General features: G+C 71.6%; 92 protein-coding genes, 1 tRNA gene and 1 pseudogene (1 of these 94 only partly in view). 46 read left to right on the plus strand and 48 right to left on the minus strand.

What is annotated here, in order from left to right:
* Window positions 1–231 precede the first annotated feature (231 nt).
* The 5 genes from VO99_RS29030 to VO99_RS19065 form a co-directional block, all read right to left on the minus strand.
* Window positions 232–786, minus strand: coding sequence for an outer membrane beta-barrel protein (locus VO99_RS29030; protein WP_052736453.1), 555 nt, complete (start codon window positions 784–786; stop codon window positions 232–234).
* 105 nt (window positions 787–891) lie between these two features.
* Window positions 892–1,956, minus strand: coding sequence for an ABC transporter ATP-binding protein (locus VO99_RS19050; RefSeq protein WP_046114586.1), 1,065 nt, complete (start codon window positions 1,954–1,956; stop codon window positions 892–894).
* A gap of 5 nt (window positions 1,957–1,961) precedes the next feature.
* Entirely contained in the window at window positions 1,962–2,816 is an 855-nt protein-coding gene (locus VO99_RS19055; RefSeq protein ID WP_046114508.1) for a carbohydrate ABC transporter permease, read from the minus strand.
* Window positions 2,813–3,691 (minus strand): carbohydrate ABC transporter permease, encoded by an 879-nt coding sequence (locus tag VO99_RS19060; RefSeq protein WP_046114509.1) that lies wholly within the window; start codon window positions 3,689–3,691, stop codon window positions 2,813–2,815. The genes VO99_RS19055 and VO99_RS19060 overlap by 4 nt, the downstream gene beginning before the upstream one ends.
* Before the next feature lie 34 nt (window positions 3,692–3,725).
* Window positions 3,726–4,988, minus strand: coding sequence for an ABC transporter substrate-binding protein (locus VO99_RS19065; RefSeq protein WP_046114510.1), 1,263 nt, complete (start codon window positions 4,986–4,988; stop codon window positions 3,726–3,728).
* Window positions 4,989–5,186: 198 nt separating this feature from the next.
* On the opposite strand from VO99_RS19065, the gene VO99_RS19070 reads away from it, so the two are divergent.
* The 8 genes from VO99_RS19070 (at window position 5,187) to VO99_RS19105 (ending at window position 14,534) form a co-directional block, all read left to right on the plus strand.
* Entirely contained in the window at window positions 5,187–5,864 is a 678-nt protein-coding gene (locus VO99_RS19070; protein WP_046114511.1) for a response regulator transcription factor, read from the plus strand.
* Window positions 5,865–5,874: 10 nt separating this feature from the next.
* Entirely contained in the window at window positions 5,875–7,290 is a 1,416-nt protein-coding gene (locus VO99_RS19075) for a sensor histidine kinase (protein WP_046114512.1), read from the plus strand.
* 62 nt (window positions 7,291–7,352) lie between these two features.
* A complete protein-coding gene (locus tag VO99_RS19080; RefSeq protein WP_046114513.1) occupies window positions 7,353–8,690 on the plus strand; it encodes a type II toxin-antitoxin system HipA family toxin in 1,338 nt (445 codons plus the stop codon).
* 10 nt (window positions 8,691–8,700) lie between these two features.
* Window positions 8,701–9,006, plus strand: a complete 306-nt coding sequence (locus VO99_RS19085; protein WP_046114514.1) for a helix-turn-helix domain-containing protein — start codon at window positions 8,701–8,703, stop codon at window positions 9,004–9,006.
* A 9-nt stretch (window positions 9,007–9,015) separates the two neighbouring features.
* On the plus strand, window positions 9,016–11,340 hold the full coding sequence (locus tag VO99_RS19090; protein ID WP_046114515.1) for an ATP-dependent DNA helicase: 2,325 nt from the start codon (window positions 9,016–9,018) through the stop codon (window positions 11,338–11,340).
* 185 nt (window positions 11,341–11,525) lie between these two features.
* Window positions 11,526–12,131 carry a helix-turn-helix transcriptional regulator gene (locus VO99_RS19095; protein ID WP_157039649.1) on the plus strand — a complete coding sequence of 202 codons (606 nt, stop codon included), beginning with the start codon at window positions 11,526–11,528 and terminating at the stop codon, window positions 12,129–12,131.
* A 118-nt stretch (window positions 12,132–12,249) separates the two neighbouring features.
* Complete coding sequence (nudC, locus tag VO99_RS19100) at window positions 12,250–13,068, plus strand: NAD(+) diphosphatase (RefSeq protein WP_052736454.1); 819 nt, start codon at window positions 12,250–12,252, stop codon at window positions 13,066–13,068.
* Window positions 13,065–14,534: an amidase gene (locus tag VO99_RS19105; RefSeq protein ID WP_046114517.1), complete on the plus strand. Its 1,470-nt coding sequence runs from the start codon at window positions 13,065–13,067 to the stop codon at window positions 14,532–14,534. The genes nudC and VO99_RS19105 overlap by 4 nt, the downstream gene beginning before the upstream one ends.
* Here the strand turns inward: VO99_RS19105 and VO99_RS19110 are convergent.
* The gene (locus tag VO99_RS19110; protein ID WP_046114518.1) at window positions 14,503–14,700 is read right to left on the minus strand and encodes a YgaP family membrane protein; all 198 of its coding nucleotides are present in this window, start codon (window positions 14,698–14,700) and stop codon (window positions 14,503–14,505) included. The two genes, VO99_RS19105 and VO99_RS19110, sit on opposite strands and share 32 nt — an antisense overlap.
* Before the next feature lie 33 nt (window positions 14,701–14,733).
* Window positions 14,734–15,045, minus strand: coding sequence for an ArsR/SmtB family transcription factor (locus tag VO99_RS19115; RefSeq protein WP_046114519.1), 312 nt, complete (start codon window positions 15,043–15,045; stop codon window positions 14,734–14,736).
* Window positions 15,046–15,100: 55 nt separating this feature from the next.
* Here VO99_RS19115 and VO99_RS19120 point away from each other — a divergent pair, with 55 nt between their 5' ends.
* The 3 genes from VO99_RS19120 (at window position 15,101) to VO99_RS19130 (ending at window position 18,614) form a co-directional block, all read left to right on the plus strand.
* Window positions 15,101–16,006 (plus strand): MBL fold metallo-hydrolase, encoded by a 906-nt coding sequence (locus VO99_RS19120; RefSeq protein WP_046114520.1) that lies wholly within the window; start codon window positions 15,101–15,103, stop codon window positions 16,004–16,006.
* Between the two features lie 11 nt (window positions 16,007–16,017).
* Window positions 16,018–17,238, plus strand: a complete 1,221-nt coding sequence (locus VO99_RS19125; protein ID WP_046114588.1) for an MFS transporter — start codon at window positions 16,018–16,020, stop codon at window positions 17,236–17,238.
* Window positions 17,239–17,339: 101 nt separating this feature from the next.
* Window positions 17,340–18,614: a PQQ-dependent sugar dehydrogenase gene (locus VO99_RS19130; protein WP_198156992.1), complete on the plus strand. Its 1,275-nt coding sequence runs from the start codon at window positions 17,340–17,342 to the stop codon at window positions 18,612–18,614.
* On the opposite strand, the gene VO99_RS19135 is transcribed toward VO99_RS19130, so the two are convergent.
* Window positions 18,559–20,481 (minus strand): amylosucrase, encoded by a 1,923-nt coding sequence (locus VO99_RS19135; RefSeq protein ID WP_046114521.1) that lies wholly within the window; start codon window positions 20,479–20,481, stop codon window positions 18,559–18,561. The two genes, VO99_RS19130 and VO99_RS19135, sit on opposite strands and share 56 nt — an antisense overlap.
* A gap of 235 nt (window positions 20,482–20,716) precedes the next feature.
* Here VO99_RS19135 and VO99_RS19140 point away from each other — a divergent pair, with 235 nt between their 5' ends.
* The 6 genes from VO99_RS19140 to VO99_RS19165 all read left to right on the plus strand — a co-directional run bounded on the left by VO99_RS19140 (window position 20,717) and on the right by VO99_RS19165 (window position 27,520).
* Window positions 20,717–22,114: a maltoporin gene (locus VO99_RS19140; protein ID WP_232315421.1), complete on the plus strand. Its 1,398-nt coding sequence runs from the start codon at window positions 20,717–20,719 to the stop codon at window positions 22,112–22,114.
* A gap of 96 nt (window positions 22,115–22,210) precedes the next feature.
* A complete protein-coding gene (locus VO99_RS19145) occupies window positions 22,211–23,500 on the plus strand; it encodes an ABC transporter substrate-binding protein (RefSeq protein WP_046114523.1) in 1,290 nt (429 codons plus the stop codon).
* 19 nt (window positions 23,501–23,519) lie between these two features.
* Entirely contained in the window at window positions 23,520–24,449 is a 930-nt protein-coding gene (locus tag VO99_RS19150; protein WP_046114524.1) for a carbohydrate ABC transporter permease, read from the plus strand.
* Window positions 24,446–25,330, plus strand: a complete 885-nt coding sequence (locus VO99_RS19155; protein WP_046114525.1) for a carbohydrate ABC transporter permease — start codon at window positions 24,446–24,448, stop codon at window positions 25,328–25,330. Before VO99_RS19150 ends, VO99_RS19155 begins: the two co-directional genes overlap by 4 nt.
* Before the next feature lie 12 nt (window positions 25,331–25,342).
* A complete protein-coding gene (locus tag VO99_RS19160; protein ID WP_046114526.1) occupies window positions 25,343–26,434 on the plus strand; it encodes an ABC transporter ATP-binding protein in 1,092 nt (363 codons plus the stop codon).
* A 63-nt stretch (window positions 26,435–26,497) separates the two neighbouring features.
* A complete protein-coding gene (locus VO99_RS19165; protein WP_046114527.1) occupies window positions 26,498–27,520 on the plus strand; it encodes a LacI family DNA-binding transcriptional regulator in 1,023 nt (340 codons plus the stop codon).
* Window positions 27,521–27,542: 22 nt separating this feature from the next.
* Here VO99_RS19165 and VO99_RS19170 read toward each other — a convergent pair whose 3' ends face one another.
* A complete protein-coding gene (locus VO99_RS19170; RefSeq protein ID WP_052736456.1) occupies window positions 27,543–29,366 on the minus strand; it encodes a methyl-accepting chemotaxis protein in 1,824 nt (607 codons plus the stop codon).
* 298 nt (window positions 29,367–29,664) lie between these two features.
* On the opposite strand from VO99_RS19170, the gene VO99_RS19175 reads away from it, so the two are divergent.
* The 5 genes from VO99_RS19175 to VO99_RS29040 are packed head-to-tail and all read left to right on the plus strand — an operon-like array spanning window position 29,665 to window position 36,905.
* Complete coding sequence (locus tag VO99_RS19175; protein ID WP_083440747.1) at window positions 29,665–30,108, plus strand: FecR family protein; 444 nt, start codon at window positions 29,665–29,667, stop codon at window positions 30,106–30,108.
* Window positions 30,105–30,719, plus strand: coding sequence for an OmpA family protein (locus VO99_RS19180; protein ID WP_052736457.1), 615 nt, complete (start codon window positions 30,105–30,107; stop codon window positions 30,717–30,719). Before VO99_RS19175 ends, VO99_RS19180 begins: the two co-directional genes overlap by 4 nt.
* A 5-nt stretch (window positions 30,720–30,724) precedes the next feature.
* Window positions 30,725–32,842, plus strand: coding sequence for a CHASE2 domain-containing protein (locus VO99_RS31400; protein WP_232315422.1), 2,118 nt, complete (start codon window positions 30,725–30,727; stop codon window positions 32,840–32,842).
* On the plus strand, window positions 32,839–34,920 hold the full coding sequence (locus VO99_RS29035) for a diguanylate cyclase domain-containing protein (RefSeq protein ID WP_052736458.1): 2,082 nt from the start codon (window positions 32,839–32,841) through the stop codon (window positions 34,918–34,920). Before VO99_RS31400 ends, VO99_RS29035 begins: the two co-directional genes overlap by 4 nt.
* A gap of 59 nt (window positions 34,921–34,979) precedes the next feature.
* Window positions 34,980–36,905 (plus strand): GGDEF domain-containing protein, encoded by a 1,926-nt coding sequence (locus tag VO99_RS29040; protein ID WP_157039650.1) that lies wholly within the window; start codon window positions 34,980–34,982, stop codon window positions 36,903–36,905.
* Between the two features lie 17 nt (window positions 36,906–36,922).
* Here the strand turns inward: VO99_RS29040 and VO99_RS29045 are convergent, their stop codons facing one another.
* A complete protein-coding gene (locus tag VO99_RS29045) occupies window positions 36,923–39,646 on the minus strand; it encodes a hybrid sensor histidine kinase/response regulator (RefSeq protein WP_052736460.1) in 2,724 nt (907 codons plus the stop codon).
* Window positions 39,647–39,863: 217 nt separating this feature from the next.
* On the opposite strand from VO99_RS29045, the gene VO99_RS19205 reads away from it, so the two are divergent.
* The 3 genes from VO99_RS19205 to VO99_RS29050 are packed head-to-tail and all read left to right on the plus strand — an operon-like array spanning window position 39,864 to window position 45,477.
* Window positions 39,864–41,756 carry a LodA/GoxA family CTQ-dependent oxidase gene (locus VO99_RS19205; protein WP_046114529.1) on the plus strand — a complete coding sequence of 631 codons (1,893 nt, stop codon included), beginning with the start codon at window positions 39,864–39,866 and terminating at the stop codon, window positions 41,754–41,756.
* Window positions 41,753–42,865, plus strand: coding sequence for an NAD(P)/FAD-dependent oxidoreductase (locus VO99_RS30380; RefSeq protein WP_052736461.1), 1,113 nt, complete (start codon window positions 41,753–41,755; stop codon window positions 42,863–42,865). Before VO99_RS19205 ends, VO99_RS30380 begins: the two co-directional genes overlap by 4 nt.
* 38 nt (window positions 42,866–42,903) lie before the next feature.
* Window positions 42,904–45,477 (plus strand): ATP-binding protein, encoded by a 2,574-nt coding sequence (locus VO99_RS29050; RefSeq protein ID WP_052736462.1) that lies wholly within the window; start codon window positions 42,904–42,906, stop codon window positions 45,475–45,477.
* On the opposite strand, the gene VO99_RS19220 is transcribed toward VO99_RS29050, so the two are convergent.
* Genes VO99_RS19220 through VO99_RS19235 form a run of 4 tightly spaced genes read right to left on the minus strand, consistent with a single transcriptional unit; the run spans window position 45,393 to window position 48,477 of the window.
* Window positions 45,393–46,034: an ATP-binding cassette domain-containing protein gene (locus tag VO99_RS19220; RefSeq protein ID WP_046114530.1), complete on the minus strand. Its 642-nt coding sequence runs from the start codon at window positions 46,032–46,034 to the stop codon at window positions 45,393–45,395. The genes VO99_RS29050 and VO99_RS19220 overlap by 85 nt on opposite strands.
* Window positions 46,031–47,014, minus strand: coding sequence for a pseudouridine synthase (locus VO99_RS19225; RefSeq protein WP_046114531.1), 984 nt, complete (start codon window positions 47,012–47,014; stop codon window positions 46,031–46,033). Before VO99_RS19225 ends, VO99_RS19220 begins: the two co-directional genes overlap by 4 nt.
* The gene (trhO, locus tag VO99_RS19230) at window positions 47,011–47,862 is read right to left on the minus strand and encodes an oxygen-dependent tRNA uridine(34) hydroxylase TrhO (protein ID WP_046114532.1); all 852 of its coding nucleotides are present in this window, start codon (window positions 47,860–47,862) and stop codon (window positions 47,011–47,013) included. The genes VO99_RS19225 and trhO overlap by 4 nt, the downstream gene beginning before the upstream one ends.
* 33 nt (window positions 47,863–47,895) lie before the next feature.
* A complete protein-coding gene (locus tag VO99_RS19235; protein WP_046114533.1) occupies window positions 47,896–48,477 on the minus strand; it encodes a DNA-3-methyladenine glycosylase in 582 nt (193 codons plus the stop codon).
* 68 nt (window positions 48,478–48,545) lie between these two features.
* On the opposite strand from VO99_RS19235, the gene VO99_RS19240 reads away from it, so the two are divergent.
* The gene (locus tag VO99_RS19240) at window positions 48,546–49,511 is read left to right on the plus strand and encodes a DMT family transporter (RefSeq protein WP_046114534.1); all 966 of its coding nucleotides are present in this window, start codon (window positions 48,546–48,548) and stop codon (window positions 49,509–49,511) included.
* A gap of 27 nt (window positions 49,512–49,538) precedes the next feature.
* Here VO99_RS19240 and cobA read toward each other — a convergent pair whose 3' ends face one another.
* From cobA to VO99_RS19275, 7 genes are all read right to left on the minus strand, one after another.
* Entirely contained in the window at window positions 49,539–50,360 is an 822-nt protein-coding gene (cobA, locus tag VO99_RS19245; RefSeq protein WP_046114535.1) for a uroporphyrinogen-III C-methyltransferase, read from the minus strand.
* Between the two features lie 235 nt (window positions 50,361–50,595).
* Window positions 50,596–51,351 carry a DUF6064 family protein gene (locus VO99_RS19250; RefSeq protein WP_046114536.1) on the minus strand — a complete coding sequence of 252 codons (756 nt, stop codon included), beginning with the start codon at window positions 51,349–51,351 and terminating at the stop codon, window positions 50,596–50,598.
* Complete coding sequence (locus VO99_RS19255) at window positions 51,351–52,169, minus strand: aldo/keto reductase (protein WP_046114598.1); 819 nt, start codon at window positions 52,167–52,169, stop codon at window positions 51,351–51,353. The genes VO99_RS19250 and VO99_RS19255 overlap by 1 nt, the downstream gene beginning before the upstream one ends.
* Window positions 52,170–52,467: 298 nt before the next feature.
* Window positions 52,468–52,542, minus strand: a tRNA-Val gene (locus tag VO99_RS19260).
* Between the two features lie 61 nt (window positions 52,543–52,603).
* Entirely contained in the window at window positions 52,604–53,311 is a 708-nt protein-coding gene (dnaQ, locus tag VO99_RS19265; RefSeq protein ID WP_046114537.1) for a DNA polymerase III subunit epsilon, read from the minus strand.
* Window positions 53,308–54,108, minus strand: a complete 801-nt coding sequence (lgt, locus tag VO99_RS19270; protein WP_046114538.1) for a prolipoprotein diacylglyceryl transferase — start codon at window positions 54,106–54,108, stop codon at window positions 53,308–53,310. The genes dnaQ and lgt overlap by 4 nt, the downstream gene beginning before the upstream one ends.
* A 5-nt stretch (window positions 54,109–54,113) precedes the next feature.
* Window positions 54,114–55,034, minus strand: a complete 921-nt coding sequence (locus tag VO99_RS19275) for a LysR family transcriptional regulator (RefSeq protein ID WP_046114539.1) — start codon at window positions 55,032–55,034, stop codon at window positions 54,114–54,116.
* A 104-nt stretch (window positions 55,035–55,138) separates the two neighbouring features.
* Between VO99_RS19275 and ilvD the strand changes: the two genes are divergently transcribed.
* A complete protein-coding gene (gene ilvD / locus VO99_RS19280) occupies window positions 55,139–56,818 on the plus strand; it encodes a dihydroxy-acid dehydratase (RefSeq protein WP_046114540.1) in 1,680 nt (559 codons plus the stop codon).
* Window positions 56,819–56,855: 37 nt separating this feature from the next.
* Here ilvD and VO99_RS19285 read toward each other — a convergent pair whose 3' ends face one another.
* On the minus strand, window positions 56,856–57,104 hold the full coding sequence (locus VO99_RS19285; RefSeq protein ID WP_046114541.1) for a TIGR04438 family Trp-rich protein: 249 nt from the start codon (window positions 57,102–57,104) through the stop codon (window positions 56,856–56,858).
* A gap of 93 nt (window positions 57,105–57,197) precedes the next feature.
* Here VO99_RS19285 and VO99_RS19290 point away from each other — a divergent pair, with 93 nt between their 5' ends.
* Together VO99_RS19290 and VO99_RS19295 are read left to right on the plus strand one after the other, a co-directional pair.
* Window positions 57,198–57,512 carry a c-type cytochrome gene (locus VO99_RS19290; RefSeq protein ID WP_046114542.1) on the plus strand — a complete coding sequence of 105 codons (315 nt, stop codon included), beginning with the start codon at window positions 57,198–57,200 and terminating at the stop codon, window positions 57,510–57,512.
* Between the two features lie 81 nt (window positions 57,513–57,593).
* Window positions 57,594–58,052: a DUF411 domain-containing protein gene (locus VO99_RS19295; RefSeq protein WP_046114543.1), complete on the plus strand. Its 459-nt coding sequence runs from the start codon at window positions 57,594–57,596 to the stop codon at window positions 58,050–58,052.
* Window positions 58,053–58,197: 145 nt separating this feature from the next.
* Here VO99_RS19295 and acs read toward each other — a convergent pair whose 3' ends face one another.
* The gene (gene acs / locus VO99_RS19300) at window positions 58,198–60,168 is read right to left on the minus strand and encodes an acetate--CoA ligase (RefSeq protein WP_046114544.1); all 1,971 of its coding nucleotides are present in this window, start codon (window positions 60,166–60,168) and stop codon (window positions 58,198–58,200) included.
* A 180-nt stretch (window positions 60,169–60,348) separates the two neighbouring features.
* Between acs and VO99_RS19305 the strand changes: the two genes are divergently transcribed.
* Both VO99_RS19305 and VO99_RS19310 read left to right on the plus strand, forming a co-directional pair.
* Entirely contained in the window at window positions 60,349–60,954 is a 606-nt protein-coding gene (locus VO99_RS19305; protein ID WP_046114545.1) for a TIGR00645 family protein, read from the plus strand.
* 23 nt (window positions 60,955–60,977) lie between these two features.
* The gene (locus VO99_RS19310) at window positions 60,978–61,487 is read left to right on the plus strand and encodes a DUF2062 domain-containing protein (protein WP_046114546.1); all 510 of its coding nucleotides are present in this window, start codon (window positions 60,978–60,980) and stop codon (window positions 61,485–61,487) included.
* Window positions 61,488–61,497: 10 nt separating this feature from the next.
* Here VO99_RS19310 and VO99_RS19315 read toward each other — a convergent pair whose 3' ends face one another.
* The 9 genes from VO99_RS19315 to VO99_RS19355 form a co-directional block, all read right to left on the minus strand.
* Window positions 61,498–63,474, minus strand: coding sequence for a TRAP transporter large permease (locus tag VO99_RS19315; RefSeq protein ID WP_046114547.1), 1,977 nt, complete (start codon window positions 63,472–63,474; stop codon window positions 61,498–61,500).
* Window positions 63,471–64,094, minus strand: coding sequence for a TRAP transporter small permease subunit (locus tag VO99_RS19320; protein ID WP_046114548.1), 624 nt, complete (start codon window positions 64,092–64,094; stop codon window positions 63,471–63,473). Before VO99_RS19320 ends, VO99_RS19315 begins: the two co-directional genes overlap by 4 nt.
* A 63-nt stretch (window positions 64,095–64,157) precedes the next feature.
* Window positions 64,158–65,285 carry a TRAP transporter substrate-binding protein gene (locus VO99_RS19325; RefSeq protein WP_046114549.1) on the minus strand — a complete coding sequence of 376 codons (1,128 nt, stop codon included), beginning with the start codon at window positions 65,283–65,285 and terminating at the stop codon, window positions 64,158–64,160.
* Between the two features lie 111 nt (window positions 65,286–65,396).
* A complete protein-coding gene (locus VO99_RS19330; RefSeq protein WP_046114550.1) occupies window positions 65,397–65,750 on the minus strand; it encodes a Na+/H+ antiporter subunit G in 354 nt (117 codons plus the stop codon).
* Window positions 65,751–65,763: 13 nt separating this feature from the next.
* Entirely contained in the window at window positions 65,764–66,033 is a 270-nt protein-coding gene (locus VO99_RS19335; protein WP_046114551.1) for a K+/H+ antiporter subunit F, read from the minus strand.
* On the minus strand, window positions 66,030–66,575 hold the full coding sequence (locus VO99_RS19340; RefSeq protein WP_046114552.1) for a Na+/H+ antiporter subunit E: 546 nt from the start codon (window positions 66,573–66,575) through the stop codon (window positions 66,030–66,032). Before VO99_RS19340 ends, VO99_RS19335 begins: the two co-directional genes overlap by 4 nt.
* A complete protein-coding gene (locus tag VO99_RS19345) occupies window positions 66,572–68,161 on the minus strand; it encodes a monovalent cation/H+ antiporter subunit D (protein WP_046114553.1) in 1,590 nt (529 codons plus the stop codon). The genes VO99_RS19340 and VO99_RS19345 overlap by 4 nt, the downstream gene beginning before the upstream one ends.
* Window positions 68,158–68,487: a Na+/H+ antiporter subunit C gene (locus tag VO99_RS19350; RefSeq protein ID WP_375136408.1), complete on the minus strand. Its 330-nt coding sequence runs from the start codon at window positions 68,485–68,487 to the stop codon at window positions 68,158–68,160. Before VO99_RS19350 ends, VO99_RS19345 begins: the two co-directional genes overlap by 4 nt.
* Before the next feature lie 2 nt (window positions 68,488–68,489).
* Window positions 68,490–71,312 carry a monovalent cation/H+ antiporter subunit A gene (locus VO99_RS19355; protein ID WP_052736464.1) on the minus strand — a complete coding sequence of 941 codons (2,823 nt, stop codon included), beginning with the start codon at window positions 71,310–71,312 and terminating at the stop codon, window positions 68,490–68,492.
* 120 nt (window positions 71,313–71,432) lie between these two features.
* Between VO99_RS19355 and VO99_RS19360 the strand changes: the two genes are divergently transcribed.
* The 4 genes from VO99_RS19360 to VO99_RS19375 all read left to right on the plus strand — a co-directional run bounded on the left by VO99_RS19360 (window position 71,433) and on the right by VO99_RS19375 (window position 77,923).
* Window positions 71,433–72,959 carry a fumarate hydratase gene (locus VO99_RS19360; protein WP_046114555.1) on the plus strand — a complete coding sequence of 509 codons (1,527 nt, stop codon included), beginning with the start codon at window positions 71,433–71,435 and terminating at the stop codon, window positions 72,957–72,959.
* Between the two features lie 115 nt (window positions 72,960–73,074).
* Window positions 73,075–75,987 carry a winged helix-turn-helix domain-containing protein gene (locus VO99_RS19365; protein ID WP_083440751.1) on the plus strand — a complete coding sequence of 971 codons (2,913 nt, stop codon included), beginning with the start codon at window positions 73,075–73,077 and terminating at the stop codon, window positions 75,985–75,987.
* A 152-nt stretch (window positions 75,988–76,139) separates the two neighbouring features.
* On the plus strand, window positions 76,140–76,913 hold the full coding sequence (locus VO99_RS19370) for a hemerythrin domain-containing protein (RefSeq protein WP_232315423.1): 774 nt from the start codon (window positions 76,140–76,142) through the stop codon (window positions 76,911–76,913).
* The gene (locus VO99_RS19375; protein WP_232315424.1) at window positions 76,910–77,923 is read left to right on the plus strand and encodes a c-type cytochrome; all 1,014 of its coding nucleotides are present in this window, start codon (window positions 76,910–76,912) and stop codon (window positions 77,921–77,923) included. Before VO99_RS19370 ends, VO99_RS19375 begins: the two co-directional genes overlap by 4 nt.
* Here the strand turns inward: VO99_RS19375 and VO99_RS19380 are convergent.
* Window positions 77,895–79,244, minus strand: coding sequence for a mechanosensitive ion channel family protein (locus VO99_RS19380; RefSeq protein ID WP_232315427.1), 1,350 nt, complete (start codon window positions 79,242–79,244; stop codon window positions 77,895–77,897). The two genes, VO99_RS19375 and VO99_RS19380, sit on opposite strands and share 29 nt — an antisense overlap.
* A 5-nt stretch (window positions 79,245–79,249) precedes the next feature.
* Window positions 79,250–80,218 carry a histone deacetylase family protein gene (locus VO99_RS19385; protein WP_046114556.1) on the minus strand — a complete coding sequence of 323 codons (969 nt, stop codon included), beginning with the start codon at window positions 80,216–80,218 and terminating at the stop codon, window positions 79,250–79,252.
* A gap of 39 nt (window positions 80,219–80,257) precedes the next feature.
* On the opposite strand from VO99_RS19385, the gene VO99_RS19390 reads away from it, so the two are divergent.
* From VO99_RS19390 to mltB, 4 genes are read left to right on the plus strand one after another with little or no spacing between them, the layout of a single operon-like run.
* A complete protein-coding gene (locus VO99_RS19390) occupies window positions 80,258–81,184 on the plus strand; it encodes an AAA family ATPase (RefSeq protein WP_046114557.1) in 927 nt (308 codons plus the stop codon).
* Between the two features lie 34 nt (window positions 81,185–81,218).
* Window positions 81,219–82,214 carry a DUF58 domain-containing protein gene (locus VO99_RS19395; protein ID WP_083440752.1) on the plus strand — a complete coding sequence of 332 codons (996 nt, stop codon included), beginning with the start codon at window positions 81,219–81,221 and terminating at the stop codon, window positions 82,212–82,214.
* Window positions 82,211–84,265: a transglutaminase TgpA family protein gene (locus tag VO99_RS19400; RefSeq protein WP_046114605.1), complete on the plus strand. Its 2,055-nt coding sequence runs from the start codon at window positions 82,211–82,213 to the stop codon at window positions 84,263–84,265. The genes VO99_RS19395 and VO99_RS19400 overlap by 4 nt, the downstream gene beginning before the upstream one ends.
* A gap of 7 nt (window positions 84,266–84,272) precedes the next feature.
* Window positions 84,273–85,478, plus strand: coding sequence for a lytic murein transglycosylase B (mltB, locus tag VO99_RS19405; RefSeq protein WP_083440753.1), 1,206 nt, complete (start codon window positions 84,273–84,275; stop codon window positions 85,476–85,478).
* 133 nt (window positions 85,479–85,611) lie between these two features.
* Here mltB and VO99_RS19410 read toward each other — a convergent pair whose 3' ends face one another.
* The 6 genes from VO99_RS19410 to VO99_RS19435 form a co-directional block, all read right to left on the minus strand.
* Window positions 85,612–86,568, minus strand: a complete 957-nt coding sequence (locus tag VO99_RS19410) for an alpha-E domain-containing protein (RefSeq protein ID WP_046114558.1) — start codon at window positions 86,566–86,568, stop codon at window positions 85,612–85,614.
* Window positions 86,569–86,590: 22 nt separating this feature from the next.
* Entirely contained in the window at window positions 86,591–88,027 is a 1,437-nt protein-coding gene (locus tag VO99_RS19415) for a circularly permuted type 2 ATP-grasp protein (RefSeq protein WP_046114559.1), read from the minus strand.
* A 64-nt stretch (window positions 88,028–88,091) separates the two neighbouring features.
* Window positions 88,092–89,063, minus strand: a complete 972-nt coding sequence (locus tag VO99_RS19420; protein WP_046114607.1) for a transglutaminase family protein — start codon at window positions 89,061–89,063, stop codon at window positions 88,092–88,094.
* A gap of 13 nt (window positions 89,064–89,076) precedes the next feature.
* Complete coding sequence (locus VO99_RS19425; protein ID WP_232315425.1) at window positions 89,077–91,647, minus strand: circularly permuted type 2 ATP-grasp protein; 2,571 nt, start codon at window positions 91,645–91,647, stop codon at window positions 89,077–89,079.
* Between the two features lie 33 nt (window positions 91,648–91,680).
* Complete coding sequence (locus VO99_RS19430) at window positions 91,681–95,187, minus strand: transglutaminase family protein (RefSeq protein WP_046114560.1); 3,507 nt, start codon at window positions 95,185–95,187, stop codon at window positions 91,681–91,683.
* Window positions 95,188–95,235: 48 nt separating this feature from the next.
* Window positions 95,236–97,740: a DNA internalization-related competence protein ComEC/Rec2 gene (locus VO99_RS19435; protein ID WP_046114561.1), complete on the minus strand. Its 2,505-nt coding sequence runs from the start codon at window positions 97,738–97,740 to the stop codon at window positions 95,236–95,238.
* Window positions 97,741–97,824: 84 nt separating this feature from the next.
* Between VO99_RS19435 and VO99_RS19440 the strand changes: the two genes are divergently transcribed.
* Together VO99_RS19440 and VO99_RS19445 are read left to right on the plus strand one after the other, a co-directional pair.
* Window positions 97,825–98,292, plus strand: a complete 468-nt coding sequence (locus VO99_RS19440) for a RidA family protein (RefSeq protein WP_046114562.1) — start codon at window positions 97,825–97,827, stop codon at window positions 98,290–98,292.
* A gap of 5 nt (window positions 98,293–98,297) precedes the next feature.
* Window positions 98,298–98,777, plus strand: coding sequence for a disulfide bond formation protein B (locus VO99_RS19445; protein ID WP_232315426.1), 480 nt, complete (start codon window positions 98,298–98,300; stop codon window positions 98,775–98,777).
* A 16-nt stretch (window positions 98,778–98,793) separates the two neighbouring features.
* Here the strand turns inward: VO99_RS19445 and VO99_RS19450 are convergent, their stop codons facing one another.
* Window positions 98,794–99,492, minus strand: coding sequence for a M48 family metalloprotease (locus VO99_RS19450; RefSeq protein ID WP_046114563.1), 699 nt, complete (start codon window positions 99,490–99,492; stop codon window positions 98,794–98,796).
* A gap of 122 nt (window positions 99,493–99,614) precedes the next feature.
* Complete coding sequence (locus VO99_RS19455; RefSeq protein WP_046114564.1) at window positions 99,615–100,781, minus strand: MFS transporter; 1,167 nt, start codon at window positions 100,779–100,781, stop codon at window positions 99,615–99,617.
* Between the two features lie 34 nt (window positions 100,782–100,815).
* Here VO99_RS19455 and VO99_RS19460 point away from each other — a divergent pair, with 34 nt between their 5' ends.
* The 5 genes from VO99_RS19460 to argP all read left to right on the plus strand — a co-directional run bounded on the left by VO99_RS19460 (window position 100,816) and on the right by argP (window position 105,535).
* Window positions 100,816–101,619, plus strand: coding sequence for a DeoR/GlpR family DNA-binding transcription regulator (locus VO99_RS19460; RefSeq protein WP_052736466.1), 804 nt, complete (start codon window positions 100,816–100,818; stop codon window positions 101,617–101,619).
* 132 nt (window positions 101,620–101,751) lie between these two features.
* Window positions 101,752–102,474, plus strand: a complete 723-nt coding sequence (locus VO99_RS19465) for a hypothetical protein (RefSeq protein WP_046114565.1) — start codon at window positions 101,752–101,754, stop codon at window positions 102,472–102,474.
* Window positions 102,471–103,613 (plus strand): cysteine desulfurase family protein, encoded by a 1,143-nt coding sequence (locus tag VO99_RS19470; RefSeq protein WP_046114566.1) that lies wholly within the window; start codon window positions 102,471–102,473, stop codon window positions 103,611–103,613. The genes VO99_RS19465 and VO99_RS19470 overlap by 4 nt, the downstream gene beginning before the upstream one ends.
* On the plus strand, window positions 103,613–104,518 hold the full coding sequence (locus VO99_RS19475; RefSeq protein ID WP_046114567.1) for a DMT family transporter: 906 nt from the start codon (window positions 103,613–103,615) through the stop codon (window positions 104,516–104,518). The genes VO99_RS19470 and VO99_RS19475 overlap by 1 nt, the downstream gene beginning before the upstream one ends.
* A 75-nt stretch (window positions 104,519–104,593) precedes the next feature.
* Window positions 104,594–105,535, plus strand: coding sequence for an HTH-type transcriptional regulator ArgP (gene argP, locus VO99_RS19480; protein ID WP_046114568.1), 942 nt, complete (start codon window positions 104,594–104,596; stop codon window positions 105,533–105,535).
* A 7-nt stretch (window positions 105,536–105,542) separates the two neighbouring features.
* On the opposite strand, the gene parC is transcribed toward argP, so the two are convergent.
* The 6 genes and pseudogenes from parC to VO99_RS19510 all read right to left on the minus strand — a co-directional run.
* Complete coding sequence (gene parC, locus VO99_RS19485; protein ID WP_046114569.1) at window positions 105,543–107,855, minus strand: DNA topoisomerase IV subunit A; 2,313 nt, start codon at window positions 107,853–107,855, stop codon at window positions 105,543–105,545.
* Window positions 107,856–108,014: 159 nt separating this feature from the next.
* Window positions 108,015–108,770: a sensor histidine kinase gene (locus VO99_RS30895; protein ID WP_052736467.1), complete on the minus strand. Its 756-nt coding sequence runs from the start codon at window positions 108,768–108,770 to the stop codon at window positions 108,015–108,017.
* A 185-nt stretch (window positions 108,771–108,955) separates the two neighbouring features.
* Window positions 108,956–109,039 (minus strand): annotated as a pseudogene (locus VO99_RS32005) (PEP-CTERM sorting domain-containing protein); the annotation flags it as partial.
* Between the two features lie 529 nt (window positions 109,040–109,568).
* Entirely contained in the window at window positions 109,569–110,798 is a 1,230-nt protein-coding gene (locus VO99_RS19500; RefSeq protein WP_046114571.1) for an acetate/propionate family kinase, read from the minus strand.
* Window positions 110,795–111,883, minus strand: coding sequence for a bifunctional enoyl-CoA hydratase/phosphate acetyltransferase (locus VO99_RS19505; protein ID WP_083440757.1), 1,089 nt, complete (start codon window positions 111,881–111,883; stop codon window positions 110,795–110,797). The genes VO99_RS19500 and VO99_RS19505 overlap by 4 nt, the downstream gene beginning before the upstream one ends.
* 13 nt (window positions 111,884–111,896) lie before the next feature.
* Window positions 111,897–113,322 carry the 3' portion of a PHA/PHB synthase family protein gene (locus tag VO99_RS19510; RefSeq protein ID WP_046114572.1) on the minus strand. It continues 254 nt past the right edge of the window, so the window shows 1,426 of its 1,680 coding nt (coding positions 255–1,680); the start codon falls outside the window, past its right edge; the stop codon is at window positions 111,897–111,899.

A 113,322-nucleotide genomic window follows, 5' to 3' on the forward strand; every position in this document is an offset into this window, starting at 1 on the left:
GCCAGGGCCAGCCCGCCTGCCGCCGCGATGCGGCCTCGCGCATCGTGGACTGGGTGCAGGCGCATGTGCGGCAGGCCGCCGATGCGCCGGCCGTGGATGAGGCAGGTAGCCCGCTCAGGCCGCAGCCGGAGCCGGTTGCGCCTGGCCGATGAAGCGTGGACACGCCACCGCCGCGCCAGCCATGAAAAAAGCGGCCCGCAGGCCGCTTCGATGGGGTCGCTTGCGCCGACCTCAGAAGTCGTAGCGCAGGCCCAGGCCCAGGCTGCGCACGGCGGCCTTCTCGCTGTCGTACTTGGCGCGGCTGAAGTCGGCCGACAGCTCGAGCTTCAGCATGGGCGTGAAGGCGTAGTCCACGGCCAGGCCGAGGTAGGGGCTGGTGTGGCGCTCGTCGTCCGAGCCGCTCAGGCTGCCGGCCGAGGCCGAGACCTTGGTCTTCAGCGAAGCGATGCCCAGGCGGCCGGTCAGGGCCCAGTCGGTGGCGATGGGCGCACGGTAGGCGGCGGCCACGGTGAAGCCGCTGACCTTCACGTCGCCCGACAGGCCGGCGTCGGACGCCGTGGCCTTGCCGAAGGAGATGTAGCCCAGTTCGGCTGCCAGGCCGTTGCCGAAGCGCCAGCCGCCGTACAGCTTGCCGCCGGTGTCGCTGCGGTCGCAGCGGTCGGCGCCGTCGCAGTCGACGTTGATGCGGGCAGCGCTGACGCCGGCACCGAGGTAGGCCTGGGCCGAGGCAGTGCCGGCGCACACGGCGGCGGCGAGGGAGACGATGGCGATGGCTGTCTTGTTCATGATGTTTTGACTTCTTCCCCCGGAGCGGGGTCGCGGATTCTCTGCCCGCCGCCCTGGCCTGCTGGCCCGTCGTTGTATACAACCAACGCTTATCGCACCGACCGGCTACGCCACCCGCAACTCCGTCGCGGCATCGAACAGATGTGCATGCGCCGCGTCCCAGCGCAGGTGCACCGCATCCCCCACGTGCGCGCGCAGGTTGCCCGGCACGCGGATGGTGAGCGGGCCGGCCGCGGTGTCCACCGTGGCGTAGGTCTCGGGGCCGGTGGGCTCGATGAGCGACAGCGTGCCGGGCAGGCCGCTGTCGGCCAGCGCAATGTTCTCGGGGCGCAGGCCGTAGATCAGCTCGCCGCCAGCGCCCGCCAGCGCCTCCCGCTGTGCCTCGTGCGTGGCCAGCTCGATGCCGTGTGCCACCACGCTGCTGCCCGCCTGGCGCGCCTGCACCATGTTCATCGCCGGCGAGCCGATGAACTCAGCCACGAAGCGTGTGGCCGGCCGCTCGTAGATGTCCTCCGGCGTGCCGAACTGTTGCACCACGCCGTCCTTCATCACCGCGATGCGGTCGCCCAGCGTCATCGCCTCCACCTGGTCGTGCGTCACGTACACCGTGGTGGTCCTGGTGCGCTGGTGCAGCAGCTTGATCTCGGCGCGCATCTCCACGCGCAGCTTGGCGTCCAGGTTGCTCAGCGGCTCGTCGAACAAAAACAGCTTGGGGTCGCGGGCCAGCGCCCGGCCCATGGCCACGCGCTGCCGCTGGCCGCCCGACAACTGGCCCGGCTTGCGGTCCAGCAAGTGGCCCAGCTGCAGCATCTTGGCCACGCGCTGCACGGTTTCTTCGCGCTGCGGCTTGGGCACCTTGCGGATCTCCAGGCCGAAGGCGATGTTCTGCGCCACGTTCATGTTCGGGTACAGCGCATAGCTCTGGAACACCATCGCGATGTCGCGGTCCTTGCTCGGCAGGTGCGTCACGTCGCGCTCGCCGATGTGGATGCTGCCGGACGTGGGCGTGTCCAGCCCCGCGATCATCGACAGCAGCGTGCTCTTGCCGCAGCCCGAGGGGCCGACCAGGATCAGGAACTCGCCCGGGTCGATCTCGATGTCGATGCCCTTGAGGATGTGCACCGTGTTGTTGAAGGTCTTGCGGACCTGGCGGATCGAAAGCGCACCCATGTTCATCAACCTTTCACCGCGCCGGCCGTCAGCCCGCGCACGAAGTACTTGCCCGCCACCACGTAGACGAAGAGCGTGGGCAGCGCCGCGATGAGGGCGGCCGCCATGTCCACGTTGTATTCCTTGACCGAGCTGCTGGTGTTGGCCAGGTTGTTCAGGCCCACGGTGACGGGCTTGCTGTCGGCGCCGGAGAACACCACGCCGTAGAGGAAGTCGTTCCAGATGTTGGTGAACTGCCAGATCAGCGTGACCACCACGATCGGCGTGGACAGCGGCAGCACGATGCGGAAGAAGATCTGCCAGAACGACGCACCGTCCAGCATCGCCGCCTTCACCAGTTCATCCGGCAGGCCCACGTAGTAGTTGCGGAAGAACAGCGTGGTGGAAGGGATGCCCGCCAGCACGTGGATCAGGATCAGCCCCCACAGGCTGCTGGCGATGCCCAGCCAGCCCAGCACCTGGCTCATCGGCAGCAGCACCACCTGCATCGGCATGAACACGCCGAACAGCAGGAAGGCGAACATCGTCTCGCTGCCCGGAAAGCGCCACTTGGCCAGCACGTAGCCGTTGACCGCGCCGATGGCGCTGGACACCAGCACCGCGGGCACCACCAGCAGCAGCGAGTTGAGGAAGAAGGGCTTCAGCCCGTTGCAGTCGGTGCCGGTGCAGGCGCCGCTCCAGGCCTTGGCCCAGGCCTCGGTGGTGGGCCGCGTGGGCAGGGACAGCAGGCTGCCGTCGCGCACCTGGTCCATGTCCTTCAGCGAGGTGCTCACCATCACGTACATCGGCGTGAGGAAGTACAGCGCAAACAGCACCAGCATGCCCCACAGCAGGATGCGGTGGACGGTCGCGGCCTTCATTTCGGCCTCCTCAGTTCGCTGTAGAGATAGGGCACCACGATGGCGGCCACGGTGGCCAGCATCACGGTGGCGCTGGCCGCGCCCAGGCCGATCTGGCCGCGGGTGAAGGCCATCGCATACATGAAGGTGGCCGGCAGGTCGGTGGCATAGCCGGGGCCGCCGGCGGTGAGCGCCATCACCAGGTCGAAGCTCTTGATGGCCAGGTGGCTCACCACCATCAGCGTGCTGAAGAACACCGGCCGCAGGCTGGGCACCACGATGCGCCAGTAGATGCGCGGCAGGCTGGCGCCGTCCACCTGCGCGGCCTTGATGATGGAGTCGTCGATGCCGCGCAGCCCGGCCAGGAACAGCGCCATCACGAAGCCGGCGCTCTGCCAGATGCCGGCGATGGCCACGCAGTAGATGGCCTTGTCCGGGTTCACCAGCCAGTCAAAGGTGAAGCTGGTGAAGCCCCATTGCCGCACCACGCTCTCCAGCCCCAGGCCCGGGTTGAGCATCCACTTCCAGGCCGTGCCGGTGACGATGAACGAGATCGCCATCGGGTACAGGTAGATGGTGCGCAGCGCCCCTTCCGCGCGCACCTTCTGGTCCAGCAGGATCGCCAGCAGCAACCCCAGCGCCATCGCCCCGGCCACGAACAGCGTGCCGAAGATGGCCATGTTGGTCAGCGCGACGCGGAAGCGCTCGCTTTCGAACAGGGCCACGTACTGCTGCAGGCCGGCGAACTCGTAGTTGGGCAGCAGGCGCGATTCGGACACCGAGAGGTAGCCGTTCCACGCGATGAGCCCGTAGATGAACAGGAAGCCGAGCAGGAAGCTCGGCGCGACGACGAGCCTGGGCAGCCACGGCGTGCGCAGCTCGGACGGTGCGGACATGGGGATTCCCGGAAGGGGCGGCGCGGCGGCGCGCTTACTTGGTCTTGGCGGCCGAGGCCAGCTTGGCCATCGCGTCCTTGGCGGTCATGCGGTCGCTGTTCCAGAACTGGCTCACCACGTCCTTCATCGCGCCTTCCACCGCCGGCGGCACCGCCATGCCGTGGGCGATGGAGGGCACCAGCGCGCCGGTCTTGGCGGTGTCGACGAAGTCCTTGCTGGAGAGCTTGGCGCAGTCGTCGAACTTGGCCATGTTCATGTTCAGCCGCACCGGGATGGAACCCTTGTTCAGGCTGAACTGTTCCTGGAAGTCGGTGGACATGATGGCCGCGGCCAGGTCCTTCTGGGCCTTGGTGTCGCCCTTGACCTTGAACATCGCGAACGAGTCGATGTTGAAGGTGTAGGCGCTGCCGGTGCCGGGAGCGGCGGCGCACAGGAAGTCCTTGCCCGGCACCTTGCCGGCGGCCACGAACTCGCCCTTGGCCCAGTCGCCCATCAGCTGCATGCCGGCCTCGCCCTTGATGACCATGGCGGTGGCCAGGTTCCAGTCGCGGCCGTTGGCGTTCTTGTCGGTGTAGTCCTTGATCTTCTTGAAGGTGGTGAGCACCTTTTCCATGGTGGCGCCGCCCAGCGTGGCCGCGTCCAGCTGCACGAAGGCCTTCTTGTAGAAGTCGGTGCCGCCGATGCCCAGGGCCACGCTCTCGAAGGTGGTGAAGTCCTGCCAGGCCTGGCCGCCGTGGGCCACGGGGATGATGCCGGCCTTCTTCAGCGCCTCGGCGGTGGTGAAGAACTCGTCCCAGTTGGTGGGCAGCTTGGCATTGGCCTTCTTCAGCGCCTCGGGGTTGGCCCACAGCCAGTTGACGCGGTGCACGTTGACCGGCACGGCCACGTAGTTGCCCTTGTACTTCATCACGTCGGACACGGCCTTGGGCAGCAGCTCGTCCCACTTCTCGGCCTTGGCCACGTCGTCGACGTTGGCCAGCACGCCTTCGCGCGCCCATTCCTGGATGGACGGGCCCTTGATCTGCGCCGCGGCCGGGGCATTGCCCGAGACCACGCGCGACTTCAGCACCGTCATCGCCGCATCGCCACCGCCGCCGGCCACCGCGAAGTCCTTCCAGGTGTGGCCCTTCTGCTGCATCGTGGCCTTCAGCGCCGAGGCGGCCTTGGCCTCGCCGCCGCTGGTCCAGTAGTGCAGCACTTCCAGGTCGCCGGCGCGGGCGGCCGTGGCCAGCGTGAGCGCGGCGGCCAGGGCCAGCAGGCGAGGGGCGAACGCGGTGGAGGCGGTGTCTTGTCTCATGGCGGTGTGCTTTGTTGGGTTGAACAGGGATGCAGCGTCCGAAGCTGAACTCCGGATGAACGAAAGATTAACGTTGCCTTGCCAACATCGTCATTCGGGGGAACCCTTAACGGTTTATTAACGCAGCGTGCGTCGCCAACGCCCACCCCGGGCGGGCCCGCATGGCCGAAGCCTTAACGCCGCGTTAAGCTCCCAGCCATGAACCTGCTGCTTGCCGAAGACGATGCCCTGCTGGCCGATGCGCTGGTGGCGCAGCTGCAGCGCGCCGGCTTCACGGTGGAGCACGCGCCCAACGGGCCGGTGGCCGAATACCTGCTGCTCAAGCAGCCCTTCGACCTCGCGATCCTCGACCTGGGCCTGCCGATGATGGACGGCCTGACGGTGCTCAAGCATGTGCGCGCGGCCAAGCCGACGCTGCCCGTGGTGGTGCTCACCGCGATGGACGGCCTGGACAGCCGCGTGGCCGGCCTGAACGCCGGCGCCGACGACTACATCACCAAGCCCTTCGACTTCCCCGAGCTGGAAGCCCGGCTGCGCGCCCTGCTGCGCCGCACGCAGCCGGCCGCGGCCGCCGGCGAGCTGGAGGTGGGGCGGCTGAGCTTCGCGCGCGAGGCGCGGCGCGCCAGCATCGACGGCAGCCTGCTGGAACTCAGCCCGCGCGAATGGACGCTGCTGGACCTGCTGGTGACGCACCGCGACCGCGTGGTGACCAAGGAGCAGATCGCGCAGGCCTGGGGCACCGACGGCGGCGAGCCGGCCGGCGGCAATTCCACCGAGGTGTACATCCACCGGCTGCGCCGCAAGTTCGAGGGCTCGGGCCTGGTGATCCGCACCATCCGCGGCCTGGGCTACCTGCTGGAAGCCGAGGCGCGCTGAAGCGCCCGCCATGCGCAGCCAGCGATCCCTGAGCCGGCAGCTGCTGCTGTGGCTGGTGCTGCCGCAGCTGGTGCTGTGGATGGCCGGCGGCGCCGCCACCTACCGGCTGGCCGCCGGTTATGCCAACCGCGCGGTGGATGCGAGCCTGCTGCAGGCCACGCGCGCGCTGGCGCGCCAGCTCAAGCCGCTGGACAACGGGCTGCTGATCGACTTCCCGCGGGCCGCGCAGGACGTGCTGGAGGCCGATCCCACCGACAAGCTCATGTACACCGTGAGCACGCCGCCCGGACAGTTCATCCTCGGCAACAACCAGGTGCCGCCGCCCCCGCCGGTGGCGCATCCGCCGCTGAACACGCCCACCTTCTACGACGGCAGCATGCGCATCTCGCAGGCGCCCTTCGCGCCCGAGGTGCGCGTGCGGGTGGCGGCGCTGTACCTGAGCTATGGCGGCATCGACGCGCCGCCGCAGACCATGCTGGTGCAGGTGGCCCGCAGCAGCGCCAACCGCGAGGACCTGGCCCGCAGCATCCTGTTCGACACGCTGCTGCCGCTGTCGGGCCTGATCGGGCTGATGACCATGATCGTGTGGGCCGGCATCCGCGCCGGCCTGGCGCCGCTGACCCGGCTGCGCCGCGAGGTGGAAGGCCGCGCGCCCAACGACCTGGCGCCCATCCGGCTGCAGGAAGCACCGCTGGAGCTGCATGCGCTGGCCGGCGCGCTCAACCAGCTGCTGGCCGAGGTGCGCGCCAGCGTGGCGGTGCAGAAGCGCTTCATCGCCGATGCGGCGCACCAGCTGCGCACGCCGCTGGCCGGCCTGAAGAGCCAGACCGAGCTGGCCCTGCACAGCGCCACCGATCCCGAGATGCAGGCGCGGCTGCAGCGGGTGCAGGCGAGTGCGGCGCGCAGCGCCCACCTGGTCAACCAGCTGCTGACGCTGGCGCGGGCCGAGCCCGAGGCCAGCATCGCCCAGGACCGCACCGAGCTCGACCTGCGCCGCTTCGCGCAGGAGCTGGTGGCCGAGCAGGTGCCGCGGGCGCTGCGCGCCGGCATCGACCTGGGCGTGGACACCGGCGACGGGCTGCCGCCGCTGCGGGTGCATGCCAATGCACTGCTGCTGCGCGAGGCGGTGCTCAACCTGATCGACAACGCCCTGCGCTACGCCGGCCGCGGCGCCGAGGTGACGCTGCGTGTGCGCCAGCAGGCCGACCGCGCCCGCCTGGAGGTGGAGGACAACGGCCCCGGCGTGCCGCCCGAGGCCCGCGAGCGGGTGTTCGAGCGCTTCATGCGCGTGGCCGAGGACGGCGAGGGCTGCGGCCTGGGGCTGTCCATCGTCAAGGAGATCGTCGAGCGCCAGGGCGGGCAAGTGTGGATGGAGGGCGTGGTGCCGCGCGGGGCGCGGGTGGTGGTGGCGTTGCCGGTGGTTTAAGCACGGAAAAATAGCTAAATCAACCCCGCGCTGGCTGCTGAATCCCCTAGAATTTCGTGCAAATGACTGCTGCCTGCACGCTGCAACTCCACATCGACGGCGCCTGGCGCAACGTCGGCAGCGTTGGCTTGCAAGGTGCCGAGGCAGAGGGCTGGCGCGCGAAGACCTATTCCGGCTATGCGGTGGACTGGGCCTTCGAGCACACCGGCGCGGCCGACGCCCATGCCGCCTGCGCGCGCTGGCCGGTCGGCCTGGAGCCGCTGCAAGCGCCGCACTGGCCGGTGTTCCTGATCGACATGCTGCCGCAGGGCTTCGGTCGCCAGGAGCTGCTGCGGCGCATCGGCCAGCCGGCCACCGCCGGCACGCCCGCCGACTGGCGGCTGCTGCTGGTGGGGGCGGGCAACCCCATCGGTCATCTCCGGGTGAAGGAAGCGGCCGCACGGCTGGCGCAGCAGACCGGCCCCCACCTCGGCTTCACCGATGAGCAGGTGGCCGAGCGCGGCGACGGGTTCTCGGAGTACCTGGCTTCGCACGGCCTGTTCGTCGCGGGTTCGTCGGGCGTGCAGGGTGAATGGCCGAAAGTGCTGCTCACCCGGGCCGGGGACGGCCTGCTTTATCTGGACCACACGCTGCCCGACGAACTGGCGGTGCAGCACTACATCGTCAAGTTCGGCCGAGGCACCGACCGGCAGCTCGCGCGCATCCTGGAGCATGAGGCGCCTTATATGGACATCGCGCGCCGCCTGGGGCTGCGGGTGCATGCGCCGCTGATGCTGCACCAGCGCGTGCTGTTCATTCCACGCTTCGACCGCCGGGTGGCCGATGGCCGCGTCACCCGCCTGGCACAGGAAAGCATCGCCACGCTGACGGGCCTGCCCGGCTTCGACGCGGTACCCAGCCACGACCAGGTGTGCGCCGCGCTGCTGCGTCACTGCAGCGACCCTCAAGCAGAAGTGCTCGAGTACCTGAAGCGCGACGTGGCCAACCTGGCGCTGGGCAACAAGGACAACCACGCCCGCAACACCGCGGTGCAGCGCGACTTTGCAGGCCACATCGCGCTCACGCCGCTGTACGACTTCGCGCCCATGCTGCTGCACCCCGACGGCATCGCGCGGCGCATCCGCTGGGAGGACAACGACGGCGGCCAGCCCGACTGGGGCCGGGTGCTCGACCGTGTGTGCGCGCTGGCCACGGCCCGGCCCAAGGGGCGCGGCCGGCGCCCGGCGGTCCCGGCGCCGGTGCTGGACCGGCCGACGCTGGCCGCCGGCCTGCGCGCCATGGCGCCCGCGCTGGCCGACATCGCCGCCGACGGCCAAGCCATGGGTCTGGACGCCGAGCTGCTGCAACTGCTGCGGCCGGGCCTCCTCGCGCAGGCCGAGCGCCTGTCGCAGCTGGCGTAGGGATAGGGCCATGGACAAGCGCTACAACACCCTGCCCCTGCCCGAGCAGCTCGCCCTGCGCCAACGGGCGATCGACGATGTGCTGGCGCATCCGGAATGGTCGCTGGCCCAGGCCCTGCGGCACCTGAAGAAGACCATGCGCCTGACCACGGCCGAGATGGCCAAGCTCTCCGGCGTGGCCTACCGCACCCTGCAGGACATCGAGCAGGGGCGCAGCGAAGGCACGGTGCAGACGATGAACCGCGTCTTCGGCATGCTGGGCCTCAAGCTGGGTGTCGTGCGCACCGCGCCGGAGGCCGACGAGGCCAGCGCCTAACATCGCCGCATGGCGTCCCGCATTCCCGACTCCGACGCGCCGCCCGCACCCGCCGCTCCTGCCCCCTACTCCATCGCCGTGCGCGCGATGTGCGAGTTCACCGCCAAGGAGGGCGACCTCGACCTGCGCTTCACGCCCTCGCCCACCGCGGCCGAAGGCATGGAGGGCCACGCCACCGTGGCCGCGCGGCGGGGCGCCGGTTACCAGGCCGAGTTGAGCCTGTCGGCCGACGTCGGGCCGCTGCGGCTGCGCGGCCGGGCCGACGGTTTCGATGCCGCGCGCGGCCGGCTGGAGGAGGTCAAGACCTACCGCGGCGAGTTCCATGCCATCCCGGCCAACCACCGCGCGCTGCACTGGGCGCAGCTCAAGCTCTACGGCGCGCTGCTGTGCCGCCAGCAGGGCCTGGCGCAGATCGAGCTGGCACTGGTGTACTTCCACGTCGACAAGCCGACCGAGACCACGCTGGTGGAGGTGCACGGCGCCGACGCGCTGGAGGCCTTCCTCGCGCTGCAGGTGCAGCGCTTTGCCGACTGGGCCGCACAGGAGCAGGCCCACCGCGGTGCACGCGATGCGGCGCTGCAGGCGCTGGCCTTTCCGCATGGCGGCTTCCGCCGCGGCCAGCGCATGCTGGCCGAGAACGTCTACCGCGCCGCGGTACGCGGCCGCTGCCTGCTGGCGCAGGCGCCCACCGGCATCGGCAAGACGGTGGGCACGCTGTTCCCGCTGCTCAAGGCCGCGCCGGGCCAGCGCATCGACAAGCTGTTCTTCCTCACCGCCAAGGGCTCGGGCCGGCAGCTGGCGCTGGATTCGCTGTCCATGATGGCCCGCGCGGACGGCGCCGCGCCGCTGCGGGTGATCGAGATCACCGCGCGCGACAAGGCTTGCGAGCATCCCGACAAGGCCTGCCATGGCGAGAGCTGCCCGCTGGCCCGTGGCTTCTACGACCGACTGCCCGCCGCCCGTGCCGCCGCGGTGCAGGCCCCCGGCCCGTTGCCGCGCGAGGCACTGCGCGCGGTGGCCGCGGCCCATGCGGTGTGCCCCTATTACCTGGCGCAGGAGCTGGTGCGCTGGGCCGACGTGGTGGTGGCCGACTACAACCACTTCTTCGACGGCAGCGCCCTGCTGCATGCGCTCACCGCCCAGCAAGGCTGGCGCGTGGGCCTGCTGGTGGACGAGGCGCACAACCTGGTCGACCGCGCCCGCAGCATGTACACCGCCGAGCTGGACCAGGCCACGCTGCAGGCCGTGCGGCGCGAGGCCACCGGCCTGCCCAAGCGGGCGTTGAACAAGCTGCACAAGGCCTGGTCCGCGCTGGCCGCGGCGCAGCCGGCCGACTACAGCGCGCTGGCGCAGGTGCCGGACGACATCGCCACCGCGCTGCAGCAGGCCATCGCCGCCATCGCCGAGCAGCTGGCCGAGCAGCCCGAAGGCATCGCCAGCGCGCTGCTCAACTTCTTCTTCGACGCCACGCACTTCGCCCGGCTGCTGGAGAGCTTCGGCGACCATTCGCTGTTCGACGTCACCCGCAGCACCGGCGGCGGCAGCGCGCTGGCCAAGCCCGGCTCGGTGCTGTGCGTGCGCAACCTGGTGCCCGCGCCCTTCCTGGCGCCGCGCTTCGCGGCCGCGCACACCAGCACGCTGTTCTCGGCCACCCTCACGCCCACCAACTTCTACACCGACCTGCTGGGCCTGCCCGCGGACACGGTGGCGGTGGACGTGGAGTCGCCCTTCGAGGCGCGTCAGTTGTCCATACAAGTGGCGCGGCACATCTCCACCCGCTGGCAGCACCGCGATGCCTCGCTGGGACCCATCGCCGAGCTGATCGGCCGGCAGTATGCGCAGCGGCCGGGCAACTACCTGGCCTTCTTCAGCAGCTTTGACTACCTGCAGCGCGCCGCCGCGCTGCTGGCCGAGCGGCATCCGGAAGTGCCGCACTGGCTGCAGGCCCGCGGCATGGCGGCGGCGGAACGCGATGGCTTCCTGGCCCGCTTCGAGGAAGGCGGCGCCGGCGTGGGCTTCGCGGTGCTGGGTGGCCAGTTCGGCGAGGGCATCGACCTGCCCGGCAGTCGGCTGATCGGCGCCTTCATCGCCACGCTGGGCCTGCCGCCGCTCAACGAGACCAACGAGCGCATGCGCGAACGCATGGCCGCGCGCTTCGGCAAGGCGCAGGGCTACGACTACACCTACCTCTACCCGGGCCTGCAGAAGGTGGTGCAGGCCGCCGGCCGCGTGATCCGCACGCCCAGCGACGAAGGCGTGATCCACCTGATCGACGACCGCTTCGCGCGGCCGGAGGTGAAGCGGCTGCTGCCGGGGTGGTGGGCGGGACGGTAAGGCAGCGCGTCCTGACGCAGCTGCAGCTCGCCGCTGTCATGAGTCTTATCGCTGATCAGCCTCGGGCGCAACATCAATCCGCCGGAGCTCGAACCCTATTTTGTTGACTGGCCCCAGCGTCCGGCGCATCGTCCGCTCGCGTTCAGCGACCTTGTCCAGTCAACACACGGAAGGAGTGACGACCCATGAATCTTGCGGCAGCGCACATCGGCAACGAGGGGGCAGCGGCGACCCGGCAAAGGCTGCTGGATCGGGCGGGGAAACACTTGTTCGAGTTGGCAGCATTGCCGTCCATGTTGCTGGATCATCGGGGAACGCTGATCGCAGCAAACGGAGCAGCACAAAAGTCGTTGCTGGAACCGCCCATCACCTTCATGGCTGACGCCATGAGGCGGTTGCATGCACTTGTCGCCGGGCGCTGGACGCCGATGGCGATCCCCATTGCCGAGTTCCTCGTGGGCAGCCGGACCGAATGGGAGCTGCAGTCGCCCCGACGCGGCGCCTGCCACATGCACTTCCAGACGGCCGAGGACGACACCGAACTGGGCCTCGTGCTCGCGACAGTCTGCGATCGACCCCTGGACGACGAAGAACGGATGAGGCAAACCTTCGGAATGAGCCGGACAGAGGCCAAGGTGGTTCATCTGCTGATCCGCGGCCTGAGCCCGCGCGAGGCAGCCGCCATCTTGAACGTCAAGCTGTCGACGATTCGCACACACATCCAGCATGCGCTGGAAAAGACCCAATCGTCACGCCAGAGCGAGCTCGTCAGCAAGGTCCTGGCCCGGTAGCCAAGCCAGTGCTGCGGCCGGGCCGACGGCAAGTACACCGCTGCATCCACCTGGCGGCTGTGTTTGCCGCGCTGCGCTAACCTGCCCCCCTGCAATCCCGCGCGCCTGCCGCCTCGCCATGCATTTCACGCCCGACCACCGCTCTCCGCAGCAGCCGACGCCGCTGGGCTGGCACTTCGTCTTCGTCGACAAGCAGCTGCTGATCCCTGAGGCCGAGGACCAGGCCTTCGGTGCCACCGCGCCCGCGCTGTTTGCAGCCGCGGCCGACGAGTCGCGCCACTACCTGGGCCAGCTCGACGGCCACGACGTGTGGACGCTGACGCTGCCCGCGGCGCCGCCCGGCTGGCGCGCGGTGCCGCTGCGCGCGGCCATGATGCAGTTCGACGCCCCGCTGCTGGCGCTGGCTGGCCGCGCCGCGCAGGTGCTGGAATGGGACCGCGCGCACCGCTTCTGCGGCGTGTGCGGCACGCCCACCGAGCGGCATCCCGGCGAGCGCTCGCGGGTCTGCCCGGCCTGCCGGCATGCGGCCTATCCGCGCATCAGCCCGGCGATGATGGCCCTGGTGTGGCGCGAAGGCGAGCTGCTGCTCGGCCGCGCGCCACACTTTCCGCCGGGCATGTACAGCGCGCTGGCCGGCTTCGTGGAGCCCGGTGAAACCCTGGAGGAATGCGTGGCGCGCGAGGTGGCCGAGGAAGTGGGCGTGCGGGTGAAGCAGCTGCGCTACTTCGGCAGCCAGAGCTGGCCCTTCCCACACAGCCTGATGCTGGCCTTCACCGCCGAATGGGACGGCGGGGAGATCGTGCCGCAGGCCGACGAGATCGAGCATGCGGCCTGGTTTCCCATCGATGCCCTGCCCGGCATCCCGCCGCGCTTTTCCATCGCCGGCCACCTGATTCGCGACACCGTGGCAGCGATGCGCCAGGGCACCCGGCCGTGAGCCGGGTCGACGAGCTCTGCGGCTGGACGGCGGTTCGCCTGGCGCAGGCGATCCGCGCACGCGAGGTGTCGTGCCGCGAGGTGATGGCGGCCTGCCTGGCGCAGGTGGAGCGCTTCAATCCGCAGGCCAATGCCATCGTGTCGCTGCAGCCGGCCGAGCAGCTGCTGGCCCGGGCCGACGAGCGCGATGCGCAGCTGGCTCGCGGCGAGTGCATGGGCTGGCTGCACGGCTTTCCGCAGGCGCCCAAGGACCTGGCGGATACCGCCGGCATCCGCAGCACCCATGGCAGCCTCATCCTGCAAGACCACGTGCCCCGCACCGATGCCATCGTGGTGGAGCGCATGCGCCGCGCCGGCGCGGTGTTCATCGGCAAGACCAACACGCCCGAGATGGGCCTGGGTTCGCACACCTACAACCGCGTGTTCGGCACCACCCGCAATGCCTTCGACCCGCGATTCAGTGCCGGTGGCAGCAGCGGCGGTGCGGCGGTCGCCCTGGCCCTGCACATGCTGCCCGTGGCCGACGGCAGCGACATGATGGGCTCGCTGCGCAACCCGGCCGGCTGGAACCACGTGTTCGGCTTCCGGCCCTCGTTCGGCCGCGTGCCACGCGGTCCGGCGCCCGACCTGTTCCTGTCGCAGCTGGGCACCGAAGGCCCGATGGGCCGCAGCGTGGCCGACGTGGCGATGCTGCTGTCGGTGCAGGCCGGCTTCGACGACCGCGCGCCGCTGTCGCTGCAGGACGACCCGGCCTGCTTCACCGCATCGCTGGACCGCAGCTTCGAAGGCACGCGCATCGGCTGGCTGGGCGACCTGGGCGGCCACCTGGCCACCGAGCCCGGCGTGCTCGACACCTGCACCCAGGCGCTGCGGCACTTGCAGGCACTGGGCTGCGAGGTGGAGGCCGTGCCGCCTCCCTTCGACATGGAACGGCTGTGGCGCGCCTGGCTCACGCTGCGCGGCGCGCTGGTGGCCGGTGCCCAGGCGGCCTGGCTGGCCGATCCGGCCAAGCGCGCGCTGATGAAGCCCGAGGCGGTGTGGGAGGTGGAAAACGGCCTGCGGCTCACCGCGGCCGAGGTGTACCAGGCCTCGGTGGACCGCAGCGCCTGGTACCAGGCGCTGCGCGGCCTGTTCCAGCAGTTCGATTTCCTGGTGCTGCCCTCAGCCCAGGTGTTTCCCTTCGATGCGCAGCTGCACTGGCCGCAGCGCATCGACGGCCGCGAGATGGACACCTACCACCGCTGGATGGAGGTGGTGGTCGGCGGCACCATGGCCGGCCTGCCGGTGCTGGCGGTGCCGGCCGGCTTCGGCGGGCCGCACCGCCTGCCCATCGGCCTGCAGCTGATGGGCCCGGCGCGGGCCGACCTGGCGGTGCTGCAACTGGGCCACGCCTACGAGCAGGCCAGCGGCTGCGGCCGCGTGCGCAGCCCGCTGCTCACTTCCGATCGGACAGCGGGCAGCTGCTGAAGCCCAGCAGTGGATACACCGGGCAGAAGCGGAACAGCCCGGTGAGCACCGGCACGATGCCTACATAGCCCCAGGCACCGACGGTGCCGGTGGCGGCCAGCGCGATGAGCGCCAGGCCGAGGGTGATGCGCAGGATGCGGTCGATGCCGCCGACGTTGGCTCTCATGGTCAAGCTCCTCTTGGGGTGGGGTACTTCAGGTCACGGGCAATACAGCTTCTTCAGGGTCTCGATCAGGGCCTGCACATGCGGATGCTCGATGCGGTAGTACAGCGTCTGCGCCTCGCGCCGATTGGCCACCAGGCCTTCGTCGCGCATGCGTGCCAGGTGCTGCGACAGGGCCGACGCGCTCAGGTCCACCTGCTCCAGCAGGGCACCCACCGTCATCTCGCCGTGCTGCAGCAGCAGGCACAACACCAGCAGGCGCTGCTCATGGCCCAGCAGCCGCAACATCGCGGCCGCCTGACCCGCACCTTCCTTCATGAACTTGCGATCCGCTTTGCTCAAGGTCATGGCCTTCTTACTTCAGTCGTTGCTAATTTAGCTTGTACTTAATAACATCGCAAGCGTGAACACGCCCCCTGCCCACATCCAGTCCTTCTTCCACGAGGGCACCAGCACCGTCACCTACCTGGTGGCGGACATCGCCAGCGGGCAGGCCGCGGTGATCGACCCGGTGCTGGACTACGACCACCGCAGCGGCAAGCTGCACACGGCCTCGGCCGACGCGGTGCTGGCCGCCGCGCGCGAGGCCGGCTTCGCCATCGCCTGGGTGCTGGAGACCCATGCCCATGCCGACCACCTCTCGGCCGCGCCATGGATCCAGCAGCACACCGGCGCGCGGGTGGGCATCGGCCAACACATCCGCGAGGTGCAGCGGCTGTTCCGCCCGGTGTTCAACCTCACCGACGTCTCGTGCGACGGCAGCGAGTTCGACCACCTGTTCACCGACGGCGAATGCCTGCACATCGGCGGCCTGCGGGTGGAGGTGATGCACACGCCCGGCCACACGCCGGCCTGCGTGGCCTACCGGGTGCACGGCGGCAACGGCCAGCCCGACACGGTGTTCGTCGGCGACACCCTGTTCATGCCCGACTACGGCAGTGCCCGAGCCGATTTCCCTGGCGGCAGCGCAAGAACGCTGTACCGTTCGATCCGGCGCCTGCTGGCCCTGCCCGACGACACCCGCCTCTTCATGTGCCACGACTACAAGGCCCCCGGCCGCGACACCCATGCCTGGGAGACCACCGTGGCCGGGCAGCGCCGCGCCAACGTGCATGTGCATGACGGCATCACCGAGGAAGCCTTCGTCGCCGCGCGACAGGCGCGCGATGCCATGCTGCCGGCGCCGGTGCTGCTGCTGCCGTCCATCCAGGTCAACCTGCGCGCCGGCCACTGGCCGCCGGCCGAGTCCAACGGCATGCGCTACCTGAAGATTCCGATGCGGCCCGCGCCGGGGATGCAGGCACCTTGAGCACGGCCGACATGCTGGCGCGCCGCAACGTGCGGCTGCTGGTGGCCGCGCAGGCCGTGGGCGGCGCTGCGGCGCCGGTGATCATCTCGGTGGGCGGGCTGGTCGGCCAGCAGCTGGCCGCCCAACCTTCGCTGGCCACGCTGCCGGTCAGCCTGTACACGCTGGGCGTGGCCCTGGCCACCCTGCCCGCGGCCTGGCTGATGCGGCGGCATGGCCGCCGCGTGGCCTACCTGCTGGGCGCGGCCGTGGGCGGCACCACCGGCCTGCTGGCGGCGTGGGCGGTGATGCAGTCCAGCTTCTGGCTCTTCTGCGCCGCGCTGGGGCTGGCCGGCTTCTACGGCGCCTGCGTGCAGAGCTACCGCTTCGCCGCGGCCGATGCCGCACCGCCGGCCTGGCGGCCGCTGGCCATCTCGCGCGTGATGGTGGGCGGCCTGGTGGCGGCGGTCATCGGCCCGCAGCTGGTGATCTGGACGCGCGACGCGCTGCCCGCCGCGCCCTTCGCCGGCAGCTTCGTCGGCCAGGGGGCGCTGGCGCTGCTGGCGCTGCCGCTGCTGTGGCGGCTGCGTGCGCCGCCACCAGCCCATCCAGCGGGCAACACAGCGGGCAACACAGCGGGTGATGGCACGGCCGAGGACATGGCCGGCGGCCCGGCGCGCCCGCTGCGCGTCATCGCACGGCAGCCCGCCTTCGTCGTGGCGGTGGTGGCCGGCGTGGTGAGCTATGCCCTGATGAGCCTGGTGATGACCGCCACGCCCATCGCCATGGTGGGCTGCGGCCACAGCGTGGGCGAGGCGGCGCTGGGCATCCAGTGGCATGTGCTGGCCATGTTTGCGCCCAGCTTCTTCACCGGCCGGCTGATGGCCCGCTTCGGCAAGCCGGCCGTCACCGCGGCCGGTCTGCTGCTCATCGCCCTGGCCGGCCTGCTGGCGCTGGCCGGGCTGCAGCTGCTGCACTTCTGGGGCGCGCTGGTGCTGCTGGGCCTGGGCTGGAACTTCGGCTTCATCGGTGCCACCGCCATGGTGGTGGACTGTTGCCGCCCGGCCGAGCGGCCCAAGGCACAGGCCTTGAACGACTTCATCGTCTTCGGCACCGTGGCCGCCGCCTCCTTCGGCTCCGGCCACCTGCTCACCACCGCCGGCTGGACCACCATCAACCTGCTGGTGCTGCCGCTGGTGGCGGCCGCCGTGGGCCTGCTGGTGGTGGCGGGACCGAAGCGGCACGTCACCGCCTGATACGTTTGCACCGGCCTCTGCCGGCCTTCACGCGGGTGAACCCGATGCCGGCGTTGCCGCAGGCGGTGCAGCATGCGCCCCACAACCTTGCGGGAGGCGCCATGAAGTCGTCGGTGCTCTGTCTTGCCCGTGTGGCCGCCGGTGCTGCCGGACTGGTGCTGGCCGCCCTGCCCGCCTGGGCCCTGACCGCGACGCCGGTGGCCAGCGGGCTGGAGGCACCGGTGTTCCTCACCGCACCCACCGGCGACACGCGCCTGTTCGTGGTGGAGAAGGCGGGCCTTATCAAGACGCTGTCCGGCGGTGGCACCAGCACCTTCCTCGACCTGCGCAGCCAGGTGGACGCGGCCGGCGAAGGCGGGCTGCTGGGCCTGGCCTTCGACCCCGGCTTCGCCAGCAACGGCCGCTTCTACGTGGACTACATCGACCGCAGCACCAAGGCCACGGTGGTGGCGATGTACACCGCGCCCTCCGCCACCGCGCCGGCGGCCGATCCCGGCTCCGGCAAGACGCTGATCTCCATCGCCCAGCCGGCCGACCGCACCAACCACAAGGCGGGCTGGATCGGCTTTCGCCCCGGGGATGCCAACAACCTCTACATCGCCACCGGCGACGGCGGCAGCGGCAACGATCCCGAGAACCGGGCGCAGAACCTCAACGACAACCTGGGCAAGATCCTGCGCATCACGCCGCAGGCCGACGGCAGCTACACCGTGCCGGCCGACAACCCCTATGCCGGCAGCACGCCGGGCAATGACGAGATCTGGGCCTCCGGCCTGCGCAATCCCTACCGCAACAGCTTCGACCGGGCCAACGGCGACTTCTGGATCGCCGACGTGGGCCAGTCGACGCGGGAGGAGATCAACCTGGAGCGCGCCGGCACCCCCGGCGGCCGCAACTACGGCTGGCGCGCGCTGGAGGGCAGCGGCGACAACCCCGGCGTGCCCGACGCGCCGCCCGCCGGCGCGGTAGGCCCGCTGTTCGACTATGGCCGCGCCAATGGCGACGGCTCGATCATCGGCGGCTACGTGTACCGCGGCAGCTTCGAGCAGGGCCTGGACGGCGCCTACTTCTACGGCGACTTCGTCTCCGGCCGCATCTTCACGCTGCGTGAATCCGGCGGCGTGGTGACGGAGGTGATCGACCGCACCGACGAACTGGGCCGGCCCTTCGGCCCCAACCAGCTCACCTCCTTCGGCGAGGACGGCCTGGGCAACCTCTATGCGATGGGCCTGGACGGCCGGGTGGTGCTCATCGCCGCCGCGGTGCCCGAGCCGGGCACCTGGGCGCTGATGGCGTTCGGCGTGCTGGCCCTGGCCGGGCTCAGCCGGCGGCGGCCGCGCCCGCCAGGTCCAGCCACAGCACCTCGTACGGCTTGAGCGTGATGCCGCCGCGCAGCGGATGGCGCTGGCCCTGCAGCAGGTCGGTGGCGGCCTCGGGCAGGGCCGAGAACACGATGGCCGGGCAGTGCTGGGGATGCTCGCTGAAGTTGGCCAGGCACAGCACCGGCTGCGCCGGCAGGCCGCGCTGGTAGCCCAGCACGCTGCCGTTGCCGGTGCCGAAGCCGGTGAGCGCATTGCCGGCGAAGGCCGCGTGCGCGGCCCGCACCCGCACCATGCGCAGCAGGCCCTGGTGGATGCGGCCAGCCACAGTGCCGGTGTCCTCGCGCTGGGCATACAGCGCATCCACCCGCTCGGGCCGGTGCACCCAGCGGCTGTCGCCGGCCTTGGCCGGGTCTTCGAGGTAGCGGTGGTCGTTGGGCGTGCCCACCTCGTCGCCCAGGTAGATCAGCGGAATGCCGCCGGTGCTCAGCACCACGCTGTGCAGCAGCAGCACGCGCTGCACCGCATGCAGGTCGCCCTGCTCCACGCCCGCCAGTGAGGCACAGGTGCCGCTGATGCGGCATTCGCCGGTGGCGGGGTTGTCCTGGAAGGGCACGCCGCGCGCGAAGCTGCCCGGGAAGCGGTTGACGTAGAACCGGTTGAGGAACTGCCGGTGGTCGAAGCCGTGGATGCCGAAGCGGATGGCGTCCTCGTCGGCGAAGGTCCAGCCGATGTCGTCATGGCTGCGCACGTAGTTCACCCAGGCGGTGCCGGCGGGCAGCGTGTGGCGCTCCTCCAGCGCCTGCTGCAGCAGGTTCACCTCGCGCGTGGCCAGCGTGTTCCACAGCAGGGCCATCTGCAGCGGGTTGTACGAGAGCTGGCACTCCTGCGGCGAGATGTACTTCATCACGTCGTCGGGATGCACGATGGCCTCGCTCTTGAACAGCAGCCCCGGCGCGGCGATGCGGCACAGCGCATTGAAGGCGCGGATCAGCGCATGGGCCTCGGGCAGGTTCTCGCAGGCCGTGCCCAGGCGCTTCCAGATGAAGGCCACCGCATCCATGCGCAGGATGTCGGCGCCGAGGTTGGCGATGGCCAGCATCTCGCCGGCCATGGCGGTGAACACGGCCGGGTTGCCGTAGTTCAGGTCCCACTGGTAGCTGTGGAAGGTGGTCCACACCCAGCGGCCGTCAGGCAGCTGGCTGAAGGCGCCGGGATGCTCGTCCGGGAAGATCTCGCGCACGGTCTTCTCGTACGCATCGGGCTGGCTGCGGTCGTCGAACAGGTAGTAGAAGTCCTTGCGCGCCGGATCGCCCCGCACCGCGCCTTGCGCCCATTCATGGTCGTCGGCGGTGTGGTTGAAGATGAAGTCCAGCACCAGGCTGATGCCCGCCTTGCGCAGCGCCACGGCCAGCTCGCGCAGGTCGTCGATGGTGCCCAGCGCCGGGTTCACGTCGCGGTAGCTGCTGACCGCATAACCGCCGTCGTTGTGCTCGGGCGGGCACTTGAAGGGTGGCATCAGGTGCAGGTAGGTCAGCCCCAGTTCCTGGAAGTACGGGATCTGGTCGATGACGCCCTGCAGGTTGCCGCAGAACAGGTCCACGTAGCACACGCCGCCCAGCATCGTCTGCCGCTGGAACCAGTCGGCATCGGCCTCGCGCTGTGCATCCTGCGCACGCAGCTCGGCCGGCCGGGCCTGCCAGCCCTGCCAGGCGGTGAGCACCAGCTCCTCCAGGAAGGGCACGAAGTCCGGCCGCTGGCCGTAGAGGCCGGCCAGCTCGGCGAACAGGCGCGGAAAGTGGTGATCGAGGCGGGCCGCGAAGGCCTCCCAGGCGCGGCCGCGCGGCAGCTGGCCGAGGCGCCGTGCCAGCGCGCTGCGCACGTGCGTGAGCGCCAGCTGGGACTGGTTCTGGAGTGTGAGCATCGGGATGGACACCGCGGCGGGCGCAGTGTCATAAGAATCATTTGGTGGCAGAGCGCAAGAGGTCCGAAGCGCTTTGGAACTTTACACTGTGTGCCGGATTGCACGGTTCGGGTAAACGCGGAAGCGGCGCCAAAGCGGTTTGACTAAAGTCCAAACCGCTTTGGCAGGTTAGCAAAGTCCAACCCTACCCGCGTTCCATGCCCGCAGCGGCATGTCAATGACAGAGCCACCACAAATGAGACAAGTGATTTTCGCCCTCGCCGCCGCAGCCGCCGCGGGCATCGGCGTCCCGGCCTCGGCCGCCCCCGTCGACTTCACCGGCTACCTGCGCAGCGGCGCCGGTTCCAGCAGCGAGGACGGCAAGGAAGTCTGCTTCCGCATGCCGGGCTCCATCGTCTGGTTCCGCCTGGGCAACGAGTGCGACACCTATGCCGCGCTGTCCTTCGGCGCCAAGCTGGGCGAGGTGGATGGCACCACCTTCAAGACCAAGTTCACCACCGCCTACGGCACCCAGCAGCTGGCCAACTGGGAGCAGACCACCCCCGCCTTCCGGGAAGCCTTCGTCGAGGCGGTGGACATCGGCGCCTCCACCGGCTGGGCGCCGCTGAAGGGCGCCACGCTGTGGGCGGGCAAGCGGTTCTACAAGAACCCCGACATCCACATGCTGGACTACACCTACTGGGAGCCGGCGGCGGCGGCCGGCTTCGGCATCGACGGCATCAAGACGAGCCTGGGCAAGTTCTCATACGCCTACCTGCGCGCCGGCGACTTCGACGGCTACGGCATCGACAAGACCAACACCGCCTACAACCCGCAGATCATCGACGGCGGCTCGCGCACGGCCACCTCCCATGACCTGCGCTTCGAGGAGATCGACACCAACCCGGGCGGCCAGCTGATGGCGGGTGTGAACCTCATCGTCAACGGCAACCGCAGCGGCAGCTCGACGTACACCAACGACAGCTTCCAGCTGATCGACATCGACAACAACCCGAACACGCCCGCCGTGAACGTGCTGGTCCGCGAGACCAAGACCGTCAGCAACAAGGGCAAGAACGGCTTCGGCTTCACCGTCAGCCATCGCCAGAAGGACTTCCTGGGCCTGGGCGGTTTCCATGACACCGGCTTCCAGTACGCCAAGAACGCCGCGGCGCTCAAGGGCTTCGGCTTCGCCGCATCGCCGGCCGAGCGCACGGAGTGGCTGCTGTTCAACCACTGGGTGATCGAGCCCAAGAACACGCCCTACACCGCCACGGTGACGGCCGGCTACCGCCACGCCAGCCCGGACGGCGGCGACAAGACCAAGGACTTCTGGATCGGCGCCCGCCCGCAGTACCACATCAACAACGTGTGGAGCCTGATGTCCGAAGTGGGCTACCAGCAGGTGAAGGTGACCGGCGAGGACACCCGCAAGCTGGCCAAGGTGACGCTGGGCACGCAGTTCTCGATGGGCAAGAGCATCTGGGCCCGCCCGGCCATCCGCTTCTACGCCACCTACGCCAAGTGGAACGACGCGGCCGCCGCCGCCGGCTCGGTGGCCTGCACCGGCCGTGACTGCGGTACCGCCGTCGACGCCTTCGCCGACAAGCGCAGCGGCGTCGGCTACGGCGTCCAGGTCGAGACCTGGTTCTGACCCCGCACCGCCCTCACTGACCGCGCCGGGGGCCTCTCAGGGCCCCCGGCGCATCACCGCCTCTACTTTTCCTTCCGAACCAGGCCTGGAGACACCATGAACATCCCGCGTCGCAGCCCCCTCGCCCGCAGCATCCACATCGCCTTCCTCGCCGCCGCCGCGGCCGCCGGCGCCGCCCACGCGCAGACCTCGGTCAGCATGTGGGTGCATGCCGGCCCGGGCCCCGAGCGCGATGCCTACGTGGCCTCGGTCAAGGCCTTCAACGATGCGCAGAAGGACATCAAGGTCGACCTGGTGGCCTTGCCCGAAGGCAGCTACAGCGACCAGGTGAACGCCGCCGCGCTGGCCAAGAAGCTGCCCTGCGTGCTCGATTTCGACGGCCCCAACGTCTACAACTACGCCTGGACGAAGAAGATCGTCCCGCTGGACAACTTCCCCGGCGTCAAGGACCTGAAGGCGCAGATGCTGCCCACCCTGGTGCGCCAGGGCACCTACAACGGCAAGCTCTACAGCGTCGGCCAGTTCGACTCCGGCCTGGCCATCTGGGCCAACAAGAAGACCCTGACCGCCGCCGGCATCCGCATCCCCAAGGGCGTGGACGACGCCTGGACGCTGGCCGAGTTCGAGGACGCGCTGAAGAAGCTCAAGGCCGCCGGCGTGCCCTTCCCGCTGGACATGAAGTTCAACTACGGCATCGGTGAATGGGTGTCGTACGGCTTCTCGCCCATCCTGCAGAGCTTCGGCGGCGACCTGATCGACCGCAAGACCTACAAGACCGCCAAGGGCGTGCTCAACGGTCCGGCCTCGGTCAAGGCGATGCAGACGGTGCAGGGCTGGATCAAGGCCGGCTACGTCAACCCCGCGGCCAAGAACGACGGCGACTTCGCGGCCGGCAAGTCGGCCCTGTCCTGGGTGGGCCACTGGGTCTACGCCGACTACAAGAAGGCGCTGGGCGACGACCTGATCCTGCTGCCCATGCCCAAGCTGGGCGCCAAGGCCGCCACCGGCGCCGGCTCGTGGAACTTCGGCATCTCGGCCGACTGCAAGGCCCCCGATGCCGCGGCCAAGGTGCTGGCACACCTGATGAGCAAGAACGAGATCCTGCGCGTGACCGATGGCAACGGCGCCGTGCCCGGCACCACCGAGGCCCAGGCCGCCAGCAAGAACTACGCGGCCGGCGGCGCGCTGCGGCTGTACGTGGACCAGCTGAACAAGGGCGTGGCCATCGTGCGCCCGGAGACGCCGGCCTACCCGGCCATCTCCAGCGCCTTCGCCGAGGCGATGAACAACATCTTCGGCGGTGCCGACGTGCAGAAGGAGCTCGACAAGGCCGCCAGGAAGATCGACCAGACGATCGAGGACAACAAGGGCTACTCGAACCGCTGAGCGAGGAGACACAGACACCATGAGCACCGCGATCCAGATACCTCAACCCAAGCCGAGTCCGGCCACACCCGGCGCCTGGCTGTTCGCGGGGCCGGGTGTCCTGATGCTGTTCCTGTTCCTGGGGCTGCCCTTCCTGATGGCCTTCGTGCTGTCGTTCACCGACCAGCGGCTGGTGACCAACGAGGAGCTGGGCACCGACTTCGTCGGCCTGCGCAACTACGTGCGGCTGTTCGAGGACGATTCCTTCTGGGCCGCCCTGGGCAACAACTTCATGTTCGTGGCCATCGTCGCGCCGCTGCAGTCGGCCTTCGCGCTGCTGCTGGCGGTGATGGTGAACAAGCCGCTGAAGGGCTCGCGCATCTTCCGCACCGTGTACTTCATGCCGGTGGCCACCACCATGGCCGTGGTGGCCGTGGTGTGGTCGCTGATGTACAACCCGGACGGCGGCGTCATCAACCGCTTCGTCTCGGCCATCAGCTTCGGCGCGCTGGGCCCGTACGACTGGCTGCGCGACCCCGAGCTGGTGATGTACGCGGTCATCGCGCTGTCCATCTGGCAGGGCGTGGGCTTCCAGATGCTGGTGTTCCTCGCCGGCCTGCAGTCCATCCCCGAGGACCTGTACGAGGCCGCCAAGCTCGACGGCGCCACGCCGTTCAAGCAGTTCCTCTACATCACGCTGCCGCTGCTGAAGAACACCACCATCTTCGTGGTGGTGACGACCACGATCTACGCCTTCCAGCTGTTCACGCAGGTGCAGATCATCGCCAGCAGCGGCACCGCCGCGCCCGTCGATTCCTTCCGCACCGTGGTGATGCTGATGGTGACCGAGGGCTTCAAGAACGGAAAGATCGGCTACGCCTCGGCCCTCGCCGTGGTGTTCTTCGTCATCGTGCTGGCGCTGTCGCTGCTGCAGCGCGCACTCGTCAAGGAAGAAAGGGCAGGCGCATGAGCACCATGGCTCCTTCGCAATCGCGCCAGAACCTCGTGGCCAAGCTGGCGCAGTACGCGCTGCATGCCGTGCTGTGCGCGTTCTTCATCTTCCCGCTGCTGTTCATGTTCGTGTCGGCCTTCAAGACCGACGAGGCGCAGCTGCTGCGCGACATGAACAGCCTGGCCGCCTTCCTGCCGCAGGGCGAGCTGTCGCTGGGCAACTTCATCGAGGTGTTCAACGGCTCGTCGTTCGTGCGGGCCTTCTTCAACTCGCTGTTCACCGTCAGCGTGACGGTGGTGCTCGGCATCCTGGTCAACAGCATGCTGGCCTATGCGCTGGCGCGCTTCCGCTTCTTCGGGCGCGAGGTGCTGCTGTCCATCGTGGTGGCGCTGATCATCATCCCGTTCGAGGCCATCGCGGTGCCGCTGCTGCTGCTGGCCAACCAGCTGCCGTGGTTCACCGGCGAGGTGGGCTGGCTCGACAGCTACCGGGTGCAGATCATCCCGTTCATCGCCAACGCCTTCTCGGTGTACCTCTTCTACCAGTTCTTCATCGCGCTGCCCAAGGACCTGGAGGAGGCCGCGCTGATGGACGGCGCGGGCCGCCTGCGCATCTACTGGAGCATCGTGCTGCCGCTGTCCAAGCCGGTCATCGCCACCGTGGCGGTGCTGCAGTTCCTCGCCCGCTGGGGCGACCTGCTGTGGCCCATCATGGTCGTGCGCGGCGAGACCTACGCGACGCTGCCGCTCGCGATGCAGACCTTCTTCGGCCAGTTCCCGCGCCAGTGGGGCGACGTCATGGCATTCGCCGCCATGGCCACCCTGCCGACGCTGCTGGTCTTCCTGATCTTCCAACGCTGGTTCGTGCGCAGCGCGATCTCCAGCGGCGTCAAGGGCTAACAAGGCGACAACATGGCCAGCGTCTCTCTCAAGAAAATCCACAAGACCTACGCCGGTGGCGTGCACATCATCAAGGGCATCGACCTGGAGATCGCCGACGGCGAATTCATGGTGTTCGTCGGTCCCTCGGGCTGCGGCAAGAGCACGATGATGCGCATGATCGCGGGCCTGGAGGACATCACCGCCGGCGAGCTGCGCATCGGCGACCGCCTGGCGAACGACCTGCCGCCGGTCGAGCGCAAGGTGGCGATGGTGTTCCAGAGCTATGCGCTCTACCCGCACATGACGGTGGGCGAGAACATGGGCTTCGGCCTGAAGATCAACGGCGCCACCCGCGAGGAAGTGAATGCCGCGGTGGGCCGCGCCGCCGAGGTGCTGCAGATCACCCACCTGCTGGACCGCCGGCCCAAGGCCCTGTCGGGCGGCCAGCGCCAGCGCGTGGCCATCGGCCGCGCCATCGTGCGCAAGCCCGGCGTGTTCCTGTTCGACGAGCCGCTGTCCAACCTGGACGCCGGCCTGCGGGTGCAAATGCGGGTGGAGCTGGCCAAGCTGCACAAGGAGCTGGGCACCACGATGATCTACGTCACCCACGACCAGACCGAGGCCATGACGCTGGGCGACCGCATCGCGGTGTTCAACGGCGGCCACATCGAGCAGGTGGGCCCGCCGATGGAGCTGTACCAGCAGCCGGCCAACACCTTCGTGGCGGCCTTCCTCGGCTCGCCGAAGATGAACCTGCTGCCCTGCGACGTGCACTCGGCCGACGGCGTGGAACTGCAGGTCAAGCTGAGCGACCGGGCCGGCTTCAGCTTCGGCCGCAACGACGCCGCCCGCTACCAGGGCAAGTCGCGCCGCATGACCGTGGGCGTGCGCCCCGAATCGCTGGGCGTGGCCAGCCAGGGCGCCGGCATCGCCGCCGAGGTGGTGCTGGTGGAGCGCCTGGGCGACGTGCAGGTGGTGCATGCCCGCGTGGCCGGCACCGAGTCGGTGGCCACGGTCAAGCTGGCCGAGAACGGCAGCAGCCTGGCCGCTGGCCAGCAGGTGGTGCTGCGCCCGGAGCCCGGCAGCTGCTACCTGTTCGACGAGAACGGCAAGGCCGCCTGAGGCAGCGCCCGCGGGGGGTTTGCGACAATCCTGACACCCCCACTCGACGGAGCCGCCACCCCCGTGCCGATCGATCTGAAGCAGTTGTCGGCCCGGCTGGGCTTGTCAGCCACCACCGTCAGCCGCGCGCTGAACGGCTACGACGATGTCAGTGCCAAGACCCGGGAACGGGTCGAGCGCATGGCGCGTGAACTGGGTTACCAGCCCAACCGCACCGCACGCCGGCTGGCCCGTGGCCAGGCCGATGCGGTGGGGCTGGTGTATCCGCTGGACGCGGGCGACCTGGGCGACCCGCGCTTCCTGGAGGTGATCGAAGGCCTGTCCGACCGGCTGGAAGCCGCGCAGATGGACCTGCTGCTGGCCTCCGCCCGCGAGCACTCCGAGCTGCGCACCTACGAGCGGCTGGTCAGCGGCGGCCGGGTGGACGGCGTGATCGTGGCCCGCACCCGCGTGCAGGACCCGCGCATCGACTACCTGCTGCAGGCCGGCATGCCCTTCGTGGCCTATGGCCGCACCGCCCGCAGCGACGGCTTCGCCTGGTTCGACTTCGACAACGAGGCCGGCATGGTGCTGGCGGTGCAGCAGCTGCTGGCCGCGGGCCACACCCGCATCGGCTACCTGCATGCGCCGCTGGAGCTGAGCTTCGCGCTGCAGCGCTACTCCGGCTTCCAGCGGGCGATGCAGATGGCCGGCGTGCCGGTCGACCCGGCGCAGGTGGTGGCCGGCGGCCTGTCGCGCCGCACCGGCTATGCGGCGGCGCAGGCACTGCTGGCGGTGCATCCGCGGCCCACGGCGCTGATCGCCGACAACAACCTGTGCGGCGTGGGCGCGGTGCGCTGCCTGCTGGACGGCGGCATCGCCATCGGCCGCGAGGTCTCGGCCATCGTGTACGACGGCGTGCCCGACGACACCCTGCTGGTGGGCCGGCGCATCGCCGCCATCGGCCAGCCCACCGCCTACGGCGCGGGGGAGACGCTGGCCGAGATGCTGCTCACCCTGGTGCAGGGCGGCACGCTGGCCGAGCCGCGGCGGCTGCTGCAGCCGGTGTTCGAGCCCGGCGACTCCATCGGCCCGCCGGCCGGCTGAAGCGCGCCGGGCTGCTGCTGCATCACTGCAGCTTGAAGCGGCCCACCGCGCCGGCCAGCCGCGTCGCCTGCTCGCGCAGGCTCTCCGCTGCGGCCGAGCCCTGCTCCACCAGCGCGGCGTTCTGCTGCGTCATCACGTCCAGCTGCGCGACCGCGCCGTTCACCTCCTCGATGCCCTGGCTCTGCTGCCGGGTGCTGCCGCTGATGCCTTCGATCACGCCGGCCACGCGGCCCACCAGGGCCAGCAGCTCGCGGGTGGACTCGGCGGCGGTGCGCACCTGCTGCGTGCCGTCCTGCGCCTGCGCCATCGACTCGGCCACCAGGCCGCGCACTTCCTTCGCGGCCTGCGCGCTGCGCTGGGCCAGGGCCCGCACCTCGCCGGCCACCACCGCGAAGCCGCGGCCCTGCTCGCCCGCGCGGGCCGCTTCCACCGCCGCGTTCAGCGCCAGCAGGTTGGTCTGGAAGGCGATCCCGTCGATCACGCCGATGATGTCGCCGATGCGGCGAGACGAGGCATCAACGCCTTCCATCGAGCGCTCCACCTGCGCGATGGCCTGGCCGCCGCGGCCGGACGCCGCCTGGGCCGAGCGGGCCAGCGCATCCGCCTCGCGGGTGCTGTCGGCATGGCTGCGCACCTGCTCGGTGATCTGGCACATGGCCGCGGCCGTCTGCTGCAGCGAGCTGCTGGCCTGCTCGGTGCGGCTGCTCAGGTCGAGGTGGCCGGTGGCCACCTCGGCACTGGCGGTGGCGATGGCATCGGAGGCCATGCGCACCTGCTGCACCATGGCCTGCAGCGACCCGACGAAGCGGTTGAAGGCGCGCGCCAGCTGGCCGATCTCGTCCTCGGTCTCCACCGCCATGCGGCGGCTCAGGTCGCCGTCGCCCTCGGCGATGTCGGCCAGCAGCGCGGCGGCGCGGCGCACCGGCGCGGCGATGGCACGCGACACCCACACGATCAGCAGCAGCGCCAGCACGCCGCCCACGCCGCCGGCGATCAGCGGGCCGGTCCAGGCGGCACGGGTGGCCGCGGCCAGCAGCTCCGCCCGCGGCACCGTGGCCACCACGTAGAGGTTGAGCTCGGGCACGAAGCTGGCGGCCAGCACCCGGTCGCCGCCCTCGGCCGGCTGCACCGTGTGGCGGAACTCCTCGCCGTCCTGCAGCAGCGTGGCCACCGCGCCGGCATGGAAGCCGGGCAGGTCGGCCAGGGCATGGCGACCGTCGGCCAGGGTGGCGTCGCGGTGGACGACGATGGTGCCGTTGGGCCGCACCAGCATCACCGAGCCGGTCTCGCCGATGCGGTAGCCGCGGATCCTGTCGGCCATGGTGTTGACCGACAGGCCCAGGCCGGCCAGCCCGGCATGGCCCGGGCCCGCATCGAAGCGGGCATTGATGAACAGCATGTACTCGTTGCTGGACTTGTCGCGGTCCAGGTCCAGCGTGTAGGGCCGGCCACTGGTGAGGAAGCGGCCGAACCAGGCCTCGTCGGCGCCCAGCACCCGCTGCAGGCCGGCTTCCGAGAGGTAGCGGCCATTGGCCTGCGACACCCAGTACACCGCCGAGGCCTTGTGCTTGGCCTTCAGCCGCCCCGCATAGGCCTGGAAGGCCGCCAGGCCGTCCTCGGGCTGGCCGGCCCGTTCCCACTGCAGCAGGAAATGGTTGTCCGCCATGTCGAGCGAGGCGGTCAGCGGTTCGCTGATCTGGCGCTGGATGTCGGCGCGCACGCGGCCAAGCACCGCCGGCAGCTCCTGCTGCACCACGCGGTCCTCGAAGGCGCCGCGGGTGAGCCACATGCCGGTGGCCATCGAGATGACGATGAAGCACAACAGGCACAGCAGCATGCTGGCCATGAGCTTGCGCTGGATGGACCAGCGCCGGACTGCAACAAGACCCATGACCTTCAAGGTGGCAAGTGGACGACGACCGACCTATATCGACGCGGCACCCGCGAAGTTGACCGTGATGCCTGCACGCCTTGCAGGCCGTGCCGGATCCCCACCTTGAGCGAATTCGTTACAAAACGCAGCTCAATGCCGCGGGCGTGGTGGCCGATATGGGCGAATCCATGCACTCCCGTGCCGGTCACGACCCGGTGCGGCGGGGCGTCCACGACCCGGCCGACCCCGGCCGCCAGCAGTAAAGGTTCGGATGTACCGCAAGAATTTGGCCGCCCTGGCCGCCCTGCTCATGCTGGCCGGCGGCACCGGCGTGGCCAACGAGGCGCATGTCGCGCTTTTCAAGAACGTCACCGGCGAGGTGACGGTGCTGCGCCCGGCCGGCAACGTGGCCGCCACGCCCGGCATGACGCTGCAGGTGGCCGACCGCCTGGTGTCGGGCCCCGGCGCCTCGGCCGGCATCATGTTCAAGGACGGCACCGCCGTCACCCTGGGCCCGGCCAGCGAGCTGGAGCTGCGCGACTACGCCTTCGAGCCCAAGGATGCGCGCTACGACTTCGACGTCTACCTGGCCCGCGGCAAGGCCATCTACACCAGCGGCAAGATCGGCAAGCTGGCGCCCGAGGCGGTGAAGGTGGGCACGCCCACCGCCACCGTCGGCGTGCGCGGCACCCGCTTCATCGTGGAAGCGCAATGAAGGCCGCCGCCGCCCTGGCCGCGGCCGTGCTGCTGCTGGCCGGCTGCGCCACGCCGCCTGCGCCGCCGCAGCCGCGCACCACCGTCACCCTGATGCCCGACGAGGACGGCCGCGTGGGCGCGGTGCTGCTGAGCAATGCCGCCGGCACCCAGCGCATCGACCAGGCCTATGCCGCGGCCACCGCGGTGGGCTCGGCCTCCGCCCCCGGCGCGGCGCAGCCGCAGCAGGAAGCCGCCGTCACCGCCGCCCATGGCGACCTGCTGAAGGCCCAGCCGCCGCGGCCGGTGACCTTCGTGCTCACCTTCGTGCTGGACAAGACGGTGCTCACCGAGGCCGCCAAGGCCCAGCTGCCGGCGCTGCTGGCCGCGGTGCGCGAGCGCAAGCCCACCGAGATCAGCGTCTTCGGCCATGCCGACAGCACCGGCAGCAAGGAACGCAACCTGCGGCTGTCGGCCGAGCGTGCCCGCGCCGTGGCCGACTGGCTGCGCAAGAGCGATGCATCGCTGGACCGCATCGAGGTGCAGTCCTTCGGCGATGCCGAACCGCTGGTGCCGGCCGCGCCCGGCGTGCCCGAGCCGCGCAACCGCCGCGCCGAAGTCATGGTGCTCTGACGGCCATGCCCGCCACGCACCGCACCGGCCCGGCGCTGGGCCACAAGGTGTCGCCGCGGCATGCGGCGCTGATGCTGGTCATCGGCCTGCTGCTGCCGCTGGCCATCGGGCTGGCCGGGCTGCTGCAGCCGGCCTGGCTGGCGCGGCTGGAACACGGGCTGCAGGACGAGCTGATGCGCCGCACCGCCTCGGGTGCCACCGCGCAGCAGGTGGTGGTGGTGGACATCGACGACGTGAGCCTGGCCGCGGTGGGCCAGTGGCCCTGGCCGCGCTACCGGGTGGCCTCGCTGATCGAGCGCATCCACCAGGCGGCGCCCGCGGCCATCGCCATGGACATCCTGTTCCCCGAGCCGGACCGCAGCTCGCTGCTGACGCTGCAGCAGACCTTCAAGCAGGACTTCGGCATCGACGTGGCCATCGGCGGCGTGCCGCCCGGCCTGCTGGACAACGACGGCTACCTGGGCCAGCAGATGGCGCGGGCCGGCGTGGTGGGTGCCCGCTACTTCTACTTCGACCATGCCACGCCCGGCGCGCAGCCGGCCGATGTCCAGCCGCTGCAGGTGGGTGGCCGCACCGACCTGCTGGCGCTGCAGGAAGCCACCGGCGTGCTGGAGAACACCGCACCGGTCGCGCGGCGCACCCGCAGCAGCGGCTTCGTGAACCAGAAGCTGGACGACGACGGCGTGCTGCGCCGGCTGCCGCTGCTCATCGGCCATGGCGGCCGGCCGCAGGTGAGCCTGTCGCTGGCCGCGGTGATGCGGGCCCAGGGCCTGCGCGCGGTGCAGGTGCTGGCCACGCCCGACGGCCTGGCGCTGCAGGTGGGCACGCGGCAGCTGCCGATGGATGCGGCCGGCTATGCCACGCTGCGCTTCGACGGCGGGCCGGCCAGCTATCCCGCGGTGTCGGCGGTGGCGCTGCTGGCCGGCCAGGTGCCGGCGGAGGCGCTGCGCGGCAAGGTGGTGTTCGTCGGCACCTCCGCCGTGGGGCTGAAGGACGTGCACACCACCGCGATGCACCCGGCCTTCCCCGGCCTGCGCATCCATGCGCTCATGGCCGAGAACCTGCTGCAGGGCCGCTTCTTGCACACGCCGCCGTGGGGCGCGGCGGTGGCGCTGGCGGCCTGCCTGGCCACCGGGCTGCTGATGACCGCCATCTTCGTGCTCGCCATCCGCATCCCCACCCTGGTGGCCGCCAGTGCGGTGGTGCCGGCGGCGGCGCTGGGGCTGGCGGTGGCGCTGTACCTGCGCAGCGGGCTGCTGCTGCCGATGGCCGCGCCCTGCCTGTCGGCGGGCCTGCTCTTCATGGTGTTCTTCATCACCCGCTATGCGCTGGAGCGCAGGCGTGCGCTGGCCTGGCGGCGGCAGCTGGAGAACGCACGCCAGGTCACCATCGAATCGATGGCCTCGGTGGCCGAGACCCGCGACCCCGAGACCGGCGCCCACATCAAGCGCACCCAGCACTACGTGCGGGCCGTGGCGCTGCATCTGCGGGCCACCGGCCACCACACCGCACTGCTGACCGACGAGTACATCGAGCTGCTGTTCATCTCGGCGCCGCTGCACGACATCGGCAAGGTGGGCGTGCCCGACCACATCCTGCTCAAGCCCGGCCGCCTCACGCCCGAGGAGATGGAGCAGATGAAGCAGCATGCCGAGTTCGGCCGCAAGATCATCTTCAGCACCGCGCAGCGCATCGAGGGCGACAACTTCCTCACCATCGCCGGCGACATCGCCGCCACCCACCACGAGAAGTGGGACGGCAGCGGCTACCCGCTGGGCCTGGCGGGGCAGGACATCCCGCTGGCCGGCCGCATCATGGCGGTGGCCGACATCTACGACGCGTTGATCAGCCGCCGCTGCTACAAGGAGCCGTTCAGCCATGCGCGGGCCACGCAGATGATGCGCGAGCTGCGCGGCAAGACCTTCGACCCGGTGGTGCTGGACGCCTTCTTCGAGATCGAGGACACCATCCAGGCCATCGCCGACGAGCACCGCGACGAGGCCGAGGGCGACGCCTCGCCCGAGGTGGCCGCCGCCCAGGTCATCGAAGGGCTGAAGCAGCACCGGCCCGCCCCCCTGCCGGCCGCGGCGTCCACCCCCCGCGACCACGCGCAGCAGCCGTGAAGCACCGTTCGCCGCGCCGTGCCGGCGCCGTCCTTGCCGCGGCGCTGCTGCTGCCCGGCGCGCTGCCGGCCCAGCCTGTCGCGCCGGCGCCCGGCCCTGCCGTGCAGGCCGCGCCTGGCGCCGAGCTGCCGGACCGCCTGCTGGCGCTGGAGACCCTGGGCCGCGCCCAGCCGGCGCCGGCATCGCAGCAGCTGCAGGCCTTGCTGGACGCCAGCCCCGCCTTCAGCGACCTGCGGCTGGCGCTGCTGACGGTGCAGGGCCTGATGTGGGCCGAAGCCGCGCAGGGCGACGCCGCCGAGCGCAGCGCCGTCCAGCTCGACGCCTGGCCCGAATCCGCCGGCCCCGCGCGCGCTGCCCGCGCCGCGGCGGCCGCGCTGCTCATCCGCGCCAGCCTGGCCGCCCACGGCGGCCACGACCTGCAGCGCGCCGACCAGCTGCTGCAGCAGGCGTTGCAGGCGCTGCCGGCCGGCGTGCCCGACCTCGAGCGCTACCGTTTCGTGGCCGCGCACGGCTTCATCAAGGACCGCGCCGGCCAGCTGGAAGCCGCGGTGCGGCTGAACCACGAGGCGCTGGCGCTGGCCGACCGCATCGGCACGCCCTGGCGCCGGGCCGAGGCCCGCAGCGCGCTGGCCTACAGCTACTTCGGCGCCAGCCAGCTGGAACGGGCCCGCACCCTCAGCGACGAGGCCTTGGCCGTGGCCACCGCCGCCGGCGATGCGGTGGCCCTGGGCCGGGCCCACAACACCGCCGGCATCGTGCTCGACGGCCTGGGCGACCGCGAGGGCGACCGCCGCAGCTTCGAGCTGGCCATCAGCCATGCGCGGCGCGCCGGCGCCAAGCGCGACGAGGCCCGCTACCTGGCCAACAGCGCCGACTTCTACCTGAAGAAGGGCGACTACAGGACCGCCCTCGGCCATGCCCAGCGCGCGCTGCCGCTGGCACGCGAGCTGCGCGACCCGGACACCGAGCTGGTGTCGCTGGCCAACATCGGCTTCGCCCACATCGCGATGCAGCAGCTGGCCCCGGGCAAGCGCTTCGTGGCGCAGGCCATCGCCATCGACGAGCAGCGCGGCGCCTGGGGTGGCGCCGCCTCCACCTACCTGGAGCTGGGCACCTACCTGGAAAAGGCCGGCGACCTGCGCGGCGCGGTGGCCGCCTACCACCGCCACCGCAAGCTGGCCGCGGGCGTGCTGCGGGTCGACCAGCAGAAGGCCATCCTGGCGATGCAGGAGCAGTACGACGCCGAGCAGCGCAGCCGCTCGCTGGCGCTGCTGCAGCGGGAGCAGGACATCAAGGCCGAGCAGCTGCACCGGCGCGACCTGCAGCAGCGGCTGTGGTGGCTGCTGGCGGCGGCGCTGGTGGCTTCCTTCGGCGTGCTGGTGGCGCTGCAGCGGCGGGTGCGGCAGGCCAACCGGCTGCTGGCCCGCAGCAACCAGGTGCTGCGCCAGTATGGCGAGCGCGACCCGCTCACCGGCCTGGCCAACCGCCGCGGCTTCCAGGCCGCGATGCAGCAGCGCGCGGCCGACGGCACCCTCAGCGGCACGCTCTACCTGATCGACGTCGACCACTTCAAGCGCATCAACGACCGCCACGGCCATGCCGCCGGCGACGCCGCGCTGGTGGAGGTGGCGCAGCGCCTGCGCGCCACGCTGCGCGAGGACGACCTGATCGTGCGCTGGGGCGGCGAGGAATTCCTGGTGGTGGTGCAGGCGCTGTCGCCCGAGCGCATCGACGCGCTGGCGCGCCGCATGCTGGGCGCGCTGCAGGCCACGCCGGTGCAGGTGGAGCGCCAGACCATCGCCGTCACCGCCTCCATCGGCTTCGCCACCTTCCCCATCGGTCCCGGCGCGCTGGCGGTGCCCTGGGAACGGGCAGTCAACCTGGTGGACACCGCCATGTACCTGGCCAAGACCCGCGGCCGCAACCGCGCCTACGGCGTGCGGCTGCGGCAGGCGGCGAACGACGCCTCGCTGGAGGCGATCACCGGCGCGCTGGAAGCCGCGGCCGACGACGGCCGCGTGGCGCTGACGCTGCTGCGCGGCGACGGCGGCGAGCCATCGGTGGAGCAGGCGGCGTGAGCGCCGCCGCCCGGTGGGATCCCGCGCAGCGGGAGGGTGCACCCGTCAGGCGCTTGACCGTGGCCCTGCGGCGTCGGCTGCTGGCGCTGGTGCTGGCCGCACTGGGGGCGGCGCCTGCCGCCGCCACGCCCGCCGCCTTCGAAGCCCAGGTGGACCAGCTGCAGCGCAGCGGCTATGAGCATCCCGACGCCGCGCTGGCCGGGCTGCAGCAGCTGCGCCGGCAGGCCTCCACGCCCGAGGCGCTGCGGCTGGTGCTGCAGGCGCTGGGCAGCATCCAGGCCCAGGCCGGCCGCAGCCGCGACGCCGAAGCCACGGCCGAGCTGCTGCTGGAGCTGGCGCAGCAGCCGGCCCCGCGGGAGCAGGCCGGCCGCGCGCTGGCCGGCTCCAACCTCGTGCGGGCGCAGGTGGCGGAAAACGGCGGCCAGTCGGCGATGGCGGCGGCGCTGGCACAGGCGGCGCTGCAGGTGTTCGAGGCCGACTGCCCGCCCCACACCGAGCGGCCGCTGCACTGCGACTACCGCGCCGCCTGGAGCGCCCGCCAGATCGTGCAGCGGCGCGCGGTGGGCCAGGGCGTGGCCGCCACGCAGGCCGCCCATGCCCGCGCCGCGCTGGCGCTGGCCGAGGCCGGCGGCGACGCCCGCCGCCAGGCCACCAGCCTGGGCGCACTGGCGGTGCTGGCCGAGGAGGCCGGCGACGGCGAGGAGGCCCGCCGCCTGATCGCCCGCGCCCGGCGCCTGGTGCTGCCGCTGGACGACATGGGCGAGCTGGCCCGCCTGAGCGACATCGAGGCGCGGCTGGCCGGCATCCGCGGCGACCAGCGGCATGCGCTGCACCACCACCAGCAGGCCCAGCTGATGGCCGCCCGCGCCGACGCGCCGCGGCTGGAAGCCCGCATGCTCACCAACCTGAGCGATGCCTACGTCCATGCCCAGCGCCCGGCCGATGCGCTGGCCGCGGCCGAGAAGGCCCTGCTCATCATCCGCCAGCGCCACGACCTGCGCGCCGAGCGGGCGGCGGTGAACAACGCAGGGCTGGCCAAGATCGGCCTCGGCCGGCTGGCCGAAGGCAAGGAAGACCTGGCCCGGCTGATCGCGCTGTGGGAGGCCGGCGGCGACACCGGCCGCCAGGCCGAGACGCTGCGCGAGTTCGGCGAGGCCCTGGCCGCCGCCGGCGACGCACGCGCGGCCATCGACCTCTTCCACCGCGAGCGGGCGCTGAGCGCCGAGCTGATGCGCATCAACCGCAGCGCCGCGCTGAAGGAGCTGCAGGCCCGCAACGACGCCGAGGCCCGCCAGCGCGACATCGACCTGCTGGCCCGCGACAACGCGCTGAAGACCGAGGCGCTGGCCAACCGGGCGCTGCAGCAGCGCATCGGCTGGCTGCTGGCCGCGGTGATGCTGGCCGCCACCGCGGCCGCGCTGCTGCTGTACCGGCGGGTGCGCAGCACGCACCGGGAGCTGGCCGCCAGCCAGGTGCGGCTGCAGGCGCAGAGCGAGCGCGACCCGCTCACGCAGCTGTCCAACCGCCGGCATTTCCAGGCCGCGATGGCGCGGCTGGCCGCGCCCGACGGCAGCTTCCACGGCGGGCTGCTGCTGGTGGACATCGACCACTTCAAGCGCATCAACGACGTGCAGGGCCATGCGGCCGGCGACGAGGTGCTGGTGGAGGTGGCGCGCCGGCTGCAGGCCGCGGCCGGGCCCGCCGACCTGGTGGTGCGCTGGGGTGGCGAGGAATTCCTGCTGGTGCGCCCGGGCGCCGATGCGGCCGCGGTGCAGCGGCTGGCGCAGCAGCTGCTGGCCGCGGTGGCCGGCAAGCCGGTGGTGGCCGGCGGCCAGCCGCTGCAGCTGAGCGCCTCCATCGGCCACGGCAGCTTCCCGCTGCCGCCGCATGGCCGGCCGGTGCGGCATGAACAGGCCATCGCGCTGGTGGACCGGGCGCTCTACGCGGCCAAGCACCAGGGCCGCAACCGCGCCGTCGGCGTGTAGCGCCGGCCGCCCGGCGCTCAGCGGCCCAGCACCGCCGCCACGCCCGCGCGCAGCTTGGCGAAGTCGATCGGCTTGGTCCAGTAGGCCTGCGCACCGGCGCGGGTGGCGGCCTCCACCTCCTGCGGCATGGCGCTGGCCGACAGCGCGATGACCGGCAGTTGCGCGGTGCGCGGGTCGGCACCCAGCCGCCGCAGCACCTCCAGGCCATGCATGTCGGGCAGCTGCATGTCCAGCAGCACCAGGTCGGGCTGCAGCTCGGCGGCCCGGCGCAGGCCTTCCTGGCCGCTTGCGCACACCACCACCTGCACCTGGGAATGCTGCTGGAAGTAGGTTTCCACCAGCAGGGCGTTGACCGGGTTGTCCTCGATGTAGAGCACGGTGCCGGTCAGCGCGTCGGCGCCCTCGGGTGCATCCAGCGGCGCGAAGGCGCTGGGCACCGCCTCCCCCCGCGGCGGCTGCCAGGGCAGCGAGACGGTCACCGTGGTGCCCAGGCCCTCGCGGCTGTCGAAGGACAGCTCGCCGCCCAGCAGCTCCACCAGCCGGCGGGTGATGAACAGGCCGATGCCGGTGCCTTCGATGGCCGAGCGCTCGCGCCCCAGCCGGTTGAAGGCCTGGTACAGGCCGTCGAGCTGCGCCTGCGACATGCCGAAGCCGTCGTCCGCCACGCGCAGCTCCATGCGGCGGCCGTCGCAGCGGGCCTGCAGCCGCACATGGCCGCCCGGGCGGTTGTACTTGATGGCGTTGGACACCAGGTTCATCAGCACCTGGCGCAGCCGCACCGGGTCGGTCCGCATTGTCAGCGGCAGGCCGGCGGCGGGCTCCAGCTGCAGCGTCACCTGGTGGCGGCGGGCCAGCGGCTGGTTGAGCTGCACCACGCTGGCCAGCTGGGCGGCCATGTCCACGTCGGTCATCTCCACCGTCAGCTCGCCGGCCTCGATGCGGGTGACGTCCATCAGGTCGTCGATCAGCACCTTGAGCTGCCGCGCCGCGGCCATCACATGGCCCAGCTGCTGCTGCGCCTCGGCGTCCTGCCGCGCCTGGGCCCGCGCATGCTGCAGCTGGGCGAAGCCGAGCACCGCATTGAGCGGCGTGCGCAGCTCATGGCTGACGTGGGAGAGGAACTGCGTCTTCGCGCGGTTGGCGGCCTCGGCGGCGGCCAGCGCCTGGTGCGCCGCCTTGTGGCGGTCCAGCGTGAGGCCGAAGGACAGCTCGCGCGCCAGCTCGTCCAGCAGGCCCACCAGCTCGTCGTCGAAGGCCACGCCCGGCGCGGCGCACAGCGTGAGCACGGCCAGCCGCTCCTGCTCCACCTCGATGGGCACGGCGGCCATCGGCGCCTCGTCGGCCGGCGCGTCGATGGCGGGCCGGCCGCTGGCCAGCGCCTGCTCGGCCAGCGCCAGGTCGCGGTTGCCCCAGAGCACCGCCTCGTCCGAGCGCCGCGGCGCGCTGCCGGCGCGGCTGTGGGCCACCACCCGCAGTCCGCCCGCCTCGGGCCGGGAGACCCAGGCCTGCTCGGCCAGGCCGGTGGCGATGCAGGCGCGGCACACCTCTTCGTACAGCGCCTGCGGCGGCATCTGCCGCGCGATCGCCTGGCCGGTGGCCGACAGCGTCTCGTGGAAGCGGCGCAGCTGCACCGCATGCCGCTCCGACTGCTGCAGCTGCGCGGCGCGCTGGTCGTTGCGCTCGATCAGCCGGTTGAACTCCACCGCCACCTCGCCGAACTGTCCGGGCAGGCCGGCATCGGCGCGCACGTCGGTGTGGCCGGCATGCAGCCGGCGCGCGGTGTCGGCGATGCTGTGCAGCGCGGCGGTGAGCCGGCGAGCCGCCAGCCAGGCCGCCGCCAGGCCCAGGCCGATGACCACCAGCGCCAGCGCCACCGCGCGCAGCAGCTCGGCATTCACCGGCGCGTACACGTCGGCCACCGGCATGCCGGCCAGCGCGTCCAGCCCGTGCTTGCCGATGGGCGCGGCGGCATAGGCGCGGCGCTGGCCGTCCAGCCCGGTGGCGATCATCATGCGGGCGTCGGCCACCTTGGTGGCGCCCAGCAGCGCGGTGGGCAGCGCCGCGCCCATCCAGCGCTCGGGGTCGGGCAGGCGCGTGAGCATGATGCGGCGGTCCTTCACCACCGCCACGATGCCGCCGGCGCCGCGCAGGTCGCCCTGCAGCGACGCGTTCACCGCCTGCATGTCGATCACCGCCACCACCAGTCCGGTCTTGCGGCCCTGTTCGTCGCGCACCGGCAGCGTGAGGTACATCACCATGCGGCCGCTGACCGGCCCGCGGCGCGGCTCGCTCAGCAGGAAGTGGTCGGCCGCCAGGCCGGCGCTGAACCAGGCCAGGTCGGCGAAGGAGCGGCGCGGCACATGCGGCTCGGCCGAGCACACATGGGTGCCGTCGGCGCGGAAGAAGCCGATGTTGGTGTAGGCCACGCCCTGGCCGGTGGCACCCTGCACCAGGTCCTCGCAGGCCTCCGGCTGCAGCGTGCGGATGCTGCGCCGCGTGGCCAGGAAGCTCAGCAGGTGCTCCGCGGTGAGCAGGTGGTTGCGCATGTGCTCCGCCACGTCGTGCACCTGCTCGCGCAGCACGGTGGCGGCGCGGCGCTCGGCCTGCCGGCGGGCGTCGAGGATGCTCACCGCCTGCAGGGCCACCAGCGGAATGGCGGCGGCGGCCACGATCAGCAGCAGGCGGGAGAAGAGGTAGTCCGGCTGGCGCCGGCGGCTGGCGTTGGCGGCTGGAAGGCCCATCAGTACTGCTGGAACGGTGTCAGGGCAGCGGCCCGTGGATCGCAGGAAATGCTGTCGCCCGCAGTACACCATGCCCCTGCCGGGCGTCCATCCCGCTGTTGATGGCGGCGGCCCTCCTGAATCGTGCTGAATCCGCAGTTCAGGACATCTTCAGCATCTTGCCCGGCGCCGCCGCCGCATGGGACAACCCGCGCGACAGCGACCACGGAGACCGCCCATGCCCCACCAAGACCAGATCACCTCGGTGGCCATCCACCCGGCCATCGGCATCGCCCGCGTGGGCAACAGCCCGCAGGGCTGGTTCCTGGGGCCGGAGGCGCCCGGCCAGCCGCGCACGCCGGCCGGCAACTACCGCGACGCGCAGGGCCGCATCCTGCGCCAGGCCGCGCGCTTCCGCCTCTACGGGCTGGACGACGCCGGCCGCGTGGTGCGCGAGATCACCGCGCAGGAGGCCCGCATCGAATGGACGGTGGAGGTGGCCAACCTCAAGGCCGACTGGTTCAACTTCGACCAGGCGCTGGACATCCCCGCCAGCCGCGGCGACCTGCCCGGCACGCCGCCGGTGGCCAGCCTGCGCCGCAACCGCCGGCTGACGGGCGCGGACCGCGCGGGCCTGCGCATCGAGCCCGGCGCGCGCCATATCAGCGGCACCGACACCCACCGCGAGGGCGGCGACCCGCGCCACACCTTCGACAGCGGCTGCTTCATGGGCAGCAAGGTGTACCTGGGCGAGCTGCGCACCGACGAGGCCGGCCGGCTGCTGTTCCTGGGCGGGCGCGGCCAATCATCGTCCTACGACGGCCAGCCGCCGCAGGGCTTCGCCAACAACGACGGCTGGCACGACGACATCTGCGACGGCCCGGTGAATGCGCGCGTCACGCTGGGCGGCGTGACGCACGAGGCCATCGGCGCCTGGGTGGTGGTGGCGCCGCCGGACTACGCGCCGGGCGTGCAGGCGCTGGTCACCGGCTGGGACCTGCTGCGCGACCTGGCGGTGCGCAGCCGCCGCATGTGCCCGCCCGGCCAGCCCGACTACTGGCAGGACATCCATCCGCTGCTGCGCCGCCTGGCTGACACCGAATGGGTGAATGCCGGCTTCGCGCTGCAGTTCGGCTGGGGCACGCCGCAGGACTTCCGCAGCCCCGGGCTGCGGGCCCGGCTGTGCGATCCCGCGCCCGCCTGCCAGCCGCTGCGGCGCGCGGTGTTCCACAGCTTCCGCGAGCCCGGCGCGCCGCGGCTGCAGGCCGACGCCTGGCCGGCGGTGTACGGCGACGCGGTGGTGCTGAACCCGCCGATTACCGACCCGATGAACTGGATGTCCATCACGCCGCTGCAATACGCGCTGCTGCGCCAGTGGGCCGACGGTGACTTCCGGCATGTGCCCGCGCCGCCGCCCGACCTGCCGTTCGACCAGTTGAAGCCGGCCGAACAGGCGCAGGCGCTGGACCGCGCCGCGTTGGAGGAAACCACCGGCGGCCCCTTCCATCCCGGCGCCGAGTTCACCTGGCCGATGCGGGTGGCGCTGATGTACGAGCAGCACGGCCAGCCCTTCCGGCTGCGCCGCCGCCGAGGGCCCGAGCCCGATTTCGGCGACGTGCTCACCGCCAGCAGCGCGTTGGCCGCCGGCGGCCCGCTGGATGGCTGCGTGCCCGGCGGCATCACCCGCTGGATGGCCTGCCCCTGGCAGACCGACACCGCCAGCTGCCTGTCGGCCTACAAGCCCTGGGCGGGCGAATACCTGCCCACCTTCTGGCCCGCCCGGGTGCCCAACGACGTGCTCACGCAGGCCCAGTACGCGGTGGTGATGGACACCGCGCAGCCGCTGGACCAGCGGCTGCAGGCGCTGTCGGCCGCGCGCCGCGAGAAGTGGCTGCGCGGCATCGTGTACGCCAGCAAGGGCCAGCCGCCCGCACTGATCGGCCAGCCCAATCCGCGGGCGGTGTTCATCGAGGCCTGGTCGCAGGTGGGCATCGTGCTGGAGCAGCCCGCCCCCACCGACCTGCCCCTGTGGCCGCCCACCCTGCGGGTGGAAACCGGCCGCCGCATCGGCCCCGCCGCCGCCACCGCGGTGCACTCCCTGGCCGCCCACGACCCGACGCAGGAGCGATGAGCACAGTCCGGCCGCCTGGACGGCAGCTGCCGTTCACCGTGCGCATCATCGGCGACGGCCCTGCCGCCCTGGCCACCGCCATCGGCCTGCTGCAGGGCGGCGTGGCGGTGCGCTGCAGGCCGCCGCGACGCCCCGCCACCGCATCCGCGCTGCCACCGCGGGCCGACAGCCTCTCGCCCGGCGGCCATGCGCTGCTGGCGCGGCTGGGCGTGGCCGAGGCCTTCGCCGCCGACGGCCACCTGCCCTGCCACGCCCATGCCTGCGACTGGGGCCCCGGCGGCCTGCGCCACCTGGACTTCATCAGCCATCCGCAGGGCAGCGCCTGGCAGGTGGACCGCGGCCGCTTCGACGGCCGGCTGCGCGAGCGGGCGCTGGCGCTGGGCCTGCAGTGGGAACCGCCCGACAACACCGAGGCCGCGCCCCCGGTGCAGGCCATAGTGGATGCCAGCGGCCGCAGCAGCCACTTCGCCCGCCGCCAGGGCGCCCGCCGGCTGCGCGGCGACCGCCAGCTGGCCTGGCTGGCCAGCGCGCCGGCCGCCCACGCACCCGGCGACGGCATGAGCCTGGTGGAAGCCACCGCCGACGGCTGGTGGTACAGCGCCCCGGCGCCCGGCGGCCGCTGGAGCCTGGCCTGCTTCACCGATGCCGACCTGCGCCCGTCGCCGGCCCAGGGCCATGCCGGCTGGCTGCAGCGCCTGGCCGCCGCGCCACGCACCCTGGACCGGCTGATCGCCCATGGCGTGGATGCCCGCCATCTGGCCCTGCAGCCCGCCCGGCTGCTGGCCGCCGACAGCAGCCGGCTCGACCGCTTCTGCGGCAGCGGCTGGCTGGCGGTGGGCGATGCGGCCATGGGCTTCGACCCGCTGTCCGCCCACGGGCTGACGGTGGCGCTGCAAAGCGGGCTGCATGCCGCGCAGGCCTTGATCGCGCTGCGCGACGGCGATGCCCAGGCCCTGCCCGCCTATGCCGCGCGCCTGGCCGACGCCTTCGACGCCTACCAGCGCCAGCGCCTGGCGCTGTACCGCGACGAGACCCGTCACGCCTGCCATCGCTACTGGCAGCGCCGCCGCCACGGCGGCTACGATGGCACGACGAGCAGTTCGAACTGACCCCCACAGCAGTTGCGCGGAAGGAGCCGCGCCGCCGCATGAACATGCCCGCCGCCGAACGGCCCGCCTCCCGCCATCTGCTGGGGCGCTTCGAACTGCGCCTGCAGGAACGCCTGCTGCTGGACGACGGCCAGCCGCTGCCGCTGGGCTCGCGGGCCTTCGACCTGCTGGCCGCGCTGGTGGCCGGCCGCGGCCGCATGCTGTCCAAGGACGAGCTGCTGGACACCGTGTGGCCCGGCCTGGTGGTCGAGGAGAACAACCTGCAGGTGCAGGTAAGCAAGCTGCGGCGGCTGCTGGGGCGCGATGCCATCGCCACCGTGGCCGGCCGCGGCTACCAGCTCACGCTGCCGCTGCGGCCCGCCCCGACCGACGAGGCCACGCCGCAGCCGGACACGCCGGCCGCGGCCGCGCCGGTGGCCAGCCTGCCGCCCGAGCGCAGCCCCTTCATCGGCCGCCAGAAGGAGCTGTCGCATTGCCTGCGGCTGATGGCGGACAGCCGGCTGCTGTGCATCGTGGCCATCGGCGGCTGCGGCAAGACGCGGCTGGCCCTGGCGCTGGCACGCCGGCTGGCGCCCGCCACGCCCGACGGCGTGTGGTTCATCGACCTGGCGCCGCTGCACGAGGCGGGTGGCGTGCCGCTGGCCATCGGCGCCGCGCTGCGGGTGTACGAGCAGCCGGGCACGCCGATGATCGACGCGGTGGCCGGCGCCATCGGCCAGCGCCAGATGCTGCTGGTGCTGGACAACTGCGAGCACATGGTGGCCGCGGTGGCGGAGATGGCGGACCAGCTGCTGTCGCGCTGCCCGCGGCTGCAGATCCTGGCCACCAGCCGCGTGGCGCTGTGCCATCCGCTGGAGCGGGTGTATGCGCTGGCGCCGCTGGAAGTGCCGGGCCCGGGCGAGCGGGGCGTGGCCACCGGCTTCGACGCGGTGCGGCTGTTCATCGACCGGCTGCAGTGGGCCGACCCCGGCCACGCGCCCGATGCCGACGAGCTGGCCGCGGTGGTGGACATCTGCCGCCGGCTGGACGGCATCCCGCTGGCGCTGGAGCTGGCCGCGGCGCGGCGCAAGGTGCTCAGCGTGCAGGAGATCCGCGCCCGCCTGGACGACCGCTTCCGCCTGCTGACCGACCTGCCGCGCCACCAGACGCTGCGCGCCACCATCCAGTGGAGCTACGACCAGATGGACCCGGTGCTGCAGCGGCGCTTCCGCGCGCTGGCGGTGGTGGCCGGCCGCTGGACGCTGCACACCGCCGCCGCGCTGGCCGGTGAGCCCGGCGACGGCGAGCTGGACATGCTGGAGGCGATGTCGCGGCTGGTGGACCAGTCGCTGGTGACGGTGCAGGCCGGCCCCGGCGGCGAGACCCGCTACGGCTTCCTGGAGACGGTGCGCGTCTTCGCGCGGGACCGCCTGCGCGACGCCGGCGAGGAGGCCGCCGCCCGCAGCCGCCACCTGGCGCACTACGTGGCCCTGGTGGAGGCCGGCCACCACCGCATGCAGGGCCCCGGCCAGCGCGACTGGCTGCTGCAGCTGGACCTGGAGCGGGAGAACATCCTGCTGGCGCATGCCTGGTGCGACAGCGTGGTGGACGGCGCCCACCCCGGGCTGGTGCTCACCGCCGCGCTGCGCGGCTACTGGCGGATGCGCGGCCTGCTGGGCACCGGCTACCGCCTGGCCTGCCAGGCGGTGGCCCGGGCCAGCCATGGGCCGGCCGGCACGGTGCACGCGCGGGCCCTGGTGGCCACCGGCGAAGCGGCCTACTTCCTGGGCCGCCACGACGAGGCGCTGCCGCTGCTGGCGCGCGCGCTGGCCATGGCCCGCACGCTGGACGATGCCCCGCTGCAAGCCAGCGCCATGATGAGCCTGGGCTTCGCCTGCCTGGGGCTGGGCCGCACCGACGAAGCCCACGGCCATGCCGCCGCGGCGCTGGCGTTGGCGGGCCAGGCGCAGGACGCGCGGCTGCTGGACACCGCGCTGCGCGCCCGCGGCGTGGTGCACCTGGCCGATGCCGCGCCGGTACGGGCCGGTCCGCTCTTCGAGCAGGCACTGGCGCGCTCGCGGGAACGGCAGACGCCGGCGGAGGTGGCCATCAACCTGGTGAACGTGGCCTGGGTGGCGGTGCTGCAGGGCGATGCGCCGCGGGCGCGCGAGACGCTGGGCGAGGCCATCGACGTGGCGACGGACATCGGCCACGAGGGCATCGCGCAGATGACGCTGGACGCCTTCGCCGGCCTGTGCGCTGCCACCGGCGACTGGGACGATGCCGCGCGCTTCCATGGCGCCGCGCAGGCCGGCATCGAGGTGACGCGCCAGCAGCGCCAGCCGGCGGTGCGCACCTGCGTGGCGCCACTGGTGGCGGCCACGACGCAGGCCCTGGGCGCCACCCGCTTTGCCGCGCTGCAGGCCGAGGGCCGGCAGCTGGTGCTGGCCGATGCGGTGCGCGAGGCGCGGCGGCAGCTGTGCATGTCGCCGCTGGCGCTGGTGGCGGCGCTGCCGGCGCGCGGCCGGCCGGCGGCGGCAGGCCCGCTTCAGCCGCCGGTGCCGTCGCCGGGATCGCCCAGCTGGATCAGCCCGGCCAGCGCCACGCCGGACAGCAGCGGCGGCACGCCGTAGTCGGCCACCACCCAGGCGCGCTCGTGGCCTGCGGCGGCCTCGGCCAGCACCTCGCCCAGCACCCGGCTGGAGGGTGCGTCCAGGGCGGCGAACGGCGTGTCCAGCAAGGTGAGCGCCGCGCCGCTGGCGGCTGCGGCCACCAGGCCGACCTTGCGCCGGCTGCCGGTGGACAGCATGTCCAGCCGCTTGTGCAGATGCTCCCGCAGCGCGAACCCATCCAGCAGCGCCTGCTCGGTGGCCGCCTGCCAGCCCGCATGGCGGGCGCGGCGCAGCGCCAGCCATTGCTGCGCAGGCAGCGCGTCGTCGGCCGGGTCCTGCGCATCGTCGGCATACAGCGTGTCGGCATGGCGCTGCAGCACGCCGGCCGTGGGCGCGAGGCGGCCGGCCAGCAGCCGCAGCAGCGTGCTTTTGCCGGTGCCTTCGTCGCCCTGCACCAGCGTGAGGCCGGGGCGCAGCACGAGGTCCAGCCCATGCAGCAGCGGTGGGCCGCCGGGCTCGAAGGCGAAGCCGAGGCCGCGGGCCTGCAGCAGGAGGGGGTTCGGTGGGTGGGTGCTCATGTCGGCGATTCTGCGCAACCGCCGGCGGACACGGCCAGCTGGCGGCGGCTGGTGAAGCAGCGTTCGCGGCCGCTCAGCGGATCGGTGAAGCGGATCTCGCGTGCCAGCAGCTGCAGCGGCCAGCGATAGTCGGGCGGCGCGTCGGCGGTCTCCGCCGGCCACAGCCGCGGGTAGATGCGGTCGCCCAGCAGCGGCAGGCCCAGCGCGGCCATGTGCACCCGCAGCTGGTGGCGTCGGCCGGTGTGCGGCTGCAGCCGGTACAGCGCGATCTCGGCCACGCCGGGCTCGGCCGCACCGGGCGGCGGCGCGCCCAGCCGGGTGACCAGTTCCACGCGGCTGCGGGCATTGGGCTCGCCGGGCACCTCCTCCATCTGCATGAAGGCGTCGCCGGGCCGCTCCTGCAGCCGGCTGGCCACCTCGCAGGGCAGCTGCAGCCCGGGCCGCCACGGCGCGATCGCCTCGTACACCTTGTGCGCGCGGCGCTCTCGTAGCACGGCCTGGTAGGCATCCCGCACCCCGGGCCGCACGGTGAACAGCAGCACGCCGGCGGTCTCGCGGTCCAGCCGGTGCATCGGCACCAGGGTGTCGATGCCCAGCAGGCGCTTCAACCGCACCAGCACGGTTTCCTGCAGCCAGCGGCCGCTGGGCGCCACCGGCAGGAAGTGCGGCTTGTCCACCGCCACCAGGTCGTCGTCCTGGTGCAGCAGTTCGATCTCGAAGGGCACCCGCGGCTCCGGCGGCAGGCTGCGCCAGTACCAGTACACCGCGCCGGGCCGGCAGGCATCGCCGGGCTGTAGCGGCCGGCCCTGCAGGTCCAGCACGTCGCCGCGCGCCAGGCGCTGCGGCCAGTCGGCCACCGCCGGCAGCCGCGCCTGCAGGAAGGCCAGCACGCCGGGCCAGGGCCCGCCGCTGACCGCCACCCGGCTGGGGCTCACGCCGTCGCGCATCGGCGGCGCCCAGGCCACGCGCGGCCGGGTCATGCGCCGCCGGCCGCGGCCAGGCGCAGCGCGCGCTGCAGCCGCCAGGCTTCGTCGGGCTGGCTGGCATCGAACACCTGCGCCGGGCCGGTGGCGGTCTGCTGCAGCCGGGTGTCCAGCGCGGTGCGGTTGTCGAAGACGAAGCACTCGCCCTGCCACTCGCGGTGCGCATCGGGCAGCGCCTCGAAGTAGCCGAGGATGCCGCCGCGCAGCTGCAGCACGGTCAGGCCCAGGCTGCGCAGCCACGGCGCGGTCTTGTCGCAGCGGATGCCGCCGGTGCAGTACATGGCCACCGGCCGGCCCGCGGCCCGCCAGGCGGGTGCATGGGCCTGCACATGGGCCACCAGGTCGCGGAAGTTGCGCACCTGCGGATCGACGGCGCCGCGGAAGCGGCCCAGCCGCACCTCGAAGTGGTTGCGGTTGTCCAGCAGCACCGCATCGCCGTCCTGCAGCAGGCGGCGCCATCCGGCGGGCGTGAGATGGCTGCCGTCGGCCTCGTCCGGCGGCGGCAGGCTCTCGGCGCCGGGCAGGTTCAGCGCCACCAGCTCGGGCCGCAGCACCACCTTCAGCCGGGCATAGGGCGCGGTGCGGCCGTGGCTGTGCCGAAAGGCCAGGCCCCGCAGCGCGCCGCCGAAGGCGGGCGCGGCGCACAGTGCCTGCTCGAAGGCACGCACCGCCTCGGCCGGGCCGGCCACTGCGCCGCTGAGGCCTTCCGGCGCCAGCGTGATGGCGCCGGTGAGGTGCTGCGCCAGCAGGCGCACCGCCTGCGCGGCGGCGGCCGCGTCGGCCAGCGGCGTGAAGCGGTAGAAGCTGCTGTGCAGCAGCGCGGCGGGCGGGGGTCGGTCGGACATGGGGCGCGATTCTGGCGCGGCGATGTAGCCGCCTCAGCGGAACGGTTTGCTCAGGTACCGCGAGTGCGCCAGGCCGAAGCGCCAGGGCACGTCCACCGCCTTGCTGATGCCGATGCGCACGCCCACCGCCACCTCATGCGCCGTGTCGGCCGGCAGCAGCTCGAAGGGCGGTGCCGACAGCGGCCGGCCATCCAGCTCGCGCGTGATGCCCAGCGCCTGCGCCACCCGGCCGGGGCCGGCGCACAGCAGGCGCTCGTCGTCCAGCCCGCGGCGCTGGCGCATGCGGTCCAGTCCCTGCAGCGGCTGCAGCGCGCGGATCAGCACGCCGGCGCCATGCCCGGCCTCGCGGCAGACGAAGTTGACGCACCAGTGGATGCCGTAGGAACGGTAGACATAGGCATGCGCCGGCGGGCCGAACATCGCCGCATTGCGCGGCCGCGGCCCGCCGTGGCTGTGGGAGGCCGGGTCCTCGCGGTCGTAGGCCTCGGTCTCGGCGATGAGCCCGCCGACGCCGTCCACCAGCAGCACGGTGCCGATCAGCTGGCGAGCCACCTCGTGCGCGTCAGCCATGAAATCGATGCCAGCCAGGCGGCTGGAGGGGATGGGATGCTGCATGTCCCCCATTCTGCGTGGCCGGGCACCACGCACCACAATGCACGCCCTTTCCCGGTACCGGCCTTGCAGTGACAGCCCACGCCTTCTTCTCGCGCCCCCGCAACGTGGTGGCGCTCGCCCTGCTCTGCTGCCTGCTGTGGGGCAGCTCCTATCCCGCCATCAAGAGTGGCTACGCGCTGTTCGGCATCGCCGCCGGCGACCTGTTCACCCAGCTGCTGTTCGCCGGCTGGCGCTTCCTGGCGGCGGGCGCGCTGCTGCTGGCCGCCGCTGCCGCGCTGGGCCGCCGGCTGGCACCGGCCGGCGCCCGCGCCTGGGGCCGGCTGGCGCTGCTCGGCGTCACGCAGACCGCGTTGCAGTACCTGTTCTTCTATGTCGGCCTGGCCCACACCACCGGGGTCAAGGCATCCATCCTGAATGCCACCGGCACCTTCTTCAGCGTGATGCTGGCGCACTGGCTGCATGCGGACGACCGACTCTCGCCGCGCAAGCTGCTGGGCTGTGCCATCGGCTTCGTGGGCGTGATGGTGGTGAACCTGGGGCGTGGCCCGCTGGACTTCGAGTTCAGCCTGCTGGGCGAAGGCTGCATCGTGGCCGCCGCCCTGGTGCTGGCCGCTTCCAGCATCTACGGCCGGCGCATTTCGCAGGGCACCGACCCGGTGCTGATGACGGGCTGGCAGCTGGCCATTGGCGGCGCGGTGCTGCTGGCGGTGGGCGAGGCCGGCGGCGGGTCGCTGCACGGCTTCACGCCAGGTTCCTCGCTGCTGCTGGCGTACCTGGCGCTGTTGTCGGCGGCGGCGTTCTCGGTGTGGAGCCTGCTGCTCAAGCACAACCGGGTGAGCCTGGTGACCGCCTTCAACTTCATGGTGCCGGTGTTCGGCACCGCGCTGTCGGCGCTGTTCCTGGGCGAGCAGGTCCTGCAGTGGAAGTACGCGGCGGCCTTGGCGCTGGTGTGCGTGGGCATCTGGCTGGTGACGCAGCAGGCCGCGGCAGCGCGGCGCCCGGCCGCCACGCTGGGCGGGCAGCCGGCACGCTGAGCGGCCGGCCGGGCGGTCGTCCGGCTGTCAGGCCCGCGCGGCCCGCTGGTGCGACGGCGGCGCCGCCTCGCGCAGCGCGGCCAGTGCTGGCGCCAGCACACGGCCAATCACCAGCACCGCCGGGCTGCCGATGCCGTCGCGGGCCAGCGAGTCCACCAGGGTGTCCAGCGTGGCCACGCTGCTGCGCTGGGCCGCGGTGCTGGCATGCTGCACCGCCGCCGCCGGCAGGTCGCCGGGCAGCTGCTGGCGCAGGGCCTGCACGATCTGCGCTGCATGCGCCACGCCCATGTAGACCACCAGCGTGATGCCGCTGGCCGCCGCGCCGGCAATGGCCTGCCAGTCCGGCCCCGCGCTGCCGGCCTGGGCATGGCCGGTGACCAGCAGCACGCCCTGCGCGCCGGCATCGCGGTCGGTCCAGCCGGTGCCCAGCGCATTCACCGCCGCCAGGCCGGAGGTGATGCCGTTGACCACCTGCACCGGCACGCCGGCCGCCTGCAGCGCAGCCATCTCCTCGCCGGCGCGGCCGAACACCAGCGGGTCCCCGCCCTTCAGTCGCACCACCTTCTCGCCCGCCAGGGCCTCGCGCACCAGCAGCTTGCAAATGAAGTGCTGCGGCGTGGAAGCGCAGCCGCCACGCTTGCCCACGTGCACCAGCCGCGGCGGCCGGGCCATGTCCTGCAGCACGGTGGCCAGCACCTGTTCGCTCACCAGGTCGTCCACCAGGATGACGGTGGCTTCGCGCAGCACGCGCACCGCCTTCAGCGTCAGCAGTTCGGGGTCACCCGGGCCGGCGCCCACCAGGTGCACGGGGTGGATCACGGGCGCTGCGGTGTTCATCGGGGCATGCATGGTCGGTTCTCCGTTCAGGCAGGCAAGGCAGGCCTGCCATGCCGCGGCGCGCCCGGGGCACGGGCCGCAGGCAGGAAGGCAGGTGGGGTGTGGGCGCCGGCGCTGCCGCGGCAGGTACGGCAGGCGCGACGAAGGGGCGCCGCAGGCGGTGCGTCTTTACACCGCCCGCCAGCCGATGCAGGTTCCATGCCCGGCGCAGCGGGCCAGGCTGGTGCATGGCGCGCTGCGCCGCAGTTCAGAGGCCTGCTGCGTCGGCCGGTATCTGCCTCCTGGCAGCCCGGCCGCGCCGTAGCAGCCACGCCGCCAGCCCAAGCGCCGCCGCCGGCACCAGCGCCTGCGCCGAGCCCAGCGTCCACAGCGTGGCAGCCGACACCAGGCACCACGCGACCGGCACCGCCCACAAAGCCAGCGCCAGCAGCGCATGGCGCAGCGGCCCGCACCACAGCAGCAAGCCCAGGCTGGCGATTGCCGTCGGGTCCGGCGCCAGGCCGAACAGCTCCGCCTGCTCCGGCGGCCGGCCCGACGCCCAGGCCAGCAGGGGATGCAGCAGCAGCGCCGCGGCCATCAGCAGCACGCCGCCGACGCGCCGACGGTGCAGCGGCGCCGGCAGCTGCACCGCACCGGGGGGCACCGCCAGCGCACGGGCGCCGGCCGCGGCCAACAGCAGCCAGGCCATCGCCTGCCAGGCGAAGCCGGCGGCCATCGGCACGGCCGCCCAGTTGACCGGCGCATAACGCTGCAGCACGAAGGCCCAGCCGGCATGCACCCAGGCCAGCGCCAGCCACAGCGCCCCGCCGCGCAGCAGCAGCGGCGCGGCCGCCATGCCACGGGCCACGCCGCGGGCCGCGGCCACCAGCAGCACCAGGCCGGCTGCCATGAACAGCAGCGCCAGCGGCCAGGCCGCCTGGTTCAACAGCTCGAACAGCCGCCAGTAGGTGCGCGGCGCGAACATCAGGAAGTCCGACGGCCGGTAGCTCCACCATTCGGACATCACAACGCCTGCACGTCGGCCGCCATGCGCCGGCGCAGCGCCGCGTCGGGCAGCGGGCCGTGCGCGGCGGCCAGGTTCTCCCGCACATGCGCCACCTGGCTGGTGGCCGGTATGGCGCAGGTGACGGCCGGATGCGACAGCACGAACTTCAGCGCCACCTGCGCCCAGCTGGTGCAGCCGAGGTCGCCCGCCCAGCCAGGCAGCCGGTGGCGCCGCAGGTCGTCCAGCAGCGCACCCTGGCGAAACGGCCGGTTCACCAGCACCGCGATGCCGCGGTCACGCGCCAGCGGCAGCAGCCGCTGCTCCGCCTCGCGGTCCATCAGGTTGTAGCTGAACTGCACGAAATCCAGCGACTGGGTGCGCATCAATTGTTCCAGCTCGGCATGGCGCCGGCCTTCGGAGGTGGTGATGCCGATGTAGCGCAGCCGGCCCGCGGCCTTCATCTCCGCCAGCCGCGGCAGGTGCGCCTGCCAGCCCAGCAGGTTGTGCACCTGCATCAGGTCGAAGCGCGGCACGCCCCAGAAGCGGCGCGATGCCTCGATTTGCGCGGCACCGCGTTCGGCATCGCCCACCCACACCTTCTCGGCCGAGAACAACCGCGGCTGCGGCCCCACCCGCGCGAGCGCATGGCCGATGGTGGGCTGCGACGAGCCGTACATCGGCGAGCTGTCGATCAGCCGCCCGCCATCGGCGAAGAAGGCCCGCACCACCTCCGCGCAGGCATCCCGCGCCGCGGCATCGTTGCCGACGTTGAAGGTGATCCAGGTGCCCAGGCCCACTGCCGGCAGCATTTCGCCGCTGGAGGGCACGGGCCGCATCAGCAGCCCGCCCGGTGGCGTCGCAGCGGTGGCCGCGCCACCGATACCGGCCCCGGTCCACACAGCCAGCGGCCAGCCCAGGCCATGGGCCAACAAGCGGCGACGGCCTGGCATCGAGGGTGACGGGGGCGGGCAGGCAGGCACGGCAATCCTTCCGATGGGTGCGCGGGTTGCGCACTGGCCAGTTGGAGGCGATGCGGCAAAGCAGGTTCCTGCGCCGGGCATGGCCGAGGCCGCGCTACATACGACAACGCCACCCGGTGGGTGGCGTTGGTCGTAGATCCTGCGGCAAGGAATCTGGTGGGCGGTGCAGGGTTCGAACCTGCGACCCCTGCCGTGTGAAGGCAGTGCTCTACCGCTGAGCTAACCGCCCGGAAATCTGCGGCGTTTGTTGTTCTTCTCGTGTTCCGGCAAGCCTCGCAGTATGCCACAACTCAAGCGCTTGCCAACTGCCTCCACAAAGTTTTTCCGCCGCTGGCCTTGTCCAGCTCGCCCAGCAGCGCTTCATGGGCCGTCAGTTCCTCGGCGCTGGGCTCGAGCACCACCAGCTCGAACACCGAGAAGTCGATCGGCGCGGCCGCCAGCGCGCCGCTGCCTTCGCTGCCCACGTCGATCACCAGGCTTTCCTGGCCGCGCGTCATGCGGATGTAGACCTCGGCCAGCAGCCCGGCGTCCAGCAGCGCGCCGTGCAGCGTGCGGTTGCTGTTGTCCACCTCCAGCCGCTTGCACAGGCTGTCGAGCGAGTTGCTCTTGCCCGGGAACATGTCGCGGGCCATGAGCAGCGAGTCGGTGACGCGGCCCACTTGCTGCGTGAAGCGCGGCCGGCCCAGCCGGCGCAGTTCCTCGTTGAGGAAGCCGACGTCGAAGGCCGCGTTGTGGATCACGATCTCGGCGCCGGCCAGGTACTCCATCAGCTCGTCGGCGATGGCCGAGAACAGCGGCTTGTCCGCCAGGAATTCGTCGGTCAGGCCGTGGATCTTGACGGCGTCTTCCGAGTTCTTGCGCTCGGGGTTCAGGTAGAAGTGCTTGTTGTGGCCAGTCAGGCGGCGGCTGACCATCTCCACGCAGCCGATCTCGATGATGCGGTCACCGCTCTCGGGGCTGAGGCCGGTGGTTTCGGTGTCGAGGAAGATCTGTCTCATGCGTTCTTGCTCCTGCCGGCGCGCAGCCACAGCACGATGCCGGCGATCACCATCGGCACGCACAGCCACTGGCCCATGCTCATGTTCAAGGCCAGCAGCCCGAGGAAGCTGTCCGGCTCGCGGAAGTATTCGGCGATGAAGCGGAAGCTGCCGTAGCCGATGAGGAAGGCACCCGACACCCGGCCCGTGGCATGCGGCCGCCGTGCATACACCCACAGCAGGATGAACAGCAGCACGCCTTCCAGGCTGAACTGGTAGAGCTGCGACGGATGGCGCGGGATGTCGGTGCCCGACTGCGGGAACACCATCGCCCACGGCAGCGAGGGGTCGGCGGCGCGGCCCCACAGCTCGCCGTTGATGAAGTTGCCGATGCGCCCGGAGGCCAGCCCCAGCGGCACGCAGGGCGCGATCAGGTCGGTCACTTCGAAGAAGGGCCGCTTGCGGCGCCAGGCGAAGAACCCCATCGCCACCAGCACGCCCAGCAGCCCGCCGTGGAAGGACATGCCGCCCTTCCACAGCATCAGCATCTCCAGCGGATGCTGCAGGTAGTAGCCCGGCTTGTAAAACAGCGAATAGCCCAGCCGGCCGCCGACGATCACGCCCACCACGCCGAAGAACAGCAGGTCCTCCACGTCGCGGCGCGTCCAGCCGAGTCGGGCGTACTGCGGCTGGCGGGTGCGCAGCGTGGCCAGCCACAGGAACAGGCCGAAGGCCACCAGGTAGGTCAGGCCGTACCAGTGGATGGCCAGCGGGCCGAGCTGCAGCGCGATCGGATCGAATTGCGGGTGGACGAGCATCCGGTTCAACTCCAGGGAAGGGGCGGCGATTGTCGCTGCGCCGGCGCATCGCCCATCACGTGGTCGACGAAGCGTTGCACCACCGGGGGCGCCGGCTCCGGCCACAGGAGGCTGGTCTGCGCTTCCAGCCGCACGCCCTGCACCGCCCGGTACACCACGCCGGGGCGCTGCAGCTGGCTCAGGCTTTGCGGCACCCAGGCCACGCCCATGCCGCCGCTCACCAGGTTGACGATGGTCTGCATCTGGATCGCTTCCTGCGCGATGCGCGGCGTGAAGCCGGCGCCGCGGTAGGCCGCCACCACGGCATCGAACAACGACGGCGTGATCTGTCGCGGAAAGATGACCAGCGGCTCGGCCGCCGCATCGGCGAAACGCAGCGTGCGCCGCGCCGCCAGCGGATGCGCGGCCGGCAGCACCAGCTGCATCGGCTCGGTGAGCACCGTGCGGGCGCCGAAGCCGGGCGGCGCGGCATCGGGCGCATGCAGCACGAAGCCGGCGTCGATCTCCTCGGCAGCGAAGGCGGCCAGCTGCACGTCGAGCGTGGCCTCGCGCAGCTGCACGTCCACCTCCCGATGCGCCTGGCGGAAACCGCGCAGCCACTCGGGCAACGGGCCGTAGGCGATGCTGGACACGAAGGCCAGCCGCAGCAGGCCGGAGCGACCGGCCGCGGCAGCACGCACCGCGGCCGGAAGCGCATCGGCCGCGCGCAGCAGGCGCCGCGCCTGGTCGAGCAGGGCCTCGCCCGCCGGCGTCAAGGCCACCGAGCGCTTGGTGCGCAGGAACAGGGCCACCTCCAGCTCCCGCTCCAGCGCCTGCACCGCCTGCGTCAGCGGCGGCTGCGTCATGTGCAGGCGACGTGCGGCGCGGCCGAAGTGCAGCTCCTCGGCCACGGCCACGAACTGGCGCAGCGGGCGCAGGTCGATCAAGTTCGATTCCCCCGGTGAATCAATCGCAGGCGACAAATATATTGGACGCTTGCAAAGCCGCTGCGGATACTGCGCGACCCCGCCTTCCGCCAGGAGACACACCGATGAGCTTCAACCGCCGCTCCAAGAACATCACCGAAGGCGTCGCACGTGCGCCCAACCGCTCGATGTACTACGCCCTCGGCTACCAGGAGAGCGACTTCTCCAAGCCGATGATCGGCGTGGCCAACGGGCACTCCACGATCACGCCCTGCAACTCGGGCCTGCAGCGCCTGGCCGATGCGGCGGTGGAAGGCCTGAAGGCCGCGGGCGCCAATCCGCAGATCTTCGGCACGCCCACCATCAGCGACGGCATGGCCATGGGCACCGAGGGCATGAAGTACAGCCTGGTCAGCCGCGAGGTGATCTCCGACTGCGTGGAGACCTGCGTCGGCGGCCAGTGGATGGACGGCGTGCTGGTGATCGGCGGCTGCGACAAGAACATGCCCGGCGGCATGATGGGCATGCTGCGCGCCAACGTGCCGGCCATCTACGTGTACGGCGGCACCATCCTGCCGGGCCGCTACAAGGGGCAGGACCTCAACATCGTCAGCGTGTTCGAGGCGGTGGGCCAGTTCAGCGCCGGCAAGATGGCCGAGGAAGACTTCTGCGAGATCGAGAAGCGCGCCATCCCGGGCAGCGGCTCCTGCGGCGGCATGTACACGGCCAACACGATGAGCTCCTCCTTCGAGGCCCTGGGCATGAGCCTGCCGTACGCCAGCACCCAGGCCAACGTGCAGGACGAGATCGTCGAGACCACGCGCCGTGCCGCGGCCACGCTGGTGGAGGCGGTGAAGAAGGACCTGAAGCCGCGCGACATCGTCACCAAGCAGGCCATCGAGAACGCGGTGGCGGTCATCATGGCCACCGGCGGCTCCACCAATGCGGTGCTGCACTTCCTGGCCATCGCCCATGCGGCCGAGGTGGACTGGACGATCGACGACTTCGAGCGCGTGCGCCGCAAGGTGCCGGTGCTGTGCGACCTCAAGCCCAGCGGCCAGTACCTGGCGATCGACCTGCACCATGCCGGCGGCATCCCGCAGGTGATGAAGGAACTGCTGGACCACGGCCTGCTGCACGGCGACTGCATGACCATCACCGGCAAGACGGTGGCCGAGAACCTGGCCGACGTGCCGGCGCTGACGGCCGACAACAAGGTGATCCGGCAGGTGAGCAATCCGCTGTACAGCGAAGGCCACCTCGCCATCCTCAAGGGCAACCTGTCGCCCGAGGGCTGCGTGGCCAAGATCACCGGCCTGAAGAACCCGGTGATCACCGGCCCGGCCCGCGTGTTCGACGACGAGCAGTCGGCGCTGGCCGCCATCATGGCCAACCAGATCGTCGCGGGCGACGTGATGGTGCTGCGCTACCTGGGCCCCAAGGGCGGCCCGGGCATGCCGGAGATGCTGGCCCCCACCGGCGCGCTGATCGGCCAGGGCCTGGGCGAAAGCGTGGGCCTGATCACCGACGGCCGCTTTTCGGGCGGCACCTGGGGCATGGTGGTGGGGCACGTGGCGCCCGAAGCCTTTGAAGGCGGCACCATCGCGTTGGTGAAAGAAGGCGACTCCATCACCATCGACGCCCATGCGCTGAAGCTCGAGCTGAACGTGCCGGCCGACGAACTGGCGCGCCGCCGCGCCGAGTGGAAGCAGCCGGCACCGCGCTACACCCGCGGCGTGCTGGCCAAGTTCGCAAAGAACGCCGCCAGCGCCAGCCACGGCGCGGTGCTGGACCGCTTCGAGTAAGCAGCGTGAACCGCCGGGCGCAAGCCCGGCGCAGTGCTTACTTGCGCGGCTTGCGCCGCGTGTCCAGGCCGAGGTCTTCGAGCTGCCGCTGGCGCCGGGTCTGCTTCTTCTGCTCCATGCGGTCCATGGCCTTGCGCTGGGTGTAGCCGAACTTGTCGGCCCAGGCCCACCACAGTGCAGCAGCGGCAAACGGGCTCAGCACCCACCACCAGGAAAGCGTGGCCACGGGTCCCAACTCGGCCAGCTTCAGGCCGATGAGCAGCACGCCCAGCGCGATGAACCACATCGTTACCGCTCCTTGCCGTCAACGCGGCGCCCTAGAATCCCGTTCGAGTCAATGTACCGCACGACCACAGCCATCGCCTGTCGAAAGGAACCCATGAACGCTCGCATCTCCGCCCTGTCCGCCGCCGCCCTTGTGGTGGGCGCGGTGTCTCCCGCCTTTGCCAGCGCGGAGCTGGCGCAGAAGAAGAACTGCATGGCCTGCCATGCCACCGACAAGAAGCTGGTGGGCCCCGCGTACAAGGACGTGGCCGCCAAGTACGCCGGCGACAAGAAGGCCGTGGACGCCCTGGCCACCAAGATCCAGAAGGGTGGCGCCGGGGTGTGGGGCGCGGTGCCGATGCCCGCCAATCCGCAGGTCAATGAAGCCGAGGCCAAGCAGCTGGCCACCTGGGTGCTGTCGGTCAAGTAAGCCGGCCGCATCACTCAGGCATGCACAAGGGCCCTGTCGGGCCCTTTTTGCTTTCCGCCCACCGTGTCGAAAGGAAACACCATGAAGCGTCGCGACGTTCTCAGTGCACTGGCCGGCGCCGCCGTGCTGCCAGCCGCGTGGGCCAAGGCCGGCATGCCGTCGGTGCAGGTGTTCAAGGACCCGAACTGCGGCTGCTGCGGCGCCTGGGTGCAGCACCTGGAGAAGGCCGGCTTCCAGGTGAAGGTGACGGAAGTGACCGATACCGCGGCCGCGCGCAGCAGGCTGGGCATGCCGTCGAAGTTCGGCGGCTGCCACAGCGCGACGGTGGAAGGCTACGTGATCGAAGGCCATGTGCCCGCGGCCGAGATCCAGCAGCTGCTGCTCAAGCGCCCGGCCGCGCTGGGACTGGCGGTGCCGGGCATGCCGGTGGGCTCGCCCGGCATGGAGATGGGACCGCGGGTGGATCCCTACGACGTGCTGCTGATCGACCGGCAGGGCGGCGCGAAGGTGTTCGCGCGCTACCCGAAGAAGTCCGTGTAGCGCGCTGCCCCGGCTCAGTTCGTCTCCGACAACTGATCCAGGATGGCCGGGTTGTGGTGCCTGCCCACATCGCTTCGCGATATGAGCAGGCCCCGGAACCAGGCCCGCGCCTGCCGGCGCTGCGGCGCTGGCGCGCCGCCCCGGATCAGTTCGTCTCCGACAACTGATCCAGGATGGCCGGGTTCTCCAGGGTCGAAGTGTCCTGGGTGATGGCTTCGCCCTTGGCGATGGAGCGCAGCAGGCGGCGCATGATCTTGCCGCTGCGGGTCTTGGGCAGGTTGTCGCCGAAGCGGATGTCCTTGGGCTTGGCGATCGGGCCGATCTCGCGGCCCACCCAGTTGCGCAGCTCGGCGGCGATCTTCTTCGCCTCCTCGCCCGTGGGGCGCGGCCGCTTGAGCACCACGAAGGCGCAGATGGCCTCGCCGGTGGTGTCGTCGGGGCGGCCCACCACCGCGGCTTCGGCCACCAGCTCGGTGCAGCTCACCAGGGCCGATTCGATCTCCATGGTGCCCATGCGGTGGCCCGACACGTTCAGCACGTCGTCGATGCGGCCGGTGATGGTGAAGTAGCCGGTGTGGGCATCGCGGATGGCGCCGTCGCCGGCCAGGTAGTAGCCCTTGAGCTCCGGCGGGTAGTAGCTCTTCTTGAAGCGCTCGGGGTCGCCCCAGATCGTGCGGATCATGCTGGGCCACGGCTTCTTCACCACCAGGATGCCGCCCTGCCCGTTGGGCACGTCGTTGCCGGTCTCGTCGACGATGGCCGCGGTGATGCCCGGGAACGGCAGCGTGCAGGAACCCGGCACCAGCGGCGTGGCGCCCGGCAGCGGCGTGATCATGTGGCCGCCGGTCTCGGTCTGCCAGAAGGTGTCCACGATCGGGCAGCGACCGCCGCCGATGTTCGCGTGGTACCACTCCCAGGCCGCCGGGTTGATCGGCTCGCCCACCGAGCCCAGGATGCGCAGGCTGCTCAGGTCGTAGCGCCTGGGGTGCACCGCCTCGTTGCCCTCGGCCGCCTTGATCAGGCTGCGGATGGCCGTGGGCGCGGTGTAGAAGATGGTGACCTTGTGGTCCTGGATCATCTTCCAGAAGCGGCCGGCGTCGGGGTAGGTGGGCACGCCCTCGAACACCACCTCCGTGCCGCCGAGCGCCAGCGGGCCGTAGGTGATGTAGCTGTGGCCGGTCACCCAGCCGATGTCGGCGGTGCACCAGAAGATGTCGTCGTCCTTCAGGTCGAAGGTCCACTTCGTGGTGAGCGCCGCATGCAGCAGGTAGCCGCCGGTGGAGTGCTGCACGCCCTTGGGCTTGCCGGTGGAGCCGGAGGTGTAGAGCAGGAACAGCGGATGCTCGGCCTCGACCCATTCGGGCTCGCAGGCATCGGCCTGCTGCGCGGTGAGCTCATGCATCCACAGGTCGCGGCCGGCGGTCATCGGCAGCTCGGCGCCGGTGCGGCGCACCACCAGCACGTTCTTCACGCTGTCGCAGCCGCCGAGCGCCAGCGCCTCGTCGACGATGGCCTTCAGCGGCAGGTGCTTGCCGCCGCGCACCTGCTGGTCGGCGGTGATGACGGCCACCGCGCCGGTGTCCTCGATGCGGTCGCGCAGGCTTTGCGCCGAGAAGCCGCCGAACACCACCGAATGCGTGGCGCCGATGCGTGCGCAGGCCTGCATCGCGGCCACGCCGTCCACCGACATCGAGATGTAGATGACGACGCGGTCGCCCTTCTTCACGCCCAGGCTCTTCAGGCCGTTGGCGATGCGGCAGGTGCGGGCCAGCAGTTCCTTGTAGCTGGTGCGCGTGACCTCGCCGCCATCGGCCTCGAAGATCAGCGCGGTCTTGTCGCCCTTGCCGGCCTCGATGTGGCGGTCCAGGCAGTTGTAGGAGGCATTGAGGGTGCCGTCCTGGAACCACTTGAAGAACGGCGCATTGGCGTCGTCCAGCGCCTGGGTGAAGGGCTGCTTCCAGGTGATGAACTCGCGCGCCAGACGCGCCCAGTAGGCCGCATGGTCGGCCTCGGCCTCGTCGACGAGGCGCTGGTAGGCCGCCATGCCCGACACATGCGCGCCTTCGCGCGCAGCGGCGCTGGGCTCGTACAGCTTGGATTCCTGGTTTTCACTCATCGTTTGTCTCCGTAGTGCGTCTCGACCGCTTCGGGCGCACTGTGGCCGCTGCGCCTGACGAACGGCTTACTCTAAGCGCGGCGCCGCCGTCCTGGAATGCCCGGGCTTGCGCCGGATCAAGCCGGCGGGGCGCCGCATAAACTCCCGCCTTCGTTACACATCGCCTGCCCGCATTCCCCCATGGCCCAGTTGCCCGATCCGACCGCCGTTCGCATGCGTCCGCTGCCGAACCTGATCTTCGCCAGCCGCTGGCTGCAGCTGCCGCTGTACCTGGGCCTGATCCTGGCGCAGTGCGTCTACGTCTTCCACTTCTGGGTGGAGCTGGTGCACCTGATCGAAGCCGTGTTCGGCGACCGGGCCGCGCTGGACAAGCTCATCTCCAGCATCGGCTACAAGACCGACGTGCCCGTCACCTCGCTGAACGAGACGGTGATCATGCTGGTGGTGCTGGCTTTGATCGACGTGGTGATGATCTCCAACCTGCTCATCATGGTGATCGTCGGCGGCTACGAGACCTTCGTGTCGCGCCTGCGGCTGGAGGGCCACCCCGACCAGCCCGAATGGCTGAACCACGTCAACGCCTCGGTGCTGAAGGTGAAGCTGGCCACCGCCATCATCGGCATCAGCTCCATCCACCTCTTGAAGACCTTCATCAATGCCGCCAACTACACCGACAAGGTGTTGATGTGGCAGACCATCATCCACATCGCCTTCCTGTTCTCGGCGCTGGCCATCGCGCTGGCCGACCGGATCATGACCCCCTCCCACGCACCGCGCGATCACTGAAGGCCGCTTCGGCACCATCCACCATGCGCTGGCTTCCCACGCGAGAAGACATCCTGCAGTCCCGCTGGCTGCAGCCGGTGGCCCACCACCTGCACGACGACCGGCTGTGGCACCTGGAGCGTGGCTGCGTGGCCCGCGCCGTGGCCATCGGGCTGTTCTTCGGCCTGCTGCTGCCCTTCGCGCAGTTCCTGGCGGCGGCAGTGTTCGCCGTCTGGCTGCGGGCCCACCTGGGGGTGGCCGCCGGCGCCACCTTCGTGACCAATCCGCTCACCTTCGCGCCCCTGTACTGGCTGGCGCACCGCATCGGGCAGGCGGTGCTGGGCGCGCCGGACGACGAAGCCGCGGCCGACGCCGTCAGCCGCCAGGTGGAGGCCGCGGCCGCCCACCAGGGCTGGCTGGCCGCCGCCTGGGACACCGTGCAGGGCGCCGGCGCCCCGCTGGTCGTCGGCCTCGCGGTCATGGCGGTGGCCGCCTCGGTGCTGGGCTTCCTGGCGGTGTGGTTCCTCTGGCGCCCACGCCGCCCCGCCGCCTGACCATCGCCGCCTAACGCCCGTACAGCACCTGCGGCAGCCACAACCCGATCGCCGGGAACTGGTACAGCAGGATGATGGCCAGCACCTGGATGCCCATGAACGGGATCATCCCGGAGAAGATCTGGTTCAGCGTCACATGCTTGGGCGCCACGCCCTTGAGGTAGAAGGCGGACATCGCCACCGGCGGGCTCAGGAAGGCGGTCTGCAGGTTCAGCGCCACGAGCAGGCCGAAGAACAGCGGATCGACGCCGAAGTTGTCCAGCAGCGGCACGAAGATCGGCATGAAGATCACGATGATCTCGGTCCATTCCAGCGGCCAGCCCAGCACGAAGATGATGACCTGGCTGAGCACCAGGAACTGGGTCTTGGTGAGGTTCATGCCCAGCACCCACTGCTCCACCAGTTCCTGCCCCCCCAGCAGCGCGAAGGCCGCCGAGAAGATGGCCGAGCCGACGAACAGCCAGCACACCATGGCCGAGGTCTTGGCGGTGAGGAAGACCGACTCCTTGATCACCGTCATGTTCAGCCGGCCGTAGGCCGCCGCCAGCAGCATGCCGCCGAAGGCGCCCACCGCGGCCGCCTCGGTGGGCGTGGCCAGGCCCATCACGATGGAGCCCAGCACCGCCAGGATCAGCACCATGAGCGGGAAGAAGCTGGCCAGCAGCATCTTGAAGATCTCCAGCCGCGCGAAGCTCAGCAGCGCATAGAACACCAGCATCGCCACGCTGGCGATGGCCAGGGTGACCCAGAAGCTGGTGGGCGCGGGCCGGGTGGTGGCCTCGGCCGCCGCATCGGGCGGCGCGGCGCCGCCGACGGCGGACGCCTCGGGCGGCGCCGGCAGCGGCGGCGCGGAGGCCACGGCCGCTGCTTCGGGCGAGGTCGGCTCGGCCAAGCCGCCTTCGGACGGCGGCTCCGCCAGCCCGCCTTCGCTGGGCGGCTCGGCCAGCCCGCCCTCGCTCGGCGGCTCGGCCAGGCCGCCTTCGCTGGACGAGCTGCCGTCGCCCGCGCCGATCTGCTGCAGCCCGTTGTCGGCTTCGGCCGGTGCTACCCGTGTCACGGCCTGGTAGCTGGTCAGGGCCACCACCGCGAACAGCACCGCCGGCATCAGCGCGACGAACAGCTGGCGCAGCAGGTAGCCGGCGGGCACGTCGGCGTTGCGGCGGCCCTTGAGGGCACCGACCAGCGCCGGCAGCGCATGCATGCCGCCGCGGGCGCCCAGGGCCACCAGCGGCGCTGGCAGCGGCACCACCCGGTCGGCGGCCGACAGCGGCGGCGCCAGGCTGGGCTTGATCTTGGCCAGGATGATCACGTAAAGGATGTACAGCCCCGCCAGCATGATGCCGGGCAGCAGCGCGCCGGCATACAGCTGCACCACCGACACGCCGGCGGTGGCGCCATAGACGATGAGCAGCACCGAAGGCGGAATGAGGATGCCCAGGCAGCCGCCGGCCGTGATGGCGCCGGCCGACATCGGCACGCTGTAGCCGGCCCGCAGCATCTGCGGCAGCGCCAGCAGCCCCATCAGCGTGACCACCGCGCCGACGATGCCGGTGGCGGTGGCGAACACCGCGCAGGTGACCAGCGTGGCCACCGCCAGCGAACCCGGCACGCGGGCCAGCGACAGGTGCAGGCTCTTGAACAGCTTCTCGATCAGGTTGGCCCGCTCCACCAGGTAGCCCATGAAGACGAACAGCGGGATCGAAATCAGCACGTCGTTGGCCATGGTCTTGTAGGCCGCCTGCACCATCAGGTCCAGCGTGCGGTTGGCGTCCCGCTCGTAGGCCAGCCAGGTGAACAGCATGCCCATGCCCATCAGCGTGAACGCCGTGGGAAAGCCCAGCATGATGGCCACCACCACCAGCGCCAGCATCACCAGCCCGATGTGGCCGTTGGTGATGGTGGGCACGCTGACCAGCATGCCCAGCACCAGCACCACGATGATGGCCATCAGGCCGAAGCCGAACCAGAGCTCCTTGCGCAGCTTCATGCGCGGCTCCCGGCATTGCGGTCATGCGCGCGGCCGGCGGCCTCCACGTCGTCGTCGCTCACGTGCACCATCTCCTTCAGCTTGTCCACGTCCACCTCTTCCACATCGTGTTCCCGTGTCGGCCAGGCGCCGGTGCGCAGGCAGATCACGCAGCGGGCGATCTCCACCAGCCCCTGCAGCAGCAGCACCGCGCCGGCCAGCGGTATGACGAACTTGAACGGGTACAGCGGCAGCGCATCGGCCGAGAAGGTCTGCTCGCGGATGGCCAGCGACTCCTGCGCAAAGGTCCAGCCGGCCCAGGTGAGCGCGACGATGCCGGGCAGGAAGAACAGGATGTAGAGCACCAGGTCGATGGTGGCCTGGGTGCGCGGCTGGAAGAAGCCGTAGAGCACGTCGCCGCGCACATGGCCGTTCTTGCTCAGCGTGTAGGCGCCGGCGGTCATGAACAGGGTGCCGTACAGCATGATCTGCGCATCCAGCACCCAGGCATGCGGCTTGTTCAGCGCATAGCGGGAGAACACTTCCCAGGTGATCAGCAGCATCAGCATGACCACCGTCCACGCGAACGCCTTGCCCACGAAAGTGGAGAAGCGGTCTACCGCCCACAAGCTCTTCTGCATCACGACTCCGGCAAACAGACAAAGGGCGCCGGCAAGCGGCGCCCCGGTGGTTCCTGACGCGGGTCAGGTCTTTCTGCCGCGGCCGAAGTAGTGGTTGAAGGCCATCTTGAAGTCGACCGTGTAGTCGTTGTGCCACTGGCCGGCGCGCTGCGCGAAGGCACGCTGCGAATCCAGCACCTTCTTGAACATCGGGTTCTCGCCGGCCTTCTTCTCCACCGTCTTGTCCCACGAGGCCAGCTGCGCGCGCAGCACCGCATCGGGCGTCTTGTAGAACTTGATGCCCTGCTGCTTGAGCGCCTCGTAGTCCTTGGAATTGCGCTCCACGGCCTTCCAGCTCATGTCGGCGCTGGAGGCCTGCACCGCGTAGTCGATGATGGCCTTCAGCTCGGGCGCCAGGCCCTCGAGCTTGCCCTTGTTGAACAGGATCTCGAACTGCTCGCCGCTCTGGTGGAAGCTCTGCAGCATGCAGTTCTTGGCCACGTCGGGGAAGCCCAGCACGCGGTCGCTGGAGGCGTTGTTGAACTCGGCCGCATCGATCAGGCCGCGGTCCAGCGCGGGCACGATCTCGCCGCCCGGCAGCGGGTTCACGGCCGTGCCCATGTCGGTGAACACGTCCACCGCCAGGCCCACGGTGCGGAACTTCAGGCCCTTCATGTCCTCCACCTTGGCCACCGGCTTCTTGAACCAGCCCAGCGGCTGCACCGGCATCGGGCCGTACAGGTACGAGACCACGTCCAGGTTCAGGCTCTTGTAGATTTCGTCCACCAGCGCCTTGCCGCCGCCGTAGTAGTGCCAGGCCAGCACCATGTTGGCGTCCATGCCGAAGCCCGGGCCCGAGCCCCACAGCGCCAGCGCGGAGTTCTTGCCGTACCAGTAGGCGATGACGCCGTGGCCGCCATCCAGCGTGCCCTTGCTCACCGCGTCCAGCAGCTGGAAGGCCGGCACCACCGAGCCGGCGGGCAGCACCTCGATCTTCAGGCGGCTGCCGGCCATGTCGTTCACCTTCTTGGCGAAGTCCTGGGCGTACTCATGGAAGATGTCCTTGGCCGGCCAGGTGCTCTGGAAGCGCAGCGTGGTGGTCTGCGCCTGGCTCACCGCCGGCGCTGCCAGGGCCCCGACGGCTGCACTGCCTGCAGCGGCGTTCTTGAGGAAGCGGCGGCGCGGTGCCGGAGCCGGGGCTTTCTGGGTCATTGCGATGTCTCCTGAACTTCAACGGACGATGCGGAGTTCGACTATCGAAGCTAGGCATTGACACCGGCAACTGGAGGTAACCCGCGACCGCGGGTAATTCCGCCGCGCAGATCAGTGGTGGTCGAGGTCTTGGGGCACCGGCGCGGTGGAAGCCAGCCGCAGGTGCAACGCGGCCATGGCCATCATCTGCGCCGACACCGGCGCGGTGATGAAGATGAAGAGCGTGATCAGCAGCTCCCGCAGGAACCATTCGCCCTGCCCCGCATGCCACAGCATGCTGGCCAGCAGCACGCCGCCCACGCCCAGCGTGCTGGCCTTGGTGGGCGCATGCAGCCGCATGTAGAAGTCGCGGAAGCGCACCAGGCCGATGGCCCCCACCAGCAGGAACAGCGCCCCCACCACGAGCAGCGCGGCGATGGCGCCTTCCAGCAAGGGGTTCAGGACGATCGATTCGGTATTGCCCATGTCGGTGCGCCTCTCACTCGATGACGTCGCCACGCGCGACGAAGCGGGCCATGGCCACGGTGCTGACGAAGCCCAGCAGCGCGATCAGCAGCGCGGCCTCGAACAGCAGGTCGCTGCGCAGCTGCAGGCCCAGCAGGATCACCAGCGCCACGGTGTTGACGTAGAGCGTGTCCACCGCCAGCACGCGGTCGGTGGGCGTGGGGCCGGCCAGCAGCCGCCAGGCGGTCAGCGCCATCGCCACCACCACGGCGCCCAGCGCGAAGTTCAGGGCCCAGGCCATCATTCGAAGATCTCCTTCAGCGGTGCTTCGTAACGCGCCTTGATGTCGGCCACCATGGCGTCGGCATCGGCGCAATCCAGCGCATGCACCAGGATCGCCCGGCGGGTGCCGTCATCATCCTCGCGCCCGCCCTCGCCTTCGATGACGCAGGACACGGTGCCCGGCGTGGTGGTGATGATGGCCGCCAGCAGCACCGTGCCGGTGGGATGCCGGATGTCCAGCGGCACCCGCAGCCAGGCCGGCTGCGGCCGCGAAGCCGGGTTCACCGCGATCCAGGCCACGGTGAGGTTGGCCAGCACGATGTCCCACAGCACCACGCCGGTGAGCCGGAAGGCGCGCTGCCAGGCATGCAGCCGGGTGCCGTGGCTGAGGAAGGGCGCGGCCAGCCAGGGCAGCAGCACGCCAAAGAGGGCCGCCCACAGCACGCCGGCCACGGTGACGCCGCCCTGCAGCAGCAGCCACACGCCCGCCAGCAGCAGCGACAGCACCGGATGCGCCAGCCAGCGGCGCGCCGGCGCGGTGCCCGAAACCCAGGGCTTGTTCATCGGGGACCTCCCGTCGTGCGGTAGGGCCGCACCGTCTGCGCGGACTCATTGCCCAGCACCGCGCGCGCATAGCCGGCGCGGTCGGACATCTGCAGCGCCGCGGCATCCACATAGCGCTTGACCGGCGACGCCCACACCACCAGGGCCAGCGTGGCCACGAACAGCATGGTCATCGGCGCCAGCAGCCGCGGACTGGCACCGGCGGAAGCGAAGCCGCCTTCGGCCGGTTCATGGCGCACCGCCCAGAACAGGATGCTGCCGGCCCGCGCCAGCCCCACCAGCGTGAGGAAGCCCACGCCCAGCACCACGGCCCACACCCAGGGCGCGGCCGGACCCTGCGCGGCCTGCAGGATCATCACCTTGCCCAGGAAACCCGGCAGTGGCGGCAGGCCGGCGACGGAGGCCGCGCCCAGCAGCAGCAGCAGCCCCAGCAGCACCGGCTGGGCCACCGGCGTGGCCGGCTCCAGCGTGCCGCCGGCCGCGCCGCGCTGTGCCGCCACCAGTTCGGCCAGCAGGAACAGCCCCGCCACCACCAAAGTGCTGTGCACCAGGTAGAACAGCGCCGCGCTCCAGGCCGCGGTGCTGAACAGGCCGATGGCCGCCACGATGGTGCCCACCGAGGCCACGTTCAGCCAGCCCACCAGCCGCGCCAGCGTGGTGGAGGCCAGCGCACCCAGCACACCCAGCGCGCCGGTGGCCAGCGCCATCGGCAGCAGCCAGGGCTGCACCAGCAGCTGCGAATCGCCGGCGCCTTCGCCGAACACCACGCCGTGCACCCGCAGGATGGCGTACACGCCCACCTTGGTCATCAGCGCGAACAGGGCCGCGACGGGCGCGCTGCTGGCGGCATAGGTGTTGGGCAGCCACAGGTGCAGCGGCAGCAGCGCGGCCTTGAAGCCGAACACCACCAGCAGCAGCATCGCCCCGGCCTGCAGCAGCGCCGCCTCCGGCGCCGGCACCTGCGGCACGCGCAGCGCCAGGTCGGCCAGGTTCAGCGTGCCGGTGAAGGCATAGACCAGCGCCATGCCCACCAGGAACAGCGCCGAGGCCGCCAGGTTGAGCACCACGTAGGGCACGCCGAAGCGCAGCCGCTCCCGGCCCTGGCCATGCACCATCAGCACGTAGGAGGCGATCAGCAGCACCTCAAAGAACACGAACAGGTTGAACAGGTCGCCGGTGACGAAGGCGCCCGACAGGCCCATCAGCTGGAACTGGAACAGCGCATGGAAGTGCCGGCCGTGGGCATCCCAGCCGCCGCTTGCATAGACAAGCGCCGGCAGCGCCACCAGGCCCACCAGCACCAGCATCAGCGCCGAGAGCCGGTCGATCACCAGCGCGATGCCGAAGGGCGCCGGCCAGGCGCCCAGCCGGTACACCTGCAGCGTGCCGTCGGCCGCGCGCAGCGCCAGCGCCACCGCGATGGCCAGCCCGGCCAGCACCGACAGCAGCGACAGCCAGCGTGCGCGCCGCAGCACCCGGTTGCCATGGCCGCCGGCGCCGTCGCCCATGGCCAGCAGGGCCACGGCAGTGGCCATCGGCAGCAGCACCGGCAGCACCGGCAGCAGGTGGTCGGTCCAGTTCGTCATCGCTGCGGCTCCTGGCCGTCCACGTGGTCGCTGCCGGAGGCATCGCGGCTGCGCAGCGCCATCTCGATGACAAAGCCCGTGGTGGCGAAGCCGATGACGATGGCGGTGAGCACCAGTGCCTGGGGCAGCGGGTCCACCATCGGCTGGCCCTCGCGCACGATGGGCGGCAGCCCCACCGCCAGCCGGCCCATGGCGAAGATGAACACGTTGACCGCATAGCCCAGCAGCGACAGGCCCAGCACCACCGGGAAGGTGCGGCCGCGCAGCATCAGGTACAGGCCGCAGGCCGTCACCCAGCCGATGCCGGTGGCCATCAAGGCTTCGATCGTCATGCGGAAGCTCCTTGCTTGGAGGCGCTGCCCAGCGAGGACAGCATCAGCATCGTGGCGCCCACCACGGTGACGTACACGCCCAGGTCGAACAGGCCGGCGGTGGCCAGCGGCAACTCGCCCAGCAGCGGCACGCTGGGGTGGCCGTGCGCGCTGGTGAAGAAAGGCTGGCCGAAGAGGAAGGCACCGGCACCGGTGCACAAGGCGATGCCCAGCCCGATGGCGATCCATCGCGTGAAGCGGCGCGCGCCGTCGCCGCCCAGCCGCGCTTCGGCCTCGCCCTGGCCGCGCGCCATGTACTGCAGCAGCAGGGCTGCGGCGGTGACCAGGCCAGCCACGAAGCCGCCGCCCGGCAGGTTGTGGCCGCGCCAGAAGATGTAGGCCGACACCACCAGCGCCAGCAGCAGCACCAGCCGCGACACCACCTGCAGCATCAGCGGCGGCCGTGCGAAGGACCAGGCGCGGCCGGCGTCATCGGCCCTCGGACGGCGTGCGCGCATGCCGTCCAGCAGCGCCAGCGCGCCCACCGCGGCGATGCCCAGCACGGTGATCTCGCCAAAGGTGTCGTAGCCGCGGAAGTCGACCAGGATCACATTGACCGCATTGGTGCCGCCACCCGCCGGCAGCGATTGCTCGGCGAAGAACCAGGAAATGGAATCGTGGTTGCGCGTGAGCACCAGCCACGCCAGCCAGGCCATGCCGCCGCCGCCCGCTGCCGCCAGCAATGCATCGCGGCTGCGGCGCAGCACGCTGGATTCGCGCGGCGTGGTGGCCGGCAGCAGCGCCAGCCCCATCAGCAGCAGCACGGTGGACACCACCTCCACGGCCAGCTGCGTCAGCGCCAGGTCGGGCGCCGACAGCGCCTCGAAGGTCAGCGCCGTGACCAGCCCTACCGCGCCCACCAGCACCACCGCGATGAAGCGCTGGCGGTGCAGCGCCAGCAGGGCCGCCCCGGTGGCCATCAGCAGGCCCCACATCAGCCAGGCCAGCGGCGTGGCCGGCAGCTGCGGGCGCTCGCCCGCCGCCAGGCCCGCGCCGGCGGGGCCGAACAGCGGCCAGGCCGCCAGCACCACCGCCGTGCCCAGCATCCAGGCCATGTAGCGCTGCAGCGAGCCGTTCTCGGTGAAGGCGGTCAGCCGGCCGGCCGCGCGCAGCAGGCCGTCGAAGGCATGGGTGAACAGCAGCCGGCCGGTGAAGCCGTTGGGATGGTGCAGGTGCAGGTTGTAGTGCCGCTTGAGCCCGGCGTACATGAGCACGCCGCCGCCCAGCGCGATCACGCTCATCAGCAGCGGCAGGTTGAAGCCGTGCCACAGCGCCAGGTGATAGGCAGGCGGCGCGGTATTCAGCACCGCCGCCGCGGCCACCGCCACCAGCGGGCCCACCGTGGCCGCCGGCAGCACGCCCACCACCAGGCACACCACGACCAGCAGGCCCACCGGCGCCTTCATGAAGAACGGCGGCTCATGCGGATGCGGATTGGGCAGCGGCTTCAGCGGCCCGGCGAAGAACACGTCGTGGATGAAACGCAGCGAATACGCCACCGAGCAAACGCCCGCCAGCGTGGCCACCACCGGCACCAGCCAGCCATAGGTGCCGCCCACGGTCAGGGCCTCCCCGAAGAACATCTCCTTGGACAGGAAGCCGTTGGCCAGCGGCACGCCGGCCATCGAGGCCGCGGCCACCATGGCCAGCGTGGCCGTCCACGGCAGGTAGGGCAGCAGGCCGCCCAGCTGCCGCATGTCGCGCGTGCCGGTCTCGTGGTCGATGATGCCGGCCGTCATGAACAGCGAGGCCTTGAAGGTGGCGTGGTTCAGGATGTGGAACACCGCGGCCACCGCCGACAGCGGCGAGCCCAGGCCGATGAGGAAGGTGATCAGCCCCAGGTGGCTGATGGTGGAGTAGGCCAGCAGGCCCTTGAGGTCGTGGCGGAACACGGCCACGTAGGCCGCGAACAGCAGCGTGGCCAGCCCGGCGCCGGCCACGATGAGCTCGAACAGCGTGCTGCCGCCGATCACCGGATACAGCCGCGCCAGCAGGAACACGCCCGCCTTGACCATCGTGGCCGAGTGCAGGTAGGCCGACACCGGCGTGGGCGCGGCCATGGCCTCGGGCAGCCAGAAGTGGAACGGCAGCTGCGCGCTCTTGGTGAAGCAGCCCAGCAGCACCAGCACCAGCGCCACCGGATAGAGCGCATGGGCCCGCACCTCCTGGCCGCGGTCCAGCATCTGCGAGAGCTCGTAGGTGCCGGCGATCTGCCCCAGCAGGATGATGCCGGCCAGCAGCGCCAGCCCGCCCCCGCCGGTGACGGCCAGCGCCATGCGGGCACCGGCCCGGGCATCGGCCCGGTGGCCCCAGTAGCCCACCAGCAGGAACGACGAGATGCTGGTCAGCTCCCAGAACACCACCAGCAGCAGCAGGTTGTCGGCCATCACCACGCCCAGCATGGCGGCCATGAACAGCAGGAACTGGGCGTAGAACTTGCCCGCAGGGTCGTCCGCGTGCAGGTAGTAGGCGGCGTACAGCACCACCAGCGCGCCGATGCCTGTGATGAGCCAGACGAACATCAGCGCCAGGCCGTCGAGCCGGAAGCCCAGCGTGAGGCCGATCTCGGGCAGCCAGGGCTGCTGCCACAGCAGCACCTGCCCGGCCAGCACCGCCGGCGCCAGCAGGCTCACCAGGGCCAGCGAGGCCAGGGCCACACCGCCGGCGATCCATGCCGCGGCGCGCCGGCGGCCCGGCGAATTGGCCCGGCCCACCCAGGCGGCGGCAGGCATGCCCAACAGCAACGGCAGCGCGACTGCCAGCCCCAACAAATGGCTCATCGTTCTTGTGTCCTCCGGCACAGCGCCGTTCGTGCAACGGCGTCGCCGCAAGGTTCCGCCCGGGGAAACGATAATCGATGCAGCCCGCTCCTCCCGAACTCAGTCGCCAAGCAAGCCATCATGACCACGACGATTCGCCAGCAAGACCTGATCGACAGCGTAGCCGCCGCGCTGCAGTACATCAGCTACTACCACCCGGCCGACTACATCGCCCACCTGGCCCGTGCCTACGAGCGCGAGCAGAGCCCGGCCGCCAAGGACGCCATCGCGCAGATCCTGACCAACTCCAAGATGTGCGCCGAAGGCCGCCGGCCCATCTGCCAGGACACCGGCATCGTCAACGTCTTCCTGAAGATCGGGATGGACGTGAAGTGGGAGGGCTTCGGCGGCTCGATCGCCGACGCGGTCAACGCCGGCGTGCGCCAGGGCTACCTCAACCCCGACAACGTGCTGCGCGCCTCGGTGTTGGACGACCCCATCTTCGCCCGCAAGAACACCAAGGACAACACGCCGGCCGTGGTCCACATGGAAGTGGTGCCCGGCAGCACGGTGGACGTGATCGTCGCGGCCAAGGGCGGCGGCTCGGAGAACAAGAGCAAGATGTACATGCTCAACCCGAGCGACGACATCGTCGACTGGGTGCTGAAGACCGTGCCCACCATGGGCGCCGGCTGGTGCCCGCCGGGCATGCTGGGCATCGGCGTCGGCGGCACCGCCGAGAAGGCCGTGATGATGGCCAAGGAAGCGTTGATGGAAGACATCGACATGTACGAGCTGCTGCAGCGCGGCCCGCAGAACAAGCTGGAGGAGCTGCGCATCGAGCTGTACGAGAAGGTCAATGCGCTGGGCATCGGCGCGCAGGGCCTGGGCGGCCTGACCACCGTGCTCGACGTGAAGATCAAGACCTTCCCCACGCATGCGGCCAGCAAGCCGATCGCGATGATCCCGAACTGCGCGGCCACCCGGCATGCGCACTTCGTGCTCGACGGCAGCGGCCCGGCCTACCTGGAGCCGCCCAGCCTGGACCTGTGGCCCGACGTGAAGTGGCAGCCCGACTACAACAAGAGCAAGCAGGTCGACCTGAACACGCTGACGCCGGCCGAGGTGGCCAGCTGGAAGCCGGGCGACACGCTGCTGCTCAGCGGCAAGCTGCTGACCGGCCGCGACGCCGCGCACAAGCGCATCCAGGACATGCTGGCCAAGGGCGAGAAGCTGCCGGTGGACTTCACCAACCGCGTCATCTACTACGTGGGCCCGGTGGACCCGGTGCGCGACGAAGTGGTGGGCCCGGCCGGCCCGACCACCGCCACCCGCATGGACAAGTTCACCGACATGATGCTGGACAAGACCGGCCTGATCGCGATGGTGGGCAAGGCCGAGCGAGGCCCGGTGGCCATCGACTCCATCAAGCGCCACAACAGCGCCTACCTGATGGCGGTGGGCGGCGCGGCCTACCTGGTGGCCAAGGCCATCAAGGGCGCACAGGTGGTCGGCTTCGCCGACCTGGGCATGGAAGCCATCTACGAGTTCGACGTGAAGGACATGCCGGTGACGGTGGCGGTGGATTCCACCGGCACGAGCGTGCACAACACCGGCCCGAAGGAATGGCAGGCCAAGATCGGGAAGATCCCGGTGGCGGTGGCGTAGGCACCCGGTGCCGTGAACCCACGGCATCGGCCGCCCCGCCGCATTCCACGCCGGCCTTGACGCGTTTCGTCGCATCCTGCGCGACGGCCGGCGGCGCGGCGGGCAGCATGCGCGCATGGCCTCATCCGCAGCGCTGCGCAATACCTCGACGGTGATCACGCTGCCGCCCAGGGCGCGCCACAATCGCGCCTTCGGCCTGCAGTACCCGCCCGACATGACGTTCCCCCGCACCAAGATCCAGCCACCGCGCCTGCGCGTGGGCGCCTGGGTCGAGCGTGCCGGGCTGCAGGCCCGCCTGGGCCCTGCCCTCTTCTGCCACCGGCTGGTGCTGCTGTGCGCCGCCGCCGGCTACGGCAAGACGGCCGCGCTGGCCCGCCAGATCGAGCACCTGCCCCCCGGCACCGCCCACGCCTGGGTGGCCGCCGACGACGGCGACGACCTGCACCGGCTGCTGGGCTGCCTGGTGGCCGCGCTGGAGCCCTACGACCCGCCCTGGCGCATCGCGCCCGAGGCCCTGGTGGCCCTGGCCGCCTCCGGCGACGCCCGCCAGCGCCACGTGGCCGCCGCCGAGCTGCTGGAGGCGCTGGACGCCTGCGAGGTGCCCCACGGCATCGTGGTGCTGGACGACATGCACCGGGTGGACGATCCCGCGGTGTACGAATTCATCGACCTGCTGCTGGAGCGCCTGGGCCCGTGCTGGACCATCGTGGTGTCCAGCCGCACCGAGCCGCCGCTGGCGCTGGCCCGACACCGCGCGCGCGGCGAACTGGCCGAGTTCAAGCAGGCCGACCTGCAGTTCAACCGCGACGAGGTGCTGTCCCTGGCCACCGCCACCGGCCTGGACGCCGCGCTGGCCGAGCGGCTGTGGCAGCGCACCGCCGGCTGGCCGGTGGGGCTGCGGCTGGCCCTCAGCGCCGCCCGCGAGCCCGGCGGTGCGCTGCACCGCGCCACCATCGACCGCCATGTGTTCGAGTTCATGGCCACCGAGGTGCTGGAGGAGCTGCCCGCCGCGCTTCGCGACTTCCTGCTGCACACCTCGGTGCTGCCGGAGCTGACCGCCGCCCGCACCGCCGCCGTCACCGGCCTGCCGCAGGCCACCGCCGCCGCGCTGCTGGAGGAGGTCGAGCGCCGCGGCCTCTTCGTCAGCGTGCTGGAGGTGGACGACGACAGCGACGACACGCCCACGCTCACCCTCAAGCTGCACGACCTGTTCCGCGACGCGCTGGAGCACCGGCTGCAGCGCGGCCGACCGCAGGAGGTGGCCGCGCTGCTGGCCCGCGCCGCCGCCACCGAGCCGGATCCTACGCGCCGCATCGGCCTGCTGCTGCGGGCCGGCCAGCTGCCCGAAGCGGCCGCGGTGCTGATGGCCGCCGGCCCCGGCCAGCTCGCCGAAGGTGCGGTGGCCAGCGTCAGCCGGCTGGTGGCGCAGTTCCCGGCCGGGTGGGCCATCGGCTCGCCCGAGCTGCAGCGCATGCGCGGCCTGGCCGCCTGGGCCCGCTGGGATTTCGCCGAGATGCTGGATGCGATGCGCCAGGCCGAATCCGCCTGCGAAGCCCGGGGCGACCTGCCCGGCCAGCAGGCGGCCCAGGCCTACCAGGCGCTGGCGCTGAATGCCTTCGGCCGCATGCACGAGGCCGGTCAGCGGCTGACGGTGCTGCGCCGCGAGGCCCTGACGCCGGAGGTGCGCATCGTGGTGCTGGTGGCCTGCTCCTGGCATGCGCTGGAGGTGGGCGCGCTGCACCGCGTGGGGCCGGTGCTGGACGAGCTGATGGACCTGCTGGCCGACGACCCGCGGCTGGAGAGCTGGTACCAGTGCATGCCGCTGCCGCGCTTCAACGGCCTGCCCGGCACCGCCCGGCCGCTGCAGCGCTATGCCGACGGCGTGCTGCGGGTGGCTGGCGACATGCCCACGCCGCTGCGCGCCAGCGCCATGGTGCAGCACGGCTGGCGGCTGCTGTGGCAGGGCCGGCTGGCCGAGGCGGAAGAAGCGTGGCAGCGCGGCCGTGCCGATGCCGCCTGGGTGGGCGACCCCGTCAACGTGCGACACCACCTGCAGGTGCTGGGCGCGCTGCTGCATGCGGTGCGCGGCCGCGCCGCCGAGGCCGCCGCGCTGGCCCGCGGCTGGCTGGAGGGCAATCCCACCGGCGCCAGCAGCTGGGGCCGCACCCAGCTGCTTTTCCAGGCGGCCCGCATCGCCGCGCTGGTGGACGATCTGCCGCTGCTGTCCGACGTGCTGCGGGAACTGGCGCTGCAGGCCGACCGCAGCCGCGGCGGTGGCCCGGCGGCGCTCGAAGGCACCCGGCTGCAGCTGCCGCTGCGCGGCCACCTGGCGAGGCTGCAGGGCCGTCGCGCCGAGGCCGTCGCCCGCTGGCAGGAGGCGCTGGTGTGCGAGGAGCAGATCGACCTCGTGGGCCAGGCCGCCGAAACCCGGCTGCACCTGGCGCAGGCGCTGCTGGAGGGCGGCCAGCCCACGCTGGCGGCCGAGGTGCTCGCGCCGGTGTTCGAGCGCGTGGCCACCGAAGGCGAACCCGGCGGCGTGCTGCTGGCCCGCGGCCCGCTGGCGGTGCTGGCCACCGCCGACTGGGGCGGCGCGCTGGCGCCGGCGCGCCAGGCGCTGCTGCGGGGCTGGATGGCGCGGGTGATGCCTGCCGGAACGGTATCGGCAGCCATGCTGGCGGCGGCTTCGGTGGCCGGGGCGACCCACCCCGGCCTGCGGCACGAGCAGATCCTGCTGCCGGCCACGCAGCCGTCGCGGCCGCTGCAGCCGGTGGTGCCGTCCGCGCGGCAGCCGCAGCCGCCGCGCAGCCTGCCTGCGGCCGAACCGGCCCTGGACCGCCACGGCCTCAGCCCGCGCGAGCGCGAGGTGCTGGAGCGCATCGCCCATGGCGACAGCAACAAGCTGATCGCCCGCGCCTTCGACCTGAGCCCGCACACCGTCAAGCGCCACGTGGCCAACCTGCTGGACAAGCTCGGCGTGGCCTCGCGCGGGCAGGCGGCGGCCTGGTACCGGCAGCACCTGGACCGCTGACGCCGACGGCACGGCCGACACCCCCAAAGGTGTGTGGCCCGTCGCCCCGGCGCCGGGATGGCTCCTGTGGCCGATGTGCGCGCGGCGGGCCTTTCGCACACTGCATGGCAGGCCGGCAGGGTGCCGGCTGCACGCAGTCCGAAGGTTCCACCATGAGCATGCCCCACGCCGCCAAGCCGCCCATCCTCGAAGACGTTGTCCTGGCGCGCCCGCGCCAGCCGCAGCCGCGCCGCACCGACCTGTATGCCGCCATCCACAAGGCCCTGCGCCGCGCGATGTGCGACACGCTGACCCGCCTGGGCATGCTGGACACCGACGACCACGCCGACATGCTGCGCACCCTGGGCCAGGCCGAGCACCTGCTGTGCCTGCTGCGCAGCCACCTGCGCCACGAGAACGACTTCATCCACACCGCCATCGAGGCCCGCCGCCCCACCGGCGCCCGTCGCACCGCCGACGACCACCTGGAGCACATGGGCGCCATCGCCGGCCTGGAGGCCGAGCTGCGCACCCTGCGCGTGGCCGACACCAGCATGCGCCCCACGCTGGCCCTGCGGCTGTACCGGCACTTCGCGCTCTTCGTGGCCGAGAACCTGCAGCACATGCACATCGAGGAAACGGCCAACAACGCCGCGCTGTGGTCGCTGTACGACGACGAGGAACTGAATGCGCTGCACGACCGCCTGGTGTCCAGCATCCCGCCGGCCGAGATGATGGACACGCTGCGCTGGATGGGCCCGGCCCTGGCCCCGCGCGAGCTGGCCGCGTTGCTGGCCGACATGCAGTCGAAGGCGCCGCCGGCGGCCTTCGCCGCGGTGATGGACATGCTGCGCCCGTTGCTGGACCCCGGCCGCTGGGTGCAGCTGGCCGCCACGCTCGGCCTGCCCGCCAGCCGCGGCGGCCTGCCGATGGGGTCGCGGGCGTGAGCCCGGGGCCGACCGAGGGCGGGCGCCCGGCTTCCGTGCAGGCGAAGGCGGCGACGTCGCCGCGGGGCCGCTGGCTGCGCCGCGGCGCCGCCGGGCTGGGCATCGTCGTGCTGCTGGCCGCCGCCGCGGCCACCGCCGGCCATGTGATGGCCGGCCAGCGCATGAAGCGGCAGGTGGCCGTGCCGCCGCAGCCCGCGCCGGCCTGGCGCAGCGATGCGGCGGCGGTGGACCGCGGCCGCTACCTGTATGCCTCGCGAGGCTGCGTGGACTGCCATGGCGCCGACGGCGCCGGCCGCACCTTCCTCGACGAGCCGGGCGGCCTCAAGGTGGTGGGTCCCAACATCACGCCCGATGCCGGCAGCGCGGTGGCCGGCTACCGGCCGCAGGACTGGGCGCGCACCCTGCGCCACGGCGTCAAGCCCGACGGCACGCCGGTGCTCATCATGCCCAGCGAGGACTACAACCGCCTGACCGACGACGACCTCTCGGCGCTGGTCGCCTATGTGCGGCAGCTGCCGGCCCGGCCCGGCGCCAGCGCGGTGGTGTCGCTGCCGCTGCCGGTGCGGGTGCTGTACGGCTTCGGCGCCATCCCGGACGCGGCGGCCAAGATCGACCACGCGCTGCCGCCGCCGATGCCGGTGCCCGAGGGCGTCACCCGCGAGCACGGCGCCTACGTGGCCAACATGTGCCTGGGCTGCCACGGCGCACGGCTGACCGGCGGCAAGGTGCCCGGCGGCCCGCCGGACTGGCCGGCCGCCGCCGACCTCACCGGCGGTGACGCCGGCGGCATGGCGGCGTATCCCGACGCGGATGCACTGCTGAAGATGTTCCGCACCGGCCGGCGGCCCGACGGCACGCCGGTGAAGGTGATGCCCTTTGAATCGCTGCGGGAGATGAGCGAGACCGACGTGCGGGCGCTGCACCTGTTCCTGCGCGGGCTGCCGGCCGGTGGCGCTGCGGCGGGCCAGGCCGGCGCGCCGGTCACTCCGAAGGCGCAGGCGCGGGGCTGAGCGGCGCCACACCGCCCGCGGGCACCACCACGCCCGGCGGGCGCGGCGGCCGCGGCTCGCGGTGCACCTGCTGGGGATACGGGATCTCCACGTCCAGCGCATTCAGCGTGCGCAGCACCGCCAGGTTGACCGCGCTGCGCACGCCGCCCAGGCCGTTGTGCGGGTCGCGTATCCAGAAGCCGATGGTCAGCTCGATGCCGCTGTCGGCGAAGCTGGTGAGCGACACCCAGGGCGCCGGGTCGGTGAGCACGCGGTCGATGCCGGCCACCACCTCCACCAGCCTGGGGATCAGCGCGTCGACGTCGGTGTCGTAGGCCACCTGCACCACCGTCGTGCCGTTGATGCGGGTGTCGCTCATCGTCATGCTGACCACGCGCTGGGTGATCATCATCTCGTTGGGCACGATGGACTCGCGGCCGTTGAGCGCGCGGATCACGGTGTAGCGGGTGCTGATGTCGGTGATGCGGCCCTCGAAGCCGTCCACCTCCACCATGTCGCCGATGCGCAGGCTGCCCTCGGCCAGCAGCACGAAGCCCGAGACGTAGTTGGCCGCCAGCTTCTGCAGGCCCAGGCCGATGCCCACGCCGATGGCGCCGCCCAGCACCGACAGCGCCGTCAGCGGAATGCCCGCGGCCGACAGCGCGAACAGCAGACCCACCACCAGCAGCAGCGCCCGCGTGGCATTGGCCGCGATCTTGCGCAGCGACACGCTGCCCGAGAAACCCGCCTCGCTCACGCCGGCCAGCAGGCGGCCTTCGATGGCGGCCGACAGCCACAGCACCAGCACCAGCACCACGACGGCGCTGAGCGCACCTTCGATCACGCTGCGCAGGCTGATCTGCGAGCCGCCCACCGTCCAGGTGATGGCCTCCAGCTCGTCCAGCACCACCGGCAGCAGGCCGGTGAGCCAGAGCACCAGGCACAGCCACACCAGCCAGGACAGCCAGCGCTCGACGATGCGCACCGCATGGCTCTGCGGAAAGGCCACCCGCAGCACCCGCACGCCGATGCGGATGGCGCACAGCGACATCAGCACCGGCACCGCCAGGCGCAGCACCGCCTGCGGCAGCTCGGCCGGCATCAGCAGCCGGGCCAGCAGCACCGCGCCCAGCGCCAGCACCGGGAACAGCACGCCGTCGATCAGCCGGTCGCCGAACCAGATGCCGCCCGGCTTGCGGCCGGCGCCGCGCAGCAGCCACGTCAGGCCCAGGGCGCCGCCCAGGCAGGCGGCCAGGATGGCCAGCTCGGCCAGCGAGGCGAGCTGCCACAAGCCTTCGAGCCGGCCTTCCAGCCGACCGGCCAGCGAGCCGGCCGGCGGCACGGAACTCAAATGCCTACCCCGCCACCGCCGTGGCCGGCATCCACGCCGGCCAGCACCCGCAGGTGCGCGGCCACGCTGCGGCCCAGGGCCGAGAGGTTGTAGCCACCTTCCAGGCAGGACACGATGCGCCCCCGGGCATGCCGCTCGGCCAGGTCCACCAGCTTCCAGGTGATCCAGGCATAGTCGGCTTCCACCAGGCCCATCTGGCCCAGGTCGTCCTCGCGGTGGGCATCGAAGCCGGCGGAGACGAAGATCATCTGCGGCTTGAACTGCTCCAGCCGCGGCAGCCACATGGCCTCGATCAGCTCGCGCACCTCCATGCCCTTGGTGTAGGCGGGCACCGGCAGGTTGACCATGTTGGTGCCCTTGGGCACGGCGCCGCTGTGCGGATACAGCGGATGCTGGAAGAAGCTGCACATCAGGATGCGCTCGTCGCCGGCCACGATGTCCTCGGTGCCGTTGCCGTGGTGCACGTCGAAGTCGATGATGGCCACGCGCTGCAGGCCGCGCACGTCCAGCGCATGGCGCGCGGCCACGCACACGTTGTTGAAGAAGCAGAAGCCCATGGCCTGGCTGCGCGTGGCGTGGTGGCCGGGCGGGCGCACCGAGCAGAAGGCGTTGTCCACCTCGCCGTCGATCACCGCGTCGGTGGCGGCCACCGCGGCGCCGGCCGCGCGCAGCATCGCGTTCCAGGTGCCGGGGCCGGCGCTGGTGTCGGGGTCCAGCGCCTGGTGGCTGCCGTCGTCGCGCAGGCGCAGGCCCAGGTCGGCGATCTCGCTCACGTAGCCCACGCTGTGGGCCAGTTCCACATCGGCCAGGCTGGCCACCGGGGCGTCGCGCATGTCCAGCGCCAGGTCCAGGCCGGTGGCGCGCAGGTGGTCGGCGATCGCGTCCAGCCGCTGCGGGCACTCGGGGTGGCCGGCGCCCATCTCGTGCGCCTTGCAATCCGTATGGCTATAAAACGCGGTGGTCATCGGGGAAATGGTGCTGGCGATTTGGGATAACGTGCATGCATGGCCCTGGACATCACGCAGCAGCTTTCAAGACTCACGGACCAGATTAGCACGATCATCGTGGGCAAACGCCCGCAGATCGAGGACTGCGTGGCCTGCCTCCTGGCCGGCGGGCACCTGCTGATCGAGGACGTTCCCGGCGTGGGCAAGACCACGCTGGCGCACACGCTGGCGGTGTCGCTCGGCCTGCATTTCTCACGGGTGCAGTTCACCGCCGACCTGATGCCCAGCGATCTCGTCGGCGTCAGCGTGTTCGAGCGGTCCAGCGAATCCTTCGTCTTCCATCCCGGCCCGGTGTTCGCGCAGGTGCTGCTGGCCGACGAGATCAACCGCGCCGGCCCCAAGACGCAGAGCGCGCTGCTGGAGGCGATGGAAGAGCACCAGGTGACGGTGGAGAACCACACCCGGCCGCTGCCCAAGCCCTTCTTCGTCATCGCCACGCAGAACCCGACCGACCAGCTCGGCACCTACCCGTTGCCCGAGAGCCAGCTCGACCGCTTCCTCATGCGCATCACGCTCGGCTACCCCGACCGCGCCAGCGAGCGCGCCCTGCTGGCCGGCGAGGACCGCCGCGCCGCCATCACCCGCCTGACGCCGGTGATGCAGCCGGCCGACCTGCTCGCCGCGCAGCAGGCGGTGCTGCAGGTGCATGCGTCGGAGGCGCTGCTGGACTACCTGCAGGCGCTGATCGCGGCCACGCGCAGCGGCGAATGGTTCGTCGAGGGTTTGTCGCCCCGTGCCGCGCTGGCGGTGCTGCGCGCGGCCAAGGCACATGCGCTGATCGGCGGCCGCGGCCACGTGGCGCCCGACGACGTGCAGGCCATCCTGGCGCAGTCCATCGCGCACCGGCTGGTGCCGGTGGCCGGTGCCGGCCGCGGCAGCGTGGAGCAGGTTCGGGCCATGGTCGAGGCCGTGCCGCTGCCTTGAGCAGCCCGCCGCCCCGCCCGCCATCCGCCTGACCATGTGGGCCGCACCGCGCGCGCGTTTCCAGGCCTGGTGGCAGGCCCGGCATCCGCTGTCCGACCGCTGGGTGCTCACCCAGCGCAACATCTACATCGTGCCCACGCCGGCCGGCCTGGCCTTCGGGCTCACGCTGCTGGTGATGCTGCTGGCCTCGATCAATTACCAGCTGAACCTGGGCTACATCCTCACCTTCCTGCTGGCCGGGGCGGGGCTGGCCTCGCTGCACATCACCCATGCCACGCTGCGCGGCCTGACGCTGCACCTGCGGCCGGTGGCGCCCTGCTTCGCCGGCGAGCCGGCGCGGCTGGACGTGGTGATCGAAAGCCCCGGCAGCCGGCGCCATGGCATCGGCGTGGGCTTCGAGGCCGCGGCGCAGCGCAGCCAGCAGGTGTTCGTGGACGTGCCTGCGCTGGGCCAGGCACCGGCAGTGCTGCGCTTCGTGCCGCCGCACCGCGGCCCGCACGGCATCCCTGCGCTGCGCGCTGAAACCCGGTTTCCCTTTGGCCTGTTCCGCGCCTGGACGGTCTGGCGGCCGGCCGCGCGCGTGCTGGCCTGGCCGGCGCCCGAGCAGCCGCCTGCCCCGCTGCCGACGCCGCAGCCGCTGGCCGGCGAGGCGCCCACCTCGCGCGAGCGCAACGGCGCGGAGTTCGACGGCGTGCGTGCCTACCGCCGCGGCGACGCGCTGCGCCGCATCGTGTGGAAGAAGGCGGCCCGCACCGGCGAGCTGGTGACACGCGAGAACGGCGGCACCGCCTCGCGCGAACTGTGGCTGGACTGGCAATCGGCCGCCGGCCAGCCGGGCACGGAGGCGCGCCTGTCGCGCCTGTCGGCCTGGGTGCTGGCTGCCGAGCAGGCCGGCGTGCTGCATGGCCTGAAGCTGCCCGGGCTGGAGCTGCCCCCCGGCCAGGGCGACGCCCACCGGCTGCGCGCGCTGGAGGCGCTGGCGCTGTGGCCGCGCGGCGGCGGCGCCAGCTCCGCCGGAGCCGGCCGATGACGACGCTGCGCCTGCCCCGGTGGCCGCTGGCCGGCCGCCTGCCGCGCGATGCCCGCGACGTGCTGTTCCTGCTCGCCGTCATCGGCTGGACCATCCTGCCGCACCTGGCACGGCTGCCCGTGTGGTGCAGCCTGCTGGTGGGCGGCGTGCTCACTGCGCGTGCAGTGCTGGCGGTGCGCGCCGCGCCGCTGCCCAGCCGCTGGCTGCTGGCCGCGCTGCTGGCGCTGGCGGTCGGCCTGACGCTCAACAGCTACCGCACGCTGCTGGGCAAGGAGGCCGGCGTCACCCTGCTGGTGGTGCTGATGACGCTGAAGACGCTGGAGCTGCGCGCGCGGCGCGATGCGCTCGTGGTGTTCTTCCTCGGCTTCTTCCTGGTGCTGACCAACTTCCTGTATTCGCAGTCGCTGCCGGTGGCCGCGGCCATGGTGGTGGCGGTGTGGGGCCTGCTCACCGGCCTGGTGCTGGCCCACATGCCGGTGGGCCAGCCGGCGCTGCGCGAGGCCGGCGGCCTGGCCGCGCGGGCCACGCTGTTCGGCGCACCGGTGATGGTGCTGCTGTTCCTGCTGTTTCCGCGCATGGGTCCGTTGTGGGCGCTGCCGCAGGACGCGGGCGGGCGTACCGGCCTGTCGGGCACCCTGATGCTGGGCGGCGTGGCCGAGGTGGCCAACGACGACAGCGTGGCCTTCCGTGTGCGCTTCGAGGGGCCGCCGCCGCCGAACGAGCAGCTCTACTGGCGCGGCCCGGTGCTCAGCCGCTTCGACGGCCGTGAATGGCACCGGCTGGAACGCAGCAGCATGGGCCCGGCCGGCCTGCTGCGGGCCGACCTGCGCACCCGCGGCCAACCGCTGCGCTACGAGATGACGCTGGAGCCCTCCCGGCTGCCACTGCTGCCGCTGCTGGAGGCCACGCCCGCGCTGGCCGAGCATGCGCCGCGCATCGAGGGCTGGCGGGTCTTCCAGCGTGCCGACTTGGAGTGGCTGACCGACCGCCCGGTGACCGACCGCCTGCGTTTCGAGGTGCAGGCCTGGCCCCACCACGAGCACGGCCCGCAGCAGGCCGCGCTGGGCCTGCAGGACCACCTGTCGCTGCCACCCGGCTACAACCCCCGCACCCTGGAATGGGCCGCCGCGCTGCGCCGCCAGCCGCGCTATGCGCAGGCGGGCGCGGCCGAGCTCACCGAAGCGGTGCTGCGCCACATCCGCACCGGCGGCTTCACCTACACCCTGGCGCCGGGCCTGTACGGCGACGAGGAGGGCCGCCATGCCATCGACGAGTTCTGGCTCGACCGCCAGCTGGGTTTCTGCGAGCACTTCGCCACCGCCTTCGTGGTGGTGATGCGGGCGCTGGACGTGCCCGCGCGGGTGGTCACCGGCTACCAGGGCGCCGACCCGCTGCCGCAGGACGGCTACCTGGTGGTGCGCCAGAGCCATGCCCATGCCTGGGCCGAGGTCTGGCAGGCCGGCCGCGGCTGGGTGCGGGTGGATCCCACCGCCGCGGTGGCGCCCGACCGCGTGGTGCGCAGCCAGTCGCTGCGGCCGCCGCCGGGGCTGGTGGCCGGCGCCCTGGCCGGCATGAGCCCCGTGCTGATGGAGCAATGGCGCGCCACCTACGAACGCATCAACAACCGCTGGAACCAGTGGGTGCTCAACTATTCGCGCACCCAGCAGTTCGACCTGCTGAAGAGCCTGGGCTTCGACACCCCGCGCTGGGAGGACCTGGCGCTGCTGATGGTGGGGCTGGGCAGCGGCGCCGCGCTGCTGGGTGCCGCCTGGGCGCTGTGGGACCGCCAGCGGCGCGACCCCTGGGAGCGACTGCAGGCCGACATGCGCCAGCGCCTGGCCGGGCTGGGCATTGCCGCCGGCCCCTTCGAGGCGCCGCGCACGCTGGCCGCGCGTGTGCGGGCCCGCCTGGGGGCGCGCGGCGAGCCGGTGGCCGCGCAGCTGGACGCACTGGATGCGCTGCGCTATGGCCGCAACGCGGTGCAGCGGCCCGACCGTGGCTGGCAGCGCGCCTTCGCCCGCGCCGCGGCAGCCGCACGCCGGCCGGGATAATCCGGCGATGACCTTGCCTTGCTCGCCGGCCGCCCTGCCGGCCTCCTTCATCGCGCCGCTGCCGGAGACCCTGCGGGCTGCCGGCCTGGCGCTCGCCACGTTCTTCGCCCTTGCACTGCAGGTGCCGGCGGCTTCCGCCCAGCCGGTCGACAAGTCCGCCGCGCGCCAGGCCGCCAAGCCATCCTCCAAGCCGTCCGCCAAGCCCGCCGAGCGCAGGAAGGCCACCGCCACGCGCGCCGACGACGCGCCGGACGTGGTGACCTACGGCCGCCGCGACGACGTGATGGCATTCGCCGACGAGCTGGCCCAGCGCCACGGCCTGGACGCCGCCTGGGTGCGCCAGCAGCTGGCGCAGGCGCGTTACCTGCCGTCGGTGGCGCGGCTCATCATGCCGCCGCCGGCGGGAACGGCCAAGAACTGGGCCGCCTACCGCGCCCGCTTCATCGAGCCCACGCGCATCAACGCCGGCCTGCGCTTCTGGCAGCAGCATGAAGCCGCCCTGGCGCGCGCCGAGGCCGAGTACGGTGTGCCGGCGCAGATCGTGGTGGGCATCATCGGCGTGGAGACGCTGTACGGCCGCATGACCGGCAACTTCCGCGTGCTGGACGCGCTGGCCACGCTGGCCTTCGACTTCCCGACCGGCCGCAAGGACCGCACGCCCTTCTTCCGCGGCGAGCTGGAGGAACTGCTGCGCTGGTGCGCCGGCGGCACCGGCTGCGACCCGCAAACCGTGCGCGGCTCCTATGCCGGTGCCATCGGCCTGCCGCAGTTCATGCCCGGCAGCATCAACCGCCATGCGGTGGACTTCGATGGCGACGGCCGCATCGACCTGCTGAACAGCCCGGTCGATGCCATCGGCAGCGTGGCCCACTACCTGGCCAACCACGGCTGGCAGCGCGGCATGCCCACGCACTATGAAGTGGCCGTGCCCACCGACACCACCCAGCGCGCCACGCTGCTGGCACCCGACATCACGCCCAGCTTCACGCCGGCCCAGATGGCCGACCTGGGCGCCCTGCTCGGCGAAGACGCCCAACGCCACGACGGCCCGCTGGCCCTGGTCGAGCTGCAGAACGGCGAAGCTGCCCCCAGCTACGTTGCCGGCACCGCCAACTTCTACGCCGTGACCCGCTACAACTGGTCCAGCTACTACGCGCTGGCCGTCATCGACCTGGGCGCGGCAGTCAACGCCGCCCGCCTCGCCGCCCGATAACCCCAGCCCAGCGCCACCACTGCGGCAAGCGCAGCGAAGCCGCGCCCTCAAGCCACCCGCCGCGGGACCGGCTCCGCCGGCCCGCCAGCGGGGCGGCCCCCTCGGGGGGTAGCGAGCGCAGCGAGCTTGGGGGCTATTGAACCGGAACCAGGAAGTCCCGGCTGATCCCCACGCCCAGGTCACCCACGCGGTCCAGGAACTGCGTCAGGTAGGCATGCAGCCCGGTGGCCAGGATCTCGTCGATCCGGCCGTACATCAGGTCGGCGCGGATGCGGCCGGCGCGGCGCAGGGTCTCGCGGCTCTGGTCGTTGGCCACCATCTGCAGGTTGCACACCACCTCGTTCAGGCAGGCCACCAGCGAACGCGGCATGTCCTCGCGCAGGATCAGCAGCTCGGCCACCTTCTCGGGGCGGATCACGTTGCGGTAGACCTTGCGGTAGACCTCGAAGCCCGAGACCGAACGCAGCACCGCGCTCCAGTGATAGAAGTCCACCTCCTGCGCCTCCTTGGCATTGCTGCCGAAGAAGTCGCCTGCCAGCGACTGGAACTTCACGTCCAGCAGCCGGGCGGTGTTGTCCGAGCGTTCCAGGAAGGTGCCGATGCGCAGGAAGTGCAGCGCCTCGTCCTGCAGCATGGTGCCCACCGTCACGCCGCGGCTCAGGTGCGAGCGGAACTTCACCCACTCGAACAGCGCGCTCGGGTCGCGGTGGAAGTCGGTGCTCTTGATCATGCGGTTGAACTCGAGCCAGGTCTGGTTCTGCGTCTCCCACACCTCGGTCGTCAGCGCGCCGCGCACCGCACGCGCGTTCTCGCGCGCCGCGCGCAGGCAGCTGGCGATGCTGGAGAAGTTGGACTCGTCGCGCACCATGAAGTCCATGACGCTCTTGGCGCTGAAGTCCTCGTACTTCTCGCGGAAGCCCCAGGTCAGCTCGCTGATGCTGAGCAGGCCGCGCCAGCCTTGCTCGGCCTCTTCGGCCGATTGCGGCAGCAGCGAGGTCTGGTAGTTGACGTCCAGCATGCGCGCGGTGTTTTCCGCACGCTCCATGTAGCGGGCCATCCAGTAGAGGTGGTCGGCGGTTCTCGAAAGCATCGTTGTTCTCCTGTCTCTTCTCTCAGGCTTCCAGCACCCAGGTGTCCTTCGTACCGCCCCCTTGCGAAGAATTGACCACGAGCGAGCCTTCCTTCAGCGCCACGCGGGTGAGCCCGCCTGGCACCATCTGCACCGTCTTGCCCGACAGCACGAACGGCCGCAGGTCGATGTGCCGCGGCGCGATGCCCGATTCGACAAACGTCGGGCAGCTCGATAGCGACAGCGTCGGCTGCGCGATGTAGTTGCTGGGGTTTCCCTGCACCACCTTGCGGAACTCCGCAATCTCGGCCTGCGTCGCGGCCGGGCCGATCAACATGCCGTAGCCGCCGGCGCCGTGCACTTCCTTGACCACCAGCTCATGCATGTGGTCCAGCATGTACTTCAGGCCCTCCGTCCCGCGGCCCAGGTAGGTGGGCACGTTCTGCAGGATGGGCTTTTCGCCGAGGTAGAACTCGATCATCTTCGGCACGTACGGATAGATGGACTTGTCGTCCGCCACGCCGGTGCCGATGGCATTGCACAAGGTGATGTTGCCGCTGCGGTAGACGTCCAGCAGGCCTGCGCAGCCCAGCGTGGAGTCGGCGCGGAAGGCCTTGGGATCGAGGAAGTCGTCGTCCACGCGGCGGTAGATCACGTCCACCCGCTTCGGGCCCTGGGTGGTGCGCATGAAGACGAAGTTGTCGTCGACGAACAGGTCCTTGCCTTCCACCAGTTCCACGCCCATCTGCTGGGCCAGGAAGGCATGCTCGAAGTAGGCGCTGTTGTACATGCCGGGCGACAGCACCACCACCACCGGCTCGTTCACCGCCGAAGGCGATACCGCGCGCAGCGTCTCCAGCAGCAGGTCGGGGTAGTGCGCCACCGGCGCCACGCGGTGCTGGCTGAACAGCTCGGGGAACAGCCGCATCATCATCTTGCGGTTCTCGAGCATGTAGCTCACGCCGCTGGGTACGCGCAGGTTGTCCTCCAGCACGTAATACGTGCCGCTGCCATCGGCATTGCCGGCACGCACGATGTCGATGCCGGAGATGTGCGAATAGACGTTGCCCGGCAGGTTGACGCCCATCATCTCGGGACGGAACTGCGCGTTGTTGATCACCTGCTCGCGCGGCACGATGCCGGCCTTGATGATCTCCTGGTCGTGGTAGACGTCGTACAGGAAGCGGTTGAGCGCATTGACGCGCTGGCGCAGGCCCTTCTCCATCTCGCGCCATTCGCCGCTGGGAATCACGCGCGGGATCAGGTCGAAGGGAATCAGCCGCTCGGTCCCCGAGCCGTCCTCGTCCTTGGCGCCATACACCGCGAAGGTGATGCCCACGCGGCGGAAGATCACTTCCGCCTCTTCGCGGCGCGAACGCATCACGTCGCTGGGTTGTTGCTTGAGCCAGTTCTGATAGGTGCGGTAGTGCTCGCGGACCTCGCTGGCGTTGACCTGCATTTCGTCGTAGGCCGTTTTCATTGGATCTCCTCTTTACCGGACCTTTAGCAACTTCCAGGCCCAAACCGCCCCAATTCGGGGCACTTCAAACCACCCGTTCCGTCTTGACGCCGACCTCCAGCGCATGGTCGCCGCCACCCCGAATCACACCGCGCAACGGCGTCACGTCGCCGAAGTCGCGGCCATAGGCCAGCCGCACGTGATCGGTGGCCGGCAGCATGTCGTTGGTCGGGTCCAGCTCCAGCCAGAAGCCGCCCTCTTCCATCGGGCACCACACCGAGACCCAGGCATGCGAGGCATCGGCGCCGATGAAGTGCGGCGCACCCACGGCCGCGCTGGCCACCGAGGCCTCGCCGTCGGCCTGCTCGTCGGCCGGCGTGGGCGGCGTGGTCAGCAGGTAGCCGCTGACGTAGCGCGCGGCCAGGCCATGCATGCGCAGCGCGCCGATCATCAGGTGCGCGAAGTCCTGGCACACGCCGCGGCGTTCTTCCAGCACCGTGGCCAGCGGCGTGTCGATGGAGGTGCTGGCCGTCTGGTAGCTGAAGTCGGCGTGGATGCGGTGCATCAGGTCGACCGCGCACAGGCCGATGGGCCGGCCCGCCACGAGCGAGGCGTCCGCATAGTCGGCCAGCGCTGGCAGCCGCGGCACATAGGGCGAGGCCACTGCGAATTCGACGGCCGGCTCGTACGGCACCCGCGCGGCATAACGCAGCCGCGCGGCCACCTCTTCCCAGGGCCGGGTGCCGGGCAGCAGCGCCTCATGCCCCCGAGGCACGGCACGCACGCGGCTGCGGGCCCACACCTCCAGCCGGCGGTGCGCACCACTGACGGTGAAGAAGGTGCGGGTGTTGCCATAGCGGTCGCGGCCGGTGCTGTGGTGCAGCGGCTCGGGCTCCACGCCCATCTCGAAGGCTTCCACCGACTGGAAGGCATCCTCGATGGGCCGCAGGAAGGCCTCGTGCTGCGCCAGGTCCACCGGCGCGGCGTAGTGGTAGCGGGTGACGTGCTCCACCTGCAGCGCGGCGCCGCGGGTGGTGGCGGCGGATGTCGGGGTCATGGCGTCCATGGGATCACACGCGCTGCAGCCGGTCACCGCCTTCGGCATGCGCGAAGTAGCGCTGGCCGACGTCGTCGGACAAGCGGGCGCCGGCGTCCTGCAGCCGGCGGGCGAGCACGCAGAGCTGCAGCCGCAGGGCTTCGTCGTCCAGGTCGCGCAGCTCGTCCAGCGTGATGCCGGCGCCCTCGACCGGCAGCCGCTCGCGCAGCGCATCCAGCATGCTGGCGGTGCCGGGCAGCTTGCCCAGCTCGGTGCGCAGCCGGCGCAGGGTGCCGGCAAAGGCACGCGGGTTGGCATCGTCCAGCACCAACAGGTCGACCAGGGCCAGCAGGTCTTCATGCCGCTGGTAACGCGAGCGGAAGGTGAGCGTGCTGTCGAACAGCTCCAGCACCAGGTCGACGCCGGCGGCGCTCTTCAGCGCGTCCAGCTCCAGCAGCGTGTGCAGCGTGTGGGCCATGCCCACCAGGCGTTCGATCAGGCGGCCGACGGTGAGCAGCCGCCAGCCGTGGTCGCGGGTCATGCGGTCGGTCTGCGCGCCGGTGACGGCCGCCAGTTGCAGGCCGAGCCGGTCCAGCGCCGGCATGGCCAGGGAGACCGTGGGCAGCGCGGCGTCCAGGCCGGCGAAGGTGGCATTGAATTCCTCTGCCATGCGGCGCACCAGGTTCACCTGCTCGGGCGACAGGCGGTCGCGCAGCGCGCTGGCGGCGTATTCCAGCGCGCCGAGGTGGCCGGCCACGCTGGTGACCGGCGCCCGCGGCTGGCCGGCGGCCGGCTTGCGCGCGCCGGAGGCCAGGGCGGCCAGCACGTTGCGTTCGAACAGCTGCGGCGCGCGCGAGGCGCTGGGCGTGCCGTAGGCCGCCAGGCCGTTGAACACCGCCAGCGTGCACAGCGCATCCAGCACCGGCGGCGGCGGGTCGCCATCGGCGTCGATCATGTTCAGCAGCGCCCGCGCCAGGCGCACCGCCTGCTCGGTGCGCTCGGTGTAGCGGCCCAGCCAGAACAGGTTCTCGGCGGTGCGGCTGGACACCGGCCGGCGGCGGGTGGCGATGTCGTCCACCCGCAGCCGCTGCGGCAGCATCGAGAAGGTGTCCACCGGGCCATCGGTCATCACCCAGGTGTCGAGGCTGGAGCCGCCATGCTGCATCGACACCGACAGGGGCGAGCGGGTGGCCACGCGGGTCATGCCGCCGGGCAGCACATGCCAGCGGCGCTCGGTGTCGGCGATGGCATAGACCCGCAGCATGGCCGCGCCGGCCGTGGCCGCGCCACTGCGCCACATCGGCGTGCGCGACAGCATCAGCCGGCCCTGGGCCATCCAGGCATCGGGGTCGCCCTGGATGCGGCGCACCCAGTCGGCCACGCCTGCCTCGCCGGGTACGGTGGCGCGGCGGCGGCCGGGGTCGGGGAAGGCCGGGCGCACCACCCGCTCGGCCAGCGTGGGCAGCACCGCGCGGAAGGCGGCTTGCTCGCCGCACCACCAGGAAGGCAGCGACGGCAGCAGCAGTTCCTCGCCCAGCAGCCGGCGCGAGATGGCGGGCAGGAAGCCCTGCACCGCGGGCGACTCGAGGAAGCCGCTGCCCAGCGCATTGGCCACCACCACGTTGCCGGCGCGCACGGCCTGCAGCAGACCGGGGATGCCCAGCGTGGAATCGGGGCGCAGCTCCAGCGGGTCGCAGTAGTCGTCGTCCAGCCGGCGCAGCAGGCCGTGCACCGGCTCCAGGCCGGCCACGGTGCGCAGGTACACCCGGTCGGCACGCACCGTGAGGTCGCCGCCTTCGACCAGCGGCACGCCCAGGTAGCGCGCCAGGTAGGCATGCTCGAAGTAGGTCTCGTTGTAGGGGCCCGAGGTGAGCAGCACCACGCGCGGCGTGCCGCCGGCCACCAGCCGCGCCTGCGACTCCACCGTGTCCAGCAGCCGGCGGTAGCTGGAGGCGATGTGCTGCACCCGCATCTCGCGGAAGGCCTCGGGGAACAGCCGCGAGATGATGAGCCGGTTGTGCAGCACGTAGCCCAGGCCCGACGGGCCCTGCGTGCGCTGCGAGATCACCCACCAGTCGCCTTCCGCATCACGCGCCAGGTCGAAGGCGGCGATGTGCAGGTGCAGGCCACCCGGCGGCCGCACGCCATGCAGCGGCCGCAGGTAGCCCGGGTGGCGGTACAGCAGCGCCGGCGGCAGCAGCGACTCGGCCAGCAGCTCCTGCTCGCCGTACACGTCGGCCATCATGGTGTCGAGCAGGCGGGCCCGCTGCGACACGCCGCGCTCGATGGCCGCCCAGTCGGACGGCTCGATCAGCATCGGCATCAGCTCGAGCGACCAGGGCCGCGCGGCCGTGCCCTCCGCGCTGTGGATGTTGTGGGTGACGCCATCCACCTTGATCTGCTGCGCGATCAGCTCCAGGCGGCGGTCGAAGTCGGCCGGGGTTTCCTGGGCCGGCAGCCACTGGAAGAAACGCTGCCAGGCCGGACGCAGCCGGCCTTCGGCATCACGCAATTCGTCGTAGCTGTCGGGGTCGGGCAGGTCCAGCTGTGCCAGCAGCCCCAGCGGTGGCGTCGGGGCGGGATCGGAGGGCAACTGGTGGCTCACACTTTTATCAATTCACGGCACAAGCCCGCGACGTTACCCCAGGCGCAGGTCGAGCGTGAATGGGAATTCCCGGCTGGGTTGGACCGGCACCACCTGCATCGTGCCGGGCGTGTGCCCGTTGGAGAAGAAACGCGCCAGCCGGCGGCTCTCGGCCTCGTAGGCGTTGATCGGGAAGGTGTCGTAATTGCGCCCGCCCGGATGCGCCACGTGGTAGCGGCAGCCGCCGATGGATCGGCTGAGCCAGTTGTCCACGATGTCGAAGGTGAGCGGTGCATGCACGCCGATGGTGGGATGCAGCGCCGAAGGCGGCGCCCAGGCGCGGTAGCGCACGCCGCAGACGAACTCGCCGATGCGGCCGGTGGGCTGCAGCGGGATCGCCTGGCCGTTGGCGGTGATCACGTGGCGGTTGTCGTTCAGGCCGGTGACCTTGACCTCCAGCCGCTCCAGCGATGAATCGACATAGCGCACCGTGCCGCCGATGGCGCCCTCCTCGCCCATCACGTGCCAGGGCTCCAGCGCGTTGCGCAGCGTGAGCTCGATGCCCTGCGTGGCCACATGGCCCACCAGCGGGAAGCGGAACTCCAGGTGCGGCGCGAACCACTGCGCATCGAAGGCGTAGCCGGCATGGTTCAGCTCGGCGATCACGTCGTCGAAGTCCATCTTGACGAAGGTGGGCAGCAGGAAGCGGTCGTGCAGCCCGGTGCCCCAGCGCGTGAGCCGCGTGGCGCCGTTGCCCTTGTAGGGCTTCTTCCAGAACCACGACAGCAGCGCGCGCAGCAGCAGCTGCTGCACCAGGCTCATGCGGGCATGCGGCGGCATCTCGAAGGCGCGCAGCTCCAGCAGGCCCAGGCGGCCGGTGGGGCCGTCGGGCGAGTAGAGCTTGTCGATGCAGAACTCCGACCGGTGGGTGTTGCCGGTGACATCGATCAGCACGTTGCGCAGCATGCGGTCGATCAGCCACGGCGGGCACTGGCCGTACAGGCCGATCTGCCGCTCGATCTCCTTCATGGCGATCTCGGCCTCGTAGACCTGGTCGTCGCGTGCCTCGTCGATGCGCGGCGACTGGCTGGTGGGGCCGACGAACATGCCGGAGAACAGGTAGCTCAGGCTCGGATGGTTGTGCCAGAAGGTCAGCAGGCTGGGCAGCAGGTCGGGCCGGCGCAGGAAGGGGCTGTCGGCCGGCGTGGCGCCACCCAGCACGAAGTGATTGCCGCCGCCGGTGCCGGTGTGGCGGCCATCGACCATGAACTTCTCGGTCGACAGGCGCGACTCGTGCGCCGCCTGGTACAGGAACTCGGTGTGGTCGACCAGCTCGTTCCAGTCCTTGGCCGGATGGATGTTGACCTCGATCACGCCGGGGTCGGGCGTGACCTGCAGCAGCTTCAGGCGCGGGTCGCGCGGCGGCGGGTAGCCTTCCAGCACGAGCTTGACGCGCAGCTCGGCGGCGGTGGCTTCCACCGCGGCCAGCAGCTCCAGGTAGTCCTCCAGCGAGGCCAGCGGCGGCATGAAGACATAGAGCACGCCGCTCCTGTGCTTGGCCAGCGCCTCGGCCTTGGGGCCGTTGGCGCGCATCGGGTCGCGCACTTCCACGCACAGGCCGGTGCGGGTGATCCAGCCGGCCGATTCGAAGCGTTGCGGATAGCGGGCGTCGGCCGCGGCCGGCGCCTGCAGCGCGGCGGCGCCAGGGCCTTCGCCGGCCTGGCTGGCCACGCCCGCACTGCCGGCGGCTTCGCCGAACGCGGGCTGCCCGGCTCGGTAGCCCTGCACCGGCGCCGACATGCCACCCACCGCGGTGACGCCGGGCGCGCTCACCGGGTACTGCGCCCGCAGGGCCGCGGCAGCCGGCAGCGGCGCCCGTGGCGCGAACGGGTCCTGCTCGATCAGGAAGGGATAGTCGCTCTCCTTCACCCAGGGCAGCGAATCCAGCGGCAGCCGGTAGCCCATCGGCGAATCGCCGGGCACGAGGTACATGCGCTCGTCCCGGAAGAACCACGGGCCGGTGACCCAGCGCGGGCCGCCCACGGCCGGCGACTCGTTGGGCTTGAGCGGCAGCAGGTAGCCCACCACGCTTTCCAGGCCCTGGTCGAACACGCGGCGCAGGCGGGCCCGCTCCAGCTCGTCGCCCAGGCGCGAATCGAAGGGATCGACGTTGACCGGCAGGCGGCGCTCACGCCAGAGGTAGTACCAGGTGTCCTCGTAGCCGGGCTGCACCCACTTGTCCTCCACGCCCAGCTTGCGGCTGAGCGTGCGCACGAAGCGGTTGGCGTCCTCGCTGGTGTAGTGGTGCTGCTCGCGTTCGTCGGCGAACAGCGAGGGATCGTTCCAGGCGGGCTGGCCGTCGGCCCGCCAGCAGATGGACAGTGCCCAGCGCGGCAGCTGTTCGCCGGGATACCACTTGCCCTGGCCGAAATGCAGGAAGCCGCCGGCGCCGTAGCGGTCGCGCAGCTTGTGGGTCAGGCCCTGCGCCAGGCCGCGCTTGGTGGGCCCCAGCGCATCGGTGTTCCATTCGGCGCCGTCGCGGTCGTCGACCGACACGAAGGTGGGCTCGCCGCCCATGGTCAGCCGCACATCGTCGGCCATCAGCTGCTCGTCCACCTGGTGGCCCAGGGCCAGCACCTGCTGCCACTGGTCCTCGGTGTAGGGCATGGTCACGCGCGGCGACTCGTAGATGCGCGTGATCTGCATGTGGTGCTCGAAGGTCACCTCGCTCTCGTCCACCGCGCCTTCCACCGGCGCGGCGCTGGAGGGCTCGGGCGTGCAGGCCACCGGGATGTGGCCTTCGCCGGCCATCAGGCCCGAGGTGGGATCGAGGCCGATCCAGCCGGCGCCGGGCAGGAACACCTCGCACCACGCATGCAGGTCGGTGAAGTCGACCTCGGTGCCGCTGGGGCCGTCGAGCGACTTGACGTCGGGCTTGAGCTGGATCAGGTAGCCGGAGACGAAGCGCGCGGCCAGGCCCATGTGGCGCAGCACCTGCACCAGCAGCCAGCCGGTGTCGCGGCAGGAGCCGCTGGCATTGGCCAGTGTCTCTTCCGGCGTCTGCACGCCGGGCTCCAGGCGCACCAGGTAGCGGATGTCCTTCTGCAGGCGCTGGTTGATGCCCACCAGGAAGTCGATGGTGCGCTGCTCGGTGCGCGGGATGCTGTCCACCAGGGCCTGGAAGCGCGGCGTCAGCTCGCACTTCGACAGGTAGGGCGCGAGGTCATGCTCCAGGCCTTCGGCGTACTTGAACGGAAAGTTCTCGGCCTCGGGCTCCAGGAAGAAGTCGAACGGGTTGTAGACCGCCATCTCGGCCACGAGATCGACGGTGATGCAGAACTCGGTGGTCTTCTCGGGGAAGACCAGGCGCGCGAGGTAGTTGGAGAACGGATCCTGCTGCCAGTTGATGAAGTGCTGGGCCGGCTCCACGCGCAGGGAATAGCTCAGGATCGGCGTGCGGCAGTGCGGTGCCGGGCGGAGACGGACGACCTGGGGCGACAGGCCGACACGGCGGTCGTAGCGGTAGCGCGTGACGTGGTTGAGTGCGACGTGAATGGCCACGAACGATTCCTTTGATCTGACTTCGGGTGCGTTGCAACTTCCACGCCATCAACGCGATGGCGTGGACCGACGCCAATACTGCGGAGAACTCTGGCGTTCGCAGGTCATGGCGCCCTCACGCCATGCCCAAGCGCCGCAAGTATCGCTGCGCGTCACCTGCACGCCCCGGGCGGTGTAGCGCGCCAGCACCGCGTCATGCGGATGGCCATGGCGGTTGAGGTGGCCGGCCTGCACCACCGCCACCCGAGGCGCCACCGCATCGAGGAAGGCCGGCGTGGACGAGGTGCGGCTGCCGTGGTGCGGCACCAGCAGCACGTCGCTGCGCAGCGCGGCGGCCTGCGTGGCCACCAGCTGCGCTTCCTCGGCGGCTTCGATGTCGCCGGCCAGCAGCAGGCTGCGGCCTTGCGCGTCCTCCACCCGCAGCACGCAGCTGCGTGCGTTCGGGCGGGCTGGCAACGGCGCTGGCGGCGGGGGCGGATGCAGCAGCTCGAAGCGCACGCCGTCCCACTGCCAGCGCTGGCCCGCGGCGCAGCGCGCATGCGGCTGCGGACCGTCACGCAGCGCATGGCCTTCATCCAGTGAGCTGAGCAGCCGGTCTACCGGCATGGCGGCCCGCAGCGAGGCGGCGCCGCCGACGTGGTCGCTGTCGCGGTGGCTGAGCACCAGCAGGTGGATGCGCCGCTCGCCGCGGGCGCGCAGCAAGGGCAGCAGCACGCGGCCGCCGGCATCGGCGCCGGGGCCGTAGGTGGGGCCGGTGTCGTACAGCAGCAGGTGATGCCGCGTGCGCACGAGCACCGCACTGCCCTGGCCCACGTCGGCGGCCAGCGCCTCGAAGCGGCCTTCGGCGGGCCGCGGCACCGCCGGCCACAGCAGTGGCAGCAGCAGCGCCAGGCCCAGCAGGCGCAGCCGCAGGGGCAGCACCGGCAGCAGCAGCAAGCCACCCAGCAGGCCCGCCGCCCGCGCCCAGGCCGGGGCCACGGCGGCAATGAAGACGCCATCCGGGCCGTGCGGCAGGTGCCCCAGGCCGGCGATGAGCAGCTGCAGCACGGCCGCGCCCGCGTCCCACAGCGGCGGCCACAGCAGGCCCAGCAGGGCCAGCGGCGTGATGAGCAGCGTGACCACCGGAATGGCCACCAGGTTGGCGACGAAGCCCACCAGCGACAGCTGCTGGAAAAACACCAGCGTGAGCGGCGCCAGCCCCAGCGTGGCCACCGCCTGGGTGTGCAGCAGCTGGCGGGTGGCCTGCAGCAGGCGCCGCCAGGCGGACGCGGGTGGCGGGCGCTCGAGCCCGGTGTCGATGTCCGCAGCGGCGGCCGGATCGCTGGCGGACTCGCGGTCGGCATGGGCACGTGCCGGCGCGTCACCGCCCAGCATCAGCAGGCCCACCGCCACGAAGGACAGCCAGAAGCCCGGCTGCAGCAGGGCCCAGGGATCGGCCACCGACACCACCGCAGCCGCGGCCAGCAGCACCAGCAGCGGCGGCCAGCGCAGGCGGCCGCTGGCCAGCAGCGCGGCGGTGGCCAGCATCCACACCGTGCGCTGGGCGGGCACGCCCCAGCCCGCGAAGGCGGCATAGGCCGCCGCGGCCAGCACGCCGCCCCAGCGGGCCGCATGGGGCATGGCGGCCAGCTGCATCAGGCGGGGGCTGCGGCGCCAGCCGGCCCCGACAAGGCCGGTGGCCAACCAGGCGAACATGGTGACGTGCAGGCCGCTGATGCTCATCAGGTGGGCCACGCCGGTGTCGCGGAACAGGGCCCAGTCGGCGGGTTCGATGGCCGCCTGGTCGCCCACCGCCAGCGCGGCCAGCACGCCGGCCGCACGGCTGTCGGGCACCTGCAGCAGCACCGCGTCCCGGGCCTCCTGGCGCCACCGGCCCAGCGCGGTGACCGGCGCGGCTTGCAGCCGCTGCGGCGCGGCGGGGCCGGCCTCGCGCACCGAGCCGGTGGCGCGGATGCGCTGCTCGAACAGCCACAGCTCGCGGTCGAAGCCATGCGGGTTGGCCAGCCCGTGCGGCGGCTTCAAGCGCAGGCTGAAGCGCCAGCGCTCGCCGGACTGCAGCCGCGTGGCCAACGCGGGCAGCGCCGGGCCGCCGTCGTCGGCGTCGTCGCGGCCGGCATACCAGCCCAGCAGCAGGCGCCGTGGCACGGCCACCGGCTCGCCGTCCAGCGTCGCGCGGTCCACCTCGAACCCGAATTGCAGGCCGCCGGCCATGCGGCGCGGCAGGCCCGTGACGGTGCCTTCAGCCACCACGTCGCGCTGCACCGCGGCCTGCGGCAAGGCCTCCGCCAACACCTGGCTGGCGCGCCAGCCGGTGGAGGCGAAGGCCAGCAGCAGCAGGCCGGTGGCCCGGCAGGCCAGGCGGGGCCAGCCACCGCCGCCGGGCGCCGATCGTGGCACCGCGGCAGCGGATGCCAGCAGCACCAGGCCGAGCGCCATGCCGGCCAGGTAGGCCTGTGGTGGCCAGAGCTGCGGCTGGGTGGTTTGCAGCAGCACGCCGCCGAGCCATGCGACTACCAGCCCGGCGAGCTTCAGGCCCGCCGCATCTCCACCCATGCGGCCAGTGTAGGCACAAGCCCCCAAAGCGGGGTGTACGATCCCGCGCTCCTGTTTCAGCCAGCTCCGAAGGACCCGTCCGTCATGTCTTCCGCGATCCACGACCGCCTGCAATCCCTTGGCATCACGCTGCCTGCCGTGGCCACGCCGGCCGCCGCCTACGTGCCTTTCGTGCAGACGGGCAACCTGGTGTTCCTGTCGGGCCACATCGCGCGCAAGGACGGCAAGCCGTGGGTGGGCAAGCTGGGCGCCACCATGACCACCGACGAAGGCAAGGCCGCCGCGCGCGCCATCGCCATCGACCTGATGGGCACGCTGCAGGCGGCGGTGGGCGACCTCTCGCGCGTGACCCGCATCGTCAAGCTGATGAGCCTGGTGAACGTGACGCCCGAGTTCACCGAGGCGCACCTGGTGACCAACGGCGCCTCGGAGCTGCTGGGCGAGGTGTTCGGCAGCCAGGTGGGCGCGCATGCACGCAGCGCCTTCGGCGTGGCGCAGATCCCGATGGGCGCCTGCGTCGAGATCGAACTGATCGCCGAAGTGGCCCAGTGAGGGAGGTGGCTTCGCCCGCCCGCCGTGCCGATGCATGGCTGGGCATGATCGCGCTGGTCTCGCTGGCCGCGGTGGCGGCGGCACTGGTGTCGCAGCATGTGTTCGACATGCAGCCCTGCCCGTGGTGCGTGCTGCAGCGGGCGATCTTCGTGGCCATCGCCATCGCCTGCGCCATCGGGCTGGTGATCCGCAACGGGCTGGGCCGCGGGCTGTCGGCGCTGCTGGTGCTGGGGCTGTCGCTGGCCGGCATGGCCGCGGCGCTGTGGCAGCACTTCGTGGCCGCGGCCACGGCGTCGTGCAACCTGACGCTGGCCGACCGCATCGTCAGCGGCCTGGGGCTGGACGGCCTGGCACCCGAGGTGTTCCAGGCCCGGGCCTCCTGCGCGGACGCCGCCGTCAAGCTGGCCGGCGTGCCCTACGAGTTCTTCAGCCTGGCGCTGTACGCCATCTTCGCGCTGGCGGCCCTGCGGCTGCTGCGGCGCTGAGGCCTCGGCGGGCCATTCAGGGCGCGGCGTTGCGCAGCCCGGCCAGCCGCCTGCGGGTGCCGGGGTGCGTGGGCGTGTCGGGCTGCACGCCGTGGCGCGCCAGGGTGGCGATGGCCACCTCGATGCCGTAGCCCATGCGGCCCAGCACCTGCATCGCATAGGCATCGGCATTCAGCTCCTGCTCGTGCGACAGCGCCGACATCTCGCGGCCCAGCAGGGCGGCCACCGGGTCGGTGCGCTGCTGCACCACCTCCGCCGGGATGTGCCGGCGGTACACCGCGCGCACCGCCGCCCAGTCGGCATGCACTGCATGGCCCAGCTCATGCGCCAGCACGAACAGGCGCTCGCCCTCCGGCCGCGCGGCCAGGTCGGCATGCACCACCAGCACCCGGCCGTGGAAGGTCTCGGCCAGCACCGGGCCGGTGACCACCTGCAGCGTGACCGGCAGGCCCCGGGCCTCCGGCGCATGGGCCAGCACCTGCTGGAAGCCCTGCTGCAGCAGCTGCAGCCGCGCATCGCCCGCGGCCACCGGCGTGAGCGCCGCCAGCCGCAGCGCCTGGGAGCGTTCCAGCACCTGGGTGATGGGCGCGCCGGCGTCGGCGGCCGGCATGCCCTCCCCGGCCGCCGCGGGCGCGGCGACCAGGCAGATGCCCACGCAGACCGCCAACAGGCCAGCGGCGGGGAAGAACGGATGGCGGAAGCGGGCGGTGGGCATGCGCAGGTCTCCGGAGGGCCGGCCCGGCGGGCGGCACGGTGGTGCGCTGCAACATGCGTACCCGCGCCCGGGTTAACCCGAAGACGCTGCCCGCACCACGGTGTGGCGGGCGGCGCCTGCGCCTAGCGTGGCAAGCGGCGTGCGCCCCAGGCCAAGACCAGCGACGCCACCACCAGCACCGCCATGCCGCCGGTGAGCGAGCTGGCATGCGCCACGCCGCCGATCAGCGGCGGGCCGGCGACGAAGCCCAGGTAACCCAGCGACGACACCGCAGCGATGCCCGCGGCCGGCGCCACGCCCGGCGCGCGGCTGGCCGCCATGAACAGGATGGGCACCACATTGGCCAGCCCGGCACCCACCACCGCTAGCGCCGGCACCGCCACCCAGGCGCTGTGCGACAGCAACGCCAGGCTCATGGCCGCCGCCGCCAGCAGCCCGCTGCCGGCCAGCAGCCGCGGCGCGCTGATGTGCGTGCGCAACCAGTCGCCGCCGAAGCGCGCCAGCGCCATGGCGCCGGCAAAGGCCGCATATCCGGCCGCGCCGACCGACTGCGTCTGCTGCAGGTCCTGGGTGATCCAGAGCACGCTCCAGTCGTAGATCGCGCCTTCGGCCACCAGGCCGGCGGCCGCCAGCAGGCCCAGCAGCACCAGCAGCGCCGTCCAGCGGCGCGGGCCGCCTTCGCCGTGCTCGGCCGGCGGATGCTCGGCCAGCATGCGCGGCGCCGCCGCCAGGATCACTCCCCAGGCCACCGCGCAGGCGCCGGCCAGCTGCCACAGCGGCGGCACCTGCGCCTTCAGCAGCAGGCCGCCCACGCCGGCGCCGCCCATCGCGCCCAGGCTCCACATGCCGTGGAAGCCACTCATCACCTTGAGGCCGCCGCGAGTTTCCAGGAGCGACCCTTCGGCATTGATGGCCACATCGAACAGCGCGGTGGCCGCGCCGAACACGCCCAGCAGCAGCAGCAGCGGCAGCATGGCCAGCGGCGCGCCCTGCCCGCTGGAGGGCAGCAGCACCGAGGCCAGCACGCCGCAGGCGGTGGTGCCGGCCAGCTGCACCACCCGCCGCGGGCCCAGCCACTGCACGATGGCCCCCGCCTTCAGCAGGCAGGCCACCGCGCCCAGGGCGGCCGCCAGCAGGGCCACCGACAGCTGCGCCTCCGACAGGCCGTAGTGCGCCTTCGCACTGGGCACGTGCGCACCCCAGCTGCCGGTAATGAAGCCGAAGGCCAGGAACTGCAGCCGGGTGGCGAGGCGGGCAGAACGCAGATCGGCGCTGAGGGTCGACGTCATTTGCACGAGTATGCACGATCAAATACATTCGTGCATGACCATGCACACGCCGCCGCCCTTGCCCGCCGCCGACGACCTGCCCCGCTTCGCCCAGGAGCGCCAGCAGCGCATCGCCGAGCTGCTGAAGACCCGCGGCCGCGTGGAAGTTGCGCCGCTGGCGGCGCAGTACGGCGTGTCCGACGACACCATCCGCCGCGACCTGCGGCAGCTGGCCGCGCGCGGCCTGGTGCAGAAGACCCATGGCGGCGCGGTGGCGCTCAACACCGGCGTCATGAGCTCGCAGCAACGCGCGGCGGTGATGCCCGGCGTCAAGCAGGCCCTGGCGCGCACCGCAGTGGGGCTCGTCCAGCCGCACCAGACGCTGTTCATCGACGGCGGCAGCACCATGCTGGCGCTGGCGCACCAGCTGCGCGCCGACGACGCACCAAGGCCGATCACCGTGGTCACGCACTCGCTGGACGTGTTCCTCACGCTGGCGGATGCGCCCCAGGTGCGGCCGGTACTGGCCGGGGGCCACTGGCTGCCGGAGCATCGGGTGTTCGAAGGCGAACAGGCGCTGGCCACGCTGCAGGCGCACCGGGCCGACATCGCCTTCCTGGGCGCCTGCGCGCTGCATGAGCGCACCGGCGTCACCGCCTGGCAGCCAGGCGACGCCGCCATCAAGCGCGCCATGGTGCGCGGCGCGGTGCGGCGCGTGGTGCTGTGCGACGCAAGCAAGCTGGACCAGGTGGCGCCGTGCGCGGTGGCCGAACTCGCGGAACTCGACCACATCGTGACCGACGCGGAGCATCCATTCCTCGCCGGCCGCCGCCTGCCGCCCATGGGGCAGAAAAACTAACCGTGCGCCAGAAATACTGAATCGGCCGCCGCGCTGCCGTACCCGGCCCTAGAGTGGCCGGCGATGCTGACCATTCCAGAAACTCTTCAAGAATATGGACTGGGACCGGGGCGACATCCCGGCACCCATTTCGTGATCCAGGGCGGCTATTTCGATGCGGACAAGGGCGTGGATGCCTTTTCCCGCGCGTCGCTGCAGCGCGCATTTGAAATCGGCGCGCTGCTGGCCACTGCGGATCCCAGCCGCCGCATCGGTTTCGACGTGCTGGTGAACGACCTGGGCGCCCAGTGCAACGACACCCTGTGCACGCCGGGCAACGGCCCCCACGACGAAGCCGCCCTGCACGCCATGCTGGCGGAGATCCGGTTGTTGGCCGAGCGCCACGGCCAGCAGGTGACGCTGACCACCGAACGCCACATGCGCAACTGGGCGCTGCGGCGCCTGCGCAAGCTGCTGGCGGCACCCGACCGGCGGCAGCAACAGCCGCGGCTGCACAGCGTGCCGCTGCATGAGGCCGGCCACCGCTGGCAGCTGGACTCGCGCTTCGGCGCGCCCATCGTGCTGTTCGAGGAACGCGGCGACCGCTGGGTGGGCAAATGCCCGGCCATCATGGGCGGCTACTACGCCTATACCCTGGAGCGCATGGCGCCCGATACCCTGGCGGCGTCGAAGGTGGTGATCGACCTGTGTTCGCCGGCCGACCGCGACAAGGTTTCCAAGGGCGCCGAGGCGGCCTTTTCACTGCTGCGTCCGCCGCACCGCGCCAGCGACCTGCTGATGCCGGTGGTGTGCGACACCTGGTGCGAGCACCTGTTTCCCCGGGCCTACCTGAGCCGGGATTTCCTGCCGCGATGAACGACATCCTGTATTTCGATTACCAGGCCACCACGCCCGTGGACGACAGCGTGCTGGAAGCGATGCTGCCGTTCTTCGGCGGGCGCTTCGGCAATCCGTCGAGCCCGCACCTCTACGGCCTGCAGGCCGAGGCCGCGGTGGAGAAGGCGCGGCGCGGCATTGCGCAGGCGCTGGGCGTGGATGCGGCGGAGATCGTGTTCACCAGCGGCGCGACCGAGGCCAACAACCTGCTGATCAAGGGCCTGGCCGGCAGCCGTGGCCGTGGCCACGTGGTGTCGGTGGTCACCGAGCACAAGTCGGTGCTGGCGCCGCTGCGCACGTTGCAGCGCCAGGGTTTCAGCCTGACCCTGCTGCCGGTCGATGGCCGCGGCATCCTCGACCCGGCCCGCCTCCAGGACGCCCTGCGGGACGACACGGTGCTGGTCAGCGCCATGTACGGCAACAACGAGACCGGCAGCCTGCATCCCATCGACGCCATCGCCTCGGTGGCCCATGCCCGGGGCATTCCGCTGCATTGCGACGCCACCCAGGCCATCGGGCAGCTGCCGGTGCAGCCGCGGGCGCTGGGCATCGACCTGATGACGTTCTCGGGCCACAAGATCTACGGGCCGAAGGGCATTGGCGTGGCCTATGCCAGCCGGCAGCTGCGCGAAGACCGCCTGCTGCAGCCGCTGATCGAAGGCGGCGGCCAGGAAGGCGGCCTGCGCGGCGGCACGCCCAACGTGCCGGCCATCGTCGGGCTGCATCGCGCGGTGGAACTGGCCATGTCGCTGCTGCCCACCGAGCCGCTGCGTGCCGCCCGGCTGCGCCAGTCCTTCCTGGCCGAGCTGGCCACCCGCGTGGACTTCATCAACAACACGCCGCTGGAACAGGCCCTGCCGCACTGCGTGAACCTGTCGTTCCCGGACGTCAATCCGCAGGCCCTGCTGCAGTCGCTCAGCGGGCTGGCGGTGTCCGACGGCTCCGTCTGCAACAGCGGCGCCCAGCAGCCCTCGCATGTGCTCACGGCCATGGGGCTGGCGCCGGCGCTGGTGGGCGCCAGCCTGCGGCTGAGCTTCGGCCGGCCCACCCGCCATGACGACGCGGTGCTGGCCGCCCGCCTGCTGGCGCTGGACGTCGCCGCCTGCCGGCAGCGCTGATGCAGCCCACGCACCCGTCCGCGCCCGCACCGGCCCGGCCCGGCCTGCGCAGCCGCCTGCGCGCCGAGCTGCTGCTGGCCGGGGCTGCCGCCGGCTGGGGCGCCGGCTTCGTGCTGATGAAGTCGGCGCTGGCCTCGCAGCCGGTGTGGCCCACACTGGGCTGGCGCTTCGCGCTGGCCGCGCTGCTGGTGCTGCCGCTGGCCTGGCGGGAGCGGGCGCAGTGGCGGCCGGCGGTGCTGCGCAGCGGACTGCTGCTGGGGCTGCTGCTGTTCGCGGTGTTTGCACTGCTGATGAGCGGGCTGCAGCGCACCAGTGCCACCAACACCGGCCTGCTGGCCGGGCTGACGGTGGTGTGGATCCCGCTCATCACCCGCGTGTGGCTGCACCGGCCGCTGCCGCCGGCGGCCTGGGCCGGGGTGGCCCTGTGCGCCGCCGGCGTGGTGGCGATGGCCGGCGGCCGGCTCGATGCCCTGGGCGCCGGCGATGCGCTGGTGGTAGGGGGCTCGTGGGTGTCGGCGCTGCACATGCTGCTGCTGGCCGGCAGCGCCGGCCGCCTGCCCAGCGCCAGCCTGACCGTGCTGCAGCTGCTGGTGGTGGCGCTGCTGTCGGCCGCGCTGGGCTGGCAACAGCCGCCGGCGCCGCCGCCCTGGGAGGACACCGGCTTCCTGCTGCTGGTGGCGGCCACCGCGCTGCTGTCCACCGCCCTGCCCTATGCGGTGCAGACCCGCTACCAGCGCGACACCAGCCCGATGCGCGCCGCGATGATCTTCAACCTGGAGCCGGTGTTCGCGGCGCTGCTGGCCTTCTGGCTGCTGCACGAACCGCTGGGCGCGCAGGTGGCGCTGGCGGCTGCGCTGATCGTCGCCGGCATGGTGGTGGCCGAGTGGCGGCCGCGCGGCTCTTAACATCGCCGCGCGCAACGGCTACTGCGGTCCCGGGTCCGGCGCCCACCTCATCCACCGCAGGAAGAACCGCCACCGATGGCCAGCCCCTGGGACCGCGACCAGCTCGAGACCTTCGCCAGCGTGGTGGCGCACCAGAGCTTCGAGCGTGCCGCCACGGCCATGAACCTCACCCGCGGCGCGGTCTCGCAGCGCATCCGCGCGCTGGAGGAGTCCATGGCCGCCGTGCTGCTGGTGCGTGAGCGGCCGGTGCTGCCCACCGCCGCCGGCGAGGTGCTGCTGCGCCATGTGCAGGCGCTCAGGCTGCTGGAGGAAGCCACGCTGCAGCGGCTGGCGCCGGCGCAGGCCGCAGGCCGGCCGGTGCCGCTGGCGGTGGCGGTGAGCGCCGATTCACTGGCCACCTGGTTCGGCGGCGCCCTCACCGCGCTGCTGGCGCATCCGCGCATCGCGCTGGAACTGGTGATCGACGACCAGGACCACACCTTCGGCCGCCTGACCCGGGGCGAGGTGGTGGGCTGCGTCTCCACCGCGGCGCGGCCGATGACCGGCTTCAGCGCCGAGCCGCTGGGCCGCATGGCCTATCGCTGCGTGGCCCACCCGGCCTTCGCGCGGCGCCACTTCGGCGGCGGCCTGGTGCCCGCGGCGCTGCTGTCGGCGCCGGCGCTGATGTTCGACCGCCGCGACACCCTGCAGGCCGACTTCTTCCGCCAGCTGCTCGGCTTCGTGCCCGAGCTGCCGGTGTGCCACTACGTGCCTTCGCCGCAGGCGCTGCTGGCGCTGATCGCGCAGGGCTTCGGCTTCGGCCTGGTGCCAGCGATGCAGGCCGCGCCGCTGCTGCAGGCCGGCACGCTGGTCGACCTGGCGCCCGGCCGCGGCATCGGCGTGCCGCTGTACTGGCACCGCTGGCAGGCCGAGCCGGAGCTGGCCGCGCAGGTCACGGCACTGGTGCTGGCGCAGGCGGCCCGGGCGCTGGAGCCGCTGGCCCCGGTGCCGGGCCGAGCAGCGCCACCGCCTGGCTGAGCGGCGATCAGGCGGTGACGCGCATCACCTTCTGCAGCCCTTCCACCTTGCGGCCCTTGCGCGCGCGCTTGCCGACGTGGGCTTCCAGCGCCGTGTTGCGCAGCACCTCTTCCTTGGCCTTGCCGCCGCGGCCGCTGCCGTGCACGGTGCAGCTGGTGGCCAGCGTGGCCACCGAGACCAGCGGCGCGGTGGCGTCGACGTCCATCAGCGTCAGGCCCTTGCCGCCGCCGGGCTGCAGCTTCAGCTCGTCGAGCGCGAACACCAGCAGCCGGCCGTCCAGCGCCAGCGTGGCCACCTGAGTGTGGGCGGGCAGCACCGGGATGGGCGGCAGCACCTTGGCGTCGTCGTCCAGCGTGAGGAAGCTCTTGCCGCCGCGCTGGCGCGACAGCAGGTCGCCGATCTTGGCCAGCAGGCCGTAGCCGCCGGTGTTGGCCAGCAGCAGCGTGGCCTCCAGCGGGCCGGCCATGTAGTGGGCCGGCTGCGTGCCGGCTTCCAGCTCGATCAGCGAGGTGATGGGCGCGCCGTCGCCGCGGCCGCCGGGCAGCAGCGACACCGCCACCGTGTACACCCGGCCATTGCTGCCGAACACCAGCAGCGGATCGACGCTGCGGCAGGCGAAGGTGCCGTACAGCGCATCGCCCGCCTTGAAGGCCAGCGTGGTGGTGTCGATCTCGTGGCCCTTGAGCGCACGCACCCAGCCCTTCAGGCTGACCACCACGGTCACCGGCTCATCGACGATGCGCACCTCGGCCTGGGCGCGCTTGTCGGCCTGGATCAGCGTGCGGCGCTCGTCGCCATGGGCCTTGGCATCGGCCTCGATCTCGCGCACCACGGCGCGCTTGAGCGAGGCCGGCGTGGCCAGGATGTCTTCCAGCTTCTTCTGCTCGGTGCGCTTGTCGGCCAGCTCCTGCTCGATCTTGATGGCTTCCAGCCGGGCCAGCTGGCGCAGCCGGATCTCGAGGATGTCCTCGGCCTGGCGGTCGCTCAGCGCAAAGCGCTCGATCAGCGCGGGCTTGGGCTCGTCCGCATTGCGGATGATGCGGATCACCTCGTCGATGTTGAGCAGCACCAGCTGCCGGCCTTCCAGCACATGGATGCGGTCGAGCACCTTGCCCAGCCGGTGGCGCGTGCGGCGCTCCACGGTGGCGGTGCGGAAGCCGATCCACTCCAGCAGGATCTGCCGCAGGCTCTTCTGCGTGGGCTTGCCGTCGGCGCCCACCATCGTCAGGTTGATCGGCGCGGAGCTCTCCAGGCTGGTGTGGGCCAGCAGCACGTTGATCAGCTCCTGCTGGTCGACCGTGCGGCTCTTGGGCTCGAACACCAGCCGCACGGGCGCGTCCTTGCTCGATTCATCGCGCACCGCATCCAGCACGCCCAGCACCGTGGTCTTGAGCTGGGCCTGCTCGGTGCTCAGCGCCTTCTTGCCGGCCTTGACCTTGGGGTTGGTCAGCTCCTCGATCTCTTCCAGCACCTTCTGGCTGCTGGTGCCGGGCGGCAGTTCGTTCACCACCACCTGCCACTGGCCACGGGCCAGGTCCTCGATCTTCCAGCGGGCGCGCACCTTCAGGCTGCCGCGGCCGGTGGCATAGGCCTCGCGGATGTCGGTGGCGCTGCTGATGATCTGGCCGCCGCCGGGATAGTCCGGGCCCGGCAGCACGGCCAGCAGCTCGTCGTCGCTCACCAGCTCCTGCTTGATCAGCAGCACCGCGGCCGCGGCCACCTCGCGCAGGTTGTGGCTGGGCACCTCGGTGGCCAGGCCCACGGCGATGCCGCTGGCGCCGTTGAGCAGCACGAAGGGCAGCCGCGCCGGCAGCTGGCGCGGCTCGTCGGTGGAGCCGTCGTAGTTGGGGATGAAGTCGACCGTGCCTTCGTCGATCTCGTCCAGCAGCAGCCGGGTGATGGGCGCCAGCCGGGCCTCGGTGTAGCGCATGGCCGCGGCGCCGTCGCCGTCGCGGCTGCCGAAGTTGCCCTGGCCGTCGATCAGCGGATAACGCTGGCTGAAGTCCTGCGCCATGCGCACCAGCGCGTCGTAGGCCGCGGTGTCGCCATGGGGATGGAAGCGGCCCAGCACGTCGCCCACCACCCGCGCGCTCTTCACCGGCTTCGGCCCGGTGGCGGTGGTGAAGGCCAGGCCCATGCGCTCCATCGCATAGAGGATGCGGCGCTGCACCGGCTTCTGGCCGTCGCACACGTCGGGCAGCGCGCGGCCCTTGACCACGCTCAGCGCATATTCGAGGTAGGCCCGCTCCGCATAGTGCGCAAGCGTGATGGCGTCGGGGTTCCCGCCATCGGCGGGTGGCATCAGTTCAAGCTGGTCCATGGACTCATCGGGGGACGCTTCGGAAGGCGGCGCCTGCAAGGGCCTGGCGGCCCGGCGCCCGGGCGGCGCCGCGGGGCTGCGGCGGCAGCGCCCGTGCGGCGGCGCATGGGAAAGAGGCCCGATGTTAGTGGGGTTGCCGGCGTCGCCCGCCGGCGCCGGTCACGCCGGCAGCGTGAACGAGAAGGTGGCGCCGCGGCCGGGGCTGGTGTCGGCCCACACCTGGCCGCCATGCAGCTCGACGATGTGGCGCACCACCGCCAGGCCGATGCCGGCGCCGGGGAAGTCGTCGCCATGCAGCCGGGCGAAGGGATGGAACAGCTCGTCCACCCGCTCGGGCGGAAAGCCGCAGCCGTTGTCGCGCACCTGGAAGCGCCAGTGCGCACCCAGGTTCTCGCAGCGCAGGTCCACCCGTGGGCGCGGCACATGGCGGGTGAACTTGAAGGCGTTGTCCAGCAGCCGGGCGAAAACCTGGCTGATGAGTTCCGGGTCCACCCGCAGCTGGGGCAGTGGCTGCACCCGCAGCACCACCTCCGGCGGCGCGGGCTGCTGCTGCCGCAATGCCGCCACCAGCTCCGCCAGCGCCACCGGCGTGCGGCTGGGCATGGCCGCGCCCACCTGCAGCAGCTCCAGCATCGAGCTGACCATGTCGCCCAGCCGGTGGCTGTGCTGCTCGATCATCGACACCCACTGCCGCACCTGCTGCACGTCACCCTCGTCCAGCCGCTGGCGGCACAGGCTGGACAAGGTGCTCATGCCGTACAGCGGCCCGCGCAGGTCGTGCGCCACGCGGCGGGTGAAGTGGTCCAGCTCGCCCGGCGCATCGAACAGGCCGTGACGCACCGGCCATTGCCGCGCGGCAGCGTCCCTTGCCACCTGGCCTGCCGCCGCGCGCCGCGCCGCGGCGCGAACCACCATCAACTGCCCCGGAATAGCCTGTCCCATGGAGTTGCCCCGATCAGTCTGGATGCAACGTTGTATCGGCATGCGCGCCGTCGTAATTGATAGAAGTGATGCCGAAAAGCCGGGCGGTCGCGGCGTCAACGCCCAGGTGAAAAAAAGCCCTGCGCTTGCAGGGCCGGGTGGGATGGAGCGGTGGCGCTTCAGCGGGCGCGGCGGCGGGCCACCCAGCCCACGGCGGCCAGGCCGGCCAGCATCAGCGCGTAGGTCTCGGGCTCGGGCACCGGGGGCAGCGCGGTGGAATACAGCACGGCGTTGGAGACGGCGCTGTAGCTCAGGTTGAAGGTGTCCAGGTTGGTGCCGGCATCGAAGCGGTAGAACGCGGTGCCATTGCCCGGGCCGCCCTGGCCATTGCCGAAATGCATGGCCACGTAGGTGGTGCCGTTGAGCAGGGTGGCGAAGTTCACCGTCTGGCCGGAGAACTCGATCTTCTCGACGGCGTTGAAGTCGCCGTTCCAGGTGAAGCCCAGCGAGTTGAGCGCGGTCTTCTGGGCCAGCACGTTGTCGGCCTTGTTGTTCAGCAGGTTGCCGCTGAAGAAGCCGGCGCAGGCGGAGGCCTGGGGCGACAAGTCGGTGACGGAGCACACGGCGACGGACTTCGGCTTGGCCTGGGCCGGCACGGCGGCCATCAGGGTGGTGGCGACGGCGGCGACGAGGGAGAGGTACTTCATGGGGTGGTTGAACGGCTGTACTGCGGGACCGGTGTGGACTGTCTTCGTCCCGGCCCGATGGCGGCCATCCTCCCCCCAAGGGGGGTCACCCCCCGGAACCCGCAGTTGAGTGGCTTTGTGCACACAGACAGGCTTGCGTCAGCCTGGCGGCCACCCATTCCTCGTTGGTGGGCTCCACCGCCACGGCCACTGCGCTGTCCGTGGCCGAGATCAGGGGCGCATGCGCGGCATTGGCACGCGCATCCAGCCGCAGGCCCAGCCAGTGCAGCGCTTCGCAGATGCGCAGGCGCAGCACCGCGTTGTGCTCGCCGATGCCGGCGGTGAACACCAGCAGGTCCAGCCCGCCCAGCACCGCCACCAGCGCGCCGATCTCGCGCACGATGCGGCGCACGTACAGCGCCAGGGCGGCGGCGGCGCGCTGGCCGGTCTCGCCGCCGCCGGCTTCGGCCTGCAGCAGCACCCGGGGGTCGCTGCTCAGGCCGGACACGCCCAGCAGGCCGGCGCGGTGGTACAGCAGCGCGCCCACCTGGTCCACGTCCAGCCGCTCCTGCTGCATCAGGTACAGCAGCGCGCCGGGGTCGAGCGCGCCGCTGCGGGTGCCCATCATCAGCCCGTCCAGTGCCGAGAAGCCCATGGTGGTGGCCATGCTGCGCAGGTCCTGCATCGCGCACAGGCTGGCGCCGCTGCCCAGGTGGGCCACCAGGGTGCGGCCGCGCGCCCGCTGGCCATGCCGCTCGGCCAGCGCGGTGGCCATGTAGTCGTAGGACAGGCCGTGGAAGCCATAGCGCCGCAGGCCGCGCTGCGCATACTCGTGCGGCAGCGGCAGCATCTGTTCCACCTGCGGCAGCGTGTGGTGGAAGGCGGTGTCGAAGCAGGCCACCTGCGGCAGGCCCGGTAGCCGCTGCAGCAGCATCTCGATGGCATCCAGCGCAAACGGCTGGTGCAAGGGCGCCAGCGGGATGTACCCCTTGAGGTCGGCCAGCACCCCGGCATCCACCCGCACCGGCGCCGCATACCGGCTGCCGCCATGCACCACCCGGTGCGCCACCGCCTGCAAGGGCCGGCCGGCCAGCCGCGCCTGCACCCGATGGTGGATGTGCTCCAGCGCCGCGTGGTAGGGCTGCCCGGCCTCCAGCGCGATGGGCGAGGGTTCGCTGCCGGTCTCGCCGAAGGTGGGCTGCGGGCCGGCGATGCCGTCCACCTTGCCGTTCCATTCGGGGCGGCGCGGCGGTGGCCCGGCGCCGGCATCGAACAGCGCGAACCTGATGCTGGAGGAGCCGCAGTTCAGCACCAGGATCAGGCGGCCGCCGTTCATGGCGGCGCCCGCCGGTAGGCATGCGCCAGCAGCGAGGCCAGCGCACACGAGGCGATGCGCGACTCGCGTGAATCGGCCCGGCTGGTGAGCACGATGGGCACCCGCGGGCCCAGCACGATGCCGGCGCTGGAGGCATCGCCCAGGTACTCCAGCTGCTTGGCCAGCATGTTGCCGCTCTCCAGGTCGGGCACCACCAGCACGTCGGCCCGGCCGGCCACCTGCGACACGATGCCCTTGACCTGCGCGGCCTCCATCGACACCGCGTTGTCGAAGGCCAGCGGGCCGTCGAGCAGGCCGCCGGTGATCTGGCCGCGGTCGGCCATCTTGCACAGTGCGGCGGCATCCAGCGTGGCGGGCATGGCGGCATTCACCGTCTCCACCGCGGCCAGCAGGGCCACCCGCGGCTGCGGCACGCCGATGGCATGCGCGAGCGCGATCGCGTTCTGCACGATGTCGGCCTTGTCGGCCAGCGTGGGCGCGATGTTGATGGCGGCGTCGGTGATGATGAAGGGCCGCGGGTAGGCCGGCGTCTGCATCAGGAAGCAGTGGCTGATGCGGCGCTTGGTGCGCAGCCCGGACGCCGCGGGCACCACCGCGGCCATGAGCTCATCGGTGTGCAGGCTGCCCTTCATCAGCGCCTCCACCCTGCCCTGCGCGGCCAGCTCGGCGCCGCGGGCGGCGGCGGCATGGCTGTGCGGCACGTCGATCACCTCGATGCCGGCCAGGTCGTCGGGCTGCAGGCCGGCGGCCTGCAGTGCCGCTTCCAGCTTCGCCCGCGGCGCGATCAGCACCGGCTCGATCAGCCCGGCGGCCTGCGCATCCAGCGCGCCGCGCAGGCTCAGCGCATCACACGGGTGCACCACCGCCATGCGGATGGCGCCGAGCGGTCGCACATGGTCGAGCAGCCGCTGCACGCCCTGCGCACCAGAGGGGCCGGGGCGCAGGGCGGGCAGCGTGGGCGATGGCGGCAAGACGGTGGCCGCCGCGGCGGCCTCGCACTGCAGCGTCATGCGCAGGCCGTCGTCGCTGCGGGCGGTGACGGTGAGCTGCAGCGTGTCGCCCACCTGCAAGCGCGTCGAGGTCATGGGCGGTCCTCAGTCAGGAAGGGATCTGCAGCACGTAGCGGCCCGGGGCATCGCCGAGCGTGCGGTAGCCCTGGCGCGGTGCGCCCATTGCGGGCGGCGCCACCGGCGCGCCGCTGCGCTGCTGCAGCCACTGCAGCCAGGCGGGCCACCAGGAGCCTTCCTGCCGCGGCGCCTCGGCCGCCCACGCGTCGGGCGACACATAGGGCGCGCCGGCCGCATGGCAGCGCAGCTGGTAGCTGCGGTGCGGATGGCCCGGCGGGCTGACGATGCCGGCGTTGTGCCCGCCGCTGGTGAGCACGAACGTGATCTCCGACACCGTCTGGTAGTGCAGCTTGTAGACCGAGCGCCAGGGCGCGACGTGGTCGGTCAGCGTGCCCACCACGAAGGCGGGCAGCGTCAGGTCGCTCAGCGCCACCGGCTTGCCACCGGCCAGGTAGCGGCCGTGGGCCAGGTCGTCGTGCAGGAAGAGCTGGCGCAGGTACTGTGCATGCATGCGCGCCGGCATGCGGGTGGCGTCGGCATTCCAGGCCATCAGGTCGTTCATCGGCGCACGGTCGCCCAGCAGGTACTCGTTGACGATGCGCGACCACAGCAGGTCGTAGGAACGCAGCATCTGGAAGGCGCCGGCCATCTGGTTGGCGGTGAGGTAGCCGGTCTGCGCCATCTGCGCTTCCAGCAGGCTCACCTGGCTTTCATCGATGAACAGGGCCAGCTCGCCAGGCTCGGCGAAGTCGGTCTGCGCGGCGAACAGGCTCAGCGTGGCCAGCCGCTCGTCGCCGTCGCGTGCCATCGCGGCCGCGGCGATGGCGAGCAGCGTGCCGCCCAGGCAATAACCCGCCGCATGCACCTTCCGGCCGGGCACGATGGCGTTGACCGCGGCCAGCGCATCGTGGATGCCGTGCTGCAGGTAGTCGTCCATGCCCAGGTCGCGCTCGGCCACGCCGGGGTTCTTCCATGAGAGGCAGAACACCGTGTGGCCCTGGTCCACCAGGTGCCTGATGAGCGAGTTGTGCGGCGACAGGTCGAGGATGTAGTACTTCATGATCCAGGCCGGCACGATGAGCACCGGCTCCGGATGCACCCGCGGCGTGGCGGGTGCGTACTGGATCAGCTCGCACAGTGCATTGCGCATCACCACCCGGCCCGGCGTGCAGGCCACCTCGTGCCCGGGGCGGAACTGCTCGGTGCCCGCGGGCGGCGCGCCGGTGGCCAGGCGCCGCAGGTCGTCCACGGCATGCAGCCAGCCGCGCAGCAGGTTGCCGCCGGCCTCGTCGGCCGTGCGCTGCAGCACCACCGGATTGGTGAGCAGTTGGTTGCCGGGCGAGAGCATGTCCAGCCCCTGGCGGGCGATGAAGGCCACCATCTCCTCATGATGCGGATCGACCCCGCGCACACCGCGCGTGGCCGCGGCCCACCACTGCTGCTGCATCAGGAAGCTG

It is taken from the genome of Aquincola tertiaricarbonis (assembly GCF_000969605.1).
GTDB lineage: Bacteria > Pseudomonadota > Gammaproteobacteria > Burkholderiales > Burkholderiaceae_C > Aquincola > Aquincola tertiaricarbonis.

What these genes read in the sequence shown, in the direction of transcription:
- VO99_RS29030 (WP_052736453.1), bottom strand. Translation starts at nt 786, where the DNA reads ATGAACAAGACAGCCATCGCCATCGTCTCCCTCGCCGCCGCCGTGTGC.
- VO99_RS19050 (WP_046114586.1), bottom strand. Translation starts at nt 1,956, where the DNA reads ATGGGTGCGCTTTCGATCCGCCAGGTCCGCAAGACCTTCAACAACACG.
- VO99_RS19055 (WP_046114508.1), bottom strand. Translation starts at nt 2,816, where the DNA reads ATGAAGGCCGCGACCGTCCACCGCATCCTGCTGTGGGGCATGCTGGTG.
- VO99_RS19060 (WP_046114509.1), bottom strand. Translation starts at nt 3,691, where the DNA reads ATGTCCGCACCGTCCGAGCTGCGCACGCCGTGGCTGCCCAGGCTCGTC.
- VO99_RS19065 (WP_046114510.1), bottom strand. Translation starts at nt 4,988, where the DNA reads ATGAGACAAGACACCGCCTCCACCGCGTTCGCCCCTCGCCTGCTGGCC.
- VO99_RS19070 (WP_046114511.1), top strand. Translation starts at nt 5,187, where the DNA reads ATGAACCTGCTGCTTGCCGAAGACGATGCCCTGCTGGCCGATGCGCTG.
- VO99_RS19075 (WP_046114512.1), top strand. Translation starts at nt 5,875, where the DNA reads ATGCGCAGCCAGCGATCCCTGAGCCGGCAGCTGCTGCTGTGGCTGGTG.
- VO99_RS19080 (WP_046114513.1), top strand. Translation starts at nt 7,353, where the DNA reads ATGACTGCTGCCTGCACGCTGCAACTCCACATCGACGGCGCCTGGCGC.
- VO99_RS19085 (WP_046114514.1), top strand. Translation starts at nt 8,701, where the DNA reads ATGGACAAGCGCTACAACACCCTGCCCCTGCCCGAGCAGCTCGCCCTG.
- VO99_RS19090 (WP_046114515.1), top strand. Translation starts at nt 9,016, where the DNA reads ATGGCGTCCCGCATTCCCGACTCCGACGCGCCGCCCGCACCCGCCGCT.
- VO99_RS19095 (WP_157039649.1), top strand. Translation starts at nt 11,526, where the DNA reads ATGAATCTTGCGGCAGCGCACATCGGCAACGAGGGGGCAGCGGCGACC.
- nudC (WP_052736454.1), top strand. Translation starts at nt 12,250, where the DNA reads ATGCATTTCACGCCCGACCACCGCTCTCCGCAGCAGCCGACGCCGCTG.
- VO99_RS19110 (WP_046114518.1), bottom strand. Translation starts at nt 14,700, where the DNA reads ATGAGAGCCAACGTCGGCGGCATCGACCGCATCCTGCGCATCACCCTC.
- VO99_RS19115 (WP_046114519.1), bottom strand. Translation starts at nt 15,045, where the DNA reads ATGACCTTGAGCAAAGCGGATCGCAAGTTCATGAAGGAAGGTGCGGGT.
- VO99_RS19125 (WP_046114588.1), top strand. Translation starts at nt 16,018, where the DNA reads ATGCTGGCGCGCCGCAACGTGCGGCTGCTGGTGGCCGCGCAGGCCGTG.
- VO99_RS19130 (WP_198156992.1), top strand. Translation starts at nt 17,340, where the DNA reads ATGAAGTCGTCGGTGCTCTGTCTTGCCCGTGTGGCCGCCGGTGCTGCC.
- VO99_RS19135 (WP_046114521.1), bottom strand. Translation starts at nt 20,481, where the DNA reads ATGCTCACACTCCAGAACCAGTCCCAGCTGGCGCTCACGCACGTGCGC.
- VO99_RS19140 (WP_232315421.1), top strand. Translation starts at nt 20,717, where the DNA reads ATGAGACAAGTGATTTTCGCCCTCGCCGCCGCAGCCGCCGCGGGCATC.
- VO99_RS19145 (WP_046114523.1), top strand. Translation starts at nt 22,211, where the DNA reads ATGAACATCCCGCGTCGCAGCCCCCTCGCCCGCAGCATCCACATCGCC.
- VO99_RS19150 (WP_046114524.1), top strand. Translation starts at nt 23,520, where the DNA reads ATGAGCACCGCGATCCAGATACCTCAACCCAAGCCGAGTCCGGCCACA.
- VO99_RS19155 (WP_046114525.1), top strand. Translation starts at nt 24,446, where the DNA reads ATGAGCACCATGGCTCCTTCGCAATCGCGCCAGAACCTCGTGGCCAAG.
- VO99_RS19160 (WP_046114526.1), top strand. Translation starts at nt 25,343, where the DNA reads ATGGCCAGCGTCTCTCTCAAGAAAATCCACAAGACCTACGCCGGTGGC.
- VO99_RS19170 (WP_052736456.1), bottom strand. Translation starts at nt 29,366, where the DNA reads ATGGCCAGCATGCTGCTGTGCCTGTTGTGCTTCATCGTCATCTCGATG.
- VO99_RS19175 (WP_083440747.1), top strand. Translation starts at nt 29,665, where the DNA reads ATGTACCGCAAGAATTTGGCCGCCCTGGCCGCCCTGCTCATGCTGGCC.
- VO99_RS19180 (WP_052736457.1), top strand. Translation starts at nt 30,105, where the DNA reads ATGAAGGCCGCCGCCGCCCTGGCCGCGGCCGTGCTGCTGCTGGCCGGC.
- VO99_RS31400 (WP_232315422.1), top strand. Translation starts at nt 30,725, where the DNA reads ATGCCCGCCACGCACCGCACCGGCCCGGCGCTGGGCCACAAGGTGTCG.
- VO99_RS29045 (WP_052736460.1), bottom strand. Translation starts at nt 39,646, where the DNA reads ATGGGCCTTCCAGCCGCCAACGCCAGCCGCCGGCGCCAGCCGGACTAC.
- VO99_RS19205 (WP_046114529.1), top strand. Translation starts at nt 39,864, where the DNA reads ATGCCCCACCAAGACCAGATCACCTCGGTGGCCATCCACCCGGCCATC.
- VO99_RS30380 (WP_052736461.1), top strand. Translation starts at nt 41,753, where the DNA reads ATGAGCACAGTCCGGCCGCCTGGACGGCAGCTGCCGTTCACCGTGCGC.
- VO99_RS29050 (WP_052736462.1), top strand. Translation starts at nt 42,904, where the DNA reads ATGAACATGCCCGCCGCCGAACGGCCCGCCTCCCGCCATCTGCTGGGG.
- VO99_RS19220 (WP_046114530.1), bottom strand. Translation starts at nt 46,034, where the DNA reads ATGAGCACCCACCCACCGAACCCCCTCCTGCTGCAGGCCCGCGGCCTC.
- VO99_RS19225 (WP_046114531.1), bottom strand. Translation starts at nt 47,014, where the DNA reads ATGACCCGGCCGCGCGTGGCCTGGGCGCCGCCGATGCGCGACGGCGTG.
- trhO (WP_046114532.1), bottom strand. Translation starts at nt 47,862, where the DNA reads ATGTCCGACCGACCCCCGCCCGCCGCGCTGCTGCACAGCAGCTTCTAC.
- VO99_RS19235 (WP_046114533.1), bottom strand. Translation starts at nt 48,477, where the DNA reads ATGCAGCATCCCATCCCCTCCAGCCGCCTGGCTGGCATCGATTTCATG.
- cobA (WP_046114535.1), bottom strand. Translation starts at nt 50,360, where the DNA reads ATGCATGCCCCGATGAACACCGCAGCGCCCGTGATCCACCCCGTGCAC.
- VO99_RS19250 (WP_046114536.1), bottom strand. Translation starts at nt 51,351, where the DNA reads ATGTCCGAATGGTGGAGCTACCGGCCGTCGGACTTCCTGATGTTCGCG.
- VO99_RS19255 (WP_046114598.1), bottom strand. Translation starts at nt 52,169, where the DNA reads ATGCGGCCCGTGCCCTCCAGCGGCGAAATGCTGCCGGCAGTGGGCCTG.
- dnaQ (WP_046114537.1), bottom strand. Translation starts at nt 53,311, where the DNA reads ATGAGACAGATCTTCCTCGACACCGAAACCACCGGCCTCAGCCCCGAG.
- lgt (WP_046114538.1), bottom strand. Translation starts at nt 54,108, where the DNA reads ATGCTCGTCCACCCGCAATTCGATCCGATCGCGCTGCAGCTCGGCCCG.
- ilvD (WP_046114540.1), top strand. Translation starts at nt 55,139, where the DNA reads ATGAGCTTCAACCGCCGCTCCAAGAACATCACCGAAGGCGTCGCACGT.
- VO99_RS19285 (WP_046114541.1), bottom strand. Translation starts at nt 57,104, where the DNA reads ATGTGGTTCATCGCGCTGGGCGTGCTGCTCATCGGCCTGAAGCTGGCC.
- VO99_RS19290 (WP_046114542.1), top strand. Translation starts at nt 57,198, where the DNA reads ATGAACGCTCGCATCTCCGCCCTGTCCGCCGCCGCCCTTGTGGTGGGC.
- VO99_RS19295 (WP_046114543.1), top strand. Translation starts at nt 57,594, where the DNA reads ATGAAGCGTCGCGACGTTCTCAGTGCACTGGCCGGCGCCGCCGTGCTG.
- acs (WP_046114544.1), bottom strand. Translation starts at nt 60,168, where the DNA reads ATGAGTGAAAACCAGGAATCCAAGCTGTACGAGCCCAGCGCCGCTGCG.
- VO99_RS19305 (WP_046114545.1), top strand. Translation starts at nt 60,349, where the DNA reads ATGGCCCAGTTGCCCGATCCGACCGCCGTTCGCATGCGTCCGCTGCCG.
- VO99_RS19310 (WP_046114546.1), top strand. Translation starts at nt 60,978, where the DNA reads ATGCGCTGGCTTCCCACGCGAGAAGACATCCTGCAGTCCCGCTGGCTG.
- VO99_RS19315 (WP_046114547.1), bottom strand. Translation starts at nt 63,474, where the DNA reads ATGAAGCTGCGCAAGGAGCTCTGGTTCGGCTTCGGCCTGATGGCCATC.
- VO99_RS19320 (WP_046114548.1), bottom strand. Translation starts at nt 64,094, where the DNA reads ATGCAGAAGAGCTTGTGGGCGGTAGACCGCTTCTCCACTTTCGTGGGC.
- VO99_RS19325 (WP_046114549.1), bottom strand. Translation starts at nt 65,285, where the DNA reads ATGACCCAGAAAGCCCCGGCTCCGGCACCGCGCCGCCGCTTCCTCAAG.
- VO99_RS19330 (WP_046114550.1), bottom strand. Translation starts at nt 65,750, where the DNA reads ATGGGCAATACCGAATCGATCGTCCTGAACCCCTTGCTGGAAGGCGCC.
- VO99_RS19335 (WP_046114551.1), bottom strand. Translation starts at nt 66,033, where the DNA reads ATGATGGCCTGGGCCCTGAACTTCGCGCTGGGCGCCGTGGTGGTGGCG.
- VO99_RS19340 (WP_046114552.1), bottom strand. Translation starts at nt 66,575, where the DNA reads ATGAACAAGCCCTGGGTTTCGGGCACCGCGCCGGCGCGCCGCTGGCTG.
- VO99_RS19345 (WP_046114553.1), bottom strand. Translation starts at nt 68,161, where the DNA reads ATGACGAACTGGACCGACCACCTGCTGCCGGTGCTGCCGGTGCTGCTG.
- VO99_RS19355 (WP_052736464.1), bottom strand. Translation starts at nt 71,312, where the DNA reads ATGAGCCATTTGTTGGGGCTGGCAGTCGCGCTGCCGTTGCTGTTGGGC.
- VO99_RS19360 (WP_046114555.1), top strand. Translation starts at nt 71,433, where the DNA reads ATGACCACGACGATTCGCCAGCAAGACCTGATCGACAGCGTAGCCGCC.
- VO99_RS19365 (WP_083440751.1), top strand. Translation starts at nt 73,075, where the DNA reads ATGGCCTCATCCGCAGCGCTGCGCAATACCTCGACGGTGATCACGCTG.
- VO99_RS19370 (WP_232315423.1), top strand. Translation starts at nt 76,140, where the DNA reads ATGAGCATGCCCCACGCCGCCAAGCCGCCCATCCTCGAAGACGTTGTC.
- VO99_RS19385 (WP_046114556.1), bottom strand. Translation starts at nt 80,218, where the DNA reads ATGACCACCGCGTTTTATAGCCATACGGATTGCAAGGCGCACGAGATG.
- VO99_RS19390 (WP_046114557.1), top strand. Translation starts at nt 80,258, where the DNA reads ATGGCCCTGGACATCACGCAGCAGCTTTCAAGACTCACGGACCAGATT.
- VO99_RS19395 (WP_083440752.1), top strand. Translation starts at nt 81,219, where the DNA reads ATGTGGGCCGCACCGCGCGCGCGTTTCCAGGCCTGGTGGCAGGCCCGG.
- VO99_RS19400 (WP_046114605.1), top strand. Translation starts at nt 82,211, where the DNA reads ATGACGACGCTGCGCCTGCCCCGGTGGCCGCTGGCCGGCCGCCTGCCG.
- mltB (WP_083440753.1), top strand. Translation starts at nt 84,273, where the DNA reads ATGACCTTGCCTTGCTCGCCGGCCGCCCTGCCGGCCTCCTTCATCGCG.
- VO99_RS19410 (WP_046114558.1), bottom strand. Translation starts at nt 86,568, where the DNA reads ATGCTTTCGAGAACCGCCGACCACCTCTACTGGATGGCCCGCTACATG.
- VO99_RS19415 (WP_046114559.1), bottom strand. Translation starts at nt 88,027, where the DNA reads ATGAAAACGGCCTACGACGAAATGCAGGTCAACGCCAGCGAGGTCCGC.
- VO99_RS19420 (WP_046114607.1), bottom strand. Translation starts at nt 89,063, where the DNA reads ATGACCCCGACATCCGCCGCCACCACCCGCGGCGCCGCGCTGCAGGTG.
- VO99_RS19435 (WP_046114561.1), bottom strand. Translation starts at nt 97,740, where the DNA reads ATGGGTGGAGATGCGGCGGGCCTGAAGCTCGCCGGGCTGGTAGTCGCA.
- VO99_RS19440 (WP_046114562.1), top strand. Translation starts at nt 97,825, where the DNA reads ATGTCTTCCGCGATCCACGACCGCCTGCAATCCCTTGGCATCACGCTG.
- VO99_RS19450 (WP_046114563.1), bottom strand. Translation starts at nt 99,492, where the DNA reads ATGCCCACCGCCCGCTTCCGCCATCCGTTCTTCCCCGCCGCTGGCCTG.
- VO99_RS19455 (WP_046114564.1), bottom strand. Translation starts at nt 100,781, where the DNA reads ATGACGTCGACCCTCAGCGCCGATCTGCGTTCTGCCCGCCTCGCCACC.
- VO99_RS19460 (WP_052736466.1), top strand. Translation starts at nt 100,816, where the DNA reads ATGACCATGCACACGCCGCCGCCCTTGCCCGCCGCCGACGACCTGCCC.
- VO99_RS19470 (WP_046114566.1), top strand. Translation starts at nt 102,471, where the DNA reads ATGAACGACATCCTGTATTTCGATTACCAGGCCACCACGCCCGTGGAC.
- VO99_RS19475 (WP_046114567.1), top strand. Translation starts at nt 103,613, where the DNA reads ATGCAGCCCACGCACCCGTCCGCGCCCGCACCGGCCCGGCCCGGCCTG.
- argP (WP_046114568.1), top strand. Translation starts at nt 104,594, where the DNA reads ATGGCCAGCCCCTGGGACCGCGACCAGCTCGAGACCTTCGCCAGCGTG.
- parC (WP_046114569.1), bottom strand. Translation starts at nt 107,855, where the DNA reads ATGGACCAGCTTGAACTGATGCCACCCGCCGATGGCGGGAACCCCGAC.
- VO99_RS30895 (WP_052736467.1), bottom strand. Translation starts at nt 108,770, where the DNA reads ATGGTGGTTCGCGCCGCGGCGCGGCGCGCGGCGGCAGGCCAGGTGGCA.
- VO99_RS19500 (WP_046114571.1), bottom strand. Translation starts at nt 110,798, where the DNA reads ATGAACGGCGGCCGCCTGATCCTGGTGCTGAACTGCGGCTCCTCCAGC.
- VO99_RS19505 (WP_083440757.1), bottom strand. Translation starts at nt 111,883, where the DNA reads ATGACCTCGACGCGCTTGCAGGTGGGCGACACGCTGCAGCTCACCGTC.